Origin of the sequence: Staphylococcus sp. AntiMn-1 (assembly GCF_001663395.1) — a bacterium.
Taxonomy (GTDB): Bacteria; Bacillota; Bacilli; order Staphylococcales; family Staphylococcaceae; genus Staphylococcus; species Staphylococcus equorum.
In genome coordinates, this window is record NZ_CP012968.1 from 1,729,340 (window position 1) to 1,844,682 (window position 115,343).

103 protein-coding genes, 1 pseudogene, 1 riboswitch and 2 other annotated features (2 of these 107 running past the window's edge) are annotated in these 115,343 nt (G+C 33.6%); of the genes and pseudogenes, 47 read left to right on the forward strand and 57 right to left on the reverse strand.

What is annotated here, in order from left to right; genetic code table 11:
* From AOB58_RS08530 to AOB58_RS08555, 6 genes are all read right to left on the reverse strand, one after another.
* Nucleotides 1-700 carry the start of a catalase gene (locus AOB58_RS08530; RefSeq protein ID WP_002506127.1) on the reverse strand. It extends 782 nt beyond the left edge of the window, so the window shows 700 of its 1,482 coding nt (coding positions 1-700); the start codon lies at nucleotides 698-700; the stop codon falls past the left edge of the window.
* Nucleotides 701-713: 13 nt separating this feature from the next.
* A complete protein-coding gene (gene hemH, locus AOB58_RS08535) occupies nucleotides 714-1,661 on the reverse strand; it encodes a ferrochelatase (protein WP_064783280.1) in 948 nt (315 codons plus the stop codon).
* Nucleotides 1,662-2,109: 448 nt separating this feature from the next.
* Entirely contained in the window at nucleotides 2,110-3,699 is a 1,590-nt protein-coding gene (locus tag AOB58_RS08540; RefSeq protein ID WP_064783281.1) for an ABC transporter permease, read from the reverse strand.
* 1 nt (nucleotide 3,700) lies between these two features.
* On the reverse strand, nucleotides 3,701-4,597 hold the full coding sequence (locus AOB58_RS08545; RefSeq protein WP_064783282.1) for an ABC transporter ATP-binding protein: 897 nt from the start codon (nucleotides 4,595-4,597) through the stop codon (nucleotides 3,701-3,703).
* A 21-nt stretch (nucleotides 4,598-4,618) separates the two neighbouring features.
* Nucleotides 4,619-4,951: a general stress protein gene (locus tag AOB58_RS08550; protein ID WP_064783283.1), complete on the reverse strand. Its 333-nt coding sequence runs from the start codon at nucleotides 4,949-4,951 to the stop codon at nucleotides 4,619-4,621.
* A 39-nt stretch (nucleotides 4,952-4,990) separates the two neighbouring features.
* Nucleotides 4,991-5,389 carry a hypothetical protein gene (locus AOB58_RS08555; RefSeq protein WP_002506132.1) on the reverse strand — a complete coding sequence of 133 codons (399 nt, stop codon included), beginning with the start codon at nucleotides 5,387-5,389 and terminating at the stop codon, nucleotides 4,991-4,993.
* A gap of 247 nt (nucleotides 5,390-5,636) precedes the next feature.
* Between AOB58_RS08555 and AOB58_RS08560 the strand changes: the two genes are divergently transcribed.
* On the forward strand, nucleotides 5,637-6,422 hold the full coding sequence (locus AOB58_RS08560; protein ID WP_002506133.1) for a VLRF1 family aeRF1-type release factor: 786 nt from the start codon (nucleotides 5,637-5,639) through the stop codon (nucleotides 6,420-6,422).
* Between the two features lie 318 nt (nucleotides 6,423-6,740).
* On the opposite strand, the gene AOB58_RS08565 is transcribed toward AOB58_RS08560, so the two are convergent.
* Nucleotides 6,741-7,268, reverse strand: coding sequence for a phosphatase PAP2 family protein (locus tag AOB58_RS08565; RefSeq protein ID WP_231111864.1), 528 nt, complete (start codon nucleotides 7,266-7,268; stop codon nucleotides 6,741-6,743).
* A gap of 51 nt (nucleotides 7,269-7,319) precedes the next feature.
* A complete protein-coding gene (locus AOB58_RS08570; protein ID WP_002506135.1) occupies nucleotides 7,320-8,501 on the reverse strand; it encodes an FtsW/RodA/SpoVE family cell cycle protein in 1,182 nt (393 codons plus the stop codon).
* Nucleotides 8,502-8,754: 253 nt separating this feature from the next.
* Here AOB58_RS08570 and AOB58_RS08575 point away from each other — a divergent pair, with 253 nt between their 5' ends.
* Nucleotides 8,755-9,357 carry a class I SAM-dependent methyltransferase gene (locus AOB58_RS08575; protein WP_002506136.1) on the forward strand — a complete coding sequence of 201 codons (603 nt, stop codon included), beginning with the start codon at nucleotides 8,755-8,757 and terminating at the stop codon, nucleotides 9,355-9,357.
* Between the two features lie 53 nt (nucleotides 9,358-9,410).
* Here AOB58_RS08575 and add read toward each other — a convergent pair whose 3' ends face one another.
* From add to AOB58_RS08635, 11 genes are all read right to left on the reverse strand, one after another.
* Complete coding sequence (gene add / locus AOB58_RS08580; protein WP_002506137.1) at nucleotides 9,411-10,385, reverse strand: adenosine deaminase; 975 nt, start codon at nucleotides 10,383-10,385, stop codon at nucleotides 9,411-9,413.
* 454 nt (nucleotides 10,386-10,839) lie between these two features.
* Nucleotides 10,840-11,439, reverse strand: coding sequence for an adenylyl-sulfate kinase (cysC, locus tag AOB58_RS08590; protein WP_002506138.1), 600 nt, complete (start codon nucleotides 11,437-11,439; stop codon nucleotides 10,840-10,842).
* A gap of 18 nt (nucleotides 11,440-11,457) precedes the next feature.
* Nucleotides 11,458-12,636, reverse strand: a complete 1,179-nt coding sequence (sat, locus tag AOB58_RS08595) for a sulfate adenylyltransferase (protein WP_021339278.1) — start codon at nucleotides 12,634-12,636, stop codon at nucleotides 11,458-11,460.
* A gap of 22 nt (nucleotides 12,637-12,658) precedes the next feature.
* Nucleotides 12,659-13,564 carry a sulfite exporter TauE/SafE family protein gene (locus AOB58_RS08600; RefSeq protein WP_002506140.1) on the reverse strand — a complete coding sequence of 302 codons (906 nt, stop codon included), beginning with the start codon at nucleotides 13,562-13,564 and terminating at the stop codon, nucleotides 12,659-12,661.
* Nucleotides 13,565-13,589: 25 nt separating this feature from the next.
* Nucleotides 13,590-14,201, reverse strand: a complete 612-nt coding sequence (locus tag AOB58_RS08605; protein ID WP_064783284.1) for an NAD(P)-binding protein — start codon at nucleotides 14,199-14,201, stop codon at nucleotides 13,590-13,592.
* A gap of 36 nt (nucleotides 14,202-14,237) precedes the next feature.
* Nucleotides 14,238-14,978 (reverse strand): sirohydrochlorin chelatase, encoded by a 741-nt coding sequence (locus AOB58_RS08610; RefSeq protein WP_002511921.1) that lies wholly within the window; start codon nucleotides 14,976-14,978, stop codon nucleotides 14,238-14,240.
* Nucleotides 14,979-14,992: 14 nt separating this feature from the next.
* Entirely contained in the window at nucleotides 14,993-15,766 is a 774-nt protein-coding gene (cobA, locus tag AOB58_RS08615) for a uroporphyrinogen-III C-methyltransferase (protein WP_064783285.1), read from the reverse strand.
* Between the two features lie 23 nt (nucleotides 15,767-15,789).
* On the reverse strand, nucleotides 15,790-17,499 hold the full coding sequence (locus AOB58_RS08620) for an NADPH-dependent assimilatory sulfite reductase hemoprotein subunit (RefSeq protein ID WP_002511919.1): 1,710 nt from the start codon (nucleotides 17,497-17,499) through the stop codon (nucleotides 15,790-15,792).
* Between the two features lie 20 nt (nucleotides 17,500-17,519).
* Entirely contained in the window at nucleotides 17,520-19,376 is a 1,857-nt protein-coding gene (locus AOB58_RS08625) for an assimilatory sulfite reductase (NADPH) flavoprotein subunit (protein WP_226957289.1), read from the reverse strand.
* 162 nt (nucleotides 19,377-19,538) lie between these two features.
* Nucleotides 19,539-20,267 (reverse strand): phosphoadenylyl-sulfate reductase, encoded by a 729-nt coding sequence (locus tag AOB58_RS08630; RefSeq protein ID WP_064783286.1) that lies wholly within the window; start codon nucleotides 20,265-20,267, stop codon nucleotides 19,539-19,541.
* A gap of 420 nt (nucleotides 20,268-20,687) precedes the next feature.
* A complete protein-coding gene (locus AOB58_RS08635) occupies nucleotides 20,688-21,833 on the reverse strand; it encodes a globin domain-containing protein (protein WP_064783287.1) in 1,146 nt (381 codons plus the stop codon).
* A 292-nt stretch (nucleotides 21,834-22,125) separates the two neighbouring features.
* Between AOB58_RS08635 and AOB58_RS08640 the strand changes: the two genes are divergently transcribed.
* Complete coding sequence (locus AOB58_RS08640; RefSeq protein WP_002506148.1) at nucleotides 22,126-23,730, forward strand: amidohydrolase; 1,605 nt, start codon at nucleotides 22,126-22,128, stop codon at nucleotides 23,728-23,730.
* 297 nt (nucleotides 23,731-24,027) lie between these two features.
* On the opposite strand, the gene AOB58_RS08645 is transcribed toward AOB58_RS08640, so the two are convergent.
* The gene (locus AOB58_RS08645) at nucleotides 24,028-24,873 is read right to left on the reverse strand and encodes a ParB/RepB/Spo0J family partition protein (protein WP_002506149.1); all 846 of its coding nucleotides are present in this window, start codon (nucleotides 24,871-24,873) and stop codon (nucleotides 24,028-24,030) included.
* A gap of 180 nt (nucleotides 24,874-25,053) precedes the next feature.
* Nucleotides 25,054-25,431: a binding site (T-box leader), on the forward strand.
* 62 nt (nucleotides 25,432-25,493) lie between these two features.
* On the opposite strand from AOB58_RS08645, the gene AOB58_RS08650 reads away from it, so the two are divergent.
* The 9 genes from AOB58_RS08650 to AOB58_RS08690 all read left to right on the forward strand — a co-directional run bounded on the left by AOB58_RS08650 (nucleotide 25,494) and on the right by AOB58_RS08690 (nucleotide 36,922).
* Nucleotides 25,494-26,597 (forward strand): PLP-dependent transferase, encoded by a 1,104-nt coding sequence (locus AOB58_RS08650; protein WP_002506150.1) that lies wholly within the window; start codon nucleotides 25,494-25,496, stop codon nucleotides 26,595-26,597.
* Nucleotides 26,594-27,769 carry a cystathionine beta-lyase MetC gene (metC, locus tag AOB58_RS08655; RefSeq protein WP_064783288.1) on the forward strand — a complete coding sequence of 392 codons (1,176 nt, stop codon included), beginning with the start codon at nucleotides 26,594-26,596 and terminating at the stop codon, nucleotides 27,767-27,769. Before AOB58_RS08650 ends, metC begins: the two co-directional genes overlap by 4 nt.
* Complete coding sequence (locus tag AOB58_RS08660; protein WP_002506152.1) at nucleotides 27,723-29,564, forward strand: bifunctional homocysteine S-methyltransferase/methylenetetrahydrofolate reductase; 1,842 nt, start codon at nucleotides 27,723-27,725, stop codon at nucleotides 29,562-29,564. The genes metC and AOB58_RS08660 overlap by 47 nt, the downstream gene beginning before the upstream one ends.
* Nucleotides 29,558-31,804, forward strand: a complete 2,247-nt coding sequence (metE, locus tag AOB58_RS08665; RefSeq protein ID WP_031266001.1) for a 5-methyltetrahydropteroyltriglutamate--homocysteine S-methyltransferase — start codon at nucleotides 29,558-29,560, stop codon at nucleotides 31,802-31,804. Before AOB58_RS08660 ends, metE begins: the two co-directional genes overlap by 7 nt.
* A 24-nt stretch (nucleotides 31,805-31,828) precedes the next feature.
* The gene (locus tag AOB58_RS08670) at nucleotides 31,829-32,569 is read left to right on the forward strand and encodes a cyclase family protein (RefSeq protein ID WP_002511910.1); all 741 of its coding nucleotides are present in this window, start codon (nucleotides 31,829-31,831) and stop codon (nucleotides 32,567-32,569) included.
* A gap of 315 nt (nucleotides 32,570-32,884) precedes the next feature.
* Nucleotides 32,885-33,325: a LytTR family DNA-binding domain-containing protein gene (locus AOB58_RS08675; protein WP_064783289.1), complete on the forward strand. Its 441-nt coding sequence runs from the start codon at nucleotides 32,885-32,887 to the stop codon at nucleotides 33,323-33,325.
* Complete coding sequence (locus AOB58_RS08680; protein ID WP_002506156.1) at nucleotides 33,322-33,783, forward strand: DUF3021 domain-containing protein; 462 nt, start codon at nucleotides 33,322-33,324, stop codon at nucleotides 33,781-33,783. Before AOB58_RS08675 ends, AOB58_RS08680 begins: the two co-directional genes overlap by 4 nt.
* A 101-nt stretch (nucleotides 33,784-33,884) precedes the next feature.
* Nucleotides 33,885-35,690: an assimilatory sulfite reductase (NADPH) flavoprotein subunit gene (locus AOB58_RS08685; protein ID WP_002506157.1), complete on the forward strand. Its 1,806-nt coding sequence runs from the start codon at nucleotides 33,885-33,887 to the stop codon at nucleotides 35,688-35,690.
* Between the two features lie 161 nt (nucleotides 35,691-35,851).
* Nucleotides 35,852-36,922, forward strand: a complete 1,071-nt coding sequence (locus tag AOB58_RS08690) for a beta propeller repeat protein (RefSeq protein WP_064783290.1) — start codon at nucleotides 35,852-35,854, stop codon at nucleotides 36,920-36,922.
* 90 nt (nucleotides 36,923-37,012) lie between these two features.
* On the opposite strand, the gene AOB58_RS08695 is transcribed toward AOB58_RS08690, so the two are convergent.
* From AOB58_RS08695 to AOB58_RS08725, 7 genes are all read right to left on the reverse strand, one after another.
* Nucleotides 37,013-38,197 (reverse strand): thiolase family protein, encoded by a 1,185-nt coding sequence (locus AOB58_RS08695; protein WP_002506159.1) that lies wholly within the window; start codon nucleotides 38,195-38,197, stop codon nucleotides 37,013-37,015.
* 32 nt (nucleotides 38,198-38,229) lie between these two features.
* Nucleotides 38,230-40,488 (reverse strand): 3-hydroxyacyl-CoA dehydrogenase/crotonase FadB, encoded by a 2,259-nt coding sequence (gene fadB / locus AOB58_RS08700; RefSeq protein WP_064783291.1) that lies wholly within the window; start codon nucleotides 40,486-40,488, stop codon nucleotides 38,230-38,232.
* A gap of 52 nt (nucleotides 40,489-40,540) precedes the next feature.
* Complete coding sequence (gene fadE / locus AOB58_RS08705) at nucleotides 40,541-41,749, reverse strand: acyl-CoA dehydrogenase FadE (protein ID WP_002511908.1); 1,209 nt, start codon at nucleotides 41,747-41,749, stop codon at nucleotides 40,541-40,543.
* Nucleotides 41,750-41,842: 93 nt separating this feature from the next.
* Entirely contained in the window at nucleotides 41,843-43,369 is a 1,527-nt protein-coding gene (gene fadD / locus AOB58_RS08710; RefSeq protein ID WP_064783292.1) for a long-chain-fatty-acid--CoA ligase FadD, read from the reverse strand.
* Between the two features lie 18 nt (nucleotides 43,370-43,387).
* Complete coding sequence (gene fadX, locus AOB58_RS08715; RefSeq protein ID WP_064783293.1) at nucleotides 43,388-44,962, reverse strand: fatty acid degradation protein FadX; 1,575 nt, start codon at nucleotides 44,960-44,962, stop codon at nucleotides 43,388-43,390.
* A 339-nt stretch (nucleotides 44,963-45,301) separates the two neighbouring features.
* On the reverse strand, nucleotides 45,302-45,733 hold the full coding sequence (locus tag AOB58_RS08720; RefSeq protein WP_002511906.1) for a universal stress protein: 432 nt from the start codon (nucleotides 45,731-45,733) through the stop codon (nucleotides 45,302-45,304).
* Between the two features lie 253 nt (nucleotides 45,734-45,986).
* Nucleotides 45,987-47,486, reverse strand: coding sequence for a tripartite tricarboxylate transporter permease (locus AOB58_RS08725; protein WP_064783294.1), 1,500 nt, complete (start codon nucleotides 47,484-47,486; stop codon nucleotides 45,987-45,989).
* 1,209 nt (nucleotides 47,487-48,695) lie between these two features.
* Here AOB58_RS08725 and AOB58_RS08740 point away from each other — a divergent pair.
* The 3 genes from AOB58_RS08740 to AOB58_RS08755 all read left to right on the forward strand — a co-directional run bounded on the left by AOB58_RS08740 (nucleotide 48,696) and on the right by AOB58_RS08755 (nucleotide 50,633).
* Nucleotides 48,696-48,923, forward strand: a complete 228-nt coding sequence (locus tag AOB58_RS08740; RefSeq protein ID WP_064783297.1) for an ATP-binding cassette domain-containing protein — start codon at nucleotides 48,696-48,698, stop codon at nucleotides 48,921-48,923.
* A 606-nt stretch (nucleotides 48,924-49,529) separates the two neighbouring features.
* Nucleotides 49,530-50,117: an ATP-binding cassette domain-containing protein gene (locus AOB58_RS08750; RefSeq protein WP_064783298.1), complete on the forward strand. Its 588-nt coding sequence runs from the start codon at nucleotides 49,530-49,532 to the stop codon at nucleotides 50,115-50,117.
* A gap of 12 nt (nucleotides 50,118-50,129) precedes the next feature.
* The gene (locus AOB58_RS08755) at nucleotides 50,130-50,633 is read left to right on the forward strand and encodes a hypothetical protein (protein WP_064783299.1); all 504 of its coding nucleotides are present in this window, start codon (nucleotides 50,130-50,132) and stop codon (nucleotides 50,631-50,633) included.
* A gap of 314 nt (nucleotides 50,634-50,947) precedes the next feature.
* On the opposite strand, the gene AOB58_RS13575 is transcribed toward AOB58_RS08755, so the two are convergent.
* A complete protein-coding gene (locus AOB58_RS13575; protein ID WP_141768664.1) occupies nucleotides 50,948-51,046 on the reverse strand; it encodes a type I toxin-antitoxin system Fst family toxin in 99 nt (32 codons plus the stop codon).
* A 569-nt stretch (nucleotides 51,047-51,615) separates the two neighbouring features.
* The gene (locus tag AOB58_RS08760) at nucleotides 51,616-53,022 is read right to left on the reverse strand and encodes a glycosyltransferase family 2 protein (protein ID WP_064783300.1); all 1,407 of its coding nucleotides are present in this window, start codon (nucleotides 53,020-53,022) and stop codon (nucleotides 51,616-51,618) included.
* 312 nt (nucleotides 53,023-53,334) lie between these two features.
* On the opposite strand from AOB58_RS08760, the gene AOB58_RS08765 reads away from it, so the two are divergent.
* Entirely contained in the window at nucleotides 53,335-53,865 is a 531-nt protein-coding gene (locus AOB58_RS08765) for an NAD(P)H-dependent oxidoreductase (protein ID WP_064783301.1), read from the forward strand.
* 455 nt (nucleotides 53,866-54,320) lie between these two features.
* Here AOB58_RS08765 and AOB58_RS08770 read toward each other — a convergent pair whose 3' ends face one another.
* Complete coding sequence (locus AOB58_RS08770; protein WP_064783302.1) at nucleotides 54,321-55,220, reverse strand: Mph(C) family macrolide 2'-phosphotransferase; 900 nt, start codon at nucleotides 55,218-55,220, stop codon at nucleotides 54,321-54,323.
* A gap of 71 nt (nucleotides 55,221-55,291) precedes the next feature.
* On the opposite strand from AOB58_RS08770, the gene AOB58_RS13580 reads away from it, so the two are divergent.
* Nucleotides 55,292-55,432 carry a hypothetical protein gene (locus AOB58_RS13580; protein WP_158649101.1) on the forward strand — a complete coding sequence of 47 codons (141 nt, stop codon included), beginning with the start codon at nucleotides 55,292-55,294 and terminating at the stop codon, nucleotides 55,430-55,432.
* A 173-nt stretch (nucleotides 55,433-55,605) separates the two neighbouring features.
* Here AOB58_RS13580 and AOB58_RS13585 read toward each other — a convergent pair whose 3' ends face one another.
* Nucleotides 55,606-55,701, reverse strand: coding sequence for a type I toxin-antitoxin system Fst family toxin (locus AOB58_RS13585; protein ID WP_141768663.1), 96 nt, complete (start codon nucleotides 55,699-55,701; stop codon nucleotides 55,606-55,608).
* Nucleotides 55,702-56,414: 713 nt separating this feature from the next.
* Between AOB58_RS13585 and AOB58_RS13805 the strand changes: the two genes are divergently transcribed.
* From AOB58_RS13805 to AOB58_RS08785, 4 genes are all read left to right on the forward strand, one after another.
* Nucleotides 56,415-56,600, forward strand: a complete 186-nt coding sequence (locus tag AOB58_RS13805) for a hypothetical protein (RefSeq protein WP_237283143.1) — start codon at nucleotides 56,415-56,417, stop codon at nucleotides 56,598-56,600.
* Nucleotides 56,601-56,650: 50 nt separating this feature from the next.
* On the forward strand, nucleotides 56,651-56,806 hold the full coding sequence (locus tag AOB58_RS13810) for a hypothetical protein (RefSeq protein ID WP_233640603.1): 156 nt from the start codon (nucleotides 56,651-56,653) through the stop codon (nucleotides 56,804-56,806).
* Complete coding sequence (locus tag AOB58_RS08780) at nucleotides 56,796-57,503, forward strand: peroxiredoxin (protein WP_064783303.1); 708 nt, start codon at nucleotides 56,796-56,798, stop codon at nucleotides 57,501-57,503. Before AOB58_RS13810 ends, AOB58_RS08780 begins: the two co-directional genes overlap by 11 nt.
* A gap of 72 nt (nucleotides 57,504-57,575) precedes the next feature.
* On the forward strand, nucleotides 57,576-58,193 hold the full coding sequence (locus AOB58_RS08785; RefSeq protein WP_064783304.1) for a flavodoxin family protein: 618 nt from the start codon (nucleotides 57,576-57,578) through the stop codon (nucleotides 58,191-58,193).
* Between the two features lie 53 nt (nucleotides 58,194-58,246).
* Here the strand turns inward: AOB58_RS08785 and AOB58_RS08790 are convergent, their stop codons facing one another.
* The 11 genes from AOB58_RS08790 to AOB58_RS08840 form a co-directional block, all read right to left on the reverse strand.
* Nucleotides 58,247-59,623 (reverse strand): MFS transporter, encoded by a 1,377-nt coding sequence (locus tag AOB58_RS08790; protein ID WP_369965195.1) that lies wholly within the window; start codon nucleotides 59,621-59,623, stop codon nucleotides 58,247-58,249.
* A gap of 108 nt (nucleotides 59,624-59,731) precedes the next feature.
* Entirely contained in the window at nucleotides 59,732-60,532 is an 801-nt protein-coding gene (locus tag AOB58_RS08795; RefSeq protein ID WP_002511890.1) for a Cof-type HAD-IIB family hydrolase, read from the reverse strand.
* Nucleotides 60,533-60,831: 299 nt separating this feature from the next.
* Nucleotides 60,832-61,182 carry a PTS glucitol/sorbitol transporter subunit IIA gene (locus tag AOB58_RS08800; RefSeq protein ID WP_002506180.1) on the reverse strand — a complete coding sequence of 117 codons (351 nt, stop codon included), beginning with the start codon at nucleotides 61,180-61,182 and terminating at the stop codon, nucleotides 60,832-60,834.
* A 21-nt stretch (nucleotides 61,183-61,203) separates the two neighbouring features.
* The gene (gene srlE, locus AOB58_RS08805; RefSeq protein ID WP_064783306.1) at nucleotides 61,204-62,220 is read right to left on the reverse strand and encodes a PTS glucitol/sorbitol transporter subunit IIB; all 1,017 of its coding nucleotides are present in this window, start codon (nucleotides 62,218-62,220) and stop codon (nucleotides 61,204-61,206) included.
* A 10-nt stretch (nucleotides 62,221-62,230) separates the two neighbouring features.
* Nucleotides 62,231-62,782: a PTS glucitol/sorbitol transporter subunit IIC gene (srlA, locus tag AOB58_RS08810; protein ID WP_002506182.1), complete on the reverse strand. Its 552-nt coding sequence runs from the start codon at nucleotides 62,780-62,782 to the stop codon at nucleotides 62,231-62,233.
* On the reverse strand, nucleotides 62,766-63,239 hold the full coding sequence (locus AOB58_RS08815; protein ID WP_002506183.1) for a transcriptional regulator GutM: 474 nt from the start codon (nucleotides 63,237-63,239) through the stop codon (nucleotides 62,766-62,768). Before AOB58_RS08815 ends, srlA begins: the two co-directional genes overlap by 17 nt.
* 3 nt (nucleotides 63,240-63,242) lie before the next feature.
* On the reverse strand, nucleotides 63,243-65,126 hold the full coding sequence (locus AOB58_RS08820; protein ID WP_021339305.1) for a BglG family transcription antiterminator: 1,884 nt from the start codon (nucleotides 65,124-65,126) through the stop codon (nucleotides 63,243-63,245).
* A gap of 22 nt (nucleotides 65,127-65,148) precedes the next feature.
* On the reverse strand, nucleotides 65,149-65,943 hold the full coding sequence (locus AOB58_RS08825) for an SDR family oxidoreductase (RefSeq protein WP_002506185.1): 795 nt from the start codon (nucleotides 65,941-65,943) through the stop codon (nucleotides 65,149-65,151).
* A 521-nt stretch (nucleotides 65,944-66,464) separates the two neighbouring features.
* Entirely contained in the window at nucleotides 66,465-67,247 is a 783-nt protein-coding gene (locus AOB58_RS08830; protein WP_064783307.1) for a glucose 1-dehydrogenase, read from the reverse strand.
* A 20-nt stretch (nucleotides 67,248-67,267) separates the two neighbouring features.
* A complete protein-coding gene (locus AOB58_RS08835; protein WP_064783308.1) occupies nucleotides 67,268-68,515 on the reverse strand; it encodes an MFS transporter in 1,248 nt (415 codons plus the stop codon).
* A gap of 55 nt (nucleotides 68,516-68,570) precedes the next feature.
* Complete coding sequence (locus AOB58_RS08840; protein ID WP_002506189.1) at nucleotides 68,571-70,166, reverse strand: xylulokinase; 1,596 nt, start codon at nucleotides 70,164-70,166, stop codon at nucleotides 68,571-68,573.
* Nucleotides 70,167-70,568: 402 nt separating this feature from the next.
* On the opposite strand from AOB58_RS08840, the gene AOB58_RS08845 reads away from it, so the two are divergent.
* The 4 genes from AOB58_RS08845 to AOB58_RS08865 all read left to right on the forward strand — a co-directional run bounded on the left by AOB58_RS08845 (nucleotide 70,569) and on the right by AOB58_RS08865 (nucleotide 72,300).
* Nucleotides 70,569-70,790 carry a hypothetical protein gene (locus tag AOB58_RS08845; protein WP_021339306.1) on the forward strand — a complete coding sequence of 74 codons (222 nt, stop codon included), beginning with the start codon at nucleotides 70,569-70,571 and terminating at the stop codon, nucleotides 70,788-70,790.
* The gene (locus AOB58_RS08850) at nucleotides 70,787-70,969 is read left to right on the forward strand and encodes a hypothetical protein (RefSeq protein WP_064783309.1); all 183 of its coding nucleotides are present in this window, start codon (nucleotides 70,787-70,789) and stop codon (nucleotides 70,967-70,969) included. The genes AOB58_RS08845 and AOB58_RS08850 overlap by 4 nt, the downstream gene beginning before the upstream one ends.
* A 237-nt stretch (nucleotides 70,970-71,206) precedes the next feature.
* Nucleotides 71,207-71,515, forward strand: a complete 309-nt coding sequence (locus AOB58_RS08860) for a hypothetical protein (RefSeq protein WP_002506191.1) — start codon at nucleotides 71,207-71,209, stop codon at nucleotides 71,513-71,515.
* A 176-nt stretch (nucleotides 71,516-71,691) separates the two neighbouring features.
* Complete coding sequence (locus AOB58_RS08865) at nucleotides 71,692-72,300, forward strand: stage II sporulation protein M (protein WP_021339311.1); 609 nt, start codon at nucleotides 71,692-71,694, stop codon at nucleotides 72,298-72,300.
* 79 nt (nucleotides 72,301-72,379) lie between these two features.
* On the opposite strand, the gene AOB58_RS08870 is transcribed toward AOB58_RS08865, so the two are convergent.
* Nucleotides 72,380-73,027: an SdpI family protein gene (locus AOB58_RS08870; protein ID WP_002506194.1), complete on the reverse strand. Its 648-nt coding sequence runs from the start codon at nucleotides 73,025-73,027 to the stop codon at nucleotides 72,380-72,382.
* 16 nt (nucleotides 73,028-73,043) lie between these two features.
* Nucleotides 73,044-73,301: an autorepressor SdpR family transcription factor gene (locus AOB58_RS08875; RefSeq protein ID WP_064783310.1), complete on the reverse strand. Its 258-nt coding sequence runs from the start codon at nucleotides 73,299-73,301 to the stop codon at nucleotides 73,044-73,046.
* Nucleotides 73,302-73,830: 529 nt separating this feature from the next.
* Between AOB58_RS08875 and AOB58_RS08880 the strand changes: the two genes are divergently transcribed.
* Complete coding sequence (locus tag AOB58_RS08880) at nucleotides 73,831-74,754, forward strand: SMP-30/gluconolactonase/LRE family protein (RefSeq protein WP_064783311.1); 924 nt, start codon at nucleotides 73,831-73,833, stop codon at nucleotides 74,752-74,754.
* Nucleotides 74,755-74,911: 157 nt separating this feature from the next.
* Here AOB58_RS08880 and AOB58_RS08885 read toward each other — a convergent pair whose 3' ends face one another.
* Nucleotides 74,912-76,333, reverse strand: a complete 1,422-nt coding sequence (locus tag AOB58_RS08885) for an APC family permease (protein ID WP_002506198.1) — start codon at nucleotides 76,331-76,333, stop codon at nucleotides 74,912-74,914.
* Between the two features lie 257 nt (nucleotides 76,334-76,590).
* On the opposite strand from AOB58_RS08885, the gene AOB58_RS13590 reads away from it, so the two are divergent.
* A complete protein-coding gene (locus tag AOB58_RS13590; protein ID WP_141768692.1) occupies nucleotides 76,591-76,689 on the forward strand; it encodes a type I toxin-antitoxin system Fst family toxin in 99 nt (32 codons plus the stop codon).
* A gap of 265 nt (nucleotides 76,690-76,954) precedes the next feature.
* Nucleotides 76,955-77,788 carry an aldo/keto reductase gene (locus AOB58_RS08890; protein ID WP_002506199.1) on the forward strand — a complete coding sequence of 278 codons (834 nt, stop codon included), beginning with the start codon at nucleotides 76,955-76,957 and terminating at the stop codon, nucleotides 77,786-77,788.
* Nucleotides 77,789-78,303: 515 nt separating this feature from the next.
* On the opposite strand, the gene AOB58_RS08895 is transcribed toward AOB58_RS08890, so the two are convergent.
* Nucleotides 78,304-78,600 (reverse strand): hypothetical protein, encoded by a 297-nt coding sequence (locus AOB58_RS08895; RefSeq protein ID WP_002506200.1) that lies wholly within the window; start codon nucleotides 78,598-78,600, stop codon nucleotides 78,304-78,306.
* Nucleotides 78,601-79,017: 417 nt separating this feature from the next.
* Between AOB58_RS08895 and AOB58_RS08900 the strand changes: the two genes are divergently transcribed.
* From AOB58_RS08900 to AOB58_RS08910, 4 genes and pseudogenes are all read left to right on the forward strand, one after another.
* Nucleotides 79,018-79,236, forward strand: coding sequence for a FeoA family protein (locus AOB58_RS08900; RefSeq protein ID WP_064783312.1), 219 nt, complete (start codon nucleotides 79,018-79,020; stop codon nucleotides 79,234-79,236).
* A gap of 9 nt (nucleotides 79,237-79,245) precedes the next feature.
* A pseudogene (feoB, locus tag AOB58_RS08905) lies at nucleotides 79,246-81,232 on the forward strand (ferrous iron transport protein B).
* 12 nt (nucleotides 81,233-81,244) lie between these two features.
* A complete protein-coding gene (locus AOB58_RS13340; protein ID WP_002506203.1) occupies nucleotides 81,245-81,385 on the forward strand; it encodes a FeoB-associated Cys-rich membrane protein in 141 nt (46 codons plus the stop codon).
* Between the two features lie 12 nt (nucleotides 81,386-81,397).
* The gene (locus tag AOB58_RS08910) at nucleotides 81,398-81,718 is read left to right on the forward strand and encodes a CDP-glycerol glycerophosphotransferase family protein (RefSeq protein WP_037539352.1); all 321 of its coding nucleotides are present in this window, start codon (nucleotides 81,398-81,400) and stop codon (nucleotides 81,716-81,718) included.
* A 187-nt stretch (nucleotides 81,719-81,905) separates the two neighbouring features.
* Here AOB58_RS08910 and AOB58_RS08915 read toward each other — a convergent pair whose 3' ends face one another.
* From AOB58_RS08915 to rpmH, 10 genes are all read right to left on the reverse strand, one after another.
* Nucleotides 81,906-83,840: a right-handed parallel beta-helix repeat-containing protein gene (locus AOB58_RS08915; protein ID WP_064783313.1), complete on the reverse strand. Its 1,935-nt coding sequence runs from the start codon at nucleotides 83,838-83,840 to the stop codon at nucleotides 81,906-81,908.
* 14 nt (nucleotides 83,841-83,854) lie between these two features.
* Complete coding sequence (locus AOB58_RS08920) at nucleotides 83,855-85,288, reverse strand: MFS transporter (RefSeq protein WP_002511875.1); 1,434 nt, start codon at nucleotides 85,286-85,288, stop codon at nucleotides 83,855-83,857.
* A gap of 526 nt (nucleotides 85,289-85,814) precedes the next feature.
* Nucleotides 85,815-86,375, reverse strand: a complete 561-nt coding sequence (locus AOB58_RS08925) for a helix-turn-helix domain-containing protein (RefSeq protein WP_002506207.1) — start codon at nucleotides 86,373-86,375, stop codon at nucleotides 85,815-85,817.
* A 227-nt stretch (nucleotides 86,376-86,602) separates the two neighbouring features.
* Nucleotides 86,603-88,057 carry a carbon starvation CstA family protein gene (locus AOB58_RS08930; protein ID WP_002506208.1) on the reverse strand — a complete coding sequence of 485 codons (1,455 nt, stop codon included), beginning with the start codon at nucleotides 88,055-88,057 and terminating at the stop codon, nucleotides 86,603-86,605.
* A 204-nt stretch (nucleotides 88,058-88,261) separates the two neighbouring features.
* On the reverse strand, nucleotides 88,262-89,101 hold the full coding sequence (locus AOB58_RS08935) for a ParB/RepB/Spo0J family partition protein (RefSeq protein WP_064783314.1): 840 nt from the start codon (nucleotides 89,099-89,101) through the stop codon (nucleotides 88,262-88,264).
* A gap of 41 nt (nucleotides 89,102-89,142) precedes the next feature.
* A complete protein-coding gene (rsmG, locus tag AOB58_RS08940; RefSeq protein ID WP_064783315.1) occupies nucleotides 89,143-89,862 on the reverse strand; it encodes a 16S rRNA (guanine(527)-N(7))-methyltransferase RsmG in 720 nt (239 codons plus the stop codon).
* 1 nt (nucleotide 89,863) lies between these two features.
* Complete coding sequence (mnmG, locus tag AOB58_RS08945) at nucleotides 89,864-91,741, reverse strand: tRNA uridine-5-carboxymethylaminomethyl(34) synthesis enzyme MnmG (protein ID WP_002506211.1); 1,878 nt, start codon at nucleotides 91,739-91,741, stop codon at nucleotides 89,864-89,866.
* A gap of 16 nt (nucleotides 91,742-91,757) precedes the next feature.
* Nucleotides 91,758-93,137, reverse strand: coding sequence for a tRNA uridine-5-carboxymethylaminomethyl(34) synthesis GTPase MnmE (gene mnmE / locus AOB58_RS08950; protein WP_031266010.1), 1,380 nt, complete (start codon nucleotides 93,135-93,137; stop codon nucleotides 91,758-91,760).
* A gap of 161 nt (nucleotides 93,138-93,298) precedes the next feature.
* Nucleotides 93,299-93,643, reverse strand: coding sequence for a ribonuclease P protein component (gene rnpA / locus AOB58_RS08955; RefSeq protein WP_002506213.1), 345 nt, complete (start codon nucleotides 93,641-93,643; stop codon nucleotides 93,299-93,301).
* A 158-nt stretch (nucleotides 93,644-93,801) separates the two neighbouring features.
* Nucleotides 93,802-93,939, reverse strand: a complete 138-nt coding sequence (rpmH, locus tag AOB58_RS08960) for a 50S ribosomal protein L34 (RefSeq protein ID WP_000240855.1) — start codon at nucleotides 93,937-93,939, stop codon at nucleotides 93,802-93,804.
* 736 nt (nucleotides 93,940-94,675) lie between these two features.
* On the opposite strand from rpmH, the gene dnaA reads away from it, so the two are divergent.
* The 6 genes from dnaA (at nucleotide 94,676) to gyrA (ending at nucleotide 103,976) form a co-directional block, all read left to right on the forward strand.
* Nucleotides 94,676-96,043, forward strand: a complete 1,368-nt coding sequence (dnaA, locus tag AOB58_RS08965; protein WP_002506214.1) for a chromosomal replication initiator protein DnaA — start codon at nucleotides 94,676-94,678, stop codon at nucleotides 96,041-96,043.
* A 247-nt stretch (nucleotides 96,044-96,290) separates the two neighbouring features.
* Nucleotides 96,291-97,421 (forward strand): DNA polymerase III subunit beta, encoded by a 1,131-nt coding sequence (gene dnaN / locus AOB58_RS08970; RefSeq protein ID WP_002506215.1) that lies wholly within the window; start codon nucleotides 96,291-96,293, stop codon nucleotides 97,419-97,421.
* 524 nt (nucleotides 97,422-97,945) lie between these two features.
* A complete protein-coding gene (yaaA, locus tag AOB58_RS08975; RefSeq protein WP_172457949.1) occupies nucleotides 97,946-98,179 on the forward strand; it encodes a S4 domain-containing protein YaaA in 234 nt (77 codons plus the stop codon).
* Nucleotides 98,176-99,291, forward strand: coding sequence for a DNA replication/repair protein RecF (recF, locus tag AOB58_RS08980; protein WP_002511869.1), 1,116 nt, complete (start codon nucleotides 98,176-98,178; stop codon nucleotides 99,289-99,291). Before yaaA ends, recF begins: the two co-directional genes overlap by 4 nt.
* Before the next feature lie 12 nt (nucleotides 99,292-99,303).
* Nucleotides 99,304-101,235 (forward strand): DNA topoisomerase (ATP-hydrolyzing) subunit B, encoded by a 1,932-nt coding sequence (gene gyrB, locus AOB58_RS08985; protein WP_172457950.1) that lies wholly within the window; start codon nucleotides 99,304-99,306, stop codon nucleotides 101,233-101,235.
* Nucleotides 101,236-101,270: 35 nt separating this feature from the next.
* Nucleotides 101,271-103,976, forward strand: coding sequence for a DNA gyrase subunit A (gyrA, locus tag AOB58_RS08990; RefSeq protein WP_064783316.1), 2,706 nt, complete (start codon nucleotides 101,271-101,273; stop codon nucleotides 103,974-103,976).
* A 70-nt stretch (nucleotides 103,977-104,046) separates the two neighbouring features.
* Here the strand turns inward: gyrA and AOB58_RS08995 are convergent, their stop codons facing one another.
* Complete coding sequence (locus AOB58_RS08995) at nucleotides 104,047-104,859, reverse strand: NAD(P)H-hydrate dehydratase (RefSeq protein WP_064783317.1); 813 nt, start codon at nucleotides 104,857-104,859, stop codon at nucleotides 104,047-104,049.
* Nucleotides 104,860-105,263: 404 nt separating this feature from the next.
* Here AOB58_RS08995 and hutH point away from each other — a divergent pair, with 404 nt between their 5' ends.
* From hutH to dnaB, 9 genes are all read left to right on the forward strand, one after another.
* Nucleotides 105,264-106,772, forward strand: coding sequence for a histidine ammonia-lyase (hutH, locus tag AOB58_RS09000; RefSeq protein WP_046465666.1), 1,509 nt, complete (start codon nucleotides 105,264-105,266; stop codon nucleotides 106,770-106,772).
* 66 nt (nucleotides 106,773-106,838) lie between these two features.
* Nucleotides 106,839-107,030, forward strand: a binding site (T-box leader).
* A 67-nt stretch (nucleotides 107,031-107,097) separates the two neighbouring features.
* Nucleotides 107,098-108,381 (forward strand): serine--tRNA ligase, encoded by a 1,284-nt coding sequence (gene serS, locus AOB58_RS09005; protein ID WP_056936191.1) that lies wholly within the window; start codon nucleotides 107,098-107,100, stop codon nucleotides 108,379-108,381.
* A 323-nt stretch (nucleotides 108,382-108,704) separates the two neighbouring features.
* Nucleotides 108,705-109,400, forward strand: coding sequence for an AzlC family ABC transporter permease (locus tag AOB58_RS09010; protein ID WP_046465668.1), 696 nt, complete (start codon nucleotides 108,705-108,707; stop codon nucleotides 109,398-109,400).
* Nucleotides 109,397-109,726, forward strand: a complete 330-nt coding sequence (locus AOB58_RS09015) for an AzlD domain-containing protein (protein WP_064783318.1) — start codon at nucleotides 109,397-109,399, stop codon at nucleotides 109,724-109,726. Before AOB58_RS09010 ends, AOB58_RS09015 begins: the two co-directional genes overlap by 4 nt.
* A gap of 131 nt (nucleotides 109,727-109,857) precedes the next feature.
* Nucleotides 109,858-109,958, forward strand: a riboswitch (SAM riboswitch).
* A gap of 58 nt (nucleotides 109,959-110,016) precedes the next feature.
* The gene (gene metX / locus AOB58_RS09020; RefSeq protein ID WP_046465670.1) at nucleotides 110,017-110,985 is read left to right on the forward strand and encodes a homoserine O-acetyltransferase MetX; all 969 of its coding nucleotides are present in this window, start codon (nucleotides 110,017-110,019) and stop codon (nucleotides 110,983-110,985) included.
* 309 nt (nucleotides 110,986-111,294) lie between these two features.
* Nucleotides 111,295-112,221, forward strand: a complete 927-nt coding sequence (locus AOB58_RS09025; RefSeq protein ID WP_176721756.1) for a DUF2232 domain-containing protein — start codon at nucleotides 111,295-111,297, stop codon at nucleotides 112,219-112,221.
* Nucleotides 112,222-112,235: 14 nt separating this feature from the next.
* A complete protein-coding gene (locus AOB58_RS09030) occupies nucleotides 112,236-114,203 on the forward strand; it encodes a DHH family phosphoesterase (RefSeq protein WP_046465672.1) in 1,968 nt (655 codons plus the stop codon).
* The gene (gene rplI, locus AOB58_RS09035; RefSeq protein ID WP_002506229.1) at nucleotides 114,200-114,646 is read left to right on the forward strand and encodes a 50S ribosomal protein L9; all 447 of its coding nucleotides are present in this window, start codon (nucleotides 114,200-114,202) and stop codon (nucleotides 114,644-114,646) included. Before AOB58_RS09030 ends, rplI begins: the two co-directional genes overlap by 4 nt.
* 30 nt (nucleotides 114,647-114,676) lie before the next feature.
* Nucleotides 114,677-115,343, forward strand: the beginning of a protein-coding gene (dnaB, locus tag AOB58_RS09040; protein ID WP_002506230.1) for a replicative DNA helicase. It continues 737 nt past the right edge of the window; only the first 667 of its 1,404 coding nucleotides appear in the window; its start codon is at nucleotides 114,677-114,679; its stop codon lies off the right edge, out of view.

The following is a 115,343-nucleotide window of genomic DNA, read 5'->3' on the forward strand; positions in this document are numbered from 1 at the left end:
TTGCTATAACTTGTGCTGCTTCTTCAGGTGAATAGTTTTCTATACCTTGTTGTGTTCTGTGGTGGAATTTAACCCAAACACGCTCGCCTTTATCATTGTACATAGAGTATGTGTGAGACCCAAAGCCATGCATATTTCTGAAACCTTTAGGAATACCACGATCTGACATCACTATCGTAATTTGATGTAACGCTTCTGGTAATAATGTCCAGAAATCCCAGTTTGCTTGAGGATCTCTCATGTTTGTTTTTGGATTACGTTTAACAACATGGTTTAAACTTGCGAATAATTTAGGGTCTCTGAAGAAGAAGACTGGTGTATTGTTACCAACTAAATCCCAGTTACCTTCGTCCGTATAAAATTTCAATGCAAAGCCACGAATGTCACGTTCTGCATCAGCTGCACCACGTTCACCTGCTACTGTTGAAAAACGAGCGAACATTTCAGTTTCTTTTCCAACTTCAGAAAAAATACTTGCACAAGTGTACTGTGTAATATCATTTGTTACTTTAAATGTACCAAACGCACCAGAACCTTTTGCATGCATACGACGTTCCGGAATAACTTCTCTATCGAAGTGCGCCATTTGTTCTATGAAATATATATCTTGCATTAAAAGCGGACCTCTAGGACCTGCTGTCATACTATTTTCTCTATCTCCTACTGGTGCACCAAATAATCCTGTTAGTTTTTTACTCATTATATTATCTCCTTTAATTTACCGCAGTTAAGTGATTCTTTTCTTTATAATTATTGATGACTGCATTTGCAATACTTTCAATAAACAGTTGATTTGAGCCAGGCATTTCAGCTCTATAATAATTACAACCTAAATCATCGCAAACTTTTTTACATTCATAATCATTATCATATAAGACTTCTAAATGTTCACATGTAAAACCTAATGGAACGTATATAAAGTTTTGATAATCATATTGTTCATGTAATGTTTGAGTTAAATCTTGCACATCTGGTCCAATCCAAGGTTCTCCAGTATTACCTTCAGATTGCCAACCGTTAAAAACATGGTTATGTCCAATTCGTGATTGGATTAACTGTGCTGTTTCTTCAAGCTGACTTGGATAAGGATCATTATGTTCCAATATCTTTTCTGGAAGACTATGAGCCGAAACGATAATTGCTGTTTTTTGATGCGCTTCTTCAGGTATTAAATTCAATTGTGTATTTACTGAATCAACCCAATATTGGATAAATTTCTCTTCTTTATAAAATTGATCCAATGTAGTTACTTTAATATTTTTCTCATTTGCATATTGAGATGCGCGTTGGTTATACATTTCTACTGAAAATGAAGAATAATGTGGTGTTAAAACTACACTGACGATTTCATCAATACCCTCCGCACTAATGTCATCTATCGCATCTTCAATGAATGGATGTATATGTTTCAAACCTATATATAATTCATAGCTTATGTCATTCGTCATTGAGTTAAGTGTATAACATAATGTTTCTGCTTGTTTTTCCGTCGTTGTTGCTAAAGGTGATACGCCACCAATATATTCATATCTATCTTTCAAATCTATGTATGCTTCATGGCTTGGTTCGTGTCCATGTCTGATATGCGTATAGTAAGGTAAAATATCTTCTTCCTTATATGGCGTACCATAGGACATACATAATAATGCTACACGTTTCATGTTAAGTGCACCTCCACTAACTCGCTCTTCTTTACAATAATTATCTATTTGTAATTATTATAATCTATTATAACGCAAAAATGATTAAAGTCTATATTTAAATATTTAATAAATCATTTGAATTGATAATACATCCTTATAAGTGATAATGAATTATGCGTTTTCATTATTTTTCATTGTTATCAAATTGTGAAATTATACTTTATTTTCTTGCAATAATCTATGTTTTATATGTAGAAAGTGAAAGTAGTAGCCGTCTGCCTCACATTAAATAATTTAATCCGAATTGAACACATACAGGCTGTAGCTGTGCCCTTGGCAAGCGAGTATGAAATAATATGTAATATAGCAAAATAGAGCTACCAATAATTTGGCAACTCTATTTAACGATAATATTCAATTTACATCACAATTCTTCCGTTATACAAAATCATTTTTATTATAGTCATTATATATCTTTCCTGTTAAAACCGATCACACCTATGACACACAGTATAATGAAAATAAGTAAAAGGGTTATTATCGGCCCACTTGTAAAATCATCTATCGGCAGACTTGGAATATGCTCAAATGGCGTGATATCTTTCATCCAATCTTTCACATTCAGTAAAGTACCTAAATAATTCACTAAAAAAGTATAAGCAAGATAAGCATAGACTAAAGTCGTTAACTTTATGCCCCATCCAATTACGACAGTTCCTATACCAACAAAACTCAGTATGGCTGGTATATAGACGATAGCTGATTGGATAACCATGTCAAAATCGAGTGGCGTATCCATTGAATAGAATTGTCCAGCATACAAACCGAGTCCTGCGACAAAAATCATCACTACCGCATTCACCACACTGATGATTAGAAAACTCAATAAGTACTTGATACGCGAAATCGGATTCGCTAATACAAGCGTCGCGTACTCTTTATCTATGGCTTTCTTTATTTTAAATAAAGCTAACAGTGTAGGCACCGTACTGATTATTGCCATCACCAACATTAATTGCGGTAAAAATTGTTTGACGTAATCTCCATTTGGATTTTCTAACATAGACAGTAATAATGGATTATCTTTAAAAAAGTCGTCTAAATTTCCAAAAATAGAGCCATATGATAAACCAAGTATAAATAACCCAATAGCAAAATATATAAAACTCATTTTTTGTAATTTTATTTGTAAACCTAGTGGAGATTTCATGTACGATTTCGCATGTTGCTTGCCTTTTTTCTGTGGTAATAATTTAGCTTCAATATCACGCAAACCATTTAACACAAAGGCAGATATAACAAAGATAACTGTAATGCCTAAAATGCACCACACCGGCCACCAATAATCTTCTGAAAAAGCATACGTTCTAGACAGCCAGCCCATCGGTGAAAACATAGATAGCGTCTCGTTGGCTACGTCTCCAAACGCCCTAACCAAATACATGATGAGTAATAGCGCGATACTCACACCGGTTGTTTCACTACTTGATGATACAAATTGGGCAACTAACATGGTCAATGCAGCAAACATAATACCAAATACACCTAAAGCCGAACTATATAAAAATGCCCCAACTAAATCTATACCATCAACGCTTAACAACGTTAGACCTAATGTAAGTAATATCATTAGACTGACATTAAGTAATAAAGTCTGAAGTAGGTGGCCCATCAATGGTGCTTGTTTACCAATAGGCAAAGCAGTTAGTATGATTATTCTACCGTCTTCTTCATCGCCACGCGTACCTCGAGATACTATCAAAATATTCATAATTGCTACCATTATTGCTGTGAATAAAGTCATTTCATGCGTAAAAAGGACACCAATGTTTACATGTTCAAAATCAGCTGGACCGAGCATCGCTTGCATCGCAGGGTTTTTTGACATTTCAATAATAGGATTCATCTTAGATTGGCTCGGGTACATCGACTCAAAAGCAGGTGGAATCATTAACGTTAAAGCAGTTAATAAGACCACCCATAAAATCATTTTTTTACTATTTCTTTTTACATAAAAATAAAATAACTTTGAGGTTTGGTAAAATGATTGTTTCATATCATTCACCTACTTCATCTGTGGCTTCATAATATCGTTTAAATATTGCTTCTAGTGTTGGTGGCATAGATTCCAATTTTTTAATTTCGAAGCGACTTAGATATTCAATTACAGCAGAAATTTTATCTGAATCGACTTCAAAATAATATGTGTTGTCTTCTTGCCTCACATTATTCACACCCGTCACTTGTGTTAACGTTCCTAATTGCTGTCCACTTTCAACGGTGAATTGCATACGTGTAAGATGACGCATCTCGTCTAAAGTCCCAGAAGTTATCATTTTCCCTTTACGGATAATACCTACGCGATCGCACAATTTTTCAACTTCACTTAAAATATGACTCGAGAGTAGTACACTTTTGTTATTGTTTTTAATGTCTTTTATGCATTCTTGAAAAACTTCTTCCATTAAAGGGTCAAGGCCAGAAGTAGGTTCATCTAAGATATATAATTTTGCATCAATACTAAACGCAGTAATTAATGCTACTTTCTGACGGTTTCCCGTAGAATAAGCACTACATTTTTTACTAGTATCTAATTCAAAGCGTTTAATTAATTCATTTTTTCTAGTGTGATTTGCTTTAGGATGAAGATTGAGAAAGAAATCAATAATTTCTCCACCGGTTAAATTTGGCCAAAAATTGACATCACCAGGCACAAAAGCGAGATCTTTATGCACAGCGACTGCATCTTTCAGCGCATTTTTGTCAAAAATTTCAATATTACCTTGTGTTGGTTTCAACATACCTAATATTGCTTTAATTGTCGTCGATTTTCCAGCCCCGTTTGGTCCAATAAAACCATAAACTTCACCCTCATTGAGTTCTAAATTCACACCATCTAAAGCGTAAAATTTACCAAAGCGTTTTGTTAAATTATGAATTTTAAGTAGGGTCATACATACCACCCTTTACACGATTTATAACAGCCCTTTAACTCTAAAATCAGTAACGATTAAAATTATCTTGTCTTCTTTCATATCTGCATCACAAGTTTCTGCATCACTAGAAGGCACACCTAATATGCTAAGTTTTTCTTTTAATTCTTCAGCTTTTGAATCAAAATCTTCATCTATATCAACTTCATTATAATCAACTGCTATAACTTTTATTTGTTCAGTAACCTCTGCAGTTCGATTTTTATCATTTGATAGCACGTATATATCTTGGCTACCAATACCTCTATCTTTTAAAGCCTTCACATCCGCTACTAAAGCCGAGTCATTTGTATAAGGTTTCACAACAGGTGCCATACGAATCATCCCTTTCCAATACTTCAACTTATTAAGATACTAATTTTTCGCCTTAATCATTAAACTGTTATATCGATTTTCAGTTATATAAAAATAAGTGTTCTCTAACATTAAATCGAACAATTCATCTCTGACCATGTCATCTGTCATTTTAAATTGCGTTTCAACCTTTTCTTGTTCTTCATCTTCAACAAAAATAACTTGATCTTTTCTTACATCTACGGTCTTACGTTTATAAATGAGTTCGAGATGCGCACGCCCTTGATGTATCGCTTCTAAGTTGTCTATCTTATAGGCACTTTGTACAAACTCTTCAATTCGTCTTTCTCTGTGACGCTTACCTTTTGAAGTTTTAAAATCCTTTGTATACTTTAGCTTAACAAGTAAATAAATGACTAATATGAAAAGTATCGTTACAAGAAATAGTAGCGTAGCCATACATAGTCCCCCTTTTATTCATGTGAATCTTCAATTTAAGTTTACATTTTCCAACATTACAGTTATTTTTCCCTTTGAAAACGCTTTTAAACACTTTTAAAATCTTAAAATTAACTTTTATTGTTTTAAAAGATTACTATTAATAATTTATACTTATTTACTAATACAATCTGACAATATATAAAGTTTAACTTCTATAAAAAAGGCAAAATGTATAGTATGTAAGAATTATGAAGGGTGATATATAATGCTTTTACAAGAAGAAATTAATAACTTGGAACAATTCGATGGTAAGTCACGAAATCAGAAAGTATTCTCAATTTATTTAGATACTAGTCCCGAACAAGGGACAAAGTGGAAGATCGAATTAAAAAATGCCCTAAAAGACTTATCAGACAAAACAAAAAGCAGTGACAATCATGAAGAAAAAAACCAAGCAAAAGACATTATCAATAAAGTAGAAACTGAAATACAGGGCGCTGAACCTAATTTAAAAAGAGGTCTTATTTTGTTTATGACTGCCGACGAGACATTAAAGTTCGAAAAGCACGTAAATATTTCTATAAAAACAGAATTTAAATGGGATACAAAACCTAAATTAGATCAGCTAAAATCATTACAACAAAGCTATCCTTATACGGGTGTTTTAGTTTTACAACAAGACAAAGCACGTGTGATTGAAACTGAAATTGGTACGATTGTAGACGAAGATTATTACACTCTAGATTTAGATACTAATGATTGGAGAGAACATTCTGGACCACAAGGTGATGATTTAACTCAAGGCGGCGCGCAAAGAGATGAATATAAAGAACGTGTGAAAGCTAATCAAGAACGTTGGTTCAAAAGTTTAGTAGCTACTATTGAAAAAAATGCTAAGAAAAAAGGTTGGCACCAACTTTACTTAGCTGGTGAAAAAGAAGAAGTAGAAAAATTAAAAACGATGTTCAATCATAACATTGACCAAGTAACACCAAGTAATATACTAAATTTAAATGCGACAGAAATTATAAACAAAGTAATGGAAGAATAAACTTCAAATCATGCTAGTCACAATATACAAAAAACCTTAATATGTACTAAATTTTAAAATCTGTACTTTGCTTTACCATATAATTTAAAGGGTTTGTTTCCTTATTTTTGTAGGAGACAAGCCTTTTAATTTTTTTGATTCGTTCATAGTTATGAAACTGAATATATTAATATTATTATATCTATTTTTTCAATTCATTTTGATAGTATTTCAATATAAAAATGCCCCCTTCACATTTAGCTTTTTAAGCCTAAATTTGGGGGGCATATCAATAACAATTTATTTTTGTTAAGGTGTTTTTATACATGGATAGTAATGTCACCTATTGTTTTGAGTTGAGGTTGCGTTACCCACTTTCAAAGCTTGGAGCATAATCCCTATAATGAGTATGCTACCTATTGTATCTGTAAAAAAGTGTGCACGTAGATAAATTCTGGAAATGATAATCGAAATGACCAATAATACGCAGATGATAGTTAACCATTTATTATTTTTCAACAATAATATGAGACTCACCAGTAGACAGACACTTAACACGTGCATACTCGGAAAGCTATAGCCATCTATACTAATATCAGGTCTTGGTCGTTGAATAATATATTTAAAAAATGTACCTATCAACAAAACACTGAAACACCAAAATCCATACCACCAAAACTTAAATTGATTATAAATAAATACGAGTATTAAAATCACCAATATCATGAGTAAACAATGCAACGGCTGAAATATATTAGAAATTATTTCAAGATATACAACGACACCGTTAGAGTTAATCGTCCCATGTAACCATTGATAAATAAAATTATCTAATGGATCAGTTAAATCTATATGTATACATATCATGAGTATCAATAAGCACAAACTTATTAAAATCATTTTCAAATAGTCTCTCACTTAGTTTAATTTCCTTTCGTTATTAATTCTTCTAGCTACTGCTAATAGCGTTCCATAGGCGATACTTATGCTCAATATAGATGATCCGCCATAGCTTAATAGCGGCAATGTTACCCCTGTTAAAGGAATGATGCCCGAGACTCCTGCTAAATTAATGAACACTTGCATAAATAAATAACTTACGACACCGACGCAAATTAATTTATAAAATTGATTTGTGGTTTTATTTGCATATATAAGCCCTTTAACTAAAATAAAGCCATAAATCAGTAATATAAATAATACACCCAGTAAACCTAATTCTTCTGAAATAACCGTGAAAATAAAGTCAGTATGCGGTTCTGGTAAGTAACCTAGTTTAGCAATGCCATTACCTAGACCTTTTCCAGTAAATCCACCATTTCCAATTGCTGTTAAAGCACTCGTCAGTTGATACCCATCATCTTTTTCGTATTTAAATGGGTCAAGCATGACTTGAATACGTCTTAATCTGTAAATATTTTTAGCATCAAAAATCAAAGTATAGATACTATAAAATACAATTGGAATCACTGCAATTGCCATGATCTGAATTTTCACCTTATTTTTTAAATCTGAATAAATAAGTATGCAAGCAATAATCGCTACTGTTAATAAAGTACCGCCCAAGTCCCCTTGCATTAAGACAAGTAATAGACTAATACCGATGATGCCTAGTGGTGGGATGAGATGTTTCAACTGATAATCCCTTCGACTCGATACACGTTGATTAATCACATAAGAAAGATAAAAAATTGAGGTTAGCTTTAAAAATTCTGAAGATTGAATACTAAATAAACCTAAATTAATCCAGTTCTTGGAACCGTTTATTTCCTTACCAATTAACACAGTAATCAGTAATAGTAACAATGTACCTAACACCATTATTTTCTGTACATTATGCTCTTTAACAGCATTAATGTTAACAAAACTACCAATAAATATAATAATAACTATACCTAAAATCAAAAAAAGCAATTGTCTTTTCATAAAATAATTACTTTCAATAGGTATGCCACCTGTTAATGCGCCCTTAGATGCAGAAACCATACTAGCACTGTACACCATCATTACTCCTATAATACCGAGTATGATAAAACAGAGAATCATACTAAAATCTAAACCTTCTAAACGCCTACGCGCCATTGTTAAAAATCGCTTCATGACTTCACCTCATTATGACTGATAGACTCCAGTAAAACATATTTTTACTATACCCTCAATCATACTTTAGGCTCACCTAACTAAGATTCGATTATACACATTCTCATATTATTAAATATGCTGCTTTAAATCATATGCATTGTGCTACTTTTCATCTTATGATAAACTCTATTAACGACTTAACATATCTATAATAACTATTATATAAATGAATGATTTTTTTAATAATTTCACTCAACAAAGGAGTTTTAACTTGAATAAAGACCGTTTTGATCAAATTGCCAAAAAGTACGATGGCCCGAGTAGAATACATCTTGCTGATACAATTGCAGCAGAGGTAAACAAGGTATTCGAAAACACTTCGTATCAGTCGTTATTAGATTATGGTGGCGGCACTGGTCTAGTAACATTAAATATAGAGCACCATTTTGACGAAGTCATAATGATGGATGCTGCGTCTCAAATGATCGAGGTGTTTGAAAGCAAAATTTCTGAACTAGGTAAAACACATATTAACGCTTATGTAGGTGACATTCTTTCAGATGAAACACAGATTAATACTAGCTATGATGTAGTTTTCCTTTCCTTAGTATTACTACACAGCGGTGATTACAAAGCGTTATTAACAGCATTACGTGCGAAATTAAATTCTGGTGGTCTGCTCGTTCTTGTTGATTTTAATAAGAATGAAAATGTATACCATCCAAAAGTCTATAATGGCTTTGAACAAACGGATATCCAGCAACTATTTACTGAATTAGGCTTAACGGATGTCCAATCACACACATTTTATGAAGGTCAAAATATATTTATGAATAAAGACGCGAGTTTATTTATTGCAACTGGCCGTTCATAATTTAATATACAAAAAGCGAACTTTCAGCTGTTGAAAGTTCGCTTTTTGTATAATTACATCACTGATTTTAAATTTTCTTTTTCAACATCTGACAAAAAGGCATATTGAACTGCTCTTAAATTGATAAATTCAATCTGTTCAATAGAAATAAGTTGATGTTTCATCAATAACGCATATTCTTCATTTAGTGAGGTTTGAGTGACCGTACGATTATCCGTGTTAATAATAAAAGGAATATCCTGTTCTAACAAGTAAGGTATATTTAATTCTGTTAAATCCTTTATCGCTTTCGTTTGAACATTACTTTTCGGACACATTTCTAACATCACATTGTTTCGCTTTATTTCTTGTAACGCTGCTTCATTTTCATTAATGGCAACACCATGACCCACACGTTTTGCGCCTAATTTAATAGACTCCATAACATTATGCATACATCCACATTCACCGGCGTGTAAAGTGAGATTAAACCCTTTATCTAAACCGTATTGAATTGTGGTACGAATATCTTCTGGTGGAAATGCTGCTTCAGGACCTGCAAAATCAATTCCACGCACCACTTCACTATCTCTCTGCTCAAGATAATCGAAAAGCGCTTCATTCACTGTAGCTTCATGCTGTCTCATTGCACAAACCAATAAATTAATTTTGATATCCATCGTTTCTGTTGCAAGTTGGACACCCGCTTCGACTGCTTCCAATACATCTGCTAACGACAAGTCGTGTTCAGTATGCAATAACGGTGCAAAGCGAATTTCTATATACTTTACATTATCCTTACTTGCCTGTTGTGCAACATCTACGACAGCTCTTTTGAGACTATCTTTTGTCTGTAGCACTTTTAATATTTCATCAAAACACTGCAAATATTCATCTAGGCTTTCACAATTTTCACTTACGAGCAAATAGGATTCTTTTAAAGTTATATTTTGTTCAGCAGCAAGTTGCTTTATTAACGCTATACTTGTTGAGCCATCGAGATGACAATGAAGTTCTATTTTAGATATATCTTGTATGGATTTATGCATGTCTGAAACCTTCCTTACTTCCGATATGTCACTATAATTATATTTTGCTGTAGACACAAAGAAAGATTTTATTAGAAATTAATTCATATACTATAACATGATTATTTTAACATGACCATAAAACTATCCGCATTAAAGACAGATGCTCATCAATTATAAATCGCTTATACACTTTAATTTATTATAGTTTTCCAAAATACCCCAAAATGGTTAATGTTATACCTAAACCTATAAAGCATGTGAATAATATTAGGACAATCACTTTGAACTCTAGCATAAAATAATTTCTATCTTGTCCTTTATTTACTAGGAAAACACCACAAAACACTACTAAGATCAATATAATAAGCAAACTATAAGCAATTATATTTAAGATTTCCAACCATATTCCCCTTTCGTGTTTTGTCTTTTTTTAATACTTTAATCAACACGCCACAATATTTAATTCATCTATCTAAATATATTGATACAGCTTCAAATAGTTAACAATTTTATTTACAGATTGCTCGATACTTTCTTTTTCTGTATCTATGACTATTTCTGGCGTTTCTGGTGTTTCATAAGGCGCACTGATACCAGTAAATCCAGCAATTTCTCCACTTCGAGCTTTCTGATACAATCCCTTAGGATCTCTCGCTTCACATTCCTCGAGACTGCATAATGTATGCACTTCTATAAATTCGTCCGTTTGCAATAAACTGCGTACCGTGTCACGATCCGCTTGATAAGGTGAAATAAATGCAGAAACAGTGATTAACCCTGCATCGACCATTAGCTTTCCTACTTCGCCAATCCGTCTAATATTCTCTGTACGGTCTTCTGGACTAAACCCAAGATTATTGTTAAGTCCATGTCTGACGTTATCTCCATCTAATCTATACGTATGTATCTGACGTTGAAATAATGCTTTTTCTAACGCAACAGACACCGTTGATTTACCAGACCCTGATAATCCAGTAAACCAAATCAATACACTTTTGTGGTCGTTACGGCGTTGTCTTTCTTCTTTTTTAACTTCAGATTCGTGCCATGTAATATGTTGAGATGTGTTCATTCACTTCACTCCTTTAAATTATTTCTCTTGCAAGCCTTTAATCAATACTTCTGCTACTTCTGGTCTTGAAAATGCTTTAGGCAGTGATTCTCCATTTTTAAGCTTTTCGCGGACTTTTGTACCACTCAGATGTAAATGTGACGAAGCATCGTGTGGACATGTCTTCGCTGTTGCCATGTTTTCACAAGTTTTGCAGTAAAAGGCGTGTTCGAATTTCAATATTTGTATTCCTAATTCTGCTTCATATTTAGTAATAAGCTCTTGGGCTTCATACGTACCATAGTAATCACCTACACCAGCATGATCACGTCCAACAATAAAATGAGTACAGCCATAATTTTTTCGCACTGTCGCATGTAATATCGCCTCTCGTGGACCCGCATAGCGCATTGCCGCAGGATAAATGACTAAGCGTGCTTTATTTTCCGGGTAATAATTTTTAAGAATGACTTCATAACTCTCCATGCGTACAGCAGCTGGAATATCGTCAGATTTTGTTTCTCCAACTAATGGATTCAATAATAGACCATCAACAGATTCTAAAGCTGCTTTTTGTATGTACTCGTGTGCTCTATGTACTGGATTTCTTGTTTGGAATCCTACAACTGTCTTCCAATTCAAGTCATTAAATAATTGTCTTGTTTCAGCAGGATCTAAATGATAATCTACAAAATCGTCATGCTTTGGTCGATCTAATAAATAGATTGGTCCAGCAAGATAGACATTCCCTTTTTCATATACTTTCTTCACACCTGGATGGTCAACGTCTGTAGTTCCATATACATGTTGCGCTTCTTTCTCTTTGTCGTACGTATATTTCTCCTCTAATTCAAGTACGCCATATAAATGTTCGTCTTCACCATATAATGCGACACGTGTTCCTATCTCTAGTTGCTTTGCTTTATCTTCAGTTACAGGTAAGGTAATTGGGATACTCCACACTAAGCCATTACTTAAATGTAACTCTTCTACTACATTTTTATAATCTGCTTCATTCATAAATCCTGTTAACGGACTGAACCCACCAATAGCAATAAGCTCTAAATCTGACAAACTCCAAGGATTCAGCGTAATAGCAGATAATGATTTCGACTCGGCCAATAATTCCTTTTTTAGTAAGTCACTCACTTCTCTGTTAATGAGTTTTCCACCATGTGCTTCAATCGTATTTGTAATCGTTTCTGTTGTTAATGTCATGCTTATACACTCCCTTTATGTTTTAATCTAGTTCATTCGTATTTGCTTTATTTTTAGAAATTGAAAATGATAATTTTTTATTTTGATATAAAGCATAAGTAATTAAAATAATCCAAATGACAATAAGCGATACTTTAATTGTTATAGATATTACTGGTGTTGGGTCAAAAACGCTGATTAAAGAACTACTATTAGTAAAGATAATCAAACCACTTACGCAAACCGCTAAGATATTCACCGGTAAAATTTTAACAAGCCAAGCTGCGAAAGGCGCTGCAATTAATCCTCCAATACTCAATGACACCACTAAACCTAAATTAATCTGACTCCAACCTAAAAAGATAATAAAGCTAATTGATGCTGAGAGTGCCACGAAAAATTCACTCGCAGACACCGTGCCAATTGCATATCTTGGCTCTAACTTTTTTTGAGCTAGTAACAATGGTGTGTTGACTGGCCCCCAGCCCCCGCCACCAACTGAATCAAGAAAACCTGCTATTGCGCCTTGTGGAATCATAGCGTAACGACCTATTTTACTTGCATCTTTTTGTATTTTGTTGTCTTTTTTAAATAAAAATTGGTATAAAATATAAAAACCCATAGTTAATAAAAACACAGCAATAAAAGGCTTAATTAAATTACTATGTATATGACTTAAAAATGCCGCTCCAATAAATGCTGTAATTGCGCCTGGAATTGCTAATTTAATCATTGTCGGCTTGTGCACATTTTCAAACTTCCAGTGTGCTGTGCCAGAAGCAGCAGTTGTAGCAACTTCAGCAAAATGAATCGTTGCAGATGCAATTGCTGGCGCTATACCGAAAGTTAATAATATTGAGGAAGAAGATGCACCGAATCCCATACCAAGGGAACCATCTATCAATTGTGCGAGAAATCCTGCAAGTGCGAAGATAAATAACTTATACATGTGTCATACTCCTTCCGAATTGTGTTTAGTTCAGTGAATCAAGCCATTTAACCACATCTCTTTGGTTATCTTTTTCTAAATAACGATCTGCTAAAATTGATTTTAAAAATCTTTGCTTTTCTAATGAAGATAACGAACTACGTTTAACGCGTTGTCTACATTCATATAAGAAATCTACATACATTTCATAACGACTCGTAAACTGTTGTTGAAATTCAGCGAGAATTTGTGCGGTAAGCGCTGGGCTTGCACCGTTTGTAGAAATACTTAATGTCAACTTGCCACGCCGTAATATACTTGGAAATACCACATCACCTGAGGTCGCTGCTCCAGCCATATTTATCATTGCGTGACTTGGTTTATGTTGCAATACACATTGATTTGTAGATGCGCTATTTGTCGCTACAACAATGAAATCTGCTTGTTGGATATCGTTAATTTCAAATAATTTTTCACTCCATTTGATTGCTGAGCGCTGTACCATATCTTTCAAATTTTCAGTAATAGTGGGGCTAATCACATGAATGTCTTTGGCATAATCGACTAAAGTATCCACTCTTCGTTCTGCAACATTACCGCCGCCAATTACAAAGACTTTCTTGTTTGAAATATCAATCATGAGCGGAATCAATGGCATTATGTCACTCCTTACTATCTTGAGTAATTAAGACTGTTACTGGTTTACAGTTTCAAATGTTTCTTCTACACGTTCTTTCAATGCAATTTGTAAATGACTATGGTTGCCAAGTCGGTCACACAGTACAATGCCATGCTCTCCGTGATATTCATCTATAGTTGTTGCTATATGACGTTCTAAAATACCTGTAAACCACAAATATGGAACTACAAATATTTGTGAATGCGCTTTATTGACTGCATCTTGAAGTGCTTCTTCAAATGAAGGCCCACACGCAGCTAAATAACACACTTCGATGTCTAAATTAATATTTATATCTTGTAACTGCGCTTTGATCGTTGAGAGATCTTTTTGTGTTTGAGGGTTATAACTCCCCCTACCTACGATCAATACTTTCGCATCTATATTAGGTGTCATCTGTGTTTCTTCAATTCTTTGATGTAGTATTTCAGTTAAGCGTTGTTGTACTCCTAATGGTTTTCCATAAAAAACTTTGACATGTGGGTACATTTGCTGATTTCGTTGAATTTCTTTTGGTATATCTTTGAAATAATGTCCTGCACTTAGTAAAAGTACGGGTATCACAGAAATTTCAGTTGCTCCTTTATTGACTAATCGCTGAAAGCCTTGTGACAAGTTAGGCTGTGTTAGTTCTAAAAAGCATGTTTCTTGTAACGGCACATCGATTTGATTTTTAACTAATTCAATAAAGTTCACAGCTTCTTTAACAGCTTCATCTACTCTACTACCGTGGCTGACATATAAGACGCCTCGCATACTAAGCCCTCCCTCTATTGATATGTTAAATTCGCAAGTGACGCTTGTGATTGCCCCGCTTCAAACCAACTGATATGTTCTCTTAATTTGACCACTTCACCTACGACTATCATTGCTGGGTTTTCAATATCTTTGGCAACTTCAACAATGTTCATCAAGTTACCAACCACTGTCTTTTGATTCTCTGATGTACCAAGCTGAACTAAAGCGACCGGTGTATCAATGGGACGTCCGTGTTTAATCAATAGTTCACTAATTTCTGGTAATTTTTTGACACCCATATAAATACACAGTGTTTCTGGACCGAGCGCAAGATGTTTCCAATACGAATCTTTATCTATATTCTTATTAATCACACCTGTAACAAAGGCAACAGATGAGCTATAATCTCTATGTGTAACAGGGATACCTGCATATGCAGGTGCTGCGATACCTGATGTAATACCTGGCACAATTTCAAATGGAATTTGATGTTCCGATAAAATTTCTGCTTCTTCTCCACCTCTTCCAAAAATAAAAGGATCTCCACCTTTTAATCTTGTAATGCTTTGACCTTTTTTCGCAAAATTCACTAACAATTTATTCGTATCTTCTTGTGGTAAAGAATGACGATGAGGATCTTTGCCACAATACATAAACTTCGCTTTCGGCGATGCATGACTTAATAACTGTTTGTTTACTAGTCGATCATATAAAATGATGTCTGCTTGTTGAATCGCTTTTAATCCCTTTACAGTGATTAAATCAGGATCTCCTGGACCCGCGCCTACTAAAAATACTTTGCCCATCTTGCCACCACCTTCTCAATTTATTAGCTATGGAATACTTGACCATCTGTAACTTCGTCTACGATACCTGCACGTATGACGAAATCACCAAAATGTTCACCCTCGGTTCTTTCTTTCGCATATTGTATTAATATTGGTCTTAAGCTTTCTAAAATCTCAGCTTCTGCTATATTTTCTTTAAAAAGCTTATTTAATCGATCACCTGTAAAGCCGCCACCCAAGTACATGTTATATTTTCCTGGCCCCTTACCTATAAATGCAATTTCTGCTAATGCAGGTCTGGCACATCCGTTAGGGCAACCTGTCATTCGAATCGTAATTTCTTCGTCGTTTAAGCCTGCTTCGTCTAATAATTCTTCGATTTTTCCAATAAGTGATGGTAAATAACGTTCGGATTCAGCCATCGCTAAACCACAAGTCGGAAAAGCAACACATGCCATAGAATTTCGTCTTAATCCTGTATAATGTTCGCCATCTGTCAGACTATATTCTGAGATGATTTTTTCTATCTTTGGCTTTTCACTATCAGAAACATGTGCAATAACTAAATTTTGGTTAGGAGTTAGTCTAAAATCACCTTTATGAATTTGAGCAATTTCCCTTAACGCTGTTTTTAATTTATAGTCATCCGTATCTTTGACCCGACCATTTTGTATAAATAGCGTGAAGTGCCATTTACCGCTGCCTTCTGTCCAACCATAGCGATCTCCATTATGGTCAAAATGATATGGTCGCTCACTTTCTAATTGCCATCCAAGACGTGCGTTTAATTCATTTTTAACCCACTCTACGCCTTTGCGATCTACTGTATATTTAAAACGTGCGTTCGTACGGTCTTCACGATTACCATGGTCTCGTTGAATCGTTAATATTTTTTCACAAACGTCCACAACTTCTGCTTTAGGAAAATAGCCAATCAGCCGACCTACTTGAGGATAGGTAGCTGTATTGCCATGTTTCATTCCCATGCCACCACCAATCGTTACATTGAAACCGACGAGTTCGTCTTGTTCTATAATGGCAATCAAACCAACATCTTGTGAATAAACATCGATATCATTTGAAGGTGGTACTGCAATACCAATCTTGAATTTACGTGGAAGATACGTTTTACCGTACAATGGCTCAGGTTCTGCATCACTCGTATCTAATACTTTCTCACCATCTAACCAAATTTCATGATAGGCTTGCGTCTTCGGTGACAAGTGTCGACTAATGTCATTCGCAATTTGATTAATTTCTCCATGTACATGAGACTGATAAGGATTTGGATTACACATCACATTACGATTGACATCACCACAAGCTGCTAAAGAATCTAGTAATGCCTGATTTATACTTTGCATAGAACTTTTTAAATTTTTCTTTAAAATGCCATGAAATTGAAATGCTTGTCTTGTCGTAAGTTTGATTGTTCCATTGGCATAAGTATTCGCAATATCATCCATCGCAATCCACTGTTCAGCAGTTGAAGCACCACCTGGCGCGCGTACTCTAATCATGAAACTGTATGCCGGTTCTAATTTTTGCTTGCGACGTTCATCTCTAATATCTCGGTCGTCTTGCATATAACTGCCATGAAACTTTAAAAGTTTTGTATCATCTTCTGTAATCGAGCCAGTAATTCTATCTGCTAAACCTTCAACAATCGTGCCACGGAGATAATTACTCTGCTCTTTGATACGTTCTAATTCATCTAGTTTGTCAGAAAAGCTTACATTCGTTTCAGCCATACATCATCCCTACCTCTCTTTTAATAAACATCTCTTTGATAACGTTTTTCTTTTTTCATTTGTGTAAGATACGCTTCAGCATCCGTTTCAGACATGCCGCCTTCTTGTTCTAATACGTAGCGAATCGTTTCATGGACATCTTTAGCCATTTGTTTTTCATCACCACATATATATAATGCAGCGCCATTCATTATCCATTCGTAAAATGTTGCACTTTGTTCAGCAATACGATGTTGCACATAAATTTTTTCTTCTGAATCGCGTGAAAACGCTACATCTAATTTGCTTAATACATCATCTTTTAACCAAGTTTGCCATTCTGTTTGATATAAAAAATCTGTAGTAAAGTACTGTTCTCCGAAAAACAGCCATGTATTACCAGTTAATCCTAGTTCCTCTCTCTCTTGAAGATATGATCTAAACGGTGCAACTCCAGTACCTGGGCCAATCATTATAACGGGCGTTTCTTCGCTAAATGGAAATTTAAAATTAGGATTCTTCTTCAAATAAATCGGTATACTATCTCCTGGCTGTAAGCGTTCGGCTAATTGTACGGAACAAACACCATCACGTTGACGTTCGTGAGCCTCATATCTTACTGCACCGACTGTAATATGCACTTCATCTGGATTTGCTTGAAAACTACTTGCAATAGAATATTCTCGTGGTGGTAACTTTCTTAACAATTGATGTAATGACTGTGAATCAAATTGATTCGGCGGAAAATCTCTTAATAAATCGATTAAGTCCCGACCTTCTATGTAACTCTGTATCCATAACGCATCCTCTACTTGCTCGGTTAATGTCGTATTTTCAAATAATGTAGAGGCTTTTAGCACTAAATTCTTTGTTAATTTAGTAATTTCGAAATGGTCTCGTAATGCTTCCTCAAGTGTTAGCTTGTCACCATTGGAATTAATAGGAATTTCGTCTTGCGCATGCCAACCTAAAGTCTCAATAAGTAATGCCACGAGATTAGGATTGTTTTGTGGCACTACGACTAAGCAATCACCTGGCTCATATGCTTCACCATAGTCATCTAGTAAAAACTCAATATGCCTTACTTCTTTGTTAGATCCTCGACCGTTCAAATTAATGTTCTCCAAGACTTCTGCTTCATATGGATTTGACTTGGAATAGCGCTTTTCTTTTGTATCCTGTGCTGTTTCTGCTAGTATTACTGTTTCTTTATGACTGGATGATTGGTTGAGTTGTTGAATATTTTCATTCATCCAGATTTCTGCTTGCTCATCAAAATCTAAATCACAATCATGTCTTGCTACTAAACGTTCGCCGCCTAATTCTGACAATCTAGCATCAAAGTCTTTACCTGTTTGGCAAAAGAACTCATATGATTCATCTCCAAGGGCAAGTACTGAATAACGTACACCTTCTAATTTAGGGGCTTTTCTACCATGTAAAAATTCATGAAATGTAAGTGCATTATCTGGTGGATCACCTTCACCATGCGTAGCTGAAATCACAAATAAATCTTCTACTTTTTTCAAGTCTTTAGGTTTAAATTCGTCCATTGCAGTCAATTTCACAGTGTAGTTATGTTCTACTAATCGATCTGCAAAAATTTCTGCCAAACTTTGCGCGTTACCAGTTTCTGAGCCATAAAGCACTGTAATATTTCTATCAATATTGTCTTCTGACTCACTATTTAATACATATTCTGCTACTTGCTGTGGTGCTTCAGCATCACTGACTAAAGTGTTTTGATATGCTGAAAGATAACCACTCAACCAAACTTTTTGTTCTGTGGTTAAAATGCTAACGACCTGATTGAGTTGGTCTGCTTGATGCTCATTAAATGGACTATTTGATACAGATAAATTCACCGCAAGTTCACCTCTTTTTGTTTTGTATACCATTTGTAAAAATGTTGATTAATCTTTCTAATGCTATTGTATTTCTTAAAGACAATTCTATAAATTAAACATAATATAGTTGTTATATAAATAATGGTTTAATTCTATACATATCCGATGTGCATACTAAGGATTAATAGTAAAAAAAAAGAATCTTAATCTAAATCATGGTTTTTCAGTCGTATGAAGACCACATTCTGTCTTGTTAGAATTACTCCATCTACCTTCCCTTGAGTCTCCAGAAGTTGAAACTGCTGATGTACAAGGTATGCAGCCAATACTCGGAAAATTAAAATCATGTAGTTCATTATAATGTAAATCATGTTTTTTAATATAATGCCATACATCATCCCACGTCCAATGAATAAGTGGGCACACTTTTACTGATTTAAATCTTTCATCTTTGTTTACATAATTTGTAAATTGACGACTTGGTGATTGCTCTCTACGCAATCCTGAAACCCAAGCTGTAGCACCTGATAACACTTCTTCCAGTGGCTTAATTTTACGTATGTAACAACATTGATTAGGATCATTCTTCCAAAGTGCTGAATTGAACTGGTCAGCCTGTTCATCTAGAGTTAATTCTGGTTTTTTAAGCTTGATATTTAGTTCTGGATAACGTGTTTTCACTCTATCGATTAAATCATAGGTTTGTTGAAAATGAAGATCTGTATCTAAAAATACGATTTCAGCATTTTTTCTAACACTATGAATCAAATCAATCAAAACCATACCTTCTGCACCAAAGCTACATGCATAAACAATTGAATCACCATACATTTCATACGCCCATGCGATAACCTGACGTGCACCTTTAGTTTCATCTGAAATATCTAAGTCATTAAAAGCGTCGATTTTAAAGTGCTCATATGTTATTTTTTCCTCTGACATTAATGGGTTCATCCCTTTTCTTTAATGTTCTGTTTTTAAAATTCATATTATTTTTAGTCTTTAGAATTATTCGAAAATAATTATGATACATACTTTACTCATTGTAATTTTTTATGTCAAGCGTACTTTTAAACTATGGTTTCTATTAAAAACAGTATAATTCCGTTAAATGTAAGCGCTTAACATAGCGTATTCAAAATGTTTTCGATAATTATTTTTAAATAATAATTATAATAATGTAATTTTCATTAACAACGTTGTAAAACACGTTACATCAACATTTATTATTTTTTATAAATATTTTTCTTATTTTAATTATTGTAAGCTCATATTTTATTCTTTAATCAAATGACAAAAGCGCCAATAACAACTAAATGTCATTGGCGCTAGTTCATGAATAAATTCAATTTTATCTAATAATTATGCTGAAAAACTAAGTCTTGGAATAAATGTTTCAAAGTGAATGTTATCCATTGGTATACCGATTGTTTGTAATTCAGAAATCATTGCTTTTAAGAATGAATCACCACCACAAATATAAACTTCTGTTTCATTATCTACATATTGTTGTAGTTGTGCTACTTCAATAAAGCCGTCTTCATCACGGAAATGTGTGTCAAAACGTGCAAGTGAAGACTTGTCAGAAATATCGTTTAATTTGTTTTCAAAAGCGACATTTTGCGCATTAGACGTTGATTGTAAGAATGTTGATTCTAAACCTGAACTAACCGCTTCTTTATACATAGAAACAAGTGGTGTAACACCCACACCTGAACCTAAGAATAATTGTTTATTTTCTTTATTCGCTAGAGTAAAACCGCCTACTGGCGCAGATAAGCTCAACGTATCTCCAACTGACACTTCATCGTGTAGTATTGTTGATACTTCACCTTCATGCGCTTCAGTAACATCTTTTCTAACTCCAAATGTTAAGAAGTCTTTACCACCATCAACAATAGAATAATGTCTCTTAGCTTGGTAAGGTAGTTTGTCACTCGTAATATCTACAGTAATATATTGACCAGGAACAAATTGACTTAAATCAATATCATCTGATTTAATTGTAAATGCTTTAATAATCTCAGTTTCTTCAGTGATTTCAGTAACTTCAAATGGTTTGAAGCCATCCCAAGCCATATTGCTATAAACTTCTTTTTCTAAGCCGATAAACGCATCAGCAATTTCTCCATAAGCTTTAATCCATGTTTGGATAATTGGATCTTCATCTTCAAGACCAGTCACTTCTTCAATCGCCCATATTAAATTTTCACCAACAATTGGATAATGTTCGGGTTTAACTTGTAATGCACAGTGTTTATATACAACAGGCATAATTGCTGGAACAATTGGTGATAAATCTTTGATATTTTCTGCTGCTGCTAATACAGCCATTGCGAGTGCTGAAGATTGTAATCCTCTTTTTTGGTTAGTTTGATTAAATACATTTTTTAATTCTGGATGTTGTTCAAAGAGTCTCTTATAAAAAATTGATGTAATCGTTTGTCCTTTATCTTTTAGTAATGGCACTGTTTCTTTAATTGTTTGTATCTCTTCTTGAGTTAACATATTGGCCCTCCTAATTTATTCTATATACCCATTATTATACGAACTTCATTTACTTACAATGAATTCAAACTTATTTCACACAACATTCATATTCTAGATACATAAATTTGTAACTATTTTCCGTTTTTTTAAAATAAACAAATGTACATAACATGAATTTGAAATTTATACTACTTAAAAACTTATATTTTAAACTAATAAATTAATCTTTAATATATGTTATCAATTGAAATTACTTTTTTTCAAGATTAGTATGTGTAATGGATACAAAAGACACGTAGGAGGCTTTACTTTGAAAATTTCAAAAATAGTAAATGCAATGATTTTGGATATGGAAGATAACGAACCATTTTTAGGCACACTCATATTAAATGGCGGTGTCATCTCTGACATTGTGCCACAAGAAGATATTGTAGAGGATGACAGTGCACTAGACTTGGAACAACAATGGATTACACCTGGATTTATAGATACGCACAGTCACCCAACAGGCTATGGATCGACAAAATTAATGGTGAACTGTGCTGCTTCTGACATTTTAAACATTACGGACTTAATTAATAAATTTAATGACAATAAGGATAGCTTAACTAATAACGGATGGTTGATAGGTTACGGTTATAATGAAAAAGCTTTAGCCGAACAACGCCATCCTAATCGCTTTGATTTAGACCAAATTTCTCAAGATACTGCGATTGCGATTATGCATTACTCAGGTCATATGGCTACTGTAAATACAAAAGCACTGCAAATTATGGGGATTGAACTAACAGACGATAACCCAGAAGGTGGTTATTACGAACGAGATTCTGAGGGTTATGTCAACGGCGTGCTTATTGAATTGCCAGCGATTGTTAAATTAAGAGCAGCACTACCTAAAGCTACAGCAGATAGTTTCGCTTATAGTATGAATTTAGCAATTGATGATTATGTGAAAAACGGTATAACGAATACTTCTGATTTACTCATCGGTGGTAATGGTTACACGGATTATAAAGGTATATTAACATTCTTAAACGCACCTCAACGTATCCGTACACGCTGGGTAATTGCGCATGAATTACTAGAAAAACATCCTGAATTTAAAGACGTACATGCCGAAACACTCGATCGCACTTTTCAACAACATAGTAACCGTATGAGTCATTTAGGCGGCGTAAAATTCTTTAATGACGGATCTATTCAATTACAAACTGCTTCTATAAGAGGTACTTACTTAGATGGCGCAACACCACCTGCACCTTTAATGTCACAATCAGTAATGACAGAAAAATTTAAACATTTTCAACAATTAGGCTTTAATATTATTACCCATGCAAATGGTGATTATGCAGCCCAATCTGTAATAGAATCTTATAAAGATACAGCAATGTATAAAACGAACGCTTTACGCAATAGAGTTGAACATTTACAAACTGCAACGCGTTCAGATATTCAAGAAATGGCAGAGCATCATATTGGAGGCTCTTTCTTTATTAATCATGTTTATTATTTTGGTGACTTACACCGTGATGTCTTTTTAGGTAGTGATAAAGCAAACAATTTAGACCCAGTTAGATGGGCAGAAGATGAAAACATGCTGTTTACTTTGCACACTGATGCGCCAGTGACACCAATTTCTCCTTTGGAATCTATCCAGATTGCTGTTGATAGAAAAACTAAAAACGGTGAGATACTAGGTGCCCACCAACGTTTATCTCGTAGCTCTGCATATAAAAAGATGACTGCAGATGCAGCGCGTTTGAATCATACAGAAGACTACGAAGGTACAATTAAAGTTGGTCATGTTGCAGACTTTGTCATACTGAATCGTAATCCACTAGAAGAAGATGTAACACTCGATAACAACTTAATTGAAGCAACGATTTGTGACGGTAAATTAGTCTATAAAAAATAATAGCATCACATGGCTTATGCATATTGTTTGAAAGACTTCTATGAGAATAGTATGCATCTAAAGACTACAGTCTCAAACCATATCTACAGAAAACGTGCACTATAATACGAAACATTGATATAAAAAGGACATGTTGAATTTTGAGTTCAACATGTCCTTTTTAGTGATTTAACATTTATCAATAGTTTGATGAGGCATCTGAAAGAAGCACATGAATCGAAGACTGCAAGCTGAGTCAGTGTCCTAGTCAAGTCAGTCTAAAATTTTAGGGGTTTAAGTCCTCACAAATGAAGTAAGTTATTCATTATTATATTTCTCATTTAATTGATGGATTAGCCTTTTAAATTCAGCTTCTGATTTAAATTCAAAAGTAATGTGTCCTTTTTTATTATGTGTAGAAATAGAAACGCTTGAGCCATATTGTTCTTTAAGTTGTCTTTCTTGTTGTTGAATAAACTTAGGTTTCGTAGCTACTTCTTGTGTTTTTTTCTTTGTACTTTTTTCATTATAATTTTCATTTACGTATTGTTCTAAATAACGAACACTCCAAGACTCCCGAGAGACTTGCTTGGCGATTTGACGCATTTTTTGTGCGTCTTTTACAATTAATAAGGTACGCCCATGAGCACCTGATAATGTACCTTCTCTGATCATATTCGATACGTCTTTAGGTAATTGTAACAAACGTAGCATGTTCGCAATATAAGGTCTGGATTTACTTAAACGCTCTGCAACTTCTTGTTGTGTTAGCTTTAAATCATCCATTAATTGACGATAGCTTTCTGCTTCTTCAATAACATTGAGATCTTCGCGTTGTAAGTTCTCAATAATGGCAAGTTCCATCATATCTTCATCAGTTAATGCTTTAACAATTGCAGGCACTTCTGCTAACCCTGCTATTTTTGCCGCTCGGTAACGTCGTTCACCTACTACAATGTGATAACCTGTAATAGTCTTTCTTAATACGATAGGTTGTAAAATGCCGTGAAGTTTAATCGATTTTGCTAAGTCATTTAAACGTTCTTCATCAAATGTTTTACGTGGTTGATAAGGGTTTGCTTTAATAGTCGTGACTTTAACTTGTTGAATTTGAGCATCTTCTTCTAATTGCAATCTATAATCTTTTGAATTTTCGATTGTCATACACCTACTTTCATCATCAAATATCTCTTTACGTATATAATATATTCACAGTATATCATCACACTCATGACAGTAAATATACATAAAAAATAGTTTGTTTAATCTAAATTTTCAGATAAGTTGTTGACAAAAAGGATTTTGGTGTGTAATCTAAGGTATATCAAATACGAATTGCACATACGAAACACAGTAATAGGGAAAGTAAAACTTACACTGCTGACACAGAGAGTCTTTGTTCGCTGAAAGAAGACACGGAAAGAAAGTTTGAAAATGGCCTTTGAGTGTTGATACCAATATGAGGTGTCAACGGGATCGCCCGTTATAGCGATACAGTATTAACATTTTGTTAAATGGCGTACTGGATTAAATCCACGCGTCGTATATTTCGTTAATACTCATTTTATTCATATAAGATGAGTTTTTTTAATTCCAACGAAGATACGATGTCACTATTCAGTCTCTGTTGCCTATTCAACAATTTGGCGTACTGGATAAGGTTACTTTAGTGATAGAGTAACAAACAAAGGTGGTACCGCGAGCTAAGCTTTCGTCCTTTATATCCGATTATTCGGGTGTAAAGGACGGAAGCTTTTTTTATTTTTAAAAGGAGGTTATCTATTATGAAAAATACTGAACTGGCACAAATTGCTTTGTCACAAGATCATACAGGCGCAGTTGCAAATCCAATCTATTTATCAACAGCATACCAACACCCTCACCTAGGCGAATCAACTGGTTACGACTATACAAGAACGAAAAATCCAACCCGCTCAGCATTTGAGGAAGCTTTTGCAAAACTAGAACGAGGTACTGCTTCATTTGCAACTTCAAGTGGTATGTCAGCCATTCAACTTATTTGTAATTTATTCAAAACTGGTGACGAAATATTGGTATCTTTTGATTTATACGGTGGCACATTTAGACTTTTTGATTTTTACGAGCAACAGTACGGTATTCATTTCAAATATGTAGACTTCCTTAATTATGAAGAAGTAGAACAAAGTATTACTGAAAATACAAAAGCACTATTTATAGAACCGATTTCTAATCCACAAATGATAGAAGTTGATATCGACCCGTACTATATCTTAAGTAAAAAATTCAATTTACTAACAATTATAGATAATACATTTTTAACACCTTATCTTTCAACGCCACTTGAGGATGGTGCAGACATCGTCTTACATTCTGCCACAAAATACATAGGTGGCCATAACGATGTACTTGCTGGCGTTGTCACAGTGAATGACGATGCGCTAGCAGAACAATTAGCACAGTTACACAATATGATTGGTGCTACACTATCACCTTTCGATAGTTATTTACTACAACGTGGCTTAAAAACACTACACATCAGAATGGATCGTTCAGAATATAACGCTAAACTACTCGCAGAACGATGTAGTAACTTAGACGCAATTGATAAAGTACTTTATAGCGGACGTACTGGCATGTTGAGCTTACGTTTAAACAAAGCCTATAAAGCTGACAAATTCTTAGAACATTTGGAAGTTTGTTTATTCGCCGAAAGTCTCGGTGGTACTGAAACATTTATAACATTTCCATATACCCAAACCCATGTCGATATGCCAGATGAGGAAAAAGACAAACGTGGCATTGACGAACATTTACTTAGACTATCTATCGGAATTGAAAATTATGAAGATATTGAGAAAGACATCGTACAAGCATTACAAAAATCTAACCAAGGAGTGATTTCATGAGTTTATCAAAAGAGACAGAAGTAATATTCGATGCACATAGAGGTACAGATTATGATTCGGCGAACCCTCCCTTATATGATTCTTCTACGTTTCATCAAAAAGTGTTAGGTGGCAATGCAAAATACGACTACGCACGAAGTGGTAATCCTAATAGAGCATTATTAGAAGAAAAATTAGCCAAACTAGAAGGTGGCAGTCACGCATTTGCTTATGCTTCAGGTATCGCCGCAATTTCGGCAGTATTGCTTACGTTAAATGCTGGTGATCATGTTATTCTACCTGATGATGTTTATGGGGGCACATTCAGACTAACTGAACAGATATTAACACGTTTTAATATTCAATTTTCAACAGTAGATACGACAAACTTAAATGAGATAGAAGATGCGATACAAGACAACACAAAACTAATTTACGTAGAAACACCATCTAATCCATTATTCAAAATTACAGATATTAAAGGTGCAGCTCACATCGCAAAACAGCATCAACTCTTACTCGCAGTGGATAACACATTTATGACACCGCTTGGGCAATCACCATTAGCACTTGGTGCAGATATCGTTGTTCATAGTGCAACGAAGTTCTTAAGTGGTCATAGCGACATTATTGCCGGTGTAGCGATTACCAATAATCAAAGCGTAGCAGATGCACTTTATTTATTACAAAATGGTACAGGCACGGCATTATCTGCTCACGATAGCTGGACTTTAGCAAAACATTTAAAAACGTTGCCCGTGAGATTCAATCAATCTGTGGAAAATGCGCAACAACTTTATGAATTTTTAGCTCAGCGTGAAGAAATTGCTGAGGTATATTACCCGGGAAATGACGCCTTACATTTATCACAAGCGCGTCACGGTGGTGCAGTATTAGGCTTTAGATTAAAAGACGAAACCAAAGCACAAGCATTTGTAGACGCATTATCATTACCGCTCGTATCTGTGAGTTTAGGTGGCGTAGAAACAATCCTTTCTCACCCAGCTACAATGTCACACGCAGCAGTGCCTAAAGAAGTACGCGAAGAACGTAACATTACATTCGGATTATTTAGATTAAGTGTTGGTTTAGAATCTGCGGATGAATTAATTTCAGATTTAAATTACGCAATTAAGGAGGCTTTCAATGAGTCAACTCATCGACAAACTGAAGAACAACATATTAGTAGCTGACGGCGCTATCGGCACCATTCTTTACTCTGAAGGTCTAGATACATGTCCTGAAGCTTACAACTTAACACATCCTGAGAAAGTAGCACATATCCATCGTTCTTATATTGAAGCTGGTGCAGATATTATACAGACTAATACGTATGGTGCAAACTTTGAAAAGTTAAAAGACTTTGGCTTAGAACATAAAGTGAAAGAAATTCATCAATCTGCTGTAAAAATCGCAAAAGAAGTTGCAAAAAATGACACATTCATCTTAGGTACTGTTGGTGGCTTTAGAGGCGTTAAACAAGAAGATTTAGGTCTATCTGCGATTCAGTATCATACAGAAATACAAGTAGATACTTTAGTAGAATCTGGCGTAGATGGTTTACTTTTTGAAACTTATTACGACTTAGAAGAACTTACAAATATTATAAAAGCGACAAAACGTAAACACAATATACCGATTATTGCGCAACTCACTGCTTTGAATACAAATTATTTAAGAGACGGTACAGAGATTAATACCGCATTACAACAAGTAGCAGCAAGTGGTGCTGATATTGTGGGATTGAATTGTCATCATGGTCCCCATCATATGCAACAATCATTCTCACATATTGAATTACCAGAAGGCGCATACTTATCGTGCTATCCGAACGCAAGTTTGCTTGATATAGAAAACAGCCAATTTAAATACAGCGATAACGCCGAGTATTTTGGCAATGTCGCACAGAAACTTATTAACGAAGGCGTTCGCGTCATTGGTGGTTGTTGCGGTACAACACCTGAGCACATTGAATTCATCAAATCATCTATAGCTAATTTGAAACCTGTAACACAAAAAAATGTAATACCGATCACAAAATATACGAGTACTTCATCTAAATCAAAACAATCTCAGAATCTAACATCAAAAGTAAAACAACGTCCGACGATTATAGTTGAATTAGATACACCGAAACACTTAGATACAGATGCATTTTTCAGAAATATCAAAAAACTTGATGACGCCAATATCGATGCGGTCACATTAGCAGACAATTCTTTAGCAACCGTAAGAATTAGTAATGTCGCTGCAGCAAGCATTATTAAACAACAATACGATATCGAACCATTAGTGCACATCACTTGTCGCGACCGTAACCTTATCGGATTACAATCTCATTTATTAGGGCTATCACTACTAGACATCAATGAAATATTAACCATCACAGGTGACCCTTCTAAGATTGGTAACTTACCTGGTGCTACAAACGTATACGATGTAAACTCCAAAGGTTTAACCGAAATTGCATCGCGTTTCAATCAAGGCATTAACACAGATGGTGATGCGCTGAAGACAAAGACAAACTTCAACATCGCAGGTGCCTTTGATCCAAATGTAAGAAAATTAGAAGGTGCAGTAAAACGCTTAGAGAAAAAATTAGAAAGCGGTATGCACTACTTTATTACACAGCCGGTTTATAGTACTGAAAAAATTAAAGAAGTCTATGAAGCAACGAGACATTTAGATGTTCCCTTCTTTATCGGTATTATGCCAGTGACAAGTTATAATAACGCTTTGTTTTTACACAATGAAGTACCTGGTATTAAATTATCAGAAGAAGTGTTAGAACAATTTGAAGCCGTTAAAGATGATAAAGAAAAATCAAAAGAACTGAGCTTGAAACTATCCAAAGAACTGATTGACACAGTACATGAATACTTTAATGGTTTGTATTTAATTACACCATTCCAAAAAGCAGATTACACATTAGAACTTGCAGCTTATTCAAAATCAATTACTTCAACTAAACAGGAGGCAATATTATGACTATTAAAACATCAAACTTAGGTTTTCCAAGATTAGGTAGAAAAAGAGAGTGGAAAAAAGCAATCGAAGGTTACTGGTCTAAAAAATTAGATTTAGATACATTGCATCAACAATTAACAGATTTGCATAAAGAAAATTTATTACTACAAAAAAATTACAATTTATCAAGTATTCCTGTCGGTGATTTTTCACTTTATGACCATATTCTTGATACATCTTTACTTTTTAATATTATTCCTGAACGTTTCCAAGGTAGAGACATAGATGATGATTTATTATTCGATATTGCTAGAGGTAATAAAGAACATGTTGCAAGTGCCTTAATCAAATGGTTCAACACAAACTATCACTATATCGTTCCAGAATGGGATCATGCCGAACCGAAACTTAATCACAATGTCTTATTAGAACGCTTTAATTATGCAAAATCTTTAAATGTAAACGCACATCCTGTCATTGTAGGTCCGATTACATTTGTTAAATTATCTAAAGGTGGCGACCAATCTTTCGAAGAAAAAGTAAACACACTGTTACCTTTATATAAAGAAGTACTACAATCACTAAAAGAAGCTGGTGCTGAATATATTCAAATCGACGAACCTGCATTAGTGACAGATGACAGCGCAGATTATGAAGCTATTACACAAGCAGCATATGAGTATTTCGCTGAGGCTGGTTTAGAAAATCATATCGTGATACAAACCTATTTCGAACGTGTTAATCTACAATTTTTAAACAGCTTACCTGTTAAAGGGCTTGGCCTAGATTTCGTTCATGACCATAACTTTAACCTTGAACAAATTAAAGCTGGCGATTTTGATAAAAACAAAACACTTTATGCAGGTATTATCGATGGTCGTAACGTTTGGGCTGCTGACATTGAAGCTAAAAAAGAACTTATCGACACGTTACAAAATTATACAAATGATCTTGTTATTCAACCATCAGCGTCATTATTGCATGTTCCTGTATCATTAGATGACGAAACACTTGAAGAATCAATTGCCGAAGGATTAAGTTTCGCAACTGAAAAATTAGACGAATTAGATGCCTTGAGACGCCTATTTAATGACAATGATGCTGAAAAATATAATCAATTAAAAGCACGCTATGAACGTTTCCAGAATCAATCATTTAAAAACCTTGAATACGATTTTGACAGCGTACGTACTTCAAGACAATCTGCTTTTAAAACGCGTAAACAAGCACAAGACAAACGTCTTAATTTACCAGATTTACCAACGACAACAATTGGTTCATTCCCACAATCTCAAGAAGTACGTAAATATCGTGCTGATTGGAAAAATGACCGCATCTCAGATGAAAATTACCAATCATTCTTAAATAATGAGATTGCACGCTGGATTAAAATTCAAGAAGATATTGGTTTAGACGTCTTAGTACATGGTGAATTTGAACGTAATGATATGGTCGAATTCTTTGGTGAAAAACTACAAGGTTTCCTAGTAACTAAATTCGGTTGGGTACAATCATACGGATCACGTGCGGTGAAACCACCTATCATTTATGGCGATGTGAAATGGGCTGAACCACTTACAGTGAAAGAGACACTTTATGCACAAAGTTTAACAGACAAGCCTGTAAAAGGTATGCTCACTGGACCTGTCACAATTCTGAACTGGTCATTTGAACGTGTAGACTTACCGCGTGAAGAAGTACAAGATCAAATTGCGCTCGCTATTAATGAAGAAGTATTGGCACTTGAAAATGAAGGTATTCAAATTATTCAAGTAGACGAACCTGCTTTAAGAGAAGGTTTACCGCTTCGTTCAGAATATCACGAAGACTACTTAAACAAATCTGTGCATTCGTTTAAACTTGCAACATCTTCCGTGGCTGATGAAACACAAATTCATACACATATGTGCTATTCACAATTTGGACAAATCATACACGCAATCTACGACTTAGATGCAGACGTGATTTCTATTGAAACATCTCGTAGCCATGGTGACTTGATTAAAGATTTCGAAGATATTACTTACGATTTAGGTATTGGTTTAGGGGTATATGATATTCATAGTCCACGTATTCCGACTGAATCAGAAGTTACAGAAGCAATCCATCGTGCCTTACAAGAAATTGATCGTTCGTTATTCTGGGTCAACCCAGATTGTGGATTGAAGACACGTAAAGAAGATGAAGTAGTAGAAGCATTAAGTGTCTTAGTAAATGCCGTTGATAAGTTACGAAAATCAACAAATACAGCAACAGTATAACGATTAAAAATGGTGGTGATACACATGAGTTATCCATTATGGGAACAATTAGAACAATTAAAATCATCAAAGTGGGTCGATTTGACCCACACATTTGATGAAACCATTCCATGCTTCAGTGAGTTTGAACGCGCTAAAGTTTCTACCCTGTTTAACGTAGCAGACGATGGCTTTTATGTTCAAAATTGGAATATAGTAAGTCAGTACGGTACACATATTGATGCACCTATTCATTTTGTGGAAAACACACGCTATTTACATGAATTAGATTTAAAAGAACTCGCCCTACCACTTGTTGTTTTAGATTTTTCACAAGAAGTAGCAGAGAATGCAGATTTCATATTAACTCGCACACATGTCGAACAATGGGAATCAACGCATGGAACAATTGAACCCGGCACATTTGTCGCCTTACGCAGTGATTGGTCGAAACGTTGGCCAGACATCGAACAATTCGAGAATAAAGACAGCAATGGCAACCTCCATTTACCCGGTTGGGGCCTCGATGCTTTAAAATACTTGCTCGAAGAACGACAAGTCAAAGCCATTGGTCACGAAACATTCGATACAGATGCTTCGATAGATGTAGCCAAAAATGGTGATATCGTTGGTGAACGTTACGTCCTAGGACAAGATACATTCCAAGTTGAGCTGTTGACGAATTTAGATCAACTACCCACACGTGGTGCCCTTATTTACACGATTAGCCCTAAACCTAAAGACGCGCCAGGATTTCCTGTACGCGCATTCGCTATTACACCCTAATAGCTAAATCTTTAAGATATCATTAGATATACACGAGCACCCCAAACTTAAAACTCTAGCTATTATAATATAAAAGATATTAAGAAATTGAGCACTTCTTATATATCAACTTCTCCTTTTAAAAGATATAATTTATATCCCCTAAATCATTCCCTACCAAGAATGATTTAGGGGAATTTATTATGTGCATTTTTAAAGGTCATCCACTTAATGTGCATTTGTAACCACTTAGTTAGCAATACTGACAGATTAATTAAACTATGTAGTATTTAATGCTAATATTTGTTTTACTTAACTTAACAGGAGGCGTTGCATATGAAGGTCAGAGTTAAATACAACAATGCATTATCCGAAGATGAAGTTATAATACAAGCTAATGAAAACGCAGAAAATTTGCCAGATATCGTGCAATACATCAAACAATTATCCAACCGAAAAACATTTACAGGCAAACATAATGATGAAATTCACTTTATCAAACAGCGAGATATTATATGTTTCAGGATGGAAAATAAAATACTAACCATCTATACATGGAATCAACACTTTACCCTGAACGAAAGATTATATACTATTAAAAAACAATTAAGTTCAAACTTCCTACAAATATCTAAATCAGAAATCATCAATATCGATTATATCGACCATTTGAAACTCAATAAAAACGGAACTATAGAAATTCGCTTTTCAAACGATGACTTCACATATTCTTCTAGAAGATACTTATCTATAATAAAGGAGGCTCTAAAACTATGAAAAGGTTAATACATGGTGCAACTATAGGTGTTTCGATTGGTACGATGATTTCGCTATTATTTTCTTTTATATTTTCGCATACGCAATTTATGCCTGTTTCTCCAATATCGACAATGGGACGATTTTACTATGAACACTTCACCGAGTTACAAATTATGCTGATATCTGTTCTAATATGGGCTTTCATCGGTGTCACATTTAGTTTGGGTGAACTGATATTCTCACATACCCGCCTCTCAATTTTTAAAAAGACGGTGATTCATTTTAGTGTAATGTTGATAGTGATGTTTCCTTTAGGTATATTAGCAGGTTGGTTTCCACTCCGAATCTCGGTCATCATCGTATTTATACTCATATATACAATGATTTACTTTGTTATTTGGTCTATTGAAAGTAGAAGAGCACAAAGAGATATAAATGAAATAAACAAGATCATTTCAGAGAATCAAAAACATTAATCCTATTTCAATTAATTAATAAAGTAATTCAATGATGTTATGATTTAAGGACATGATGTTTACACAAACCTCATACAATAAAAGAAGACGAGGTGAATGATTTGCAACTAAATGAAACCAATACTCCTTTTAACAAAGAACAATTGGCACTTATAAATCAACTTCTGCCAACATTATCTTCAAGTCAGCAACAATGGTTAGGCAGTTATTTAGTTAATCCTGAAACGCAGGATGATGAGGTGACACCATCAAACGCAACTGATAGTTCCGTAGCTGAACCTTTAGAAGTACATGTTCTATTTGGTACTGAAACAGGTAATGCTGAAGAAGTTGCCGATCAATTTGAAGCAAAATTAAAGGAACACAATTTAAATGTTCATTTGTCGGAGATGGATGATTTCCCGCTAGATGAACTGACAAATATAGATTACCTGTTTATCATATGTTCTACACAAGGCGTGGGAGAGCCCCCAATCAACGCGATAGATTTTCATGAGTTTATGCACAGTGATAAAGCCCCACGATTAGATGGATTAAACTTCTCTGTACTCGCATTAGGAGACGAAAGCTATCCAGATTTTTGTCAGGCAGGAAGAGACTTTGATGAAATCTTCGGAAAATTAGGCGGTCATCGATTAGCTGAAAGGGTAGATTGTGATTTTGATTTTGAAGAAGTAGCAGAACAATGGATTGCAGATATGCTAGAGCTATTAACCAACGTTTCGCCAAACACAGATGCAAATGATGTGATAGACGATGAAGTCACAATTGAAGAACCTCATGGTCAGTATTCCAAATCAAACCCATTTCAAGCTGAAGTAATACAAAATAATGTACTGACTGAAGCCAATGCAACACGCGAAGTCAGACATCTTGAATTATCTCTTGAAGGTTACAACGAATCATATGAGCCTGGAGATAGTTTAGTAGTAATACCTGAAAATGACCCTGCCCTTGTTGAACACTTTATCGATACTTTAGGTTGGGACGCTGAAACACTTGTTTATGTTGATAAAGATGAACAACCATTAACATTACAAGATGCGTTGACACATTACTTTGAAATTTCAAAAATAACACCTGCCCTAATGAAAAGTGCTGCTGAGTTATTTAGTAATCCAATGTTAAACGCAAATGTTCAAAAAAATGATTGGATTCAAGATTATATTTATGGTCGAGATGTCATCGACTTGATTAAAGACTTTACACCCGTATCACTTCAACCAAAAATGTTACCGCAATTATTAAGAAAATTACCACCAAGAGAATATTCAATCGCAAGCAGTAACAACGTTAATCCAAATCGTGTACAAATCACAGTACGTGTCGTGAAATATGAAGCGCATCGTCGTGAACGTCTAGGCGTTTGTTCCGTTCAACTTGCTGAACGTACACAACCTGGTGATCATATGCCTGTTTATCTTAAAAAGAATCCAAACTTCAAATTTCCTTATGAAGAAACCACACCTGTCATTATGATTGGTGCTGGCACAGGCATCGCACCTTACAGAGCCTATCTACAAGAACGCGCACACTTAAATCTTAAAGGATCACAATGGCTTATTTTTGGTAATCAAAATTATAATACAGATTTCCTTTATCAGAGTGATTTAGAGGGCTGGCTGAGTGACGGTGTACTCAGTAAATTAGATTTAGCTTTTTCAAGAGATACTGAAACTAAAATTTATGTCCAACACCGTATTGAAGATAATAGTGCTGAATTTTATAAATGGATAACAGAGGGCGCTACGATTTATCTATGTGGAAATAAAGATGAGATGGCTTCAGGTGTCCATCAAGCATTAGTGAATGTACTGATTAAACATGGTAATTACAGCCAAGATAGTGCAGAAGACTATTTAAGAGATTTAATTAAAAATCAACGTTACCAACGTGATGTTTATTAGTATGTATGTACTATAGCCAAGAACAAAACAACATTAATTCATTTTCTGTTGTTTTCTAACAGCATAATTATCTAAGGTATTTGTAACTCAATTTCTTTTTGTTAAACAAGTCTGATACGATACTTTAAATCATAAACTTACCCAAAGGTAGCGTGATAAATATGGCTCAATGCGCAATCACTTATGACAATGCATTATTGCTTATTAAAAATGATGCACAAGGCCTTCATACAGCATTTAAATTAGAGGGCACTAACCCGATTTCAATAGCTCAAGATCCTTTAAATAGTAATATATTATATTGCGGCACGTTTGACCGTGGTTTATGGAAAAGTACCGACAAGGGTGATACATGGGCTCCAATAGGCACAAGGTTCACTTACAATAGCCCATTTAAGAAAGATGATATTCATATGACATCAATCACAGCAGTGACAGTGGTTGATACTGGTAAATCTTCTGGCACCGTAATTGTTGGCACGGAACCAAGTGCGCTTTTCATCTCCTATAATGAGGGACAAACATTTGAACTCCTTACAGATTTTGAACATATACAAGGTAAAAATCAATGGTTCTTCCCGCCTAGACCATTTACGCATCATGTAAAATGGTTTGATACTAATATTAAATCTCCCGGAACAATCAATTTAACTATTGAAGCCGGCGGATTTATTCAATCCAGAGATTATGGTCAACATTGGGAGCTCCCACGCACAGATCGTGTGCTACCTATAGATATTCATGTACTTAAGAGCCATCCTGATTACCCAAATCAATTGTACGGCGTTTTAGGAGATGCCTTTTTAGAAGGTGGTAGAGATACATTTATTGAAAGCGATGATTATGGTCAAACATGGACGACATTCATTGATGGTATAAAATATAGATACGGCTATGGATTAGCGGTTAATTCTAACAATTCCAGTAATATTGTCATCGCTACATCGAACTCACCGTTTAACGCACATAATTATGATGATGACACGTTTTCAACGATTTACTATGTTGATAAAGAACATGAAAGTGCTTGGACAGAAGCTGATGAAGGTTTACCTGCACCAGAGGGCACCTTAATTTCAGCCATCTCCGAAAAGGATGGTATATTTTACATTGCTAATAATAAAGGGGTTTTCTATTCCGAAAGCGGTGGAAAAAGCTGGACATCATTAGCAATCGAATGGCCTGAATCACTTACACATCAACATGCACATCAATTTATCACTTTGAATTAAAACCATAATAAAATAACAAATCATAAATTAAAACCCCTTAAGCATTTATCTTACGCTTAAGGGGTTATTTATTACATATTCAAACTACGATTATCTTACATATTCAAAAATGCCAGCAGCACCCATGCCAACGCCAATACACATCGTAACCATTCCGTATTTCGTATCTGGCTGTTTCTTCATTTCAGAAAGTAGTCTGCCTACTAACATCGCGCCTGTTGCGCCAAGCGGATGCCCTAGTGAAATTGCACCACCATTAACATTGGTTTTCTCCATATCTAAACCTGTTTCTCTAATGGAAGCTAATGTTTGAGATGCAAATGCTTCGTTTAACTCAACTAAATCAATATCTTTAACATCCAAGTTTGCTAATTTCAATGCTTCTGGAATAGCATACGCTGGACCAATACCCATTAACTTAGGATCTACACCCACAGCTTTAAAGCCAACAAAGCGTGCGATGGGTTTCACGCCTAATTCTTTTACTTTTTCACCAGACATGACTACGACAAACCCTGAACCATCTGTTAAGGGTGCCGAGGAGCCTGCGGTCACTGTACCGTTAGCCTTAAACACTGTAGGTAATTTAGCTAAAGTTTCCTTATTTGTATCTGGTCTGATTAATTCATCGTCTTTAAATACTTCTTTCGAAACGACTGGACCATTTTGATCATAAGTGACTTTATTCACTTCAATCGGTATAATTTCGTCATCAAATTTACCTTCTTGTTGTGCTTTTGTAGCACGTTGATGACTCTGTACTGCATATGCATCTTGGTCTTCTCTAGACACATTGTAAGTTTCTGCTACCATTTCTGCAGTTAGTCCCATTGGATAAGAAACACCTGAATCTTCATCTTGCAGAATCGGATTGTTTGTTGGTTCATTACCACCCATTGGTACTGCACTCATCAATTCAATACCGCCTGCTACAAGGATGTCTGCTTGATTCGCGTTAATCTGGTTTGCTGCATGCGCAATCGTTTGAAGGCCTGATGAACAGTAACGGTTAACCGTTTGTCCTGGTACTTCGTTTGGCATGCCTGCAAGTAATGCAATTGTTCTTGCAATGTTCTGTCCTTGTAAGCCTTCTGGAAATGAATTGCCGACGATAACGTCTTCTACCATACTAGGATCAAATGAACCTCCAACTCTTTCCAATACACCTTTTAATACTTTTGCTGCCACTTCATCTGGTCTTTCGTGAGCCATTGCCCCATTCTTTGCCTTACCAGCTGCTGAACGTCCATAAGCTACAATATATGCATCTCGCATTTAAGTTCACCCTTTCTTTTTACTCTCAACTATTAATTACGTAATGGTTTTCCTTTTTCTAACATGTGTGAAATTCTGTCATACGTTTTTTTATTTTGTAAAAGCTCTAAAAATCTTTCTTTTTCAAGTGTCTGTAAATATCTTTGATTCACGTATGTGTTACGAGGAATGTCACCGCCTGCTAATACTTCTGCCACTTTCAACGTAATTTCATAATCGTAGTCACTGATAAAGTTACCCATACGTTGTGCATCTAACTGACCTTCAGCTAATGCCTTAAAGTCTTTGCCTAAAGCAATATATTGTGATTTTGGTGTAGGTACATAATTAGTTTCTGATTCGTAACGCGCTCTATTTAATGCAACTTCAACACGTCTTTCAGTATTCAATATTACAGTATCCGTCTCTCTCAAATAACCATATTTCACTGCTTCATATGCATTTGTAGAAACTTTTGCGAAACCAACTTGCATTAATATTTTAGTAATTGAATCTTGTTTATCATTGTTTTTATGATTTGTGCGCAATACTCTATCCGTTAATTCTGCGAGTCCACCACCAGCTGGTAGTAAGCCTACGCCTGTCTCAACAAGACCAATATAAGATTCACTTGCAGCTACCACAAATGGTGAATGAAGTACAAGTTCGCAACCGCCACCTAAGGCTCTACCTTGAACTGCAGTAACAACTGGTTTCAACGCATGTTTCAGTCTAGTGAATATATAATGAAGTTTTTCGACCATGGCGCCTACTTCTGATACCACTTGGTTTTCTTCATGTGCTTTTTTCATTTGATACAAATTCGCACCGACACTAAAGTTGTTGCCGCCTGCATAGATGACCATGTTACTATAGTCTTCATCTTCTAATTTGTTAATTGATTCTAATAAATCATCAAGGAATCCGCCAGTAATCACATTATTTTTACTTTGTAATTTTAAAAGTAATTGATCTTTATTCGCCACAGATAAGTTAGAATCTGCTCTTTCCCAAATTTCTTGATCAATATACTCTGCGACTGGTGTAACACGTTCAATAGATTCACCTTCACTGTAGAATGGTTCATTGCGTTGCTCTATCCAATCTGGAAGTGATCCTAATTCTTCTTTCATGCGTGACTTCACACGTTCGAAGCCCATTAAGTCCCACAATTGGAATGGTCCTTGTTTCCAGTTAAAACCCCATACTAATGCGCGATCAATATCTTTAAAATCAGTTGCCGCTTTCGGCACGTTAATCGCTGAATAATAGAAATTATTTCTCAATGTTTCCCATAGAAATATGCCTGCATCATCTTGTGCATTAAAGATAACGTCTAAGTTAGAAGCCAAGTCTTTATTAAACTTGCCTAAAATCTCTAATTGTGGTGGTTGCGGTGGCACATAATCATTTTGCTCTGCATCAAAGACGAAACGCTTTTTATCTACTTTTTTATAAAATCCTTGTTTCGTTTTATTACCTAATGCACCTTTTGCCGCTAATTTTTCCGAAAGTTTTACATCGTGGAAAAATGGTTGTTCATCTGGAACGCTTTGCATACCTTTAATTACGGTCATAGCAATATCAAGACCAACTAAATCTGATAAACCATACGTTCCCATTTTTGGTCGTCCAATACTACGGCCAGTTAAAGCATCCACTTCTGTAATAGAAAAATCTTGGTTTTCAGCTCTGTACATAATGTCATTCATCGTTTGTGTACCAACACGGTTAGCCACAAATCCTGGGACATCATTTGCAACAATGACACCTTTCCCTAATACATCTTCTGCAAATGCTTGTACGCGTTCCACTACCGCTTCAGACGTTTTTTCATTTGGAATTACTTCGACTAATTTCATAATGCGTGGTGGATTAAAGAAATGCATTCCGAAAAAGCGTTCTTTATCTTTTCCTTCAAATACATCTGCAATCGACTCTATTGGAATACCTGATGTGTTCGTCGCAAATATAGCATCATCTTTTGCTACCTTTTTCACTTTATCCCAAACATTATGCTTAATATCCACTTCTTCTTTTACTGCTTCAATATAAATGTCAGCGTCATCTTGCTCAACTAAATCTTCATTAAAGTTGCCATAAGATAAATTTGAGGCAAAGGCTAAGTCAAATAGCTGTGGACGCTTTGGATTAGTTATTACTTCATAAGCTTTTTTGGAAATTTTATTAGGTTCATTCTCATCAATCACAATGTCTAATAATTTTACTTTTAAACCTGCGTTGACAAGGAGCGCAGCGATTTGACTACCCATCGTGCCTGCACCTAACACAGTTGCTTTTCTTATCGTCATACTAAAACCTCCAAATTGTTTTTTCTATATCTTCAATCGTTCATATTTTATATTAAATAAATGCTGAGTCTCCCGTGATTGCTCTTCCAATTACAAGTGCATTGATTTCATGTGTGCCTTCATATGTGTAAATCGCTTCAGCATCTGCAAAGAATCTTGCAATATCGTACTCTCCTGCTAAAATACCATTTCCACCATGCACACCACGGCCCATTGATACTGTTTCTCTTAATCTCAGTGCATTCATCATTTTAGCTGTTGAAGTTGCCACTTCATCATATTCACCTTTTGCTTGCATACGTGCAAGTTGCGCACATGTCGCCATTGCTTGAGCTAGATTGCCTTGCATCATAGCTAATTTCTCTTGAATTAATTGGAACTTACTAATTTCCTTACCAAATTGTTTACGTTGCGTTACATAGTCTGTCGTAGCTTTTAATGCGCCTGCCATCGCTCCTGTAGCCATGTACGCCACGCCTGCACGAGTAGAATATAATACTTTCGCAATGTCTTTAAAGCTATTAATATTTTGCAGCCTTTGTTCTTCTTTCACGACCACATTTTTCAGACGAATTTTGGCGTTAGGAACGATACGGAGTGCAATTTTATTTTCAATAAGTTCGATTTCCACGCCTTCTTGACTAGGCTCGACAATAAAGCCTTTAGGTTTACCAGTATCTACATCTACTGCGTATACTGGCATAACGTCGGCTACATTTGCACCACCAATCCATTTTTTCTCACCATTAATAACCCATTGATCGCCCTCACGTTTCGCAGTAGTTTCTAATCCACCCGCGACATCAGAGCCATGTTCCGGTTCTGTTAATGCAAAGCACGTACGTAATTCGTGTGATTGTAATTTGGGTAAATAATAGGCTTGTTGCTCTTTACTACCACCAAACCAAAATGAATTATGACCTAAGCCTTGATGTACACCGAGTAATGTCGCTAAAGAAACATCAAATTTGGCTATTGTGTATGACATAAAGAATTGGAATAGTTGACTAGGTGTTTTTTCTCCTTCACGTCCTTCAAATAGTAACGGATTTTGGAAATAGTTTAATTTACCCAATTCTTCAAAATAGTCTTCTGGCTCAGTCGCATTTAACCAATGCTCATTAACTGAGTCTCTATATTTTTCTTCTAACATATCATTAAGCTGTTTTAATAATTTAACTTCTCCTTCAGTTAAATCTTTTGCAATACTTAAAATATCCTCTGGATATAATGCTTTGATTACTTCTTCTTTTGTTGGCATAATTAAAACCTCCACTTTAATGTTAACGCTTACAAATCTTGTCAAAAAAATTTATAGTTATTATTTTAAAATATTTATAAAAGCATAAGTTATTTAAGCTAATTCATCATCTTGTTGACACGCTTTGTCAGCTTTATTATTCATCTTCTTCTGTAACTCTAGCTTATCTGGTTTTGAAGTTGAGTTCAGCGGAATATTTGTTAATTTTAAATACATTCTCGGAATCTTATACCCAGCTATGTGTTCTCTCATGTGTGCGTCTAATTTTTGTTCAAAGTCTGGATCATCTTCAGTCAATACCACTGCTGCTGAAACAGATTCTCCATATTTAGGACTTTCATAGCTCACTACCACACCTTGTGCTACTAATGGATGTGTTGATAAGACCGCTTCTACTTCAGAAGGCAGCACATTTTCACCACCAGTGATAATCATTTCTTTACGTCTATCAACGATATAGATATCACCGTCTTCATCTATTTTTGCTAAATCTCCTGTTAAGAAATATCCATCTTTGAAATTTTTCGCTGTTTCTTCTGGTTTCTTCCAATAACCTGGTGTAACATTGTTACCTTTAACAGCTAATTCGCCAATTTCTCCAGTTTGTATATCTTCAAATTCATCATTTAAAATACGATAGTCCACAAACATGACAGGCTGCCCAATACTACCAGGTTTTTCAGCGCCATTTTCTGGCGTGTTAACCATTGCTAGTGGCGCTTCCGTCAAACCGTAACCATTAACGATAGATAGGCCCATACTGTTAAATTTCTTTTGCACAGCAGGTAGTGGTGCTGACCCACCTTGAAGTAAGAATTCAATGTTATCGAAGTTTTTAAGATCAAAATTCTCTGCAACTAACATTGCATAATACATCGTTGGTATCTGTATTAAATAATTTGGTTTGTAATGTGCCATGAGATCATTTAATGCTTCACCATTGAAGTAGCGTTGTATAATCAGTGTGCCGCCTGCCATTAGCAATGGTAACGTCAAATCGTTAAAGCCTAATACATGAAACATTGGTGTCGAAACAATCGTCTTATACGTAGAATTCATTTTATAAGTGAGCGCCGTATTTATTGGATTATTGACGAAAGTTTCATACGTAAACATAACGCCTTTAGGTAATCCTGTTGTACCACTTGTGTACATTAACGCTGCTAAATCATCTTTTTCTACATGTACCGTTTTGAATGGACGGTGATTGTTTGGATCGACCATATCATCATATTGTTTTGAATCGACATCCATATGAATGAGTTCGTCTGCGATTCCCTCTAAACTTGATAAATGCTTTTGTGAATAAAAAATTAATTTTACATCAGAATCTTGAATCACGCTTTCAATTTCCTGTGTTTTCAAACGCCAATTCATCGGTAAATATACTGCACCTATTTTAAATGTAGCGAATAATAAATCCAGAATAGCTACATCGTTTGGTGAGAAAATACCAACGACATCCCCACGTTCTATACCTTGATCTTGTAAATGATTTGCTAAGTTCTCTGCACGTTTATTTAAATCTTGATATGTCCATTCAGTACCTTTAAATGGATCGATAATTGCTGGCTTTTCCTCATCAAATACTGCTCTCGTTTTAATCCAGTCGTAATTCATATTTTTCTCCCCCTTATTTTAAATACGATCTTCCGACTTAATTACCTGAGACAGACCTCCCCATGTTTTTTGATAAATATCATTCTGTGTTATGTTAATCTCGTCAGAAATGATTGGTTGAAACTCCATATTTGCTAAAATATCTCGCTCTAAATCTAAACCAGGTGCAATTTCAATTAATTTAATACCTTTGTCCGTCAGTTCAAACACTGCGCGTTCAGTAACAAAATAAACTTCCTGTGCTAATTTTCGTGCATTTTCAACATTAAAATCTATGTTGCCAACTTCTTTTACAAATTTAGGTGACTTACCTTGTGTTTCCACTTGGGCTTCACCGTTCACAAAATTTAGTTGACCCCCAACAACCATTGAAGCTGAAAAAACAATCCTTTTAACTGATTGGCTAATATCAATAAAACCACCACACCCATTCATTTTGTCTCCGAACTTAGACACATTAACGTTGCCATATTGATCCACTTCAGCAAAGCTTAGGAATGCGACATCTATGCCATCGTTATAGATAAAATCCCATGTTAACTCGTGTCTCATGCGTGCACTTAGATTGTAGTTCATACCAAAGTAATTACCGCTACTAATTAAGCCACCAAAAACGCCTGTATCTATATTCGTTTGAACTAAATGATTGGCCTGCTCCTCTTCTAAAACATTCGACAATTCATTATTAATGCCAAAACCAATACTGATTACATCTCCTTCAAGTAAATATTGAGCTGCACGTCTCAAAATCACTTTACGGGTACCTAATGCTATATATGGCTCTCGCATTTCAGTAATCTGATAATGTCCTGAAAGTGCTGGGTCATATTGTGTTTGGACAACCTGTCTGTGATATTTCGGATTGCTATTAACTACAACGTAATCTACAAGTTTACCCGGAATAAATACATCATTCGGATTGAAACGCCCACTTTGGATGACTGCTTTCACTTGCACAATCACTTTACCTTTATTCTTATGTGTAGCTGCTGCAACACTGTAACCCTCTCCAAGATGTGCTTCATGCGTCATATAAATATTACCTTCTGTATCGGCATATGTACCTCGTAACAATGCGACATCAATTTCTGGAAAATCATAATTTAAATATGTTTCTGCGTTGATTTCAATTAAAGATACTAGATCCTCTGTCGTACGCGTATTTACTTTGCCACCAGAATATCTAGGATCAACATTGGTATTCAGCCCAATCTTAGTAATTGTTCCTGGTGAAGCAGATGTTTGACTACGATAATGCGTCGTAATTACACCTTGAGGCACGTAATAGGCTTCAATATCATTATTGCGCATTGCATTGATAGTCTTAGGTGAACCAGTAATAATACTTGTGATTAATCGTTTGATCATACCCCTTGATACAAAAGAATCTAAATCATAACTGTCGCCACGATAATCACTAATATCGTTTGCCAACATAAAGGTGAAGGCTTTAGGCGTTTGATGCTCATCATATTGATCGACTAATGTTTTGAGAATCTCAGCTGGTAAGTTAGCCGTTGATAATGCTGCTAGGGCTATCACATCACCTTCATTAATGATGTCTTTCAAATCTGAAAACGGAATAATTTTCATACTTGCGACTCCTATCTTTGTTTAATCCGGCTATTTTATCTATCATTTTCCCCTTGAATAATCTCTCCCTTTTTAATAAATGTAATCCCTTACATGTAATATACCATTATTATTGAAAATTATGCAAAAATTCTTTATTTTACATAGTAAATTAATAAATAAAGCAGATAATGGAGGGCATAAATTAGTGAATTAAAAATCCCTTCAAAATCCACACTTTTTCAGCGCACACCTTGAAGGAACGCATACCTTTATAAGATTGTAGTAATTTTTAGGTCAGCATATATTAAAAATATTAGCATGATGCTTAGTTTAATAAGGTTTCTATGCTTTTAATCTTTATTTAACAATTAATACTGGGACAGAACTTCTTTTAGCAATCTTATGCGTAACATCTCCTAAAACGTGTTTAATATTCAAACTCACTCTATGATTACTCATAATTACTAAATCGTATTCACCTTTATCTGTATCGCCAGAAGTAATTTTGTCTAAGATTGTATCTTTAACAGGTCCAAAATCAATATCTACTTTATATTGAACCTTTTTTTCATCTAATTCGTGTAAAAATGGAGCAAGGCTGCTTTCTTTTTCTCTAATAATATCACTTTTTTGTTCAATATAATTTTCTAAATTAGTTGCAAAATTAGCTTCTTCAACAACATGATAAACTGTAACAATTGAATCTGTATCAACCATTTTTGCTAAATGGTCAGGAATCGCACTAAAATCATTTTCAAAATCATAGGGTAATAATATATTTTTAAACATATACACTAACCTCCTAGTGGCAAGTATTTAGATACCTATTACTTATATAATACCCTCAAAAATGTTTTTTAATTTAGTAACAACAAATGCCAACTAATTGGATTAGAGAGAAAAATTCAAAAATAGTGGGGGCCAAAAGCATGAAAATAAAAAACTAGGTAATCTCCTATAGCATTCAGGAAATTACCTAGTTTTTCGTTGCGTTCCTAATTTAATGATGTCGTTCCTTGTAAAATGAACTGTTTTTTTTATGTTATTTTTTCACTTTCATTCTTTTGAATCCTTTTATAATCAGCGGATAGACCAAAGCTAAAATAGTCATCAATGTTAACACGAGACTAATTGGGGATCCCCAAAATATATCTCCTACATTGTTATTACTCACTATCAAGCTTTTACGAAAATTCTGCTCCATATCTGAACCTATAATTGCTGCTAAAATCAAAGGCGCAAGCGGAAAGTCTAATAATTTCATAACTAAACCAATAATACCGAAAATAATTAAAATGTAGAAATCAGTGATACTATAACCTAATGTGTATGTACCGATAAACGCTAGCACCAAAATAAGCGGATATAAAACTTTTGGGGGTGTACGTAATATCTTGAGTAGTAACCCTATTAAAGCAATGTTCAAAATGACTAAGAATATATTACCAATAAACATACTGTTAACGAGTGTCCATATCGTTTCAGGCTCATTTGCAAATAACAAAGGCCCTGGTTGTAAACCTAGCATAACGACTGCACCTAAAATTACAGCTGTTGTTCCTGATCCTGGCACGCCCATCGTTAATAACGGGATTAAAGCACCTACGGAAGCAGCATTATTAGAAGCTTCTGGCGCAGCTACGCCTTCTATTTGACCTTTCCCGAAATTCTTACTATTTTTAGATATTTGTTTTTCAGTTGAATAACTTAACATTGCCGCAATAGAGCCGCCGGCTCCTGGTAATACACCGATTAAGAAACCAATAGGACTTTGGCGAAGCATAGCGCCTCTTGTGTTCTTTATATCTTCCTTAGATAATTTCATTGATCCTACATCAGCTTTAGGTGGTTTCAATGCATCTAAATGTAAATAATTATATAATACTTCTGCTACGGCATATACACCAATGATAACGACTAAGAAGTTGATACCTTCACTTAAATGAGGTAAATCAAATGTGAAACGATAAATACTTGTTTGTAAATCTACCCCTACTGTACTAATGATTAAACCAATACTTGTCGCAATGAACCCTTTGACCATCTTCCCTGACGATAAAGTTACAATAGCTGAAAGCGTAAATAAGAATAATAAAAAGTACTCTTGAGGACCAAATTTCAAAGCAAAGGCAGATAACGGCTTAGCTAAAATGATAAAACCAAACACCGCAGTAATACCTCCAATTAACGAAGCTATAGCTGAGATCGTTAGAGCTTTACCCGCCTCTCCATTTTTGGTCATTGGATAACCATCGAATGTAGCTGCAATGGCTGAGCCATCACCTGGTGTATTTAACAAAATCGAACTTCTCGAGCCACCATACATGGCACCATAATAAATCGAAACCATTAAAATCAATGCGCTTACGGGTTCCATACCAAATGTCACAGGTATGAGTACTGCAACCGCAGTCGCAGGTCCTAATCCAGGTAACATACCTACCACAGTACCTAGAAAACCACCGATAAGGACCCATAAAAGGTTCATCGGATGAAACGCAGTTGATAATCCTTCTAAAAAACTACCTGCATCAATCCCCATTTAATCACCCTCCTTAAGGTAAACTGACATTCAATAATTGTGCGAATAATAAAGAGGACACAATTTTCCTTTGCTGTTTATTGTGTGTTATTTTTTGCATTTATACATGGAAAAAAACTAATATTTTTGTGAAGAATTTTAAAAGTAACTACATATTAAAAGAATTCAGTAAAATAAATTCCCCACTAATTTATACTAAACTATATATTCTTAGGAGTAAAAATTAAGGTGTATTCATTGGAATTGTGGCATCTATTTTATCCGTTTTAATAGATTATAAATTAGAAGTGAACTTCGACTACTCATTTTTGATATTATCTTTATATCTATTAGAATTAGAAATTCTGACGGATACTAAATATAAGAATTTATCTAAAACATTAGCAAATTATTATATAAAGATTTTGAATGAAAAAAATAATTATACAAATTACTTATATACAATATACTTCAGTTCCTTTATGCTATACACTTTCATTTCAGCAATTGCAGGAATAATTGGAACTTTATTAATTTCTCCATGGTATATTATTAATATATTTTATACATTTCTAATTTTACATATATTAAGTTTCTTTTACTATAATGGAGAAAAAACTATAGTAAGAAAAAAGAAGAAATTCAATAACATCATTATACAGTATCTTATGTTTATGCTTATTTTACTAACTTATTTTATGAAAATTCTTTTAACAGAATGGTTAGGAGTTTTATGAAAATAAAATTTAAAAATTATGTGAAATTTGTAATGTTAATATTTTTGATAATGTTTCTTGTATACTTATTTATTTCATTTATTTCAAATAATATTAATTTCAAAGAAATTAATACAGTAAGTAACAAACAGGGTTTTGATTTTACAATTGATATCATATGGAATAATGCAAATCATTTTTTACAATACTTTGTATTGGTTGTCTTTTCTCCAATACTGGTTATTTTAGATATTTTTCATATAGTCATAAACTATTATATTAGTATTCAAATTAGAGGAATAAAAGAAACATTTCTTTTGTCTTATAAGCATGGGATTATAGAAATGTTGAACATATGCTTATATATGTATTTATCGATATCGTCTCTCAAAATTTTAATGATTAAAAAACAAATAAAATACATATTTAAATTTTGGAATGAAAATAAATTTATATATGTATTTTCTATATTATTATTAATTTTAGCAGCTATAATTGAAGGGAATTTTTATTAATGAAAATAATAACATGTAAAAATTGCTTTAAAAGTTATGGTAAAAAGAAAGTTATTGAAAATTTCACACAAAATTTTAGTGATCAAATTTATGTTATAAAAGGATCCAATGGCAGTGGTAAAAGCACCTTACTCAAAATTTTAGGTGGTTTTGAAAGTTTTGATGAAGGGTATTTTAAGTCTGATTTGGCAAATATTTTATTTTTAACAATGGAGAAAAAACTATAGTAAGAAAAAAGAAGAAATTCAATAACATCATTATACAGTATCTTATGTTTATGCTTATTTTACTAACTTATTTTATGAAAATTCTTTTAACAGAATGGTTAGGAGTTTTATGAAAATAAAATTTAAAAATTATGTGAAATTTGTAATGTTAATATTTTTGATAATGTTTCTTGTATACTTATTTATTTCATTTATTTCAAATAATATTAATTTCAAAGAAATTAATACAGTAAGTAACAAACAGGGTTTTGATTTTACAATTGATATCATATGGAATAATGCAAATCATTTTTTACAATACTTTGTATTGGTTGTCTTTTCTCCAATACTGGTTATTTTAGATATTTTTCATATAGTCATAAACTATTATATTAGTATTCAAATTAGAGGAATAAAAGAAACATTTCTTTTGTCTTATAAGCATGGGATTATAGAAATGTTGAACATATGCTTATATATGTATTTATCGATATCGTCTCTCAAAATTTTAATGATTAAAAAACAAATAAAATACATATTTAAATTTTGGAATGAAAATAAATTTATATATGTATTTTCTATATTATTATTAATTTTAGCAGCTATAATTGAAGGGAATTTTTATTAATGAAAATAATAACATGTAAAAATTGCTTTAAAAGTTATGGTAAAAAGAAAGTTATTGAAAATTTCACACAAAATTTTAGTGATCAAATTTATGTTATAAAAGGATCCAATGGCAGTGGTAAAAGCACCTTACTCAAAATTTTAGGTGGTTTTGAAAGTTTTGATGAAGGGTATTTTAAGTCTGATTTGGCAAATATTTTATTTTTAACAAATGAAAGTATTGGAGAAAACTTTTTAACTATTAAAGAAAATATAGAATTACTATATCATCTACATAATATAACTATTGATGATAGCACATGGAAGGCTATTTCTAATATTTATTCAGATAAGCAATTAGATACCTTATACGAAGATGCATCACTTGGAATGTCATTAAAAGTAGGGTGTTCATTAATCATTTCTCCAAAAAAATGGGACCTTATAATATTAGATGAAACTTTGTCAGGGCTTGATGAACCTAGCAGAAATATTATTATTAAATACTTAGAAAACATTGTAGAGACAATGTCTACCACTGTGTTAATAGTATCTCACAACTATATTGAAAAAAGCATAAAATCTGATCATGAAGTAATTAATTTATGAGGTGGTATTTTTATGACCAAATTAGTTAAAAGTACACTATTGAATATTTTATTATTCTTACCTTACTTTTTGGTATCAATTTTTTTCTTTTTCTTAGTTTCATACGTCAATGATGACAAAGATCAAATTAATAAATTAAGTCATTCTATTGGATTAGATGAATTTCAAATGTATATTTTCATTTCAATTTTTATTATCATTTCTAGTATTATTTCATTTGCTATAATTGTATTTTTAATCAAATTTGCTCACTTTTTATTTGCTAAAAATACATATAAAAATGATAATAATCTATTATTCAGTATATTACTAGGATTGACTATTTCGAAATTTTCAGGAATATTATTAAATATGTTTTTTGCTTTTACTAGCGAAGAAACTACCATCACATTATCACTCTTCAACATAGTTTTAATACCTGTTTTTTACTATTACTTTTCTAAAAATGTAAACCTTAGTGTTATAACTGTTTTTGTTATGATTATTATGGCAATACCAACAATTGTATTTATATAGTCGTTCGTTTTTGCTGGATATTTAAGTCTAGAAACTTGTCTTATAATCAAAATGTATCACAAACAACAAAAGCGTGAGTTTTCAGATGATGAGAGACCCGTTTATTTGCATCAATAATTAGACTTTATTTACAAGAAATATGGCTCCCATAAAATATTTAAATTTTTATTTACTGGTTCTTAGTCTGTTAATTCCTTTTGCATTCCTCTCCGCTATGATGTTAAAATATATGTAACGAAAATAAGTATTCACTTATACACCAATCCCCTCACTACTCGCAATAGTGAGGGGATTTTTGTTGGTGTGGCTTAATGTCACCTATTTTTATTGCGCTTACTTAGCCAATAAGTAAAATACGCTATGGCACAGCCACTGTTGACTGGCGCTAAGATGTGAACGAAAATAAGCATCACTTTATACACCTCCTCTCTACGTCAACTTGACGCCTGAGAGATAGGCGACACCGATATTATACCACCTGAGAATCTGCAAACATATTGGCTTTCGATAAGTTGAAATATATTAACTTAGTGATTATTAGCTTACTATCAAAGTGGCTTAAATCTTAAAACTGGTAAGTACAAACTCATATCCATTTATTTTTGATATTTTCAACATTAGCCATATATATAGAATTGAAGCCACTTGCCAGTTCATCAAAATCTTTAGTTCCTTTCCTAAACTAGATAATAATGTTTACTATAAAATCATTCTCGCTGTTGTATATTATCGTGAATACCTATCCTATTCCATTTTGTGCAAATAACTTGATCTGTATAATTTGGTATCTTCAATATATTTTTCGACTTGCTATGCTTCTTTCAAACACTTCAACTAGATTATTAGTATTAAATTCTATTAACCCTTAAAAATAAATTTAAAAATGATGACCAAATTATATGGCCATCATTTTTAAAATATTACATCTTGCTTGTATCAATTACATAACGAAACTTTAGCGTTTTATAATTTTTATATAATACTATTTATTTATAAAACCTAGATTACCATTAACTGTTTCATATAAACCTGATTGCTTTCTTGTTTTAATAACCGAAGTATTCAAATATTCATCTAAGACAGTTAATGCTATTTTTCCTTTTGGAAGATTCTCCGTTTGAAATTGAGCTTTATACTCACCTGGTTTTAAAAGGTTCCTTTTCAGTTTTATAATTTTATAATTCTCAGGATTTTTTCTACTTTTTATCTCTATATATTTTATATCAGTGTTTTTAGAGTACAGATTCAAAGTCACATTTCCCTTTTTATGAGATGAGCTATGTAAAAAAGCATATATGTTTTTTTTGTATAAATTTCCATTAAATGTATAATATGCTTTATTTTTCACAAAGTAAAGATCTTCGTTATCTTTTTCCAAATACCAATTAATGAATTTTATAATTTCCTTCTTATCGCCCGCTTTAATCAACTTTATCGCTTCTTGATTTAATTCATCATCTGAAAATGCTTTAGGATCAAAATCCTTCTCTATTTCAATTAAAGCGCTCTGTAGTGCGGGGAGTAACGTATCAATCTCTTTTATAAACCCTTTTTTGTAAAATTTAGCATCTAAAATATCTTTGTTTATTAATCGATATAATAAATTTTCAAAGACTTTATTATCCTTGTATTTATTTGATAAATAGCGATACGCTTCTGTTTGATATTTCATTCTATTTAACGTCGTTGATTCTTTTGATTTTACTAAGGAAACATTTTCTGTGTATCGATTAGCACAATAAACAACTTCGCTTGTGGTACTTAGTTTATCAATATTGAAGAAAACTTCTGCAAAGAATTGTAAATCTTCTGCAAATATCATTTCTGGAAAACGAATATGATTTTTCTTTATTATATCGGTCTTGATTATTCTTCCAGCAGGAGCTAAATGATAGAATGATTTTCTGAAATTTTTTAAATCTATACTTTTTTGTGAAATCTTGGATAATGCAACTCCACTACGCCCGACACGGTCATTATATACATACTTTGTAAGACCTGTAGCATAGTCTGTCTTGTTTAATTTCACAAGATTATATAAAGTTTCTACGGATTCTAATGGCAACCAATCATCACCATCCACAAACATTAAGAATTCACCTAGACTTAAATCAATTGATAAATTACGAGGTTTTGCTGGCGTCCCTGAATTTTCATCTAATTGTACAAGCTTATAATTGGAAAATGACTCGATTTTTGAAGATACAATACTTACTGTATTATCTGTTGAACAATCATCTACAACAATGAGCTCAAAATCATGTTTATCCATAGTTTGATTTAAAATACTATTTAGTGTATTTTCAATAAATTTACCTTTGTTGTATGTACTAATTAAAATACTGACTTTTATATTTTTGCTTTTTTGATTACTTTTAATAACTTCCATTTTTCCTCTACTCCAAATAAATGAGACGTGACAATTAATAATATATTCTTCAAGAAATTTTACACTTCATTATTATATTTATAATTACTTGCCCCATATTTAAATTATAACTATTTAAGCATACTAAATATTTAATTTTTGTCATTACTTTTTTATAAAGATTAAAGTCATATAAAATTAAAATATTTCCTTTAGAAACTAGAAAGTAAAGTATCTGAAACAAATGTTTAGTAGAGTAAGGTTAATTTTTGTATAATTTTAGTTAAGCTAATAGTGGCTAAGGTATGAAATATAAAGGAGTTGTAATTGAATATGACCCGTTTTTTAGCATTATGTGGAAGTAAACGTAAAAATTCACTAAACAAAAAGTTATTAATTGATATAGATCAGAACCTCTCAGATGAACACACTTTTGAAATATATGATGAAATATATGATTTTCCATTATTTCATTCTGGTATAGAATACGAAGATTATCCAAAGATCATAAAAGAATATATAGCTAAGTTAGACAACAGTAATCATATTGTCATTGCAACACCTGAATATATTCGGGGTGTCCCAGCTACTCTAAAAAATGCAATTGAATGGCTATTAGCCTCAAATATACTTTATAAAAAGCCTGTTTCTTTTATAGTAAGCAGTGCGCATGGTGACGCATGTTATGATAACTTGATTACATTTTTAAAATTCCTCAACCCAAAGCTTCATGAAGATGGCATGCTATTGTTATCAGGAGGGAAAAGATTACGTGATGAAAATGGTCAATTCTTTTATACAGAGACTAACAATAAATTGCAAAACTTTGTCCAACATTTAGAACAAAAGCAAAATAAGACGTAGAGATACTTAAAACCTTTATTAAATTTAAGTGATGCTATTATTTGGAGCGAAGCAATTGATAAGTTTCTTATATTACCGCTAAATGTAAAGTTTGATTATGAAATTTAAAAGAGGCTTCCTTTTTCAGGAGGCCTCTTTTAACATAGATTACGATAACCACGTATTACGTTGATTACGATGTGATAAATTATATATAATAATGAATTCCTCGAGACGTCATTATTATCGCTATTTAAGCAAAACGATGGAAGGATAATTTAAAAAATTGAAAAGCAATGAAACCAAAGGTAAGTTAGTCATCACTGATTTCACTTAAAAATTAAGTATTTAAACGTTCTTTATTTATATAACTTTTGATAATCAGTGGTTAGAGAATGTAGATATTAACTACACTTTGCTGTATATTTAATTATCCCTATAAAGCACATTGTTATGTCTGACTAAATTTTATGTTTCTACTCTTCCATACCTAACTCTTGCAATGCCATTTTTTCATACGCTGGTTCTCCTGATTCCATAGCAAACTCAGCGATAAACATTGGGAATACTGCATTGAGTTCTATTATATGCTCTTTCATTCGTGGCCATGTTTCTCCTCCAGCTTTACCGTATGCTGTTATGAGTTGCTCTAAGCCTTCGTCGTCGAATACACGGTGGTATCCCATAAAGTCCATTGATGGATCGGAGTAAGTTGCTTCAGTCCAGTCTATGAGTCCTGTAACATTTGCTTGGTTATCTACCATTATATGTCCTGGATGTAAGTCTCCATGTATCATGGTTGCACGTCGAGGCCACAGTTCGTCGTTTGCTAACCATTGTTTCCATCTGTTCCATAATCCATCTGCTACGCCATAAGTTTCTTTAACTTTATTCATTCTTCTTTGAAAATCATTTTTTATTTCTTCTATAGTTTTGATATTTATATCCTGTGCGGTAATATTTTCCTCCGGTATGTTGTGTAAATCTACGAGTGTTTCAGCTAATGTGTTAATAAAATTTTTTGTTACTGGTTTGTGTTCAATTTCCCATACATAATTTTGTATTTCTGGATCTATTGTGGCTGCGGGTTTGCCTGTAAGTTTTGGATAAGCAATAAGATCTTTTGTATGTACTTTCCACTTCGGTACTTCAAACGAAACATTTTTTTGTAAGAAGTCTACCATTTGTTTTTCAGGTTTTGTTCGTTTATAAACGTCAGGTCTTCTTGGTAGTCTTAAAACCCATTCTATTCCGTGTTCATCTTTTCCAAACGCAACTTGGAAATCTAGCCCTGATTCATTCAATGATATTGTTTGAGGTTTGATGTGCAATTGATGTTTTTCTGCAATTTTAATAATTTCATTATGTTGAGTCATTTTATTTCCCCCTTATTTCCACTATATTTTTCTTGTGAACATATTTTTATCTTGATATAAAAGGAGTTTATATGCAAAGGATAGCTGCAAGGCTTTGTAACATCACGTATGAAGGTATTTTACTAACTTCAAGACTTTATGCTTCTTCAATCAAAAAAGCGCAATTTGAAGAAATATTTCCACAAGGACTTAAGCAGTCTGATATTTTCTAATTAATCTAGTACGCTTAAATGATAAAATACTAATGTATATTAATTAAATGATTTTGCGTTCTTCTCCACTATGATGTTATAATATATTTAACGAAGATTATATGCATATATGCACCAACCCCTCACTATTTGCGGTAGTGAGGGGGTTTTTTGATGCGGCTTATCGTCGCCTTCTACTTATTGCGTTTACTACTAAGCCAGTAAGTAAAATACGCAATTGCGCAGCCACTAACGACTGGCGCAATGATGTGAACGAAGATCATAAGCATATTAAGCACCTCCTTCCGTCGAAAATACCGCCGGAAGTTAAGGCGACACCACTATTATACCACCTGAAAATCTGCAAACATATTTCCTTTCAATAAGTTTAAAAATATTAACTTAGTAATTATTAGCTTACTATCAAAGTGGCTTTAATCTTGAAACTGGTGAGTACGCCCTCATACACATTTTTCGATAATATATTGTCTAAAAATCCCGACTCTCTTAATTCACAGGCACTCCTCATTCCATCCATTCTCTTATATAAAATTTTCCATACTTTTTTATATTAGAATTCCTACCCTTGATACATAACTAATAAAATAATCAAATGGCATATTTCCATTTTTATTGTCTTATCCATTGTCATGATTGTTTTTACGTTTAAACTTGAAAAAAATACACAAAAAATTAATATAATACGTATTTATTGCAAAAAGTTTAATATATTAAAATTGTGGAATATATACACCATAGAAGTAATTTCTCTTAAGTGTTTGAAGATTTAAGTCTCATTCACAGTATATAGTTTATTAAAAAAAATAATCATATTTCCTCAATCTTCAATATAACTTTTAAAGTTCATGTCTAATAAACAAACGACTCAATATATTCCTTTTGTATAAACGACTTTTTTAACCTTTTTAACAATTTCCATTACAGTTTTAAATTTTCAATTCCAAAGCTACGATATAAAATTCAAAGTTTAGGTGTGATAATTATGAAAATAGAACAATGTATAGAAGATTTTATAAAAAGTATTATTAAAAAAGATCCAGAGTTATTTTGTAGTTTATTATGCCCTAAAGATTTATCTCTTTTAAAAAAAAAACTATATATAAAAACAGGACACCTTGGTGTAAATCGTTATATAAAAGATAAATACTTAAAAAACTCACACGTTTAGTAACTACTTTTTACAAATACGAGTATTTTAAAGATGGCGATAAATATATAGTGAAATATTCTTTTGATCAAAATAATTCTTATCTTAAGACAGAATTCAAAATCGTTGGCAATCAAAATACGCCATTATTTAATTTGAATATAAATAAAATGCAAGTGAAATTTTTCAACCATCCTTCTACTGTAGGTGATGTACATGCCACTTAATTCAGATTTACATTCCGAAACACAACGTCTGCCACGCATTGGAGAAAAGGCTCCATTTTTTAAAGGTCAATCCACACAAGGTGAAATAACTTTAGATGATTATAAAAATGACTGGGTGATGTTATTTGCTCATCCAGCTGATTTTACGCCAGTTTGTACTTCAGAAATTGTAGCATTACAAAATCAATATTCGGAATTTCAAGATTTAGGTGTGAAACTGGTTGGTTTAAGTGTAGATAGTCTTGCCTCACACGTGGCATGGTTAAACAGTATCGAAGAGTCTTTTGATGTACAAATTGAGTTTCCACTTATTTCAGATGCCAACAAGGTAATATCAGAAACTTATGGTATGTTGGCGCCTGAATCAAATAATACAGAAAGCTCAAGAGCAGTATTTATTATCGATGATGATGCTGTGGTTCGTGCCATGATTTACTATCCAATGACTACTGGTCGTAATATCGACGAACTTTTACGTGTTACTAGAGCGATGAAGACCTCTGATGAAACAGGAGATAACACACCTGCTAATTGGAAAAAAGGAGATAATTTATTAGCCGCCCCACCAGAAACGCTTGAAGATGCTAAAAAACGAATGAAAGATTCTAATTATGACTGTAAAAATTGGTATTATTGTGAAAAAGATGATGAACAAAGCTCTAAAAAATTTTATAACCCATTTTTATATAACAATTAGTCTTACTCCAATAAGATGAGTTATTACTTCTCTCTATTATTCAAAATAAAAAGATAAAATGGAGGCAAAGTTATGATTTTGAAAGCAATTATTTTAAATGCATCTCTAAAACACGGTGATGAACTATCCAATACAGAAGGGTTAGCGCAAGAAGTCACTGACATCTATCATAAAGAAAATGTAGCGAGTGAGATGATTCGATTAAGTGATTATAATATTTCTTATGGCATCTCTGATGATATGGGTGGTGACGACGAATGGCCTTTCATTTTAGAAAAAATTAAAAACGCAGATATTTTAATTATTGGTACACCTTTATGGCTAGGTGAGAAAAGTAGTATCGCAACGCTTGCCATTGAACGTCTTTATGGTAGTACAAGTTTAACCAATGAAGACGGTCAATCCATTTTTTATAATAAAGTGGGCGGTGCGATTATTACTGGTAACGAAGATGGCGCAAAAAATGCCGCGGCTTCAATACTATATGCCCTATCTCATATTGGCTTAACAGTACCTCCAAATGTTGATGCTTATTGGGTTGGTGAAGCAGGCCCAGGCCCTTCTTATTTAGACATCGAGCACGTAAACGCATTTACTAAAAAACACGTTGAAATGCTCGCCTATAATACAATGCACTTAGCTAAAGTTTTCAAGAATAACCCAATTCCGAATAAGGGTAATCAATTATAAAAAACAATATTAAAAAGCCAGTTGCTTCATGCAACTGGCTTTTCGCGTAGTGTTTAAGCTTTTATATTTTTCGGTATAATAATCTGGGCTAAAATCACACCAATGATCATTAACATTATACTTGCCATGAAAGACCAAGTCGCTGCCACGCTTGCACTATGTGTCACTTGTACCGCCGCAAATATTGTTGTATTCATTGCAATGCCAAACGCCCCACCGAGTGAAGAAGTCATTTTATACAGACCTGAAGCTAGGCCAATTTTTTCATCTGGAATCGTTAAAATAGCTACAGTTAAACCAGGTGTCGCACATAAACCATTGCCAATAGCAAAAATAACAAAACCAAATGTTACAGCTACAATATACCAGTCAGATGGCAATACGGTTAAACTGGCGAAAATAATGCCTATTGCAGGAAATAATGGTCCTACAAGTAACATTGGTTTACCTCCATGACGCAGTGATATTTTTTCCCCTAAGCGAACCATTAACACTGCCATGATGACATACGGCACTGTCACTAAACCTGATTGAAACGGCGTTAAGCCCAATTCTGTCTGAGCATAGATATTAAATACTGTTGTTACCCCTATACCTGTATTAAGTACAAAGTTAACCAAAGATGACCCAACGAGCCCACGGTTACGGAATAATGCAAAATCAATAAATGGGGCACGCTTTCGACGTTCAAAAAAGTAAAATACAATTACAGAAATAATAAATACACTACCACAAGTAATTGAAAAAGGACTCGTCCAGCCTTGTTCAAAGCCTTGCGTTGCAAATAAGGTGATGCTCCCTATTAAAACGGCAAAGATTAACATACCTATATAGTCGAATGGTCGATTATCGATTACTTCCTTAGCTTCTTCTTTCGTACCAAGTAATAGTACAAATGCTATGATAGCGATAATAATAGACAAGATGAAGTTAGACTGCCAATTGATATATGTAGCGATAAATCCACCAACCAATGAAGCGATACCTACGCCTCCAACAGTACCAATCATTAAGTAACTAATCGCTTTACGTAAATCCTTACCTTCAAATTGATCTTTCAGCACACCTACTGTTGCAGGTAAGAGTATGGCTGCTGATATACCTTGAATGACTCTCCCTATAATAAGTAGTGCCGTAATATCAGAAATAATAATTAATAATGAGGCGATAATACTTAAAATGATGCCCAAATAGGTCATTTTGAGTCGCCCTATTTTGTCTGACACATCACCTGCGCCCACCATAAAGATACCAGTTGCGAAAGAAGTGATACTCACTGATAAGTTAATAATACCTGGCGTTGTTTGATATGTTTGTTGCACTGGCGTAGATATATTTATAAACGATTGAGCAAACAGCCAATACGTTAATACACTTAATACAATAGCTAAAATTAATTTGTTGCCAGATTGTTGTTTCGTACTCATGATGTTCTATGCCTCCATCTTATATAATTCATATATTTAAAAAACATATGTACTAGATAGATAATATCACACAAACAACTACTTATTGTTAAAAACTATTATATATATTTATTATTTAAAATTTAGTAATAAATTCAATGTTTGTACTACGCCATCAGCATTATTATTTATAGCTATTAAATTGGCTTCTGCTTTCAACTCTGGGTATGCATTATCCATGGCCACTTTATATTTCGCTGCTTTAAATAAATCAATATCGTTTAAGCCATCGCCAAATGCAATTGTTTCTGCTGGACTGATTTGAAGTAAACTTTGAATTCGGTTAATAGTTGTTCCCTTGTTAACCCCTAAATCTGCAATATCAATCCATTCTTCATCAGATGCGATGATATAAACCTCTGACTCATAGTGTTTAATCTGCTTTGCAGTCTCTTTACACTTACCTGTTGCATCGTGTACAGAAATTTTTAAAATATCTTCTTCAATTTCATCATAACTATTAATATAAATTACATTTTGGAATGAGCCATGTACCAATATCTTCTCTGATTCTTGTGTATCTTGTAAGACATATGCACCAGATGCGGTACATGCAAGTACAGTTTGCGCTGGATCAATATCTTTAATTACTTGAATAATTTCTTTAGCTTTACTATTTTCAATCGTGGCATTATAAATAAAATCACCGTTAAATTTAATTCTTGTTGCGCTATCTCCTACGATAAACGTATCTTGTGCTAAATCCCCAATAATACTTTCGACACGCTCACACTGTTTCCCCGTACAAAACACAAACCGAACATTGTGTTTCTCGCAATTTTCTTTTAATAATTGAAATGATTCACTATTAAATTGACTTTCATTATTTAAAAATGTTCCATCCATGTCCGCAACAATCAGTTTAATATCCATTGTAAATTCCCCTTTAATCATAATTAAGATAATTGTATCGGTTTATAAATGAAAACGATAATATTTATCTTTATTTGATACGTCAATCCAAATAAAAAAGGTAACTCTATGAGCTACCTTAGACTGTCTATATTGATTTGTGCATAGTTTAGTTGGAAATAAGTTTCAACTATTTCTTTATTAACTAGTCAGGAATTGCCTCAAATTACCTTAAGGATTTAAATGACTCTTAACTATACTCAAAATTAACATAAACAAAACTATGAGTTAGTAGATTATTTCCCGGGAATTAATTGAAATTACTTAATTACTATCTCTGAACCTTCTTTAATAATTGGAATATCTTTATCTTCAACATATAGTGTGCCAGATTGCTCTGCCACTGTGCCGCCATCAAATTTCACCGTTATATGACCTAAATCATTTAAATTTTTATTAACTGCTGAACCTACTTTGGTAATATCAAATGCTGTATTATCTATATAAAAATTTTGTTCCTCAGTAATACTATCTTCAACAGATTGCACTTCAATAATATAGCAGTAATCTGCTAATTCTTCAGGGGCATTGTCTCCAAATAATATAATCATTTTTTCTTCTTCAAATGCTCCTGCATCTTGCCCGATTTTTTTTACTAACGTTTTATACAATTTTAAAACCCTTTCTTCAATTTATTTATATAATCCAAAACTTGCGATCCAAGCTACAAATACACGAGGCATACCATTCAAGAACCTTGAATATAAAACAGAGGGAACGCCTACTTCGATTGTTTTCGTTTCCGCTTCTGCTAATCCTAAACCTACAGGGATAAAATCAGCACCATTTTGTGTGTTAATTGCAAACAAAGCTGGTAATGCTAAATTCGGAGGAATGTTGCCTTTACCAATTTCCACACCTATTAAAGTACCTAAAACTTGGCCAATAACCCCACCTGGGCCTAACAAAGGACTTAAGAATGGCAATGAACAAATGAATCCTATAGCTAATAGCCCCCATATATTTCCAGCAAGAGGTGACATAATTTCTGCGAAAAGGTCACCGATACCAGATCCTTGGATAATACCAATCAATAAAGCTACGAATCCCATAAATGGAAGTATGGTATGTAGCATTGTATCTACAGCATCACGAGCAGCTTGGTAAAAAGTGTTTATAACCTTTCCTGCACCCAAACCAATTTTAGTTAAGAATGACTTGTTTACTTCTCCTTCTCGTGTTTCCATAATTTTTTTATCTTTAGAATAAGTGCCATCTACCTTTTCAGCTGATGTATTATCTTTTTGAGTTGTACTCTCACTCAAAGATGTTTCTTCTGTTTCCGACACTTCTGATACTTGTCCTTCATCTACGTTAGAAACATAAATATCTTCCGTAATATATTGACGCAATGGTCCACTTTTGCCTGTAGCCATAATATTAATAGTAGGTATTCCTTTTTTAGGATAAATACCACATCTTAGTGTCCCACCACAATCTATAACAGTTGCCATTACTTCTTCATCTGGCACTGATGTCTCAAATCCATTAACAATTTCTGCTCCTGTAATATCAGCAATTTTATCCACAACTGCAGGTTTATGCCCACCAGTTATATAAACTAATTTATTCTTTTTGCCTGCTACAGCAATTTTCAGTGGACCACCAAATCCTCCAGAACCTTTTACGATTTCTACTTGTTTACTCATTTTTTTCACCTCAACCTTCCAAATTAATTTCTTTACTCAGTTTAACTTTCTGTTGCTTTTCTACGTAACTTGTTGTGAAATCAGTAATCCAACCACCAATAAAGTTCATAACTAAACCTACTAATAAGTAACGCACTGCTAAGTCAGCTGTTGGTAAACCTAATTGTTGTATTCCATTGGCAATACCTAAGAAAATAAATAATTCAGCTGGGTTTATATGTGGAAATATACCATTACTTGTATGAGCGAACTGTGCTGCAGATGCATAATAACTCGGTTTGTATTTTTCTGGCATAAATCTTCCTAATGAATGAACCATCGGATTTGCTAACATAAATGATCCTAAAAATGGTAAAACTAAATATCTCATAAATGGGTTACGTGCTGATTTTTGTGCAATAATATTAATACGGTCTTCACCTATCAGTTGAATTAGAGTATTCATAGCTATTAATAACATAAGTACTAATGGAACTATTGTCCCCATCCAATCAATAAATGTATCCGCGCCCGTTTGGAATAATTTTATAAATCCTTCTGCGAATTTAACGATGTAATCCATGTTTCATACCCCTTTCATTTTTAAATAATTTGTTTACCTTTTTAACTGCTTTCATCAAAGGCGATGGAATTTTTTCAATTTCTCCACCTTTATCAATAATATTGAGTGTGTGTTGAGCATCTAATATTGCTTTAACTAGTAATTTATTATAATTTTTCAAATCTTTATCAGTAACTTTATTTAATTTAAAACCTTCTAACCCTTCTAGCTTACGAAACTTAGAAAATACTGTTACCCCTTGCATGTAACGGCCTTCTTCAATTTCATTTTTTCCGTTTAATTGGAATAAAACCAATGTTCCTGCTTTAAATATTGAAGGTCTTCTCCCAATCGCCACGCGACCATTACTACGTAAATCTGTATAATTTTTCGTGAAATTTTTTATCTGCAAAAGTCCCAATAAATATTGAACAACAAAACCAACTGCAGCTAATACGATGAGTATTATGAAAAACATAACTTAATTCCTCATTTCTTGATTTAATAATTGTGCAAAATCAGCAAAGGTAGTTTTCTCAGAAAACTTATTAATTAAAAATGCATTTGTTGATAAATTCAATATTTCCTCATACGTTCGAATTAATAATGCTTCATTTACAACTCTTTCAGGAGTAGCTATAAGTACGACAATTTTTAATTCAGGATAATCAATACACCCTTTTTCTAAAATTGCGACCTTGATATATATACCTTCTCTATTTTGACTAGCATGTGGGAAACCTAGATTTTTATTAACTGTAGATTTTCTTTTTTCTCTTTCGATAATATGTGCTTTGAAAGTGTCCTCAACTTTATTTTCGTGATATAAAATATCTACCATTTTCCCAATTACTTCTTCATAACTAAGTAGTTCATTTATATAATGCAAATCGTTATCAGACATGCTGTCAACAATGACACTTTTGTTAAAAATAGTTTTACTTTTTAAATCTTTATAGATTAAAAATTGTTCTACTTTGAGTTTTAATAATTGTTCATCGAATGCATCTTCTATATAAATAACTCTATTGAAAAGTCTGTTTTCTTTAGTCGTTGATATGATTAGCTCATAGTCATTTACTACATGTTCATTAAATTCTACCTTTTCAATCGTAGTAATATTGATGTTCGATCCAAAAACTTTATACAAATTATTTTTCAACAGTTTAAGGGTACTTAATCCATAATCTGTCACTATTGCAATATTAGAAATTTCATTTAATTCTTGTTCTAATTGCTCCAAATAAATACTGAAGTAAATGGTTAAGAATCCTAATTCTTGTTCTGAAACATCCAAACCAATCTCTTTCGTGATATTTTCACCTAATACTTTTGACAATTCATAAGCAAAGGGAAAACGTTGTTTCATATCATAAGAAATTTCGTTATTAAGTCTAATGTCAAAAAGCATACGGTTGATTAAATGTTTTATATGTAACCGTATATCTTTGGTAAATAACGAATAATCTATTTCTATTGCAAAGTTTTCAATAACGTCATCTACTGTGTTTGAAATAATACGATTAATTAGTGCTTCATCTGTGGATGAAATTAATTCATCTAATATAGAGGCACGTCGTCCCATTAATTGTATGACGATTAAAATCATCTCTTTATCTACATCAATATTTGTATATTTTTCATTCAAATAATCTCGAATAAAAAGTATTTCCTTATAGTCATTTGAAGAGAAAATATGATTGTCTAAAGTGATATCATCATCTATGAGTTCACTTTCTTCTATTCGCTCTATTGTCACCAATATAGAAACAAGAAAACGATTATAAGATTGTTCATCAAGCTTTAACGTCTCGCGAAGTTTAGTTAGATGTATAGATAATTTATCCTCTATTTCAGTATTGTTATACCGATCCATGAATTTCTCAATAATTAATTTTCGAATATCATACTCAAACCCACCGATAGATAAACCTACATTGGTTTTACCAATGACTGAAACATCGTATCCATCTATTTCTATTTTGAGATTACTCAATAAATTATTCACGCTCGTTTTACTCATAAAATAATACTCTGCAAGATCATCAATAGTAATGGGATGATTTTTTAGTATTTGAAAAAATATATCAACCATGGCGTTATAATTAGAAAAGTTATTTTCCTCATTATTTCTCACTAAATCTTCAAAGTGATTAAAAAACGCTTGCTCTTTCTTAATATAAAGCGTTAGAGTTCTATGATATTTAGATATAACAACCAAACCATCAAAATAATGATTAATTTGTTTTATATAATTTAAAATAGTCTTTTCTGAAACTTCTATGTTAAATGATAATTTCTCGATAGAAATATTGTCATTGAGCAGTAATTCAACTATTTTTATATGTTTTTCACTTAATTTCATAATTTCCCCCTATTTTATGGGGTTACCCTCTGGATTTACCACCTGAAATGTTAATTGTTGTACCAGTGATATAACTTGATTTGGTAGAACTCAAATAACATACTAAATCAGCAATTTCTTTCAATTGCCCCACTCTTTTTAGAGGAATGGATTTAGAATAATCCCCATTTAATTTATCTACAGTTGTATTTCGACTATACGCTAATGCCTCTTCATATTGAGAGGTGCGTAATCCAGTTTCTTCAATTATTCCTGGTGCTATAGCAACAACACTAATATTGTGCTTGCCTAACTCCTTAGCCCAACTTCTAGTTAAACCAATTAATGCAGCTTTAGTTGCTGAATATATACTTTGACCCTCAGAACCTTCTTGTCCCGCTTCACTTGAAACATTAACAATGTGGCCATGTTCTTGTTGAATAAAATATTTAGCAACTGCTTGGCTGAACCAGATAGGACCTTTTAGGTTTACATCAAACATAAAGTCCAAATCTTTGTTATTGATTTCGTATTCAGGATGTTCTTCTTTCTCATCCACTAATACACGTGGTAAGTTAATACCCGCATTATTGATTAAAACATCTATCTTACCTTCTTTGGAATAAACTTCATCTACAGCATTTTGTACGATGTCTCTATTTGTTACATCTACTTGTAAAAAATTGTATTTTTCATTATTTACTTCACTATTTTTCAGATCTGCATTATAAACAACCGCGCCATTATCTAATAAGTTATTAACGATTTCATTGCCTATGCCTGAGCTCCCACCTGTAACAATTATAATTTTACTTTCTAAACCTAACCAACTATCCATAACTGATGTCCTCCTACTAAAATTGATTTGTCCTCATTATATTTGTAATCGTTTACATAATTAATACAAAGATTTGTGCATATTTAAGAAAAGTTACAAATAATAGAAGAATTGTTGATAGTGTTTTCAATAAATTAATTAAGTATAAGGCTATATTCTTTAGGAAAATTCAAATTATAATGGAACTATTGACTGAAAGTCATTAATAAAATCCAAATCAAAAAGGTAACTCTATGAGCTACCTTAGACTATCTATATTGATTTGTGCATAGTTTCCAATGGTTCCACTTTAGAATATATATCGCCATTATTACTTTTCGTATATGAGTTACAGATCTTGCATAAGAACTACTTGTATTCATAAATGAGGTAGTGATTCTTTAAAAGCTTAATATAAGTGCATTTTCAAAGCAGTCAGCTACCCCGACATAATAAATGAGGCTAAGACATGTATGATGTCTTAGCTTCATATTAGATACTTTGAAGTAATTTCTACTATTTAATAATTATCATATGTTGAATTAAAGTGCCGTATAACCACCGTCAATAGTAAATACACTACCTTGTGCAAATGAAGATGCATCTGATGCTAAATAAACAACAATACCACCTAGTTCGTCTGGCATACCAGGACGTCCCATTGGTGTGAAGCCCATCCAATCTTCGCTCATTTCTCCACCTTGATCAAAGAATGGTTTTGTTAGTTCTGTTTTCATGTAGCCAGGTGCAATAGTATTAACTTTGATATTATATTTTGACCATTCCATTGCTAAACTTTTCGTTAACATGATTACTCCAGCTTTAGAAGCATTATAAGAACTTTGCTCTTGGGGTTTATTCGCAATTAAACCTGACATTGAAGATGTATTAATGATTGAACCATATCCTTGTTTAATCATGACACGACCAACAGCTTGTGCTACTAAAAAGATGCCATTTAAGTTTAAATTGATAACCTTATTCCAATCTTCAAATGACATTTCTTCTGCTTTTGCATTAATCGTCATCCCTGCATTATTTACTAAAATATCAACTTTACCAAATTGTCCTAAAACATCTTCAACCATTTTATTAACTGCATCAGGATCTGTAACATCAACTTTTAATCCAATTGCTTCAACATTTTCGTTTTTCTTAATTTCTTCTGCTGTTTCTTCAGCTACCGCTATATTTATATCTGCAATAACTATATGTGAACCTGCTTGCGCTAATGCTGTAGCCATTGATTTACCTAGACCCATTGCGCCTCCTGTTACGATTGCTACTTTTTCATCTAATTTAAATTGTTCTAAAACGTTTGTCATAATATATCACCTTTCTATAATTAATGATTAGGTTGGTTAACTTTCATAAAGAAAGTTAAAATAAATCCTATAAAATAAATAATTGCATATGTCCAAATAGTTAATTCAGGCCCTGCTATAGGAACTGTTATTGTTGCAATAGCAGGGCCAATGAAGTTACTTAAGCCTGCGGATAAATTATGAATAGATACCGCAGCACCTTTATGATTAGGTTCTAAAATAGGGAAAATCGCAGACATCGGTACAAAAGCTGCTACAGCAAAACCGAACATAACAGCTACACTGCCAGCAATCCAAATATTAGGTCCTGACCAAATAGGTAAGTAATAAAAGGCTAATGTTGAAATAACCATACCTATACACCCAAACCACCGAACTTGTCTAACCCAACCGATCTTATCACCAACAACACCCCAAAATAGATTAGTGAAAATAGTTACAATGTACATGAGACCCCATATACGTAACCATTCTGATGTTGTAAATCCTACGGTGTCTGTAAATACAATCGGCATAATAACGACTAAGCCAAAGAGGGCTAATTGATTAATGGTTCTAACAACACTTGCAATTGCTATTTGAGGATTTTTCAAAATGGTAATACCTCTAGCAAACTCAATTAACATTTCTTTTGCTGTTAATTTATCAGCTTCTTTGTCTTCACCTTTTTTATCTTTAACTAAGAACATCGCCATCAATCCACCGATTAAAATAAAGATTATTGATGACCACAATGTTCCCATAAAGCCAATCCAAGGAATGGAAAAGCTAGGTATATATGTTCCTAAGAAACCTATACCAACAGAGTACATGGCCCAAAACCATCCCATCGCAGAAGCTAAACGATGTCGTGGTGCTGAATAAGTAATCCACACAACGAAACTATAAATAAACATTGGATATGCGAAGCCACGGATACCATACATGATCAGCATCATTGTATAGCTATGCTGCTCTATACCTAAAGTTAAGAAACCAACATGAAAGACAATCCAAATAATGAAAGCTAATATCATAATTTTTCTTGGACTAAAAATTTCTGCTAAAATACCAGAAAGCCATGATGCGATTGCTACTACTAAGCCGTAAAGCGTTAAAACGGTAGAAGCTTGATGGGCTTCAAACCCAATATTAACAATGTACTTAGATAAAAAGGCCTGCTCTATTCCATCACCTGACATAAAGATGGCTATTGCAACATAACCCCAAATCAAAGTTCTCGGTAAACCTAAAAATTGCTTCGGCTTATCTGCATTTAATGATTCCACACTAATCTCTCCTATGTATTAAAATATGCTTTATTCACTGTAACTAACACTTACATTAAGCGTGTTCATCTACTTGTTGTTCCAGTTGAAGAGATGATTTGAAACGTTGAATGTATTTTTTAAAGCTCTTTATATCATTCTCGTTAGGCTCTATAGTAAATTGCTCAGTATGTTTAAAAGCGTGGATACTTAAATAATCGGTTAAATTATTATGCTGTTCTTCTACCAAATATCGTGCTAATACAGCTATCCCCCATGCGCCGCCTTCACTTGCTGTCTTCATCACACTAACCGGACTCTCTAATGCTGCTGCTAAAAACGATTGCGCTACTTTTTCTGTTTTAAAAATACCTCCATGACCTAACATGGTATCTATTTGAATATTTTCTTTTTCTTTTAATAAATCAATACCTATTTTCAAAGTACTAAAAGCACTAAAAATATGTGTTTTCATAAAGTTTTCTATATTGAAATCGCTATTAACATGACGTAAAAACATTGGATAACCTTGTTTTACATCTGTTATAAATTCACCTGAGATATATCCGTATGATAATAGCTTGCCTAGATCTTCGTCTCCATTAAAAGCGCTTTCAAACAACTTTGTAAACAACTCATTTTTATCGTATTTCACATTCATTATTCTAAATACATCTTCAAAAAGTCCAATCCATGCATTAATATCAGAAGTACAATTATTCGCGTGAACCATAGCAACATCATAACCATCTGGTGTTGTTACTATGTCTACTTCTGGATATACATTTTTAATTGGTTGCTCTAATACAATCATCGAAAAGATACTTGTTCCCGCTGAAACATTGCCTGTTTTAGGAGCGACACTATTTGTAGCAACCATACCAGTAGCTGCATCGGACTCAGGAGCACACATTGGGCAACCTGATTTCAGCTGGCCATTTGGGTCAATCAATTTTGCACCTGTTTCTGTTAAATATCCCGCTGACTCACCTGCTACAATTACTTCTGGCAGAATATCTTTAATATCTTGTTGATACCCTAATCCTTGAAATAGTGTGTTAAAGCGCTCCATTAAATCTTCGCGTAACTCTTTTTTATCAGTATTAATTGGAAACATACCAGATGCATCGCCTATACCTAACACTTTTTTGTCTGTTAAATACCAATGAACATAACCAGCTAACGTTGTCATATATTTTACTTTGGATACATGATCTTCGTTGTTTAAAGCTGATTGGTATAGTTGGGCAATACTCCAACGTTCAGGGATATTTACATTAAAATCATTTCGTAATAATTTAGCGGCTTCATTCGCATTGTTATTTCTCCATGTTCTAAAAGGTACTAATAAGTCATCATTTTTATCAAAAACTAAATAACCATGCATCATTCCACTAATGCCTAAAGATGACAAATTAGTGATAGGTATACCGCATAAATTTTTAATTTTTTGAGCCATTTCATTATAACTTTTTTGAATACCTACCCAGACATCATTCATTGAATAAGTCCAGTAACCATTTTCATATTGATTTTCCCATTCATAAGAACCTGTAGAAACTGTATTGCAATGGGGGTCAATTGCTACAGTCTTAATTCTTGTCGAACCAAATTCAATGCCTACTGAAAGTTGACCAGTGTTAACATAATCCTTCAAGACTTCAATATCCATTTGCTTACCTCTTTCTTTATAATATGTAAACGGTGTCAAAAACGTAGATTACGCTTAAATTTCTTGAAATTCAAAGTTTTGCCCTTATAAAAAAATTAAAATTTAAAGTAGACTATATTTTTATTCATAAGTCCTATATGATATTAATTTTGAATTAAAAAGGAAATTTCAAAAAAATATATAGTATCTACTTTTACAAATCTGTCTTTTAGATGGAATAATATAGCAATATTTATATTACATAAGCAATTATTATTATCTTTTTAAGCATTATATTTCTAACAATATATGTAAAATTAAGTATTAAAACCAATAGATTCATGTTAATTTAATTATAAAGTGTTTTTTAATTTTTGTTTTGGTATTAATTGATAAAGTAATTGTTTGGAGGCAATTAAAAATATGAATAGAACTAAATTAAGATTTTACATGCATATAGGGCTATGTATATATGCCATCGCTTACGGCATATTATTACTGTCGACTGACTGGATTTCTTCTGGTTGGTCACTAGCATTCGTATTAAGCTTTGCTGCTATCGGTATCTTAAGTGATATTGTCGCTCCAAAAAGGCGTAATAACTCGGAGAATAGTCAAAAGCGTCAAAGAGATTATATAAAATGAAAATAATTGAGTTAATAACTATTATAGCCATGATTTTATTTACTATTTTAGTAGCTATTGCTGTAGCCAAATTCATTGCAGATAAAGACTATATAGTACTTATATTTGTAAGTATTTCCTGGGTAATTTCTATCTATTATTGCTTTATCTTTTTAAAACCAGAAAATAACAATAATTAAAACAGTGACAATTAAATGAATCAGAGGAGTATATCATATGAACTTACTTAAATATTTTATATTTAATTTAATCGTATTCTTTATTATATTTAGCATACTGCTCCTAATTTTTATAAATGAATATAACATTATCAAAACTATTCTAACGACTATTTTATTCGCATTTATAATGACTGTTTATAAATATGCAGTAAATCAATATAAAAAGAAAAGGAAAAGAAGGAGATGATGAACGTAATGATAGAAATACTTGCACTAATTTATGGTATCGCCATAAGTTTGTGGTTTTTATTCATAGATCGTAACGAGTCAGAAGGATTAAAGAAGAAAATAACCGCTATGTTTTTAATGTTAAATAGCGTTTTATTAATTATATTTGCAGTCATAGGGCTTTTAAAAATTATTGAACTGTCAAATTTTGAAGGAACTTTAATATTATTAGGAATAGCAATGATTCAACTTTCTCTATTAAATAAAAAGAAAGTTAAACCGATTTATATTTACTTTGGTCTAGCTATGCTTGTAATAAATGTGCTTATTAGTTAAAAAATTTTGTATGTTACATGAATCAAAGGAGGAAGTCACATATGTTACCTAAAATGTTAGTCGTTTGTTTATTACTTTTTTATCCGATTTTTGTTAAAGCTATGAATAAGAAAAAGAAAGATAGCTATGAATCATTAAAATAAAAAAGTTAAATAAATGAAAAGAGAAAGGTTCTTATGCTGAATATCAAAGATTCTAATTATTTTAAGAGATCGATAAAAATTTATATTATAACTGTTATTATTTTTATCCTTACTTTTATTTTAGCCATTATTTTTAGCCCATCCTATGAAACTTTGAAAAGCTTAGGCAGTTCATCACATAAAGGTATATCTGAAGCTTATGGTTTAAATAAACTTTGGCAATACATAATAAATAACGGTTTTAGAGTGCCTTTACAAATGTTTATACTATCATTGCTCCCTATTCCTTTTCTATACTATGTAAACCTATTATCAACGACGATAATGACAGGTATTGTATTTGGTTTTGTTGTTCATTTTGATTTATATAAAGGCAGCACAATGGTTATTTCATCTTTTCCACACTCAATAATAGAAATACTAGCAATGTGTTTTGTTATCAGTGGATTATATAAACTGAACAAATCAATAATAAGAAAAATCACAAATATTTTCAGAAATAATAATAAACCAAATCTTTCTTTTAAAATAGCTATAACTAATTTATTGAAAGTTTATATATTAATTGCACTACCCTTATACATTATCTCAGCATTCATGGAAACTTATCTTACTCACTTCATTTATAATCTACTCAACTAGTTATAGTACATGGCACCATTAAAACGCTCGCTTACTATAATATTAGTAAACGAGTGTTTTTTATGGATAAATTTTCCAATTATTCAGCAACAAATTTTTGATATAAATAATATGAATAGCAAAATGGTAACAGAATTAAAATAATGCATAAAGCTATAGTTATAACTGAATTAATTACACTAAATAAACCTAAGATTAAAAATGCTAAACCAACACTGATATAAACACGCGAACTAAACCTTTGGGCCTTTTTCCAAACTGCTTCACTACTTTTAACCCATTTATTTTTAATACCAAACAAACCATTTCTAGGCGCTTTGGGTAAATAATTACCTACAATAATTAATAAAATACCTAAAAAAATTGAAACTAAAAATTCTACAGATACAGATTGTCCTAAAGCACTGAAAATCATAACCATCGAAATTATATATATAAATCCATGTACTAATGGATTAAGCAATCGATTCAAAGATTCGTTATTCGAAAAGGTCGTTTGATTTTTATCTTTAAATATTTTGATATTAGTAATGATATAACAAAAAATCATAATCCCAATCATTGTTATGAAAGCTAAAAATTTATTAGCTGACCAATTTACATCTCCATTTGAATTGTATTGCATTGGAATAGAATTAGGTAAAAATGGTAGTGCAATTAACCATGTTACAATTGCTAAAATAATGATAGATAAACTTGTTTTTGACTGTCTCAGTACTTCTTTCAAAAGCGTACCCTCCTATTTATTCTTTATTAAATTGAACAATCCATTTAATAACTTCCTCAAAAACGGATAAATTCAAGTGATAATAAATATACTTTCCTTGCCTTTCTGTATAGACTAAATCGTTAAACTTCAATACTTTTAAATGCTGTGACACACTTGCTTGACTCATATCAAAGTGATTCGCAATTTCACTTGCTGTTAATTTGTTATCTTTAAGCATTTCCAAAATATCTCTTCTAGTATTATCTGATAACGCTTTGAAAACGTCTCTCATAAATCCCACCTTCAGCCTTTCATTTAATCATTTAAGTATATACTTAAATGATATATTTTAATTTTCACATTGTCAAATAGCATCTTTAATTAAATGAATAGAAATATATCAAAAGCGCTTAACAGAGTATAAACTGTTAAGCGCTTTTGATCGGATGTTGTTATGAAAATATATTTTTTATCACAGTGATTAAGCCTCTAATTATTGAAAGTAATATATCTAGAATAATAGTCATAATACTAAATTTATCTTCTTTATCAAATTTTCTTTTTTTGTCTTTATTGGTCATATAAATTCACAATCCACCTTTTAGAAAATCAAAGTACGCTTAACTATGCTTTCTTTACCTTTATTAATTAAATTATAAACAACTTTGCTATGTGCTACTTAGCAATATTGGTAATTCAAGATTAAATATTGATAGTATGAGATTAGAAACCTTTTAGGTAATTTCATTTATCAACAATCTGTTTACTACAAGGTGCTTTTCCTATAAGACACTTTTATAGAAAAAATTAGGAGGAACATCATGCAAGCCAAATTACTACAAGAAAGTGTACAATCAACTTTTGCAGAAGGTCCTTTATGGGACGATGAAAATCAAAGTTTATTTTGGATAGATAATGTAGAGAATAAAATTCGCGCATATTATCCTCAAACTAATCAATATACTTTTTACCAACTCGAAAAATCTCCAATGTCACTTGCAAAATACTCACAAAATGAACTTATAGTGATTATGAAAGATGGATTTTATCTGTATAATTTAGAAGAAGAAACGTTAAAAGAGATTTTCAAACCAATGGATTTAAATAACAAAATACTTTTAAACGATGCTAAGTGTGACCCTCTAGGTAGACTTTGGGCAGGTACAGTTAATGATGATTTTAGATTGTTTAAAGAAAGCCAAGATAGCACTCAAACTGAATTTCATGGACAAATCGCTAGGCTTTATCGCGTAGAAAAGGATTTTTCTAATATTGAAACAGCAAAAGAGAAAGTAACACTTTCTAATGGGCTTGATTGGGACCCTGTTCGAAATATTATGTATTATATCGATTCTGCTAACCAATCCGTGAGTCAATTTAATTATGATTCGAAAACCGGTCAAATTTCAAATGAAGAGACTGTTTATACTTTTAAAGAATCAGATGGCTTACCCGACGACATGACAATTGATCAACAAGGCATGTTGTATGTTGCTTTATTCAAAGGCGGCGTAGTAGCAAAAATTGACCCTTTCCAGAAAAAATGGATAGACAGTATTACTTTACCAACTTCTACCGTTACATCTTGTGCATTCGGTGGAGAAAATTTAAAAACTTTATTTATGACTACGGCATTGGCACCATTAAATGATTATGAAAAATACCAAGAACCCATGGCAGGCCACATGTTCTCAGTCGATTTAGAAGTTGGTGGATATAAAACGAATATATTCAGAACAACTTAGAAAGTATTGCAGTTTATTTCACCAACATAATTTAGGATATGCTATCAAAAACTGATAAAATCCCCTTCACTTTAGCTACTAGTGAAAGGGATTTTCATGTATTTTATAAAGCCTAAAGGTATAATACGTATTTACACATTTACCAATAATTAGCTATCTATTTCTGCTGACCATTCATCTTAATGGCATAAAATAAATAATATACAATACCAATAATAAACCAAATCAATGTATAGAATTTAGCTTGTCCGCTTAATCCCCAAAACACTGCAAATACACAGATAAAAATAAATATCGGCATAACAGGATAAAATGGTAATTTAAATGCTGGTTCTGGTAAATCTTTACCTTCTCTTTTGCGTAATGCATAAATTCCAATTGTCACAAACATGAATGCGACGAGCGCACCTGCCGAAATCAATTCCGCTAAAAATCCAAATGGAAATACAGATCCGATAACGACTGCGACAATTGTTAATATGACTAAAGAACGGTTAGGTTGATTCTTGGTATTTAACTTGCCTATCCAAGCCGGAAGAATGCCATCACGGCCAAATGAATAAAGCAAACGTGAACCCGCAAGCATCATACCAATAAGTGCCGTAAACATACCTATAACTGAGACAGCCTGTACGATAACAGCAACTGTGCCGTGTCCACTCATACGTAATGCCCAACCTACTGGTTCTGCGTTATCTTTGTATGCTGAGTAATCAAACATACCTACTAACACGAGTGATACAGCAACAAATAATCCAACTGCAATAAGTAGTGACCCTAAGATACCTCGAGGCATTGTTTTCTGTGGGTTAATTGCTTCTCCGGAATTGGCTGCAATAGAATCAAAACCGATATAAGCAATGAAAATAACTGAACTCCCTGCGTATATACCTTGCCAACCACCAAAGGCACCTGCTGCTGTTTCTTTATATTCAGGAATAAACGGTATGTAGTTTCCAAGATTAATAACAGATAAACCTACAATAAGAAATAAGAAAATCGCTAATATTTTTAACACAACAAGTATATTTTGTACGCGTGCTGTTTCTGATGCACCTCTCGCTAACAAGAGTGCTGTGATAATAATTACAATTGCTGCAATAATATCCATTATGCCACCGTTAGTTCCAAGTGAATTGGATAAAGCGTTTGGCAATGATATATCGAAGGGGTCTAAAAGCCCTCTTAAATTGGCTGAAAAGCCTGACGCTACAAAAGAAACTGCAATAATATACTCTGCAATGAGCGCCCACCCTACTATCCAACCAAAAAACTCGCCGAATAATATACTAATCCAAGTATAAGCCGAACCTGCAAATGGCATCACTGAAGCCATCTCTGCATATACGAAAGCTATGAGTGCCGCTACTATAGCTGATACTAAAAATGACAGTGTTACAGCAGGTCCTGTATGATCTGCAGCAACAACACCTGGTAGTGTGAAAATAGCAGTCGATACAATCGTTCCGACACCTAATGCTAAAAAGTCTCTCACACGAAGTGTACGTTCTAAATTTGAATCTTTATTTTGATAACGGGATAAATCTTCTTTCCGAAATACTCTTTTAATGATACTCATTTTGTCTAACTCCTTGTTGTTTTAAAAATAAACATGTTTTTAAGTATAATGATTTTCTAATACAATGTACATGTTGTTTTAAGAAGAAATTAAATAAATTGAGAATGATATTCGTTTTAATTTGTATAATTGAGGAAATATTTGAAGATAAAGTGACAAACTCAAACATATGATAAAAGCGTCGACTTTCTATTATATAATATGGATGTCGCCTATCTCTCAGGCGTCAATTTAGACGTTGAGAGGAGATGAGCTGAATGGGCATATTTTTTATAAATGTCTTAGCCACAATCATCAGTGGTTGCATCATTACCATGTTTACGCAATGGCTTCGTAATCGTGGCGAAAAACAATAGGCGATAGCGTAAGCCACACCATAAAAAGCCCTCACTATTATAGCGAATAGTGAGGGCTTGGTGAACTAAATGGTCATATTTTTTATACCTATATTATAATCACATCGATTTAAAAAATCAATTGAAAATATGATTATTCATAAAATAGATACCTAGGTTACTTTAAAGTGCGTACTTACATTTCTAATCAATCAACGGTAATATAATTAATATAAACATTATTTGAAAATAATTTTAAATCAAAAACAGAAAAGGGAGAACAACTATGCAATATATTGATTTTCATAATGGTAATACTATGCCTCAACTTGGTTTAGGTGTTTTTAGAGTAGAAAATGATGACACTGCAAAAGATGCAGTGAAGCATGCAATTATTAACGGCTATCGCAGTATTGATGCCGCATTAGTTTACGGAAATGAAGAAATGGTGGGCCGTGGTATACAAGAAGGTATGGCTGCAGCCGATATTCGAAGAGAAGATTTGTTTATTACATCAAAACTTTGGTTTGATAGCTTTGGCAAAGACAATGTAGAACAAGGGTACCAAACTTCTATAGATAACTTAGGTCTAGACTACTTAGATCTTTATCTTATTCATTGGCCGGGTACAGATGAGTCTGTCATGATTGAAACTTGGAAAGGGATGGAAGCTTTATATGAATCAGGAAAAGTTAAAAATATTGGTGTAAGTAACTTCAATATTGAGCATTTAGAAGTGTTAAAATCACAAACTTCTATTAAACCTGTCATCAATCAAGTCGAATTTCATCCCTACTTTACACAACAAGAATTAAGAACTTACCTAGATACTGAATCTATATACATGGAGTCATGGTCTCCACTAATGAACGCGGAGATTTTAACAGATGAAACAATCAATGCGATTGCAGCAGAAATTGGAAAATCTCCAGCACAAGTTGTTATTAGATGGAATATAGAACATGGTGTCGTAACGATTCCTAAATCAATTACACCTCATAGAATAGAAGAAAACATTAATATCTTTGATTTCTCATTAACAGCTAATCAAATGGAACGTATTGATGCATTAAATGAAAATAAGAGAATTGGACCTAATCCATTAGAATTAAATGGTTAACAAAAATACAAATATATTATGCTATAACAGAACATAGACAAATCAAATGTGTACAGAACTAAAAAGCTGTACTTTGGGTTAGTATATAATTTTAAAGGTTTGTCTCCTATATTTCGTAGGAGGCAAGCCTTATATTTTTAATTGATTTGTTCATTGTTATAAAAATGTTAGTGATTTAGACCGACTCCTGTGGAGAAAGCATCAGCCGAAGACTACACGCTAAAGCTGAGCTGCTGGAAAGCACGCACAAAAAAGTACCACCTAACAATTACACAGTAGCAGTCTGATATCTAGTCAGTCTTATGGGAATAGGAAAACGAAATCAAATTTCAACTTTTGATTTCGTTTTCCCGTTCCTTTTTTATGTTCTCATTGATATTTCTCATCATTTTTAACATTATAGACGTACTTTAGACAGCCTATCATACTAAAAAGGCTACTGATATAGTTCTAATTACTCCCTATCAATAGCCTTCATATGCTCATTTTATTATTCAATTGTATGACTTTAATCACTATTTCATGCGGTCCAGTATCTCTTCTTGAATTATTTGCAACGCTTCATTATAATCCGTATTGGTATTTTCTTTTGCATTTACAACTAATAAATCTATAAGTTCAATGTCACTCTTTTCACGAACTTCATTTTCAAATTGGTGTAAATGCTCTTCTGAAGTTTCCGTGTTTTGCTTTTCTATTTGATAATATTGATCGGCTCCCAGTCCGCCTTCCTCAATCATCACAGAAATACCGCTAGAACGTGTTTCATTTAATCTTTTGACTTTGATACGTTTATTTTCACGAATAACCATTTGAATCCCTCCTACATTATGCGCATTTTACAAATCCTTAATGCCTATAAACTATTTACATATTACTACTGATTGGATTGAATACAAATCGTCTTGGTGTCTTTATTTTTATGTATTAAAAACTATATTTACGAATCAAAATATCTAAAAAACTGGACCGCTTCATTTCAAGTTTGATTCGAGTGTAATACCTTAAGTGTAAATATACAATGTTTTTGCTCACTTATCTATACCCTAAATTCAAGGTTAATATATATTTCTGATAAATTTTATTATAAGTTTATTGAAATCTATGAACATTGCAATATTTTTTAACAAAATGTCCACAAAATTAAACTCTAAAACTCTTTTATAGTACAAAACTAAGTTGTATAATTGAAAACGCTTATTATTTACAATTAAGAAAGAGTGATGACTATGCTAAATATCGAGACAGCGACTTTGGAAAAACGTTATAAAATTAAAGAGCTAAACATCAAAAATCAGCATATGTTACAACGTTTAAATACGTTAGGTTTAAATTACGGGACAGATGTGAAAATTAAGCAAAAATGTTTATTTAAAGGACCTTGTATTTTAGAAGTTAATGATCAGTGTTTAAGTATACGTGGTTGTGATGCATGTCATATTTTTTAGAGGAAGCACATGAATAATAGCTATTGTATCCTAGGAAATCCTAATGTAGGTAAGACCTCATTATTTAATGCGTTAACTGGCACTTACGAATATGTAGGCAACTGGAGCGGTGTTACCGTTGAGAAGAAGGTCGGCCGTCTAAAAGAGAATGCTGGTAGCCTTATAGATTTACCTGGTATATACGAACTATCACCTATTTCTAAAGATGAAACTGTAGTAACCGACTATTTATTAAACAATGAGTTCTCAGGTATGATTAATATCATAGATGCAAGCCAACTCAAACGAAATTTACAATTAACAGTTCAATTAATGGAATTAGGTGCACCCATTATTATCGGCTTAAATATGATAGATGTAGCCACAAAACGTGGTATTCGTATTAATCAAACTGCTCTAATGAAAAAATTAAAACTACCTTTATTACCTATCATAGCTAGAAGTGGTAAAGGCACGACTCATTTATTACATTCGCTTAAAGACCATTCATTATCAAAATCTAGACCTTTGAAAATAAATTATGGCGATAAATTAGAAGATACAATATCTCGTATTGAAAAATATTTATCTGAACATACTTCTTTCGATAAACAGCTTTTCAGATTTATCGCTATACAATTCCTTTTAGATAATCCTAAAATTCATGAATTACTCGATAAAACCGTGTTAGAAAAAATCATCCCATTACGTGAAACATTATCTGATTTACTAGACTGTTCTATTCGTGAATTAGTACAACGTAAACGTAGTGACTACATAGCTCAATTATTAGACGGTGTGATTGAATATCCTGATGAAGAACAACAATATCTTTCTAATCGTATAGATAAATTGCTAACACATAGAATATTAGGTATCCCTATCTTCTTAGGCATAATGTGGCTCATATTCCACATTACATTTACATGGGTTGGTACACCATTATCTGATCAGCTTGATGAATTTCTTGGTGGTACATTTACCGAAACAGTTAAGTCAGCCATGGACAACCTTGGTGTTGTAGCTTTCTTACAGGACTTAATTACTGACGGAGTTATCGCAGGTGTTGGGGGTGTATTAGTATTCGTCCCTCAAATTATCGTACTTTTCTTCTTTATTTCTTTACTCGAAGATTCAGGCTACATGGCACGTATAGCTATATTGATGGATAGAATTATGGAAACCTTTGGCTTAAGCGGTAAATCCTTTATTCCTATGATTATTGGTTTCGGATGTAAGTATTATGGCTGCACGTAGTATTGAAAGTGAGAAAGAACGTCTTACAACAATTTTAATTGCACCATTTATGTCATGTTCTGCAAGGCTACCTGTATATGCATTATTTGTTGGTGTTTTCTTCGAGCAAAATCAAGCGCTCATTGTGTTAAGTCTTTATGTACTTGGTATTGTCATCGCATTATTAACAAGTGTCTTACTGACTAAAACTGTATTAAAAAATGATGATTCAGTATTTATCGTTGAATTTCCAACATATCGTTTACCTTCTATCAAAACACTTTGGAGAAGTACCTGGGAAAAAGCAAAAGGATTTGTTAAAAAAGCAGGAACATTCATCTTTGCAGGTTCAGTCGTTATTTGGCTATTAAATTATACAGGACCAAGTGGTTTCAATGTAGATGTAAACGACAGCTTTTTACATTCTATCGGAAGTTTCTTTGCAGTTTTAGTTGCACCGTTAGGATTCGGAACTTGGCAAGCAGGTGCGACACTTATTCCAGGATTCTTAGTTAAAGAAGTCATAGTTAGTTCGATGGTTATTATTTACGCTTCAGATGAAGACGGATTAGTAAACATCGTTCAAGATCAATTTACGTCATTATCAGCCTATGCATTTATGATATTTATCCTATTGTACATCCCTTGCTTATCGACTGTAGCAACCATTCGCAAGGAAACCTATTCTTTAAAATGGACCATATTCGCAGTAGCCTACCCTTTAATTGCTGCCTATGTACTGACATTCATCTTCTACCAAGTTTGCCAATTTTTTATTTAAGGATGTGATTTTATGTCGATTATCATTAACATCGTTATATTTTCAGCAATTTTTGGCTACACTATATTTACATTAACTAAATTTATGAAAAAATCCAAAGAAGGAAAATGCAGTTCATGCGGTTCAAAAAATGGTTGTAATACAAAAGAATAACAGTGAACTAAATTGAAATTACGAATTAAAGAACTTTATATTATAGCTGATGCAATGATTACAGATTATTCATCGACAATATTTGATTACGCTCACTTAAGTAAACCTATATTTTTACTTCAAGAAGATGATAAAAATTATCAAAATGATGTTGGTTTTTACTTTGATATATTTGAATTAGGTGATTTCCCTGAAGTACCGTCTGATGAAAGACAATTAGCAAATCAATTGAAGAACATTAAAAACATCCAATATTCTAAATTGATTAACAGACTTATGACAAAAGATAAGCATGATACCAGCAAAAAGATATTAAAAGAAGTCTTTTCATAAACTTAAAAACCAAAATTAAAATAGTCAGCCTCTGAGCTAACAATGTTTCAAATAAATGAAAAACCCCCTAAAATTTAGATTTTAGGGGGCTTCAAATTGTGGTCGTATCACATTTATTAAAGATAGAGTACTTTAATTATCTTGTGCGTTTTATCTGTATCATAATGACTTAGTCCTTTAGATATTCTTAAATTTCAGCACGTTTCCAAATTAACACTTTGTTTTCACCAGCTTGTAAACTTTCAATTGGTCCTAACAGTGTAGTATCCGTTCTCATATTTTCTACTAAATCAGTATTAATACTGATTGGCATTTCGTTCGGACTTTCAAAGTCTGCATCTACTAGTCTTACTTTAGGTAAAGTATCACTTGATTGGGTTTCTCCTTTAATTTCAAAAAATGATGGTGGTAATGAAATGTTAAGATATAAACCTTCTGATTCTTCTTCTAAAGATAATGCAGGATTAAAGTTCTCATCTATTAAATTATTTTCTTCTTTTTCAAAGTGTTTGGCTTTATTGAAATAAGCATTATTGTTAATAAAAACAGGTTGTTTTATTTTATGATACGCTTGGTGATCTCCTTCTTCTTGAGAGACCAAATACTTATATTCTTCTAAAGATGTTGTATAACCATTATACAGTTCCGTTCCAATATTATTTACAGCATTTTTCCCTATAAATATATTATTGTAGAATCTATCGTCTCCTCCATAGACTGGAGCAAATCCAGCGACTAATGTACTATGTGGCACATGATAAGGCGTTGATCTATCTAGCATCAATCTATGAACCATTTCACCGTTAATAATATTATTAACGTAAGCACCACCTTGTGCATGATTATCTAAAGCGTAATCAGCAGTTAATATATTATTATCGACGAGATAAGGTCCGCTTGTCACTTCTACAAAAAGATCCCTTGTATTTTCATTAAATATATTTTTACTAATTCTTGTTCCTTGAGTTTGCCAATCAAACCACATACCTAAAGAGCAGTTATGAACGTAATTATTATAAACTTGTGTATCTAAAGCCGCATGTAGTTTAATACCGGCAATTTCATATCCGAAAAACGCTCTTCTATTACCAATATTAAAGATGTGGTTATTATATATTTCACTAAAAGCGCACCCTAAATGTCCCACAATAGCATTTTGTCCACAATCGCTAATTTTATTATTTCTAATAATGTGTGATCCTATTGTTTCTTTATTCCAATCAGCGTTAACAGCACTAAAAACTGTTTCTATTTGGTATTGATAGCCAGGTTTATCTTTTCTAATTGAACTAAAGTTTTGTCCGGTAGATATCTCTTTACCAATTGAAACACCACTACACATTGAATCATGTATATAATTATTTTCTACGATCCATTTTTTACTCCAATTCGTATCAATCAAACCAGTTTGTTTAGCTGTAGGTGGAGACCATTGTGTTGCAGCATGCGCTAATTCAAAATTACGAATCGTTATATAATTAGTATGTGTTTGATTTGGCGAAAATACATGTTCTCTGACGTTTATTTCTATTAATTCTTCATTTGGATTATTGTTTTGAAAATTAGCGTAAATTGTAGTACTATTTTCATTTACTTCCGCATACCATAAAAATGTCGATAAATCAGCGTAATCAAAATCAACTTCTTTTTCAGTCCAATGATCAAATACTTTTTCGATTTTTTGTGGATTTTTCAATCTCTCAAAAGTACTTACTTCAAATAGTGCATAACCATTTAAATATACTTGCCCTAAAGTCTGGTTATTATCAACCTCAAGCCAATCACCAAATAATTTCACTGAAAACGGATTAAATGTTTTGAATAATTGATTAGGCACTTCTACTTTCCATATATTTCCTTCTACAAGATGCCAATCGTTTATTTCTTCAGAGCCTTTTATAGTAACTTTTTCATTTTTTGCACTTTCAAATGTAATTCTGCGAGACTCGCTTAATCCTGAATTTATGTCGTTTATTTCTTCTCTATATACGCCTTCATGAACGATTACAGTATCCCCTGGTAACGCAAGCGAAGCCGCTTTGTTAATTGTTAATAATGGCTCATCCTCAGACCCTTTAGCAAAATCTGATCCTGTTTTAGCTACATATAATTTTTTTGACATAATATAACCTCCGCTTATTTATATATTTGTTTATTTCTCAATTCTCCCACTTCATTATTTCTTATTTGGTCCTTAACTTTACCTATGAATTTTTCATAATTTAAAAAGAATGTGACAATCATTATTAGTGTAACCATTAAAAACGGAAAGTATATTTGCATCGATTTTATGGCAAAAATAGTACTTTCAGATTGTATTGAAGCTCCTGCGACATAACCACCGATAGACAATGACCACCCTACAATAGCTGACTGTAGACCGGATCCGATTTTCATCCCAGCACTAGCCAAACTAAACACTGAGCCTTGTACTGGAACTCCTGTTTTCCAATATATAATATCGCCAATATCTGCAACAATACCACTTAGTGCAGCAGTAAATGGTACGATTCCTATACCATTTATAACTAAACCTATAACTAACATAGTTAAGTTTTCCGAGAACAAACTCATAATGATATAAGAAATAATTGATATTACTAAACCAATAATGATACTTTTCTTAATTCCAACCTTTTCTGAAAATTTAGCTGCAAGAAGTAAACCTAAAATTGTTGGGATTAAAGTAGAAAAACTTAAAAGTGCCATAACATTTTCATCGTTAAAAATATACGTAGCATAATATATTCTCATGCTATTATCTGTTTGACGTAAATACCATAGTAAATATAAAACAATAGTAATAAGAAAGTATTTTTCTGTTATTAATGTTTTTATAATTAATGTAAAAGGTATGCGTTTTTTTTGTTTTTTGACACCTTTTTTATCAACGTGGTCATATTTCTTAGTCGCAACGTTTCTTTCTGTTACAAAATATCCTGCAATCATTAATGGTATAGCACATAATGCCCCGTAAATAATAGATGTAACCGTCCAACCTTGTTGACCACCACCAAATCCATTAACTAAAAATGTGGTAAATGTCGTAATACACAACACACTTAAGTTAGCAAAAATAAAACGAATACTTCCCAATGAAACACGGTCAGTTTCATTCTTTGTCATAAACGACACAAGTGAAGAATACGCAACGTTATTAGCAGTGTAAAAAACGACTGATATCAAGGAGTATACTACGAATATATAAGTGATTTTTCCAGTATCTCCAAGTGATTGTGGCACGTTAAATAATAAAATTGTTAAAATACCTAATATAGGAGCAGTCCAAAATACCCATGGCTTGGCCTTGCCCATCTTTGTATTTGTATTGTCAATAATACTTCCCATAAACAAATCCGAAAAACCATCTGCAAATCGACAAATTAGAATGATAGTACCGATAACAGCACCAGCAATTCCCACTACATCAGTCATATAAATTATTATAAAAGATGCAATAAAGGTCCAACTATAATTTGCTCCAAAATCCCCGATACCAAAAGTAAGTTTCTCTGGCATTCCTAATCGTTCATTCTTATCACTTTGTTTAGAATCATAACTATCGGACATAACCCCACCCCATTAATTTTTAATGTATGTCTGCTCATAGATGATTAACAAAACAACTATTCATAAATTAGAATGTCCAAACCAGTAATATGTATAGTTATTTTTACGCGTTAACTTTTAGCAATTCCCCCTTATTTTAGTTGGTTTGTTAATTTAACTAACCAAATTAACGTTAATATATCACCTTATTTATTATTTGTAAACGCTTTCTTAAATTAAGGTAGTTTTTTACTCTTTTAAATCAAATGCAATTTAAATGTAAAAATTCCCTTGATATTAATGATACTTTTTTGAAATGAATACCGATAAGCATGCATGTATCTTGATTTTTAAGGTATTTCATTATGTACATAATCTACAAATATATTTATTAAATTGTAGGGAGTTGATTACTACTAAACTGGTCATTCAAATCTTTATTGCGATAATTCTTAATGGAAGTTATAAAAACACTAAAAAGTTCATTCAGTCCCGTTTACATAAAAAAGCATCTCTCAAAATTTGAAAGATGCTTTTACTATATTTTTTATTTAAAAAAATACATACTTAATAACATAATGATTAAAAAACCGCCTACGGTTAATACGAAGGTATATATAAATGTTAGGGTATTTCTTAGTTTTGTAGTATTAACCTCATTAGGATCTTCACCCTTCATAAAAGCTACGATTCGATCGTAAGTTTGCATATTATTAGACTTCTTAATTAAATCTACTTTGATAGAAGCGTACATCGCAATAATAAATAGCACAACCTCAATGACTATGCCAATCGTTCCCCAATAATAAATTGCTGGACCAAATAAAATCGCTGCTAATAACATCGGCCACACCATTAAATGTGACCACAAGTTAAAGTTCGTTTGCTTTAATTTCTGTTCCATAATCTCCACGTCTCCTTTGACTAAATCGTCTAAAGAAACATCAAACAATGAACTAAGCATAAGTAAATTATGAACATCTGGATAACTCTTATCATTCTCCCAATTAGAAATTGTTTGTCGTGAAACATATAATTTCTCTGCTAAATCTTCTTGAGATAAATAATCACGCTGTCTGAAATACTTAATTTGAGAACCTAAATTCATTGTCATGCTCCTTTGACTTGAGATTAATATGGAAATCATTATTAGACTACCAAAGTTCTTTGACATATGCACCTTTTCAATTGTCAAAATGCTTTTACACCTATGATATCAATGTTTTTAAGACTACCTTTAGACATCATAAAGGGAGCGAGATAGAAATCAAAATCTGATTCCGTATTCCGCTCCCTAAAGACTAACTATCATCCAAATACTGCCAATATAAAAACTTAAGTTGTTTGTTGCTGATATTGAATTTGGTGATCTAATTCAAATTCTTCACCTGCAGTGATTTTCTTATATTGATAACCAAAGTACAGAATCCATAGTATCGTCAGGCCAAACGCTAACACATAGCTTAATGTAAGATCTAATCCTAAACCAATTGGCTGACTAAGAATATACGTAAATATATTCCATGTCATGAACACGGCTGGTATTGCTGCAACCCAGAAATTCTTTTTAGCCATGAGTAGATACATAGCCCCGACCCATAACGCAACAGTGGCAGTTGTTTGGTTAGCCCAAGAGAAATAACGCCAAAGTACTGTGAAATCTACTTGAGTCAAACCGAAACTAATTACAAATAATGGTGCAGCTACGATAATTCTTTTGACAACACTACGTTGACCATAATTTAAATAATCCGCAATAATCATTCTAGCACTACGGAAAGATGTGTCCCCACTTGTAATCGGTAAGATGATTACGCCTAACACTGCCATTGTTCCAAATACAGAACCTAATAATAGATGAGAAGCTTCACTTACCACTAATGCTGCCTCACCACGGGCTAATACATCACTAAGTCCATTGTAACCATTAAATAGACTCATGCCTGCTGCTGCCCAAATCATAGCGATAATCCCTTCAGCAATCATCATGCCGTAAAAGATAAAACGACCATTATTTTCTTTTTTCGTTGTTCTAGAAATAATTGGTGTTTGAGTCGCATGGAAACCAGATAATGCCCCACAAGTAATCGTGAAGAATAATAATGGGAAAATAGACGCCCCATCAGGATGCATGTTTTTTAAATTAATTTCTGGAATCGGTGCGCCCGTTTGAATAAGACGGAACCCTATACCAACCGCACTGATTAATAATAATGCCCCAAATATTGGATAAATACGACCAATAATTTTATCAATAGGTAAAATTGTAGAAAGAACGTAATAAATAAAGATAACAAAAATAATGATACCTAATGCAATACGTCCGTCTAATAAATTATGTAATAATAATGCCGGGCTTGTAACAAATACTGTCCCTGTTAAAAGTAATAATAAAATAGAAAAAATATTAACAAAGTGTTTCATCACTTTTCCTAAAAACTTACCAGCAAGCTCAGGTAAATGAGCGCCTTTATTTCTGATTGAAATCATCCCAGTTAAATAGTCGTGAACCGCCCCTGCAAAAATACAACCCACAACAATCCAAATAAATGCGACAGGCCCATAAAGTGCTCCCATAATTGGTCCGAAAATAGGACCAACACCAGCGATGTTTAATAACTGAATCAGTGAATTAGATGATGTCTTCATCGGTAAGTAATCGACATCGTCCCTTTGATGAAATGCTGGCGTCGGTCGTTCTACTTTTGTGCCAAACATCTTATCGATGTATTTACCATAAGTGAAATAACCTATAACTAATAAAATAATAGATACGATAAACGTGATCATATTATCATCCCCCCCTTTAGATAATGTGTAAGCGTTTTCTTAATTTAATCACAGTTTCTGATTTATCACAATATTACAATGGAATTTTTATATTAACTTAATAAAATTTAAACATAAAAAAGACTGTTAGATTTCCAACTAGGATTCTAACAGTCAGTGATTTAATCTAGGATCTATTTCCCAGATTGTTTTATTTTGGTTATATTAACGTTTGTATAATTTAATCTTTATTTCATAATAGTCGTCATGATCTTTAGCTTGATGTTCATACTTAATACCGCTTTTTTCAATACTTTCAAGACTTTTACCAACTGCATCACGTGCGTCAGTTAAGTCTTTTTCAAATCCAAATGTTTGAGCCGTCACCTTTTCAGGGCCAACTTTTTGTTTCACTCGTGCTTCTGTTTGTTTTACATTTAGCTTCTGGCTAATAACAGTTTCAACCATTATTTCTTGATTTTCTTCTGACAAACTTAACATTGCACGAGCGTGACGTTCAGTAATCTTACCTTCACGTAAACGTTCGATGACTTTAGGTGCTAATTTTAATAAACGCAGTTTATTAGCTATGAAACTTTGACTTTTACCAACACTTTTAGCTAATTCACTCTGTGTGGTATCCCCGATTTCCAATAACTTTTTATATGCTTCCGCTTCTTCAACGACAGATAGGTTTTCACGTTGAATATTTTCAATAAGTGCAACCACTGCAGTCTCTTCATCATCTAAATATCTAATAATGACTTCTGCGTGTGTTTTACCAAGTGATTGAAACGCTCTAAATCTACGTTCACCAGCAATAATTTCAAACATATCTTCTTCTATTGGACGTACGACGATAGGCTGTAACAAACCATGTTCTTCTATTGATTCTGCGAGTTCTTTTATCTTATTTGGCTCAAATACTTGTCTTGGTTGATAACGGTTTGGCACAATACGTTCGATATGAATAGATTCGACGCTATTATTATGATCTTCTTCAATATAACCAACAATGTCATCTTTGTTCTTTAAACCAAATAATTTAGAAAAAGGTTTCTTCATTTTCCATGCGCTCCCTCTAAATTAATTGTATTGATTTGCATTTACTTGTTAAGCAATGGAGACTTATTCGGTGTTCCTGGTTTTCTAGGATACTTCTTAGGTGTCTGACTTCTCTTGTCTATAAGGATCATTTGTCTCTCGCCTGCTTCTTCTGGCAATTCATATGAAATTGTTTCTCGAACTTTACCACCCAAGATACCTAAACCGAAACGTGCTTCTTCTAATTCTTCTTCACCTTTAGAAGATTTTAAAGCGATGAATTGACCGCCTTTCTTAACTAAAGGCAGACACAATTCACTTAATACTGAAAGTCTAGCAACAGCACGTGCAGTTACAATATCATAAGACTCCCTGTAGACTCCTTTGCCAAACGTTTCGGCACGATCATGCACGAAATTTACGTTTTCAAGGTCTAGCGCTTCCGCTAATTGATTCAAAAATTTTATACGTTTATTTAACGAATCTACAATTGTAACTTTTAAATTCGGATAAATAATTTTCAAAGGAATGCTTGGGAAACCAGCACCAGCACCTATATCACAGATTGTTAATTCTTTAGTCAAATCCGTATAAAAACTTGGCGCAATTGAATCATAAAAATGTTTCAAATACACTTCATGTTCTTCAGTGATACTTGTTAAATTTATTTTTTTATTCCATTCAACAAGCATTTGATAATACGTTTGAAATTGTCGTTGTTGTTCTTCAGAAAGTTCTATTCCTTGTGTACTGAGTTGCTTAGTTAACCATTCTACACTCATCTTAATTTTTCACCCTTTGGATTTTTCCTTGTTCAAGAAAAACAAGTAAAATTGAGATATCAGCTGGATTCACACCAGATATACGAGAAGCTTGCGCAATGTTTAATGGCTTAACTTCTGTTAATTTTTCACGCGCTTCAGTCGCTAAACTATCTACCACACTGTAATCTAAGTCTTCTGGAATTTTTTTCTCTTCCATACGTTTTACTTTTTCAACTTGTTGTAACGACTTGTTGATGTAGCCTTCGTATTTCGTTTGAATTTCTACTTGTTCTTCAACATCAGATGGAAGTACATGTGATTCATCCAGAATTTCAAGAATTAGGTCGTAAGTCATTTCAGGACGACGTAACAATTCTAATGCTAAAATACCATCTTTCAAGCGAGAACCACCTTGTGCTTCAATAATTTCTTGAACGCGATCATGTGGTTTCACTCGGATGCTAGCTAAACGTTCTTGTTCTGATTTTATCATGTCTCGTTTTGCATTAAAACGTGCATAACGCTCTTCAGAAATCATTCCTAATTCATGACCTAAATCAGTTAGACGTAAATCTGCGTTATCATGTCTTATTAATAGACGGTACTCTGCACGAGAAGTTAATAAACGGTAAGGTTCATTTGTACCTTTCGTAACAAGATCATCAATTAATACACCGATATATGCGTCAGAACGGCTTAATACAACTTCATCTTTATTTTGTACTCTAGCTGCTGCATTAATACCAGCCATAATACCTTGTCCAGCCGCTTCTTCATAACCTGATGTACCGTTGATTTGACCAGCAGTGTACAAGTTTTTGATTTTTTTAGTTTCAAGTGTTGGCCATAATTGTGTAGGTACGAGTGCATCGTATTCAATTGCATATCCTGCACGCATCATGTCTGCTTTTTCTAGACCAGGGATTGTTTCTACCATTTGTCTTTGTACATGTTCTGGAAGACTTGTAGATAATCCTTGTACGTAAACTTCATTCGTATTACGTCCTTCTGGTTCTAAGAATAATTGGTGACGTGGTTTATCGTTGAAACGCACAAATTTATCTTCAATTGATGGACAATATCTTGGACCTGTACCTTTAATCATTCCTGAATACATTGCTGATAGATGTAAATTATCATCAATCACTTGGTGTGTATCAGCATTTGTATATGTTAACCAACATGGTAATTGATCTAAGATGTATTCAGTAGTTTCAAAACTAAACGCTCTACCTACATCGTCACCTGGTTGGATTTCAGTTTTAGAATAATCAATTGTTTTCGCATTTACACGAGGTGGTGTACCTGTCTTAAATCTAACAACTTCGAAGCCAAGGTTTCTTAAATTATCAGCTAATGAAATAGATGGTAATTGGTGGTTAGGGCCACTTGAATATTTCATGTTTCCTAAGATGATTTCACCACGTAAAAATGTACCTGTTGTAATAATAACTGCCTCTGCCCAGTATTCTGTTCCAATATTAGTACGTACGCCTTTAATCACATCATCTTCAATCATTAAGTCATCTACCATGCCTTGCATAATATCAAGGTTTTCTTCATCTTCAATTACTTTTTTCATTTCTTGTTGATACAATACTTTATCTGCTTGTGCACGTAATGCTCTCACTGCTGGGCCTTTACCCGTGTTTAACATACGCATTTGAATGTGCGTTTTATCAATCGTTTTGGCCATTTGTCCACCTAAGGCATCTATTTCACGCACGACGATTCCTTTTGCCGGTCCACCAACTGATGGATTACATGGCATAAACGCGATATTATCTAAGTTAATTGTTAACATCAGCGTTTTTGCACCACGTCGAGCTGAAGCAAGTCCTGCTTCAATACCAGCATGCCCGGCTCCTATTACTATTACATCATATTCTTGAGCCATACTATTTTCCTCCTTATTATTTTCCTAAACAGAACTGACTAAATAATTGATCTATCAATTCATCACTTGCGGATTCTCCGATGATTTCACCTAATATTTCCCAAGTTCTCGTTAAGTCAATTTGAATCATATCCATTGGTATATCTGATTCTGCTGCATCTATTGCATCTTGAATTGTATTCCTAGCCTCTTTTAACAATGAAATATGCCTTGAATTAGATACATACGTCATATCTTGATTTTGAACATCGCCACCAAAGAATAAATCTCTAATCTGTATTTCTAATTGATCTATTCCTTCTTGCTTTAACATAGAAGTTTGGATTAACGGCATATCTCCAACCATTGCTTTAACTTCATCTATATCCAATTGTTTATCTAAATCCATTTTATTTACAATAACAATCGCGTCTTCATTTTTGATTACTTCATAAAGTTTACGGTCTTCTTCAGAGAGCGCTTCGTTATAATTTAATACAAATAAGATTAAGTCAGCCTCGCCCAATGCTTTTCGAGAACGTTCAACACCTATGCGCTCTACAATATCTTCAGTTTCACGAATACCTGCTGTGTCTACTAATCTTAGTGGTACACCTCGAACGTTAACGTATTCTTCTAATGTATCTCGTGTCGTTCCTGGCACTTCTGTAACAATAGCTTTATTATCTTGGATTAGATTATTAAGCATTGATGATTTACCAACATTCGGTTTACCGACAATTACTGTAGACAAACCTTCTCTCATAATCTTACCTTGCGTACCAGTTTCTAATAATTTATTAATCTCTTCTTTAATTTCACTTGATTTACCTAATAAAAATTCTGTAGTAGCGTCCTCTACGTCATCATATTCTGGGTAATCTATATTAACTTCGACTTGTGCAAGGATTTCGAGAATGGATTGTCGCTGTCGCTTAATCATATCACTCAAACGGCCTTCTATTTGATTCATTGCAACTTTTGATGCACGATCGGTTTTAGAACGAATAAAATCCATTACCGCTTCCGCTTGAGATAAATCAATACGTCCATTTAAGAACGCACGTTTCGTAAATTCTCCTGGCTCAGCCATACGTGCCCCATTACTCATTGTTAATTCAAGCACTCTATTAATTGTTAAAATACCACCGTGACAGTTGATTTCAACAATATCTTCACGGGTAAAAGTCTTCGGTGCACGTAGCACAGAAACCATTACTTCCTCTATAACTTCTTCTGATTCCGGGTCAATAATATGACCATAATTAATTGTATGAGATGTTACGTCTACAAGTTTTTGTTTTCCTTTAAATAACTTGTCAGCAACGTTAACTGCATCAGCACCAGATAAACGTACAATACCTATCGCACCTTCGCCCATTGGCGTGGATATACTCGTTATTGTATCTAAATCCATCATCCATCTCGCCTCCTTTATTGTCTAAATTTTATCATTATAATATTGTAAAGAGTTTCCTATCAAAAAGCGAACATCTTGATTGAAAAAATACACAGTTAGTCTTAGGTTTGTCTGAGGTTAGACTAACGATAGTCTAATTAACCGCTCCCCTACCCTACTTAGATACGCTTATTAAAAGCCTTGGCTATTTTCAATACATGTTCAAGACTCGCTTGAATTTGTAACGTATCCATATCTTTAGCTGGCTTCCTCGCTATTACTACAATATCTAATGGTATCATGTCTTCTTTGTGTACCTTGAAGTTTTCACGAATAGCTCTCTTAATACGGGTTCTGACTACAGCATTACCTATTTTTTTAGAAACACTTATTCCTAGGCGGAAATGTTCTAAATTTTTGTTGGGTTTTGTGTATACTACAAATTGTCTATTAGCGACTGATTTCCCTTTTTTATAAATAAATTGAAAATCACCATTTTTTTTAATTCGATACGCTTTTTCCACCAACCATCACTCACTTATCTCTTCATTAGATGTATTATGTTTTATATATGTTTAATCTATATCACTAATTTTCTTAAATTACTAACGAAAATTAACGTAATTTCCTGTCATTTTCCTTCATTAAAACCAAAAAAAAGACCACTGATGAGTCAGTGATCTTATGCTGATAGTACTTTGCGGCCTTTACGACGACGACGCGCCAAAACTTTACGACCATTTTTTGTGCTCATGCGTTTTCTGAAACCATGAACTTTACTATGTTTACGTTTATTTGGTTGATAAGTACGTTTTACCATGCAAAAACACCTCCATCTTTATTCGGTTATCTAACTATTATAATAGATAAATTAATATACGCTTCTGCTCTTAAGTCTTGATTTAACTGTTATTAATTTCTAGTCATAATTCAAGCAACTTCTACAATATAACAAAATATATTTTATAAAGCAAGCATCAATTTGAGTCTTTGCAATTTTATAGGCAAAATCAAAACACTTCCAAATTCAATTGCATATAAGGAAGTGTTGAATTATAAATTCCCTAACCTCACCCTATTATAGTAGAAATATCACTATCTAAAAAATAAACCGCATTACCTTCATTTTTCTTTATACATTTTCCATACAATCTTTATAAATTATTTCCCAAGCTCACAAATGGCTAAATTTTTGATATACTGTTTGTTCCTCTAAGTTATCCACTTATGCACAGTTAAGTTTTCTATTTTTGTGGATAATATATATGTTATTAACAAGGTCATCTACGTTTTAACAACATATTCACAGCCATTTGACATTGGTCATTGTTAAAAAGTATAATTGTGTGGATAAGTCATGTAAATATTGATAGATACAGGGTTTACTTTATTGAATTATATACTAAACAGCTGTGTATAAATCATAGTTAGTAAATAGTTATCCACTGATTGTGTGTAACTTGTGGATAATTATCAACATGCTGTGATTAGTTTTATTTAAGCCTGTTGTTTTTGTGTATAACTTTTAAAATTTATGAAAGTTGGAGTTTAATCATATGTCAGAAAAAGAAATTTGGGAAAAAGTCCTAACCTTGGCTCAAGAGAAAGTAAGTTATCCTAGCTATCAAACTTTCCTTAAAGATACTAAGCTTTACTCATTGCAAAATGATGAAGCTATCGTTGTTATCGATGATCCATTTGTTGCCAATTGGTTAAAAACACATTATGTTGAAATTATTCAAACTGCATTATATGAGGCAATCGGTCATGAAATTATGCCAGTTTTCTATTCTGAAGATCAGTTAGAGAGTTTAAAGTCCGGTGAAAATCAACACACAAGTCAGGAGATGCCACAAAAGAAAAAGTATACACCAGGTGTAGATGAAGCTGTCATTGGCGGCGAACAATTCAATACACACAATACTTTTGATACTTTTGTGATCGGACCTGGCAATAGATTTCCTCATGCAGCAAGTCTTGCTGTTGCCGAAGCACCTGCTCAAGCCTATAACCCGCTCTTCATTTATGGTGGCGTTGGTTTAGGAAAAACGCATCTAATGCATGCAATTGGTCATTATGTATTGGAAAACAATCCTGATGCTAAAGTTATTTACACGTCTAGTGAAAAATTTACTAATGAATTTATTAAATCTATTCGTGATAATAAAACTGAGCGTTTTAGAGAAAAATACCGTAATATTGACGTTTTATTAATAGATGATATTCAATTCATCCAAAATAAAGAGCAAACGCAAGAAGAATTTTTCCATACTTTTAATGAATTACATCAAGCAAACAAACAAATTGTTATTTCGAGTGATAGACCGCCGAAAGAAATTGCTAAATTAGAAGATCGTTTGCGTTCTCGCTTTGAGTGGGGATTAATCGTTGATATTACGCCTCCTGATTACGAGACAAGAATGGCTATTTTGCAGAAAAAAATTGGAGAAGAAAATTTAAATATTCCAACTGAAGCATTAACTTATATTGCTAATCAAATCCAGTCTAATATTCGTGAACTTGAAGGTGCACTCACTCGTGTATTAGCATTTTCTAAACTTCAAGGCCAACCGATTACAACTGAATTAACTGCTGCAGCCTTAAAAGATATTATCCAAGCGCCAAAATCGAAAAAAATCACGATTCAGGACATTCAAAAGATAGTTGGACAATACTATAACGTAAGAATTGAAGATTTTAGTGCTAAAAAACGTACAAAATCCATTGCTTATCCGCGCCAAATTGCAATGTACCTATCACGTGAGCTAACTGATTTTTCATTACCTAAAATTGGTGAAGAGTTTGGTGGTCGTGATCATACTACGGTTATCCATGCACATGAAAAAATAGCTAAAGAAGTAAGTAGTGATTCAACTTTTAAACAAGAACTTGAAAACTTGGAAAAAGAAATTAGAAATCAATAAAAAAACTGTACTATAACAGATTAATTGTAGAAAAATGAGGAATAACGTAGTAACGATAAATTTTGGGGAATTGTGGATAATGTGTAAAAGTCATACACACTGTGCACAAGTTATCCACAGTCGTTAAATAATGTCATACCTGAATTCATATAAGTTATCCCGTAATCCACAAGCCCTACTACTATTACTACTGTTTTAAAACCTATATAATTTATATATAAACGACTGGAAGGAGTTTGAAAATTAGATGGAATTCACAATAAGAAGAGATTATTTTATTGCTCAATTAAATGACACATTAAAAGCCATCTCACCAAGAACTACATTACCAATATTAACTGGTATAAAAATTGAAGTTAAAAATAACGAAGTGATACTTACTGGTTCTGACTCAGAAATATCTATCGAAATCACTATACCTAAACAAGTTGATGGTGAAGACATTATAGAAGTTGCAGAAACTGGATCAGTCGTACTCCCTGGTCGTTTCTTCGTAGACATCATTAAAAAATTACCTGGTAAAGAAGTAAAACTTTCTACAAATGAACAATTTCAAACATTAATTACTTCAGGCCATTCTGAATTTAACTTAAGTGGTTTAGATCCAGATCAATATCCATTATTACCACAAGTTTCTCGCGATGATGCGATTCAATTATCTGTAAAAGTACTTAAAAACGTGATAGCACAGACGAATTTCGCAGTGTCCACCTCAGAAACACGCCCAGTACTCACTGGTGTTAACTGGCTTATACAAGATAGTGAATTAATATGCACAGCTACTGATTCGCATCGCTTGGCTGTAAGAAAAGTGGCATTAGAAGACGAGTCAGAAAATAAAAATGTCATCATTCCAGGTAAAGCATTATCAGAGTTAAATAAAATAATGACAGATAGTGAAGAAGAGATTGATATCTTCTTTGCATCAAACCAAGTACTGTTCAAAGTTGGCAATGTGAACTTTATTTCACGTTTATTAGAAGGGCACTATCCTGATACATCTCGTTTATTCCCAGAGAATTACGAAATTAAATTAGGCATTAATAACGGTGAATTCTATCATGCAATCGATCGTGCATCATTATTAGCACGTGAAGGTGGTAATAACGTTATTAAATTAAGTACTGGTAATGAATTAGTAGAATTATCTTCAACATCTCCTGAAATTGGTACTGTTAACGAAGACGTTAAAGCAAGTAACGTTGATGGTGGCAACTTGAAGATTTCATTCAACTCGAAATATATGATGGATGCATTGAAAGCAATTGATAATGACGAAGTCGAAATAGAATTCTTCGGCACAATGAAACCATTTATTTTAAAACCTAAAGACGATGATTCGGTAACACAATTAATTCTACCAATCAGAACATATTAGAAATTAATAACTTATCCCTAGACAATTTATTTTGTCTGGGGTTTTTTCTATTCATTTTTAAATTCGAAAGTAATTACTGGTCTATATGCGTGTATATAAATAAAGCAGGGGACATTTTTTAAGACAAGCTTAAATTTCAGAAGTATTTTAAGTGGTATATTTCATTTTTAAAGGCACTGAGAGATTAAATATAAGCATTTATAGTTAATTGTTAGGGTATTTTAATAGAATTTTAAAATACGTCTAAAACACGCTTTAAATGTCATTTAAAATCTCAAATATTAAAATGCAGATATAATTTCGAATTATATTTGAAAATTACGGATAGAGAATCATAAAATCGGATTAAAACTACTCGAAATTTGATATAATATTACATGTAAAACAACTACTATAACGGGCTTTGTAGATAATTATTAAAAAGAAGTGGAAATTAGTTATAAGAATACGCTTACACACTGTATTTTACATGAAATTTTTCGTGAAAAAAGGTATAATATATTAGTGAGCTTAAAAGAAACGGAGTGATTGATTTGGTTGAAGAGGTAATCGTTGATGGAGACATTACTTTAGGGCAATTTCTAAAGACAGAAGGTATTATCGAATCTGGTGGACAAGCAAAATGGTTCTTACAAGATTTTGATGTCTTGATAAATGACGAACGTGAAACACGTCGCGGTAAAAAGTTAAACCATCAAGATAGCATTGTCATACCAGAAATCGGTTCATTTGTTATTTTACATCAAGGTGAAGAATGAGATTAAAGACACTCCAGATAGAAAATTATCGTAACTATGATTCAGTTACCCTTGATTGTCATCCAGAGGTAAATATATTGATAGGTGAGAATGCACAAGGGAAGACAAACCTCCTTGAATCTATTTATACATTAGCGTTGGCTAAAAGTCATAGAACGTCCAATGACAAGGAACTTATACGTTTCGGTATGGACTATGCTAAAATAGAAGGTGAACTTAGTTATAGATACGGTGAAATGCCTTTAACGATGTTTATAACCAAAAAAGGTAAGCAAGTTAAAATTAATCACTTGGAACAAAGTAGACTGACTCAATATATTGGTCACTTGAACGTCGTATTGTTTGCGCCTGAAGATTTAAATATTGTCAAAGGATCACCACAAATTAGACGCAGATTTATAGATATGGAGCTTGGACAAATTTCTGCAGTATACTTAAATGATTTGTCTCAGTACCAGCGAATTTTAAAACAAAAAAATAATTATTTGAAGCAGCTGCAATATGGTCAAAAGACAGATAGCACAATGCTAGATGTCTTAAATCAACAATTTGCAGCGTATGCGCTCAAAATTACGCTCAGACGTGAACATTTTATTAAAGAACTTGAATCACTAGCTAAGCCTATCCATTCTGGGATAACGGACGAACGTGAGACATTGTCATTAAAATATTTGCCTAGTATAAAACTCAGCGATGAAGAGAAAAGTGAGACGGAACGCTTAGAAGAAGTCTTAACTTTGCTCAATGACAATATGGAACGCGAGAAAGATAGAGGCGTTTGTTTATACGGTCCTCACAGAGATGATTTAGGTTTCAATGTAAATGGTATGGATGCTCAGACGTATGGTTCTCAAGGCCAACAAAGGACTACTGCTTTATCGATAAAACTCGCAGAAATCGAGTTAATGAATATCGAAGTAGGAGAGTACCCTATCTTATTGCTAGATGATGTATTAAGTGAATTAGATGATTCACGTCAGTCGCATTTATTAAGCACAATTCAACATAAAGTGCAGACTTTTGTAACTACAACATCAGTCGACGGTATAGAGCATGAAATTATGAAGAACGCTAAACTTTATCGCATCAACCAAGGCGAAATTATAAAGTAATAGAAAGTGAAGGTGGAAGCATTGTCAGATGTGAACAACACGGAAGATTATGGTGCTGGTCAGATTCAAGTATTAGAAGGTCTAGAAGCGGTTCGTAAACGACCAGGTATGTATATAGGTTCAACTTCAGCAAGAGGTTTGCATCATCTTGTATGGGAGATTGTCGATAATAGTATCGATGAGGCACTTGCTGGATATGCCGACGAAGTTGAAATTGTTATAGAAAAAGATAATTGGATAAAAGTTACTGATAACGGACGAGGAATTCCAGTAGGTATTCAAGAAAAAATGGGACGTCCTGCTGTAGAAGTTATTTTGACAGTGCTTCATGCTGGCGGTAAATTCGGCGGCGGCGGATATAAAGTGTCTGGTGGACTACATGGTGTAGGTTCATCAGTAGTTAACGCCTTGTCTGAAGATTTAGAAGTGTACGTTTATAAAGATAACGAAATTTATCATCAGGCTTATAAAAAAGGGGTACCTCAATTTGATTTGAAAGTCATCGGGGAAACTGATAAGCCTACTGGTACAGTAATTCGTTTTAAAGCGGATCCTGAGATCTTCACTGAAACTACAGAATATAACTATGATACATTACAACAGCGTACAAGAGAGCTTGCTTTCTTAAATAAAGGTATTTCAATTACGTTAAAAGATGAACGTGAAGAAGAAGTAAGAGAAGACTCATATCACTATGAGGGTGGTATTAAATCTTACGTAGAAATGTTGAATGAAACGAAAGAACCACTTCATGATGAACCGATTTATGTGCATGAATCAAAAGATGACATTGAAGTTGAAATCGCATTACAATATAACAAAGGTTATGCAACTAACTTATTAACATATGCGAACAACATTCACACATACGAAGGCGGTACGCACGAAGAAGGATTCAAACGTGCGCTTTCTCGTGTGCTAAACAGCTATGGCCTAAACAGTAAAATAATCAAAGAAGATAAAGAGCGACTTTCAGGTGAGGATACACGTGAAGGTTTAACAGCGGTCGTTTCTATCAAACATAGTGATCCACAATTTGAGGGACAAACTAAGACGAAACTTGGTAACTCAGAAGTGCGTCAAGTCGTTGATAAACTATTTGCTGAATTGTTTGAAAGATTCTTATACGAAAATCCACAAGTCGGACGTATTGTCGTTGAGAAAAGTATTATGGCGTCACATGCACGTCTTGCAGCTAAAAAAGCACGTGAAGTTACACGCCGTAAATCTGCATTGGAAATCTCAAGTCTACCTGGTAAACTTGCAGACTGTTCTAGTAAAGATCCATCTCGAAGTGAAATCTTTATCGTCGAGGGTGACTCTGCCGGAGGGTCTACAAAATCAGGCCGTGATTCAGAGACACAGGCGATTTTACCATTACGTGGTAAGATTTTAAATGTTGAGAAAGCACGATTAGATAGAATACTAAATAACAATGAAATTCGTTCAATGATTACTGCTTTTGGTACAGGAATTGGCGGAGAATTTGATTTGAGTAAAGCACGTTATCACAAGATTGTCCTTATGACAGATGCCGATGTCGATGGCGCGCACATTAGAACATTGCTTTTAACATTCTTCTATCGCTTTATGAGACCGTTATTAGAAGCGGGATATGTGTATATTGCGCAGCCACCACTTTTCAAATTGACGCAAGGTAAACAAAAATATTACGTGTTTAACGAACGTGAATTAGATAAGCTTAAAGAAGAACTAGACCCAAGTCCAAAATGGTCGATTTCACGTTACAAAGGTCTCGGTGAAATGAATGCGGATCAATTGTGGGAAACTACAATGAATCCTGAACATAGAGCGTTACTACAAGTATCACTCGATGATGCTATAGAAGCAGACCAAGTATTTGAAATGTTGATGGGCGATGTTGTTGAGAATCGTAGACAGTTTATTGAAGATAACGCAGTCTATGCGAACTTAGATTTCTAATACAATGAACTGAATTTTTGAAGGAGGATATCTTGATGGCTGAACTACCTGAATCAAGAATTAATGAACGAAATATAACCAATGAAATGCGCGAATCGTTCTTAGATTATGCGATGAGCGTTATTGTCTCACGTGCTTTGCCAGACGTTAGAGATGGATTAAAACCAGTACATCGACGTATATTATACGGATTACATGAACAAGGTATGACACCTGACAAATCATATAAAAAATCTGCACGTATTGTTGGGGACGTAATGGGTAAATATCACCCACATGGTGACTCATCGATTTATGAAGCAATGGTAAGAATGGCACAGGACTTCAGCTATCGATATCCTTTAATTGATGGTCAAGGTAACTTTGGTTCAATGGACGGCGATGGTGCTGCTGCGATGCGTTATACAGAAGCACGTATGTCTAAAATTACGCTTGAAATGTTGAGAGACCTTAACAAAAATACAATTGATTTCATAGATAACTATGATGGTAATGAAAGAGAGCCGTCAGTCTTACCATCAAGGTTCCCGAACTTACTAGTTAACGGTGCTTCAGGTATCGCTGTTGGTATGGCTACTAATATTCCACCGCATAACTTAACAGAAGTTATTAACGGCGTATTAAGTTTAAGTTATAACCCTGACATCACAATTTCTGAATTAATGGAAGATGTCCAAGGTCCTGATTTCCCTACAGGTGCTTTAATTCTAGGTAAAAGTGGCATCCGTCGTGCATTTGAAACTGGACGTGGTTCGGTTATAATGCGTTCTCGTGCTGAAATAGAAGAGCGCGGTGGCGGACGTCAACGTATCGTAGTGACTGAAGTACCATACCAAGTCAATAAAGCGCGTATGATAGAAAAAATCGCTGAATTAGCTCGTGATAAAAAAATAGAAGGTATTACAGATTTACGTGATGAAACAAGTTTACGTACAGGTGTACGTGTCGTAATTGATGTTCGTAAAGACGCAAACGCAAGTGTTGTTCTAAATAACTTGTATAAACAAACACCGTTACAAACATCATTTGGTGTAAACATGATTGCATTGGTAAATGGTAGACCGAGACTTATCACGCTTAAAGAAGCATTGGTTGAATATTTAGATCACCAAAAAGTAGTTGTAAGAAGACGTACTGAATACAACTTGAAAAAAGCATTAGACCGTGCACATATTTTAGAAGGCTTAAGAATTGCACTGGATCATATTGATGAAATCATTAGAGTAATACGTGAATCAGATAACGACAAAATTGCGATGGCAAGCTTGCAAGAGCAATTTAAGTTATCTGAACGTCAAGCTCAAGCGATATTAGACATGCGTTTAAGACGTTTAACTGGTTTAGAACGCGATAAGATTGAATCAGAATACAATGATTTAATTGCTTATATCGAAGAGTTAAAAGCAATTCTTGCAGATGAAGAAAAGCTTTTACAAATCGTGCGTGATGAATTGATTGATGTTCGTGATCGTTTCGGTGACGAACGTAAAACTGAAATTCAACTTGGTGGACTTGATAATATTGAAGATGAAGACTTAATCCCTGAAGAACAAATTGTCATTACATTAAGTCATAATAACTATATTAAACGTCTACCTGTTTCAACATATAGATCACAACATCGTGGTGGCCGTGGTGTACAAGGTATGAATACACTCGAAGAAGACTTCGTTAGTCAACTCGTAACGTTAAGTACACATGATCACGTTTTATTCTTTACGAATAAAGGTCGTGTTTATAAACTTAAAGGTTACGAAGTACCAGAACTCTCACGTCAGTCTAAAGGTATTCCAGTAGTCAATGCCATAGAGTTAGATAGTGATGAATCTATCAGTACAATGATTGCCGTTAAAGATTTAGAAAGTGAAGAAGATTACCTTGTATTTGCAACATTAAAAGGTAGAGTTAAACGTTCTGCGTTAAGCAACTTCTCACGCATAAACAGAAACGGTAAGATTGCTATCAACTTTAAAGATGATGATGAACTGATTGCAGTACGTCTTACAGATGGTGAAACTGATATTCTTATCGGTACTGCGCATGCGTCATTAATTCGCTTCCACGAAACTGCATTACGTCCACTTGGTCGTACAGCGGCAGGTGTGAAAGGTATTACGCTTAGAGAAGGGGATAAAGTTATCGGCTTAGATGTTACTAAAGCGGAACAGGATGATGAAATCCTAGTCGTTACTGAAAATGGTTACGGTAAACGTACACCTGTAGGAGATTACAGATTATCAAACCGTGGCGGTAAAGGTATTAAGACTGCTACGATTACTGAACGTAATGGTAATATTGTTTGTATAACATCAGTCACAGGAGAAGAAGACTTGATGGTTGTAACGAATTCTGGTGTTATTATTCGTATTGATGTAAATGACATTTCACAAAATGGTCGTGCAGCCCAAGGTGTGAGATTAATCAAATTAGATGATAATCAATTTGTATCTACGGTAGCTATAGTAAACGAGGAAGATGAAGAAGAAGTTGAAGCAATTGAAGAATCTGAAGCAAATGAAGCAAGTTTAACAAATGCTCAAACAACGGATTCTGAATCACAAGATGCGTCATCTAGTAATGAAGCAGTTGTAGAAGATAACACACCAGGAAATGGTATTCATACAGAAGTTGAAGATGACAACTCTGAAGAAGATGGCCGTAAAGAAGTAAGAGAAGACTTTATGGATCGTGTTAACGAAGATATCGATAATGCAGATAGCGATGACAACGAAGAAGAATAATCTTTGATTAAATATAAATACACATATAAAAAGACCTACCTCATTAAGGTAGGTCTTTTTTCGTTATAAATTAGCTTTCTAATGATTTCATGGCATGTGGGATTTCGCTTATAAGTCTTGATGGCGGGACGACATACATTTTCTCTGCTAACTGTTCACCAATGAAGCTATGTGCGTATGTTGCACTTGTGACAGCTTCCTGAGTGTCATCAAACTGCCCGACGAAACTCGTAATCATTCCAGCTAGGGTATCACCCATGCCTCCGGTTGCCATAGCAGGCGTGCCGATTGGTAATTTATAATCTTTGTCTTTGAAATAAATCTCCGTACCATGCATTTTTAGGACAATAGTTGCTCCAATACGATCTGCTGCTTCACGATTACGTTCATATGTTTGTTCCTCAATTGGAATACCACTTAAACGTTCCCATTCTTTTTGATGTGGTGTAAAAATGACATGACAAGCAGGTATTTCAGGTTTCAATTTACTGAAAATCGTTATAGCATCGCCATCTACGATTAGCCTTTGATGCGGTTGAATATTTTGTAATAAGAATGTGATTGCGTTATTACCTTTGAAATCACAACCTAATCCAGGGCCGATTAAGATACAATCTGTGTTTTCAATCATTTTTGTTAACATTTTTGTATCATTAATATCAATGACCATTGCTTCAGGACAACGAGAATGTAGTGCAGCATGGTTCGTTGGGTGTGTAGCTACTGTTATTAGCCCACTGCCACTATAAACACATGCACGTGCTGCAAGCATGATTGCGCCACCTAAGTTTGCATTACCTCCAATTAAAAGGATTCTGCCATAATCACCTTTATGTGTATCATCTTCACGTCTAGGAATGTTTACCGATGATAAAGTTTCCATATTGAAACCTCCTTTTAAAATTTATGATAATTTAATGCTATTCATTTTTGAATAATATACGTAAAAAGTCAGAGTTTAAAATTACAAAAGTAATTATAAATTGGTTTTAAAATCTTCAATTATACGTGCAAAATATTGCTGTCTATTGAAGGGGTTTTGTTTTTAAATTTTTAAGCTGTTTTTTAATACAATAGAAAATAATAAACCTGCATTGCATTTAAGTCAATAGGTAACGTTGTTAAAAAATGATTAAGTTTTCTAAAATGAAGATGAATGCTACTTTACCCTATTAAAACAGTGATTTGATACCATGTTACGGATGTCTCAAAAGCTATTGTTCTGCTGAAAATGTAAGCGTATACTCGAATTAATCGAATTAAATTCATAAGTAGGGAGATGGAGAAATGACATTACAATTAAATGGAGAAATGCTTACAATTGAAGATATCAAGAAATTTTTATATGAGAAAGATACGGTGGAAGTGACTGAAGAAGCTTTTGAACGGGTAAAACAAAGCCGTCAAACAGTAGAGAATATTATAGCGAATAAAGAGACAGTCTATGGTATTACGACAGGATTTGGTTTGTTCAGTGATGTGCGTATTGATGAAGGGGAATATAATCAATTACAAGTTAACCTTATCCGTTCACATGCATGTGGTATGGGGGATCCATTTTCAGAAGAAGTGTCATTAGTGATGATGGTATTAAGATTAAATACCCTACTTAAAGGACATTCTGGAACTACAGTAGCTTTAGTCGAACAGCTCGTATACTTCATTAATAATAGAATTGTACCGGTAGTTCCTCAACAAGGCTCACTTGGTGCTTCTGGAGATTTAGCCCCGTTATCTCACTTAGCATTGGCCTTGATTGGTGAAGGTAACGTCTTTTACCAAGGTGAAGAGGTAGACAGTCGGTATGTCTTAAATAACTTGAAGCGTAAGCCACTAGAATTACAGGCAAAGGAAGGACTAGCACTAATCAACGGTACACAGGCGATGACTGCCCAGGGTGTAATCAACTATATAGAAGCAGAAAGTCTAGGCTATCAAGCAGAATGGATTGCTTCACTTACACATCAATCACTCAATGGTATTACAGATGCTTATAATGAAAAAGTACATAAAGCACGTAACTTCCAAGAACAAATTGATGTAGCTGCGCGTATGTTAGATTGGTTAGAAGGTTCTGAGTTAACTACGACACAAGGTGAAGTACGTGTGCAAGATGCTTATACGTTACGCTGTATCCCACAAATTCATGGAGCAAGTTTCCAAGTGTTCAATTATGTTAAAGAAAAACTAGAATTTGAAATGAATGCTGCAAATGATAATCCACTTATATTTGATGAAGATGATGAAACACTAGTGATATCCGGTGGTAATTTCCATGGACAACCGATTGCTTTTGCTTTAGATTTCTTAAAATTAGGGGTCAGCGAACTGGCTAATGTTTCAGAACGTAGACTAGAAAGACTTGTGAATCCACAATTGAATAATGGCTTACCTGCATTTTTAAGTCCACAACCAGGTTTACAAAGTGGCGCAATGATTATGCAATATGCGGCAGCAAGTTTAGTTTCAGAAAATAAGACCCTTGCACATCCTGCTAGTGTTGATTCTATACCGTCGTCAGCGAACCAAGAAGATCATGTATCTATGGGAACAATTGCTTCTCGTCACGGTTATATGATGGTAGAGAATGCACGACGTGTCTTAGCGATAGAGACAATTATTGCATTACAAGCTGTAGAATATAAAGATATTGATAAGTTATCACCAAAAACATATGAAAAATATCAAACGTTACGCCAAATCATACCATCCATCACAGAAGATAGACAATTTCATAAAGATATCGCAGCGGTATCGCAATATTTACACGATATTGCGTATATGAATGAGATATAATAGACGTCAGCACTGTCACTCTTGAAAAATATAAGGTTATTTGCTATATTTAAAACAAGTTAATAAGTTATTGTTCGAAGGCTAAGTAGTATTAATTGTTTGATTTCAGAGAACTTGTGGTTGGTGTGAACAAGTAATCAACGTTAGTGTGAATCTACCTACTATTAGAAGAACAACCGGCTTTGGCCGTTATTTATGGAGAGTGCAGTCTAATTAGGCTGTTAAATAGGGTGGCAACACGTAGACCACGTCCCTTGTAGAGGGGATGTGGTCTTTTTTGTGTTATTATCCAAACATTTTTAAAAATTGAAAGGATGAATGCGATATGTTAGACATTAAATTATTCCGTAACGAACCTGATTTAGTTAGAGAAAAAGTAACAAAGCGTGGTATGGATGCACAAGTAGTTGACGATATTTTAGCATTAGATGAAAAGCGTCGCCAATTAATTAGCCAAGCTGAAGAAATGAAAGCACAACGTAACAAAGTAAGTGGAGAGATTGCTCAGAAGAAACGTAATAAAGAAAATGCAGACGATGTTATTGCTGAGATGCGTAAACTTGGAGATGAAATTAAAGTCTTAGATGATGATTTAAATCAAATAGACCATGATCTTAATGATAAACTGTCTCGTATTCCAAACATAATTCAAGATGATGTTCCTGTAGGCGCGTCAGATGAAGAAAACGTAGAACTTAAACGTTGGGGCACACCAAGAAACTTTGATTTTGAAGAAAAAGCACATTGGGATCTTGTAGAAGATTTAAATATGGCTAACTTTGAACGTGGTGCTAAGGTATCAGGTGCGAGATTTGTCTTCTTAACTGGTGAGGGTGCTCAATTAGAAAGAGCATTAATGAACTACATGGTAACGAAACATACAACACAACATGGTTATACAGAAATGATGGTACCACAGTTAGTAAATGCAGATTCAATGTATGGTACGGGTCAATTACCTAAATTTGAAGAAGATTTATTTAAAATTGAAAAAGAAGGGCTGTACACAATTCCAACAGCTGAAGTACCACTAACGAATTATTATCGTAATGAAATTATAGGTCCTGATGTCTTACCTGCTAAATTTACAGCACAATCAGCATGTTATCGTAGTGAAGCGGGTTCAGCTGGACGTGATACAAGAGGTCTGATTCGATTACATCAATTCGACAAAGTTGAAATGGTTCGTTTTGAAAAACCAGAAGATTCTTGGGATGCGCTTGAAGAAATGACAAATCATGCAGAAGCGATTTTAGAAGAACTTGTGCTACCTTATCGTCGTGTGAATCTGTGTACAGGTGACATTGGATTTGGAGCTAGCAAAACATATGATTTAGAAGTTTGGTTACCAAGCTATAATGATTATAAGGAAATTAGTTCATGTTCAAATATAACTGACTTCCAAGCGCGTCGTGCGAATATCCGTTTCAAACGTGATAAAAATGCTAAACCAGAATTAGTGCATACACTCAATGGTAGTGGGTTAGCAGTTGGACGTACATTTGCAGCAATCGTTGAAAACTATCAAAACGCAGATGGTTCTATTACAATACCAGATGCTTTAGTTCCGTTTATGGGCGGTAAAACAGAAATCCGTCCTGTAAAATAAAATTAAACAAGCATGGCTAAAAGAGCGTAGCAAAGGCATTTGCTATGCTCTTTATTTATATCGAGGTGGGGTAGGGGTGAAAATAACGTAATTTATAAAATTATATAAGTGACCTCAATGATTTTTTGTACGGAAAACAACAGGTAAGTCTAAAATATTTCATAAAATTCTGACACATCAAAAACCTTTTGATAACAACATATTTAAACTGAGGGTTGTCTTCCGTCACACAAACGTAAGTCTAAAGTCATTGAATGAAACTCTTGCTTTATATTAAACTTAATCTATTGTTTTTAAAAATTAAAAATGAAAGGAGTGAGGTAATGGAAGCGCATGTAACTTTTAAGCAAGGTGTGAAAGAATGTGTTCCTACATTATTAGGGTACGCTGGGGTAGGGTTGTCTTTTGGAATTGTAGCTGTAGCCTCAGGATTTAGTTTGCTTGAAATTATCTTACTCTGTTTACTCGTGTATGCTGGTGCTGCACAATTCATTATTTGTGCACTAGTCATCGCCGGTACACCGATTTCTGCGATTGTGTTAACAGCATTTATCGTTAATTCCAGAATGTTTCTACTGAGTATGACACTCGCACCAAATTATCAATCGTACGGCTTATTAAATCGAATAGGGCTTTCAACGCTCATTACAGATGAAACGTTTGGTGTAGCAATTACACCACACCTTAAAGGAGAAAAAATTAATGATCGTTGGTTACACGGTTTAAATATCACAGCTTATTTGTTTTGGACATTTGCATGTGTTATGGGCGCTATTTTTGGAAAATACATAAACAACCCAGAAACGTTAGGTTTAGATTTCGCTATTGCAGCGATGTTTATCTTTTTAGCTGTATCACAGTTTGAATCAGTTCAACGCTCTCGCATTAAGACGTATTTTGTATTGATTATTACTGTAATCGTGATGATGCTTCTTTTAAGTCTCTTTATGCCATCCTATGTGGCAATTATACTTGCTTCTACGATAGCAGCTGGGATTGGGGTGGTGATGGAACGATGACAACAACGACGCACATGCTTATCGTTATTTTGCTTTGTGGTATTGTGACGTGGTTTACACGGATAATACCGTTTTTACTTATATCTAAAATTAAACTATCTGAAAGAGTTGTAAAATGGTTGTCGTTTATACCAATTACGCTATTTACTGCTTTAGCTATTGACGGTTTGATTGAACAACAAGATGGAATGATGGGGTATAGCATTAATGTGCCATTTTTAATTACGATGGTCCCTACAGTAGTGATTGCAGTTATCACACGTAGTTTAACTATTACAATCGTAGGTGGCATTATTATTATGGCTGCATTAAGATGGGTGTTTTAATTTATTTCATTGATGTAAATCGTTTTATCCGTTAGAATAACAATAATTAGAAAATTCCGACATTTTTTAAAAGATAAATTGATTGTAGAAACATCAATAGTAGTAATGTAGTGCAATACAATTAAAATTAAATCTTATTTCGAGAAGCTAAGGGATTTGGCCCAATGATGCTTCAGCAACCGGCTGAATAAAGTACGGTGCTAAAACCAACGATATAGTCGAATGATAAGTAATTTTCAACTTCTTACTTATTATAGTGAGGAGTTTTTTTACTAAGTAGGAGGTAAATCATGACGAATTATACGGTTGATACATTAGAATTAGGACCATTTACAACAGAGTCAGGAGAAACAATCTCAAACTTAAAATTACGTTACGAACATGTTGGATTGAAAGGTCAACCTCTTGTGGTCGTGTGTCATGCTTTGACAGGAAATCACTTAACGTATGGTACAAGTGAACAACCTGGATGGTGGAGAGGCATTATTGATGGTGGTTATATGCCAATTAACGATTATCAGTTTTTAACTTTTAATGTAATTGGTAGTCCATTTGGTTCTAGTTCAGCACTTACTGATGAAGACTTTCCAGAACAACTAACTTTGCGTGATATAGTGCGTGCAATTGAATTAGGTATTGAGCACTTAGGATTTGAACGTATTAATATACTCATAGGTGGCTCTTTAGGTGGCATGCAGGCAGTAGAGTTATTATATAACCGTAAATTTGATGTTGATAAAGCAGTTATACTTGCTGCTACACAGAGAACATCTTCATATAGCCGTGCATTTAATGAAATTGCGAGACAAGCGATTCATTTAGATTATGAGCAAGGTATGAGTATCGCAAGACAGCTCGGTTTCTTAACATACCGTTCGTCTAAAAGTTATGAACAACGCTTCTCGCCAGATCAAGTAGTTGCATATCAAAGGCACCAAGGTGATAAGTTTATGAAGCACTTTAGTTATTCATGTTATCTAACACTGCTTGACGTCTTAGACAGTCACGATGTGGATAGAGGCCGTGATGACGTGGACGAAGTGTTCAGTAAACTAGATACTAAGATGATGACGATGGGCTTTGCGGACGACTTACTTTATCCTGATGACCTTGTTTATGCAGTTGGGCAACGCTTTAAATATCATAAACATTTCTTTGTACCTGACAATGTAGGGCATGATGGATTTTTAGTTAATTTTAATGATTGGGCACCTAATTTATACCATTTCTTAAAGGTATATAAAATCAAGCGTAAATGAGAGTGACTTTATTATAGAATATTAAATTTAGGACGACAGAGTAGAATCAGAATAACCAGGTGGGATATACAAGGTAGACTGACTGCTACTGTATGTCCTATTTTTTATGGGAAAATGCAAGGAAATACCTGTGATTTTATGTAGTAGTAAGGAGTGTTCCTGTATCAAATATCAACTGAAAGGGTGAACATTAGTTTATCTTCAAATAGTTGAATGTGTAGTGTATGTTTAACTTCTATAGAAATGAGTTGGCAATAATTGTATAAAAGTTTTAAAGAGGTTAAAATAAAAGTTATAGTCAAAAATAGTATGGGAGTGGCGAATTTGTTTTCAAAAATATATCCTAAGGCAACTATACTTAGTATAATCACGCTAGTCATAGTAGCTTTAGCTTTACATATATTACCACCGCTTGGGCTTGTATTGAGTTTGTTTGCGACAATTCCAGGCATTATTTTATGGCATAAGTCTGTAGAATCATTTGGTTTAACAGCAGTCGTAACAGTTGTATTGACAACTTTATTAGGTAATATATTCGTATTAAGTATCATGGTCCTCGTACTCTTAGTGAGTTTCGTTGTTGGCCAATTATTAAAAGAACGTACATCTAAAGAGCGTATACTTTATATTACAACTACATACGTGAGTATGATCTCGTTAATTGCATTTATGGCATTACAAACATTTGATAAAATACCAACATCAACAACATTAATGAAACCTGTGAAAGATCAAATAAATTATTATATTTCTAATGCAGGTGTTGGTGCAGATTATAAACAAATGTTTGAAGAAATGTTCCGTCAATTATCAGTTCAGTTACCAAGTTATGTAATCATTGCAGTATTTATACTCATATTAATCAATTTACTAGTTACTTTTCCAATTTTACGTAAATTCAAAATTGCTACACCAATATTCAAACCATTATATGCGTGGCAAATGAAGCGTTCATTGCTATGGATGTATATGATTGTCCTACTTTGTGTTATGTTTACTGTCGAACCGAGTGCGTTCCAAAGTATCGTATTAAACTTCGAAATTGTGTTATCATTATGTATGTATATTCAGGGGTTAAGTGTGATTCACTTTTTCGGAAAGGCAAAATCAATGCCGCTCACACTTACTGTGATTTTAATGGCAATAGGGACAATTCTAATGCCACTTACACATATTGTAAGCCTCCTGGGTGTTGTAGATTTATGTATTAACTTAAAACGTATCATTAAAAAATGATTTGAGGTGGAAAAATGAATCGTCAATCCACTAAAAAAGCCTTGCTCTTGCCATTTATCATAATGGCACTCACGGCAATTGCGCTTGTTGTAATATGGTTCGTTTTCAACCAAATTATGGCAGGCATCGCTGCGATTGTCTTAGTGGTTATAATTATAGGGACAGTATTTTTGGTAAGACAAGCTTTACAAAAACTAGATAGCTATGTAGATGGTCTGAGTGGTCATATTTCTGAAGGTAGCAACATCGCAATTAAGAATTTACCTATTGGGATGATCATCTTAGACGAAAATGAAAACATAGAGTGGATGAACCATTTTATGTCGGAACGATTAGACCGTAATGTCATTTCCGACCCAGTAAACGAAGTATATCCTAATATCTTAAAACAATTAGAAAAAACACAAGAAATTGAAATTAAAGAAAATGAATATCACTATCGTGTTCGATATTCTGAAAAAGAACATGTTTTATACTTCTTTGATATTACAGAAGAAATTCAGACGGAAGCATTATATGAAGAATCCAAACCGATTATCATGACATTATTCTTAGATAACTATGATGAAATTACTCAAAATATGAACGATACACAAAGATCAGAAATTAACTCTATGGTTACACGTGTAATCAGTAGATGGGCGACAGAATATAACATTTATTTCAAACGTTATAGTTCTGATCAATTTGTGGCGTACTTAAATCAACGTATTTTAAAAGATATCGAAGAATCTAATTTTAGTATTTTAAGTCAACTCCGTGAAAAGAGTGTCGGTTATCGTGCCCAACTTACATTAAGTGTTGGTGTCGGTGAAGGCTCAGAAAATCTTATTGACCTGGGTGAACTTTCGCAGTCAGGCTTAGATTTAGCGCTCGGCCGTGGTGGTGACCAAGTAGCGATTAAGAGTATGAATGGTAATGTACGTTTCTATGGCGGTAAGACTGACCCAATGGAGAAACGTACACGTGTAAGAGCACGAGTGATTTCACACGCTTTAAAAGATATCTTGATGGAAGGCGACAAAGTAATTATTATGGGGCATACACGTCCTGATTTAGATGCAATCGGTGCAGCAATTGGTGTATCCCGCTTTGCAATGATGAATAATTTAGATGCCTACATTGTATTAAATGAATCAGATATCGATCCAACGTTACGTCGTGTTATGGATGCAGTGAATGAAAAACCAGAACTAAAAGATCGTTTCATTACTTCAGATGAAGCGTGGGATATTATGACATCTAAGACAACATTAGTCATCGTAGATACGCATAAACCTGAAATGGTTATTGATGAAAATATTTTAAATAAAGCAAACCGTAAAGTCGTGATTGATCATCATAGACGTGGTGAAAGCTTTATCTCTAGTCCATTGCTTATATATATGGAACCTTACGCAAGTTCGACAGCTGAACTTGTCACAGAATTATTAGAGTATCAACCGACAGAACAACGTCTGACACGTTTAGAATCAACAGTTATGTTTGCTGGTATTATCGTAGATACCCGTAACTTTACATTGCGTACAGGCTCTAGAACATTTGATGCCGCAAGTTATCTACGTGCACATGGTGCCGATACGATATTGACACAGCATTTCTTGAAAGATGATCTTGATACGTATATCAATCGTACTGAGTTGATTCAAACGGTGAAACTGCAAGAGAATGGGGTAGCGATTGCCCATGGTTCTAACGACAAAATCTATCATCCTGTTACAGTTGCACAAGCTGCCGATGAACTGTTAAGTTTAGATGGTGTAGAGGCTTCATATGTAATAGCGAGACGAGAAGACAACCTCATAGGTATGTCTGCTCGCTCACTTGGTGCAGTTAATGTTCAATTAACGATGGAAGCACTTGGCGGTGGTGGTCATTTAACAAATGCAGCTACACAAATGAAAGATGTAACTGTCGATGAAGCAATCGAAAAATTACAACAAGCTATAACAGAACAAATGAGTAGGAGTGAAAATTCATGAAAGTAATATTCACACAAGATGTAAAAGGTAAAGGTAAAAAAGGCGAAGTTAAAGACGTGCCAGTAGGTTATGCAAATAACTTCTTAATAAAGAAAAATTATGCGGTGGAAGCAACACCAGGTAACTTAAAACAATTAGAACAAAAAAATAAAGCAGCTGAAGCTGAGCGTCAACAACAAATTGAAGACGCTAAACAATTAAAAGAACAATTAAGTAATATTGAAGTCGAAGTATCTGCTAAAACAGGTGAAGGCGGCAAATTATTTGGTTCGGTAAGTACGAAACAAATCACGCAAGCATTACAAAAACAACATGACATCAAGATTGATAAGCGTAAAATGGACTTACCAAACGGTATCCACGCATTGGGTTACACAAACGTACCAGTTAAATTAGACAAAGAAGTCGAAGGTACAATTCGTGTACACACAGTTGAACAATAATAACGGATTGAGATATGAGGTGTAATCGTAATGGATGGAATGTATGAACAAAATCAAATGCCACACAGTAATGAGGCTGAGCAGTCTGTCTTAGGTGCCATTATCATAGATCCAGAATTGATCAACACAACTCAGGAAGTATTACTTCCTGAGTCCTTTTATAGAGGCGCGCATCAACACATCTTTAGAGCCATGATGAACCTCAACGAAGACAACAAAGATATTGACGTGGTAACAATCATGGATCAATTGTCACAAGAAGGACGATTGAATGAAGCGGGCGGTCCACAATATCTAGCTGAATTATCTAGTAATGTGCCAACCACACGTAATATTCAGTACTATACAGAAATCGTATTTAAACACGCAACCAAGCGTAAATTAATACAAACAGCTGATAGTATTGCGAATGATGGTTACAATGATGAACTGGAACTAGATGTAATACTGAACGACGCGGAACGTCGTATATTAGAATTATCATCCTCACGTGAAAGTGATGGATTCAAAGACATTAGAGACGTACTTGGTGAAGTATATGAGACGGCAGAATTATTAGATCAAAACAGTGGTCAGACACCAGGTATTCCTTCAGGGTATCGTGATTTAGACCAGATGACAGCAGGGTTTAACCGTAATGATTTGATTATTTTAGCTGCCCGTCCTTCTGTAGGTAAGACTGCCTTCGCACTTAATA

Excerpts from the sequence above, each read along its gene's own strand:
- hemH (WP_064783280.1), bottom strand. The coding sequence starts at position 1,661 with ATGAAACGTGTAGCATTATTATGTATGTCCTATGGTACGCCATATAAG.
- AOB58_RS08540 (WP_064783281.1), bottom strand. The coding sequence starts at position 3,699 with ATGAAACAATCATTTTACCAAACCTCAAAGTTATTTTATTTTTATGTA.
- AOB58_RS08545 (WP_064783282.1), bottom strand. The coding sequence starts at position 4,597 with ATGACCCTACTTAAAATTCATAATTTAACAAAACGCTTTGGTAAATTT.
- AOB58_RS08550 (WP_064783283.1), bottom strand. The coding sequence starts at position 4,951 with ATGGCACCTGTTGTGAAACCTTATACAAATGACTCGGCTTTAGTAGCG.
- AOB58_RS08555 (WP_002506132.1), bottom strand. The coding sequence starts at position 5,389 with ATGGCTACGCTACTATTTCTTGTAACGATACTTTTCATATTAGTCATT.
- AOB58_RS08560 (WP_002506133.1), top strand. The coding sequence starts at position 5,637 with ATGCTTTTACAAGAAGAAATTAATAACTTGGAACAATTCGATGGTAAG.
- AOB58_RS08565 (WP_231111864.1), bottom strand. The coding sequence starts at position 7,268 with ATGATATGTATACATATAGATTTAACTGATCCATTAGATAATTTTATT.
- AOB58_RS08570 (WP_002506135.1), bottom strand. The coding sequence starts at position 8,501 with ATGAAGCGATTTTTAACAATGGCGCGTAGGCGTTTAGAAGGTTTAGAT.
- add (WP_002506137.1), bottom strand. The coding sequence starts at position 10,385 with ATGCATAAATCCATACAAGATATATCTAAAATAGAACTTCATTGTCAT.
- cysC (WP_002506138.1), bottom strand. The coding sequence starts at position 11,439 with ATGAACACATCTCAACATATTACATGGCACGAATCTGAAGTTAAAAAA.
- sat (WP_021339278.1), bottom strand. The coding sequence starts at position 12,636 with ATGACATTAACAACAGAAACGATTACAAATACGATTGAAGCACATGGT.
- AOB58_RS08600 (WP_002506140.1), bottom strand. The coding sequence starts at position 13,564 with ATGTATAAGTTATTTATCTTCGCACTTGCAGGATTTCTCGCACAATTG.
- AOB58_RS08605 (WP_064783284.1), bottom strand. The coding sequence starts at position 14,201 with ATGCCATTGATTCCGCTCATGATTGATATTTCAAACAAGAAAGTCTTT.
- AOB58_RS08610 (WP_002511921.1), bottom strand. The coding sequence starts at position 14,978 with ATGCGAGGCGTCTTATATGTCAGCCACGGTAGTAGAGTAGATGAAGCT.
- cobA (WP_064783285.1), bottom strand. The coding sequence starts at position 15,766 with ATGGGCAAAGTATTTTTAGTAGGCGCGGGTCCAGGAGATCCTGATTTA.
- AOB58_RS08620 (WP_002511919.1), bottom strand. The coding sequence starts at position 17,499 with ATGGCTGAAACGAATGTAAGCTTTTCTGACAAACTAGATGAATTAGAA.
- AOB58_RS08625 (WP_226957289.1), bottom strand. The coding sequence starts at position 19,376 with ATGGTATACAAAACAAAAAGAGGTGAACTTGCGGTGAATTTATCTGTA.
- AOB58_RS08630 (WP_064783286.1), bottom strand. The coding sequence starts at position 20,267 with ATGTCAGAGGAAAAAATAACATATGAGCACTTTAAAATCGACGCTTTT.
- AOB58_RS08635 (WP_064783287.1), bottom strand. The coding sequence starts at position 21,833 with ATGTTAACTCAAGAAGAGATACAAACAATTAAAGAAACAGTGCCATTA.
- AOB58_RS08645 (WP_002506149.1), bottom strand. The coding sequence starts at position 24,873 with ATGACAATCGAAAATTCAAAAGATTATAGATTGCAATTAGAAGAAGAT.
- AOB58_RS08650 (WP_002506150.1), top strand. The coding sequence starts at position 25,494 with ATGAAAAATACTGAACTGGCACAAATTGCTTTGTCACAAGATCATACA.
- metC (WP_064783288.1), top strand. The coding sequence starts at position 26,594 with ATGAGTTTATCAAAAGAGACAGAAGTAATATTCGATGCACATAGAGGT.
- AOB58_RS08660 (WP_002506152.1), top strand. The coding sequence starts at position 27,723 with ATGAGTCAACTCATCGACAAACTGAAGAACAACATATTAGTAGCTGAC.
- AOB58_RS08670 (WP_002511910.1), top strand. The coding sequence starts at position 31,829 with ATGAGTTATCCATTATGGGAACAATTAGAACAATTAAAATCATCAAAG.
- AOB58_RS08675 (WP_064783289.1), top strand. The coding sequence starts at position 32,885 with ATGAAGGTCAGAGTTAAATACAACAATGCATTATCCGAAGATGAAGTT.
- AOB58_RS08680 (WP_002506156.1), top strand. The coding sequence starts at position 33,322 with ATGAAAAGGTTAATACATGGTGCAACTATAGGTGTTTCGATTGGTACG.
- AOB58_RS08690 (WP_064783290.1), top strand. The coding sequence starts at position 35,852 with ATGGCTCAATGCGCAATCACTTATGACAATGCATTATTGCTTATTAAA.
- AOB58_RS08695 (WP_002506159.1), bottom strand. The coding sequence starts at position 38,197 with ATGCGAGATGCATATATTGTAGCTTATGGACGTTCAGCAGCTGGTAAG.
- fadB (WP_064783291.1), bottom strand. The coding sequence starts at position 40,488 with ATGACGATAAGAAAAGCAACTGTGTTAGGTGCAGGCACGATGGGTAGT.
- fadE (WP_002511908.1), bottom strand. The coding sequence starts at position 41,749 with ATGCCAACAAAAGAAGAAGTAATCAAAGCATTATATCCAGAGGATATT.
- fadD (WP_064783292.1), bottom strand. The coding sequence starts at position 43,369 with ATGAATTACGACTGGATTAAAACGAGAGCAGTATTTGATGAGGAAAAG.
- fadX (WP_064783293.1), bottom strand. The coding sequence starts at position 44,962 with ATGAAAATTATTCCGTTTTCAGATTTGAAAGACATCATTAATGAAGGT.
- AOB58_RS08720 (WP_002511906.1), bottom strand. The coding sequence starts at position 45,733 with ATGTTTAAAAATATATTATTACCCTATGATTTTGAAAATGATTTTAGT.
- AOB58_RS08725 (WP_064783294.1), bottom strand. The coding sequence starts at position 47,486 with ATGGGGATTGATGCAGGTAGTTTTTTAGAAGGATTATCAACTGCGTTT.
- AOB58_RS08740 (WP_064783297.1), top strand. The coding sequence starts at position 48,696 with ATGAAAATAATAACATGTAAAAATTGCTTTAAAAGTTATGGTAAAAAG.
- AOB58_RS08750 (WP_064783298.1), top strand. The coding sequence starts at position 49,530 with ATGAAAATAATAACATGTAAAAATTGCTTTAAAAGTTATGGTAAAAAG.
- AOB58_RS08755 (WP_064783299.1), top strand. The coding sequence starts at position 50,130 with ATGACCAAATTAGTTAAAAGTACACTATTGAATATTTTATTATTCTTA.
- AOB58_RS08760 (WP_064783300.1), bottom strand. The coding sequence starts at position 53,022 with ATGGAAGTTATTAAAAGTAATCAAAAAAGCAAAAATATAAAAGTCAGT.
- AOB58_RS08765 (WP_064783301.1), top strand. The coding sequence starts at position 53,335 with ATGACCCGTTTTTTAGCATTATGTGGAAGTAAACGTAAAAATTCACTA.
- AOB58_RS08770 (WP_064783302.1), bottom strand. The coding sequence starts at position 55,220 with ATGACTCAACATAATGAAATTATTAAAATTGCAGAAAAACATCAATTG.
- AOB58_RS13580 (WP_158649101.1), top strand. The coding sequence starts at position 55,292 with ATGCAAAGGATAGCTGCAAGGCTTTGTAACATCACGTATGAAGGTATT.
- AOB58_RS13585 (WP_141768663.1), bottom strand. The coding sequence starts at position 55,701 with ATGCTTATGATCTTCGTTCACATCATTGCGCCAGTCGTTAGTGGCTGC.
- AOB58_RS13805 (WP_237283143.1), top strand. The coding sequence starts at position 56,415 with ATGAAAATAGAACAATGTATAGAAGATTTTATAAAAAGTATTATTAAA.
- AOB58_RS08780 (WP_064783303.1), top strand. The coding sequence starts at position 56,796 with ATGCCACTTAATTCAGATTTACATTCCGAAACACAACGTCTGCCACGC.
- AOB58_RS08785 (WP_064783304.1), top strand. The coding sequence starts at position 57,576 with ATGATTTTGAAAGCAATTATTTTAAATGCATCTCTAAAACACGGTGAT.
- AOB58_RS08795 (WP_002511890.1), bottom strand. The coding sequence starts at position 60,532 with ATGGATATTAAACTGATTGTTGCGGACATGGATGGAACATTTTTAAAT.
- srlE (WP_064783306.1), bottom strand. The coding sequence starts at position 62,220 with ATGAGTAAACAAGTAGAAATCGTAAAAGGTTCTGGAGGATTTGGTGGT.
- srlA (WP_002506182.1), bottom strand. The coding sequence starts at position 62,782 with ATGGATTACATCGTTAAATTCGCAGAAGGATTTATAAAATTATTCCAA.
- AOB58_RS08815 (WP_002506183.1), bottom strand. The coding sequence starts at position 63,239 with ATGTTTTTCATAATACTCATCGTATTAGCTGCAGTTGGTTTTGTTGTT.
- AOB58_RS08820 (WP_021339305.1), bottom strand. The coding sequence starts at position 65,126 with ATGAAATTAAGTGAAAAACATATAAAAATAGTTGAATTACTGCTCAAT.
- AOB58_RS08825 (WP_002506185.1), bottom strand. The coding sequence starts at position 65,943 with ATGGATAGTTGGTTAGGTTTAGAAAGTAAAATTATAATTGTTACAGGT.
- AOB58_RS08830 (WP_064783307.1), bottom strand. The coding sequence starts at position 67,247 with ATGACAAACGTTTTAGAACAATTTAAATTAGATGAAAAAGTAGCAATC.
- AOB58_RS08840 (WP_002506189.1), bottom strand. The coding sequence starts at position 70,166 with ATGGATATTGAAGTCTTGAAGGATTATGTTAACACTGGTCAACTTTCA.
- AOB58_RS08845 (WP_021339306.1), top strand. The coding sequence starts at position 70,569 with ATGAATAGAACTAAATTAAGATTTTACATGCATATAGGGCTATGTATA.
- AOB58_RS08850 (WP_064783309.1), top strand. The coding sequence starts at position 70,787 with ATGAAAATAATTGAGTTAATAACTATTATAGCCATGATTTTATTTACT.
- AOB58_RS08860 (WP_002506191.1), top strand. The coding sequence starts at position 71,207 with ATGATAGAAATACTTGCACTAATTTATGGTATCGCCATAAGTTTGTGG.
- AOB58_RS08865 (WP_021339311.1), top strand. The coding sequence starts at position 71,692 with ATGCTGAATATCAAAGATTCTAATTATTTTAAGAGATCGATAAAAATT.
- AOB58_RS08875 (WP_064783310.1), bottom strand. The coding sequence starts at position 73,301 with ATGAGAGACGTTTTCAAAGCGTTATCAGATAATACTAGAAGAGATATT.
- AOB58_RS08880 (WP_064783311.1), top strand. The coding sequence starts at position 73,831 with ATGCAAGCCAAATTACTACAAGAAAGTGTACAATCAACTTTTGCAGAA.
- AOB58_RS08885 (WP_002506198.1), bottom strand. The coding sequence starts at position 76,333 with ATGAGTATCATTAAAAGAGTATTTCGGAAAGAAGATTTATCCCGTTAT.
- AOB58_RS13590 (WP_141768692.1), top strand. The coding sequence starts at position 76,591 with ATGGGCATATTTTTTATAAATGTCTTAGCCACAATCATCAGTGGTTGC.
- AOB58_RS08890 (WP_002506199.1), top strand. The coding sequence starts at position 76,955 with ATGCAATATATTGATTTTCATAATGGTAATACTATGCCTCAACTTGGT.
- AOB58_RS08895 (WP_002506200.1), bottom strand. The coding sequence starts at position 78,600 with ATGGTTATTCGTGAAAATAAACGTATCAAAGTCAAAAGATTAAATGAA.
- AOB58_RS08900 (WP_064783312.1), top strand. The coding sequence starts at position 79,018 with ATGCTAAATATCGAGACAGCGACTTTGGAAAAACGTTATAAAATTAAA.
- AOB58_RS13340 (WP_002506203.1), top strand. The coding sequence starts at position 81,245 with ATGTCGATTATCATTAACATCGTTATATTTTCAGCAATTTTTGGCTAC.
- AOB58_RS08915 (WP_064783313.1), bottom strand. The coding sequence starts at position 83,840 with ATGTCAAAAAAATTATATGTAGCTAAAACAGGATCAGATTTTGCTAAA.
- AOB58_RS08920 (WP_002511875.1), bottom strand. The coding sequence starts at position 85,288 with ATGTCCGATAGTTATGATTCTAAACAAAGTGATAAGAATGAACGATTA.
- AOB58_RS08925 (WP_002506207.1), bottom strand. The coding sequence starts at position 86,375 with ATGAATTTAGGTTCTCAAATTAAGTATTTCAGACAGCGTGATTATTTA.
- AOB58_RS08930 (WP_002506208.1), bottom strand. The coding sequence starts at position 88,057 with ATGATCACGTTTATCGTATCTATTATTTTATTAGTTATAGGTTATTTC.
- AOB58_RS08935 (WP_064783314.1), bottom strand. The coding sequence starts at position 89,101 with ATGAAGAAACCTTTTTCTAAATTATTTGGTTTAAAGAACAAAGATGAC.
- rsmG (WP_064783315.1), bottom strand. The coding sequence starts at position 89,862 with ATGAGTGTAGAATGGTTAACTAAGCAACTCAGTACACAAGGAATAGAA.
- mnmG (WP_002506211.1), bottom strand. The coding sequence starts at position 91,741 with ATGGCTCAAGAATATGATGTAATAGTAATAGGAGCCGGGCATGCTGGT.
- mnmE (WP_031266010.1), bottom strand. The coding sequence starts at position 93,137 with ATGGATTTAGATACAATAACGAGTATATCCACGCCAATGGGCGAAGGT.
- rpmH (WP_000240855.1), bottom strand. The coding sequence starts at position 93,939 with ATGGTAAAACGTACTTATCAACCAAATAAACGTAAACATAGTAAAGTT.
- dnaA (WP_002506214.1), top strand. The coding sequence starts at position 94,676 with ATGTCAGAAAAAGAAATTTGGGAAAAAGTCCTAACCTTGGCTCAAGAG.
- dnaN (WP_002506215.1), top strand. The coding sequence starts at position 96,291 with ATGGAATTCACAATAAGAAGAGATTATTTTATTGCTCAATTAAATGAC.
- recF (WP_002511869.1), top strand. The coding sequence starts at position 98,176 with ATGAGATTAAAGACACTCCAGATAGAAAATTATCGTAACTATGATTCA.
- gyrA (WP_064783316.1), top strand. The coding sequence starts at position 101,271 with ATGGCTGAACTACCTGAATCAAGAATTAATGAACGAAATATAACCAAT.
- AOB58_RS08995 (WP_064783317.1), bottom strand. The coding sequence starts at position 104,859 with ATGGAAACTTTATCATCGGTAAACATTCCTAGACGTGAAGATGATACA.
- hutH (WP_046465666.1), top strand. The coding sequence starts at position 105,264 with ATGACATTACAATTAAATGGAGAAATGCTTACAATTGAAGATATCAAG.
- serS (WP_056936191.1), top strand. The coding sequence starts at position 107,098 with ATGTTAGACATTAAATTATTCCGTAACGAACCTGATTTAGTTAGAGAA.
- AOB58_RS09010 (WP_046465668.1), top strand. The coding sequence starts at position 108,705 with ATGGAAGCGCATGTAACTTTTAAGCAAGGTGTGAAAGAATGTGTTCCT.
- AOB58_RS09015 (WP_064783318.1), top strand. The coding sequence starts at position 109,397 with ATGACAACAACGACGCACATGCTTATCGTTATTTTGCTTTGTGGTATT.
- metX (WP_046465670.1), top strand. The coding sequence starts at position 110,017 with ATGACGAATTATACGGTTGATACATTAGAATTAGGACCATTTACAACA.
- AOB58_RS09025 (WP_176721756.1), top strand. The coding sequence starts at position 111,295 with ATGGGAGTGGCGAATTTGTTTTCAAAAATATATCCTAAGGCAACTATA.
- AOB58_RS09030 (WP_046465672.1), top strand. The coding sequence starts at position 112,236 with ATGAATCGTCAATCCACTAAAAAAGCCTTGCTCTTGCCATTTATCATA.
- rplI (WP_002506229.1), top strand. The coding sequence starts at position 114,200 with ATGAAAGTAATATTCACACAAGATGTAAAAGGTAAAGGTAAAAAAGGC.